A 113,277-nucleotide genomic window follows, 5' to 3' on the forward strand; every position below is an offset into this window, starting at 1 on the left:
CAAATACGAGCAAGAAGCATCCCCAGCACTCGATCTACCCCTATTTGCTCCGGAAGCTGCCGATCATGCGCCCGAACCACGTCTGGTGTAGCGACATTACCTACATCCCGGTGCGGCGCGGGTTCCTTTTTCTGGTGGCTATCATGGACTGGGCGACGCGTAAGGTTCTGGCGTGGCGGCTCTCCAACACGCTGGATGCCAGTTTTTGCGTTGAGGCGTTAAAAGAGGCGGTCGCCAAATACGGCAAACCCGAAATCATGAATACCGATCAAGGATCACAGTTCACCGGAACGGCCTGGATCACAACCCTGACAGATGCCAAGATCAAGATCTCAATGGATGGGCGGGGACGATACCTCGACAATATCTTCATCGAACGGCTCTGGCGATCCCTCAAGCAGGAGGCTGTCTATCTGCACGAATTGCAGGACGGCTTCCAAGCCAAACGCATCATCGACGACTGGATCGGATTTTACAACGCTGAGCGACCCCATACAGCTCTTGATAAACGAACGCCCGACGACGCATACTTTGATGCGATACAGATGAACCAAGCGGCATGAAACCTAACCCGAATGCATCTTAGCTGAGCCGCAAACCTGTCCCAAAAAGCAGGACCACTTCACCCGCGTGAAAGGCAATCTCATGGCGCGGCTCGAACAGCGCCGGATCGAGGTCCTGGCCGAAGATGGCCCGGTAGTGTTTCTGCGCCCGCCCCGTCACCAATCCGCCGCAAAGCTTCGCGCGCGGAAAGGCGGCCTTGTCGATCAGCGCGGCGCTCAGGCCCGCGCGGCGCGCGGTGATCGCGGCGGCGGTCCCGGCGGGGCCCGCGCCGATGATGAGAACATCAAATGAGTGCGGCGCGCCGGTCATGCGCGCGGATCGGGCGCTGTGAAAGAAATGCAAAACGCGCGTCCCGCAAGGGGGCGCGCGTTCAGCAGGGTTTGCGGTGATGCGATCACATCAGCGCGCAAATTTCTTGTGCTTCATGCGCGAGGGTTCCACATCGCCCATGCGGCGCTGCTTGTCCTCTTCGTAATCCTCGAAGTTGCCTTCGAACCACTCGACATGCGCGTCGCCCTCGAAGGCGAGCATATGGGTACAGATCCGGTCAAGGAAGAAACGGTCGTGGCTGATGACCACGGCGCAGCCGGCGAAATCGACCAGCGCATCCTCAAGCGCGCGCAGCGTCTCGACGTCCAGATCGTTCGTCGGCTCGTCGAGCAGCAGCACGTTGCCACCCGAGCGCAAGAGGCGCGCCATATGCACGCGGTTCCGCTCGCCGCCCGACAGCAGCGACACTTTTTTCTGCTGGTCACTGCCCTTGAAGTTGAACGCGCCGCAATAGGCGCGCGCGTTCACCTCGGCATCGCCCAGCTTGATGATGTCCTGACCGTCGGCAATGGCCTCCCACACGTTCTCGTTCGGGTCCAGATCGTCGCGCGACTGGTCGACATAGCTCAGGTCCACCGTCGTGCCCAGCTCGATCGTGCCCGCGTCGGGCTGTTCCTGTCCGGTCAGCATCTTGAACAGCGTCGACTTGCCCGCGCCGTTGGGGCCGATGACGCCGACGATACCGCCCGGCGGCAGGGAAAAGCTGAGGTTCTCGATCAGCAGCTTGTCACCCATCGCCTTGCGCAGGCCCTCGACCTCGATCACCTTCGAGCCGAGGCGCTGGCCGTTCGGGATGACGATCTGCGCCTTCGTCAGCTTCTCGCGCTCGGACTGGTCGGCCATCTCGTTATAGGATTTGATCCGCGCCTTGGATTTGGCCTGCCGCGCCTTGGCGCCCTGCCGCATCCATTCCAGCTCGCGCTCCAGCGTCTTTTGCTTGGACTTGTCCTCGCGCGCCTCCTGCATCAGGCGCTTGGCCTTCTGCTCGACCCAGCTCGAATAGTTGCCCTCGTAGGGGATGCCGCGGCCGCGGTCGATCTCGAGGATCCAGCTGGTGATGCTGTCCAGGAAATAGCGGTCATGCGTGACGATCAGGATCGTGCCCTTGTACTCGATCAGGTGCTGCTGCAGCCATGCGATCGTCTCGGCGTCCAGATGGTTCGTCGGCTCGTCCAGCAGCAGCATGTCGGGCGCTTCCAGCAGCAGCTTGCACAGCGCCACACGGCGCTTTTCCCCGCCCGAAAGGCTGGTCACGTCCGCATCGTCCGGCGGGCAACGCAGCGCCTCCATCGACACGTCGATCTGGCTGTCCAGATCCCACAGGTTTTCCGCGTCGATCTGGTCCTGCAGGTTGGTCATCTCCTCCATCAGCTCGTCCGAGTAATCCTCGGCGATCTGCATGGCGATCTCGTTGAAGCGGTCCAGCTTGGCCTTCTTGGGCGCAACGCCCAGCATGACGTTTTCGCGTACCGACAGGGATGGGTCCAGCTGCGGCTCCTGCGGCAGGTAGCCGACGGTGGCGTCCTTGGCGGCCCACGCCTCGCCGCTATAGTCCTTGTCCTGACCTGCCATGATCTTGAGCAGGGTCGACTTGCCCGAGCCGTTGACGCCGACGACACCGATCTTGACGCCGGGAAGAAAGCTGAGATGAATGTTCTCAAAGCATTTCTTGCCGCCGGGATAGGCCTTGGACACGCCCTGCATATGATAGACGTATTTATTGGCTGACATGATTGCGCTTTCCGTTTTGAATGGCGGTGGTTGATGCTCATGTAACGATCCGGCGGGGCGAATTCAAATGGAGTTATCGCCGCGCCGTCTTGCCCGTCCGGCAGGGGGCGCGGCGGGGCTGGGTTCGTCCCGCGGCGGCAGCGTGACGGGCAGGGAAAACGCCTTGTTTTCAAGCAGCCATTGCGGCAGTTCGGCCAGCGGCATCGGCCGCGCAACGCCGTAGCCCTGAACCAGCGGGCATCTGGCGCGGCCGAGGATGTCGATCTGCGCCTGCGTCTCCACCCCTTCGGCGACGACCTCCATGCCCAGCATGCGGCAAAGCCGGATGATGGCGCGGGCAATCACGCGGGTGCGCCCGTCCGTCTCCAGACGCCCAACCATGCTGCGATCCAGCTTGATCGCGTCCAGCTCGACGGTGGACAGATGGGCAAGCCCCGCATGGCCGGTTCCGAAATCGTCCAGCGCGACGCGCGCGCCAAGCCGCCGCAACCGCGCGATTGCATCGCACCCGTCAGGCGCGCCGCGGTTCATGAACGAGGTTTCCAGAATTTCGATGCTGATGCAGCCCGGCGGCAGGCCGCGGGACTGCATCGCCCAGTTCAGAAGGGCAGGGTAATCGGCATCGGCAAGGATTGCGCTCGACACGTTTAGCGACAGGCACAGATCGTCAAAGCCCTGATCGCGAAGCGACACCAGCGCATCAAGGGACGCGTTCATCGCCAGATAATCGATCTGCGGCAGCAGCTGGGCCTGCGCGGCAGCACCCAGAAATTCGGGCGGGGCCAGCAGCCCGCGCGTCGGGTGTTGCCAGCGCAGCAGCGCCTCGCAGCCGGTGACGCGCCCGCTGCGAAGGTGCAGGATGGGCTGCAGATGCACGATGAACTGGCCCTGCTCGATCGCGGTTGCCAGATCGCGGGCCAGCTGCCGTTCGGCCCGGTAGCGCGCGCCAAGCTCGGGAGTGTAGAAAAAGGCGCGCCCGCGCCCTTCCTCCTTGGCGGCATACAGCGCCTGGTCGGCCTGCGCGATCAACGCCTCGCCGCCGCAGGTCTCCGGCGTGGGCGGTGTGCCGCGGCAAAGGCTGGCGCCGATGGAAATGCCCGGCGTGATGGTCTGGTCCTTCCACGCCAACGGCGCGCGCGATGCCCGCAAGATCGCCTTGGCCCGGCTCATCAGCGCGGCCTTGCTGCCGACATCGCAGCAGATCAGCAAGAATTCGTCGCCCCCCGTCCGGCAGACCAGATCCCCCTGCTGCGCGGTAGCGCCGAGGGCGCGCGCGATATGACGCAGGACGGCATCGCCCGCAGCATGGCCCAGCGTGTCGTTGATCTGCTTGAATTTATCGAGATCCAGCTGCAGCACGCCGACGCGGCCGGTACCGATGGACGCCCGCACCGGCGCCGAGCCGAGATATTGCGACAGCTTCTTGCGGTTGCCGAGGCCGGTCAGGTCGTCGTGATATGCGGCATGTTCCAGATCGTCCTTCATCCGCTCCAGTGCCGTCTGCACGCGCACCTGATCGGTGATGTCGCGGCAGGTCACGACCACCATCTTCTGCGCGTCCTGCCTGCCCGTGTCGATCAGCGCATGGCTTTGCTGATTCCAGAATCGCGTGCCGTCGCGCCGCATGTGCCGGGTGACGCGAAACTGCTGAAACAGCGAGCTGCCCGGCAGGTAGCGGAATTTGGCCAGCTCGGCGGGGCCGGGACGGTTTTCGGGCAGGTTGATAAATTCGGCCGGGTTGCGCCCGCGCATCAGGTCCAGCGGCCAGCCCAGCATCCGCTCAAGCGCGGGGTTCATCCACAAGACGCGCCCGCGAATGTCCAGCAAGGCGATGCCGTCGCGCGCATGATCGAGGATAAGGCGCGGCAATACTGCGTCGGTGGCCGCGCTCGGTCCGCCGGACAGCGACGCCGCACCGCGCCCGCCCGCGCACTCACCGGCCCTGCCGTCATCCCGTCTTGTCTGCCACTGCGTCACCGCTGCATCCGTTCATCTGACTACGTTTGCCGACCGTGGCGCAGCGGTCTTAATATCGGGTGGCTTTCGCCGCAGTTTGTGTCTAGAAAAATCAACGAATTTTAGGAGATTGCAGGCGATGGACGACACTGCCCTCCGGGCCAATCCGCGCCTGGTGCTGCCGCCGTGTCGGCGCGGCGCCGTGATCGGCCTGCTCGGAGGCTCGTTCGATCCGCCCCATGCAGGGCACGCCCATATCACCCGCGAGTCGCTCAAACGGTTCGGTCTGGACGCGGTCTGGTGGCTGATCAGTCCCGGCAATCCGCTGAAGCCGCGCGGCCCCGCCCCGCTGGCGCGGCGCATGGCGGCCGCGCGCGAGATCATGCAGCACCCCCGCGTCCACATCAGCGATTTCGAGGCGCAGATCGGCGCGCGTCATACCGCGCTGACCCTCGCCGCGCTGCGCGATCTGCGGCCCGGCGTGCGGTTCGTGTGGTTGATGGGCGCCGATAACATGGTCCAGTTTCATCACTGGCAGGACTGGCGGCAGATCATGGAGACGGTGCCGATCGGCATCCTCGCGCGGCCCGGCGCGCGGCTGGCCGCGCGCTCTTCGGTCGCGGCGCGCATGTACGAGCGGGCCCGCGTGCCCACGCCCCTGGCGCGGGCGCTGGGCCACATGCAAGCGCCTGCGTGGTGCTTTGCCAATGTGCCGATGATGGCGCTGTCATCGACGCGGCTGCGCGCGGCGGGGCGCTGGCCGGACGCGAAATCGTGAGCAGAAAGGGGCCAGATCGCGATTGCGGCCAGTGCCCGGCATGGATTAGATCGGGCGCATGACGAAATCCTTTTCCAGACGTCTGTTCCTGAGCGGTGCGCTTTCGGCACTTGCAGCCGCCGGCCACGCCGGTGCGCCCGCCGTATCGCTGCGCCCGCAGTTGCGCCCCGAGGGGCTGACCGCCGCCAAAGCCCCCCCACGCCCGCCCGAGGCGCAGGATCTGATCGATGCCGCGCGCCTGAACGGCAAGGTCGCATATGCGGTCATCGATATGCGCACCGGCGCCACGCTGGAGGCGCGCAACGGCGCGACCGGGATGCCCCCGGCCAGCGTGACCAAAAGCATCACCGCGCTTTACGCGCTGGACGCGCTGGGGCCGACCTATCGATTTGAGACGCGGCTGGTGGCGACGGGCCCGGTCGATGCGGGCATCATCCAAGGCGATCTGGTGCTGGTCGGCGGCGGCGATCCGGTTCTGGACACCGACGCGCTGGCCGATATGGCCGCCGATCTGAAGGCGGCCGGCATACGCGGCCTGACCGGGGATTTTCGCGTCTTCGGCGGCGCATTGCCGTTCGAGCGGTTCATCGACGCAGGCCAGCCCGATCAGGTCGGCTATAACCCCGCGGTGTCGGGGCTGAACCTGAATTTCAACCGGGTGCATTTCCAGTGGGTGCGCGCGGCGGACGGCTATACCGTCACGATGGACGCCCGCTCGGCCAAGTACCGGCCGGAAGTGCAGGTCGCGCGCATGATGATCGCCGACCGTTCGACGCCGCTCTATACCTATGCCGATGGCGGCGATCACGATCAATGGACGGTCGCGCGCGCAGCCTTGGGGAAATCGGGCGCCCGTTGGCTGCCCGTGCGCTATCCCGACAGCTATGCCGGCGAGGTGTTCGCCAGCGTTGCGCGCGCGCAGGGCATCACGCTGGAGCGCGCGAAACGCCAGGACAGCGCGCCGTCGGGTGCGACATTGGTCAGCCACCTGAGCGATCCATTACCCGAGATCCTGCGCGGAATGCTGAAATATTCCAACAACCTGACCGCCGAGCTGGTCGGCATGACCGCAACGGTCGCGCGCACAGGCAGCGCCGAAACACTGGCGGACTCGGCGCGCGAGATGACGGCTTGGGCGCGCGCCGATCTGGGTCTGGAGGGCGCGACGCTGGTCGATCACTCGGGCCTCGGCGCCGCCTCGCGCATCAGCCCGCGCGCACTTGCGCGCGGTCTGGCCGCGGCGGGCCGGCACGCGGCGCTCAAGCCGATGCTCAAGCCATTCAAGATGCGCAATGCCGACGGCCAGCCCGACGACGCGCACCCGATCCTCGTGGAGGCCAAGACCGGAACGCTGCATTTCGTCAGTGCTTTGGCCGGATACGCGACCGGACCGTCCGGCCGCCCGCTTGCCTTCGCGATTTTCGCCCATGACCCCGACAGCCGCGTGGGTCTGGAGAATTCCACCGATGACCGCCCGCCCGGTGCGGCGACCTGGAACCGCCGCGCCAAGACGCTGCAACAAGCCCTGATCGAGCGCTGGGACGCCGCCTACGGCAGCTGAGACGCGGGGGCGCCCATGGCCGTCTCCAATCACGGTGAGGGCCAGTGAACCTTGCCGATTTCGCGCGATATCTTTGGCAAAGCGAGCCCCCGCGCAATATCCCCTTGCAGCCTGCGCGCGAAAACTCTAATCAACGCATGGCTTCGGCGAGTTGGCGGAGTGGTTACGCAACGGATTGCAAATCCGTGTACACCGGTTCGATTCCGGTACTCGCCTCCATTAATTCACAATAGCTCAAGCGTTTTTCAGGGTAGTGTCCGAATTCTCCAAGACGCTGTGAATCGCTTCAGATTCGAAACGTCTGGCGCTCACAAATCGAGCGATGCTTGGCGACCCATTTAGACGCCTGTTCAGTATGTTCCGGGCCCGCGTTGTCAGGCAGGCCAAGTTGCGCTCGTGCATCGTGAAACGCGGCGTGCGTCCCGTCGATATGTGCCGGAGGTGGCGGCGATAGTCGGCGAGCGGCAAAGGGCGCGGGTGGTCAGGAGGGGCGAAAAACGCGTGCAGGTGGTCGCGTGTTCTCAATGCCCCGCGGCCTATCGGGCGCTCTTGCTCAATGAAACGCGACGTTAACTTATTTAGGGCAAGGATCGGCCCGCGCGGCCGTAATCTACCCAAGGAGTGCCCACAGAACCGACAGCAAAAGGATGGCGGCCCATAGGCGCCAGAGCACGGCGACGGCTGCGTCGATGTCGTCCGGGCCGGGGTTGCGGCGGCCCTCGGGGTTGACGAAGGGATAGGAGTGCATCTGGCCGTGATAGGCGCGCGGTCCGGACAGGGCCACGCCGATGCTGCGGGCCATCGCGGCTTCGGGCCAGCCGGCATTTGGCGAGCGGTGCTGGCGTGCCTCGCGCACGATGTCGGACCAGCGCGGGCGCGGATATGACAGCAGCAGGATCAGCAGGGCCGTGGCGCGCGCGGGGATCAGGTTCATCAGATCGTCCAGCCGGGCGGCGGCCCAGCCGAATTGCGCGTGGCGCGGGGTGCGGTGGCCGATCATGCTGTCGGCGGTATTGACGATCTTGTAGAGGATCAGACCGGGAAGGCCGCCGATCGCCAGCCAGAAAAGCGGTGCGGCGACGCCGTCGCTGAAATTCTCGGCCGCCGATTCGATGGCGGCGCGGCTGACGGCGGGGCCGTCCATGGCCTGCGTCTCGCGCCCGACGATCATCGCCACCGACGCGCGCCCGTCCGGCAGCGAAAGCCGCAACGCCGCGGCAACCGCCGCCACATGATCGCACAGCGAGCGCTGGGCGATCAGGACCGCGGCCACGATAATCACGACCGCCGCGCCCAGTTGCGCCAGTGCCGCGCCCAGCATCAGCGCGGCCGCGCCGAGCAGGGCAATGGCCAAGGCGCCCTTCGCGCGGCGTGCCTTGCCGGTATTCCAGCGACGATCGAGCAGATCGATCGCGCGCCCCATCACCACCGCCGGATGCGGCAGCCGGTCCCAGAGCCAGCGCGGCTCGCCCAATGCGGCATCCAGCGCCATGGCGAGAACCAGTATCGAGGCCATGCTCATCTCTCGCGCCCTTTTTGCGTCGTCATGCAGTGATCTGCGCCTTCCAACCGGATAAACGCCGCGCCCGCAAGCCGGTATCGGACGGGCGGACGGGCAGGCCGGGCTGCCGCAAGCGGCCTTGCAGAAAGATGACTCGTGAAAAATACCAAAAATCTTAACTTGATCGGAATGAATTTCACGGCATCGTAGTCAGGCAGACTGAGTCGTGCGGGGGGATCATGTTATGGAGATGACGTTGCCAAAGGACGTGCAGGACGGGCTGGATGCAGCGCGCCGTGCGTCCCATCTGAAAAGTCACCGCTTGCGCGTGGAGGTGGACGGCGTTCCCTACCGCATCCTGCGGGCGTGGCCGGGCGGGTTTGCGGTGGACGCGGAACATGCGCCGCATCTGCGCGGGCTCGTCGATCTCTTCGATGGCGCGCGCCATCTGTCGCAATGCCTGATCGTGGCCGCGTCCGATGAAGGAGCCGAATGGCATTTCGAATACAAGCGCATGACCGAGGCGACCGGCGATCAGCCGATCGACTTCGTGCGCGCGCCGGATGCGCCTGCGGGCCTGCTGGAGGATTTCAACCGCTGAGGATTGCGGGGGCGGCCGGACCGCCCCCCGCCTTTACTGCAGGTCGCGGAATGCGGCCTGCAGCCGCTCCACGGCTTCGATGACACGGGCGCGGGGCGTGGCGAGGTTGAAACGCAGATAGCTTTCCCCGCCGGATCCGAATGTGGGCCCGTGGTTGGCGGCGATCCGGGCATCCTTTTGCACGCGCTGCGTGAACTCGTCGCGCGACATTCCGGTGCCCGCAAAGTCGACCCATGCCAGATAGGTCGATTCCAGCGCCATCGAGCTGATACCGGGGATCGCGTTGACGCCCTCATCAAACACCTTTCGGTTGCCGTCTAGATACCCGATCAGCGCGTCGACCCATGCCGCGCCCTGCGGAGAATAGGCCGCTTCGGTCATGAACAGGCCAAAGGAATTGGCCGACAGCCCCATCGCCGCCATGCGCGCGGCGAAGCGGGCGCGCATCCCGGTATCGGGAATGATCACGTTTCCGGTATGCGAGCCTGCGATATTGAACGTCTTGGTCGTCGCGGTCATCATCACCAGCCGGTCCTCGACATCGTCGATATTGGCCATGGGAACATGCGTGTGCCCCGGCATCACCAGATCATGATGAATCTCGTCCGACACGAGGATCAGATCGTGGCGCCGCGCGAAATCGGCAACACCGTTCAACTCGGCCCGGGTCCAGACGCGACCGCCCGGATTGTGCGGCGAGCAGAGGATCAGCATCCGCTCATTGCCGGTCATCTGCGCGTCCCACGCGTCGAAATCCATCCGGTACTTGCCCGCCTCCAGCGCAAGGGGGCACTCCACCACGCGGCGCCCGGCCGCTTTGATCACGCGCGCGAAAGCGTGATAGACCGGCGTCATCAGCACGACGCCATCGCCCGGCTGCGTAAAGGCATCGACGCACATCGCCGTGCCGTTGACGAGGCCATGGGTGGTAAAGATCGCGTCCTTGTCCAGCGCCCAGCCGTGCCGCTCCTTCATCCACCACTGGATCGCGGCGCGATAGGCGCCCTCATCGCCGAAATAGCCGTAAATGCCGTGATCGTGCATCGCCCGGACGGCGTCCGACACGCATTGCGGCGGGCGGAAATCCATGTCGGCCACCCACATCGGGATGCCGCCATCGGGGCTGACGCCATAGATCGGCTCCATCATGTCCCATTTGCTGGAATGTGTCCCGACGCGGTCGATGATTTCGTCGAAGTTCATGCAATGCCTCCCGTTTGCCGCCCGGCGCTAGGCTAAACCACCGGGCGGCGGGCGCAAGGGCCGTTGACCCCGTTGCACTGGCGATGCGGTTGGCCTACATGAGCCTGCATGAAAATGCCGATCCTGATCCATCCCGACCCGCGCCTGAAAAAGCTCTGCGATCCCGTCGCGGATGTCACCGGCGACATGGCCAAGCTGGCGCAGGACATGCTTGAGACAATGTATGACGCGCCCGGCATCGGGCTGGCCGCGCCGCAGGTGGGGGTGCTGAGCCGCCTGATCGTGATGGATTGCGTCAAGGAAGAGGGCGAGCCCGCGCGCCCCACGGTGATGTTCAACCCCGAGATCACCGCCGCCTCGGACGCCGTCAACGTCTACGAGGAAGGCTGCCTGTCGATCCCCGAGCAATATGCCGAGGTCACCCGCCCCGCGGAGGTGGAGGTGCGCTGGATCGACTTCGAGGGGCGCGAGCAGACCGCCGGGCTCGATGGCCTGTGGGCCACCTGCGTGCAGCACGAGATCGACCATCTGAACGGCAAGCTGTTCATCGACCATATCGGCCCGATGAAGCGGCAGCTGATCACGCGGCGGATGCAGAAGCTGAAACGCGAAATGGCGCGGGGCTAGGGCATGACCGCGCGGCGCTGCATCCCGTGGCCGGACAAGCGGCTGCGCACGCCTGCCGACCCCGTGGACGCGATCACGGATGAGATCCGCGCGCATTGGCAGGACATGATCGACACGATGGAGGCGATGCCCGGCGTCGGCCTTGCGGCGCCGCAGATCGGCGTGATGCTGCGCCTTGCCGTGGTGGACGCCAGCGAGGCGCGCGGACAGGCGGTGCGCATGGCCAATCCCGAAGTGCTGCACGCGAGCGTGCATATGCGCCCGCATGAGGAGGCCAGCCCGAACCTGCCGGGCCTGTCCGCGCTGGTCGCGCGGCCCCGCGCGGTGACGGTGCGGTTTCTGAACGCGGATGGCGTGCCGGAAGAGCGCGACTTCGTCGGGCTCTGGGCCACTTCGGTGCAGCACCAGATCGACCATATGAACGGGCGGATGTATTTCGACCGCCTGACCAAGCTGCGCCGCGACATCCTGCTGCGCCGCGCGCGCAAACTGGCGGGGTAGGGCCGATGCGCGTGATTTTCATGGGAACACCCGTTTTTTCGGTGCCGGTGCTGGAGGCGCTGGTGGCCGCTGGCCATGACATCGCCGCCGTCTACACCCAGCCGCCCCGCCCCGCCGGACGCGGCAAGAAGGAGCGGCCCAGCGCCGTGCATGCGCGCGCCGCCGAAATGGGGCTGGATGTGCGGCACCCACTGAATTTCAAAGGCGAGGCCGATCGCGCGGAATTCGCCGCGCTGGGCGCGGATGTCGCGGTGGTCGTCGCCTATGGCCTGATCCTGCCGCAGGCGGTACTGGACGCGCCGCGGCGCGGATGCCTGAATATCCATGCCTCGCTTTTGCCGCGCTGGCGGGGGGCGGCGCCGATCCATCGCGCGATCATGGCCGGGGACGCGGCGACGGGCGTGTGCATCATGCAGATGGAGGCGGGGCTGGATACCGGCCCGGTTCTGCTGCGCAAGCAGACGCGGATCGGCGTCGAGGAGACGACGGGGGCGCTGCATGACCGGCTGAGCGCGATGGGGGCTGCGTTGATCTGCGATGCGCTGGGCCGCCTCGATACGCTGGTGGCGGTGCCGCAGCCGGAAGAGGGCGTCACCTATGCCGCCAAGATCGACAAGCACGAGGCGCGCGTGGACTGGACGCGCAGCGCGGTGCAGGTGGATCGCCAGATCCGCGGCCTGTCGCCCTTTCCCGGCGCGTGGACCGACATGAACGGCACGCGCGTCAAGCTGCTTGGCTCGCGGCTGGCGGGGGGGCGGGGCGCGCCGGGCGAGGTGCTGGACGATGCGCTGAGCGTGGCCTGCGGCACCGGCGCGGTGCGGCTTTTGCGCTTGCAGCGGGCCGGGCGCGGTGCGCAGGATCAGGCAGAGTTCCTGCGCGGCATGGCGGTGCCGCGCGGCATGATCCTGGGTGAGGGCTGATGTTTCCGACCATAATGGGCACTGTCGTGATCGCCGGGATCGTCGGCTATATCTCGGAAAAATCGGGGTTCACCCGCAACGGGATCATCCCGTCGATCATCATCTGCGTCGGCGGCGCGTTCCTGTTCTACTTCGTGCGCCTGATGTTCGGAATCGGCTTCGGCTCGGCGGGGCTGAACGCGATCGCGTCCTCCGTCGGGGCGCTGGTGATCGTGCCGTTCCACTGGCGCGGACGGCGTTGAACGCCGCTGGCGGCGCGTGCGTGATGCGGCAGGATCTTGGGTATTTGCGCCAATGAAAAGCTGCGGAGCGCGTCATTCCTTGGGCGGGTGCGCCTTGTAGATTGGCAGTTTCCACCCAAAGGCGAGCGAGCCTGCGCGCAGTGCCCATGTGACCGCGCCGCAGGCGCTGAGGATGATCAGCGGCTCGAATCCCAGCCGTTCCAGCAGGGCGCCGGTGAGCGCGCCTGCGAAGGCGGCGCTGACGTAGAGTTTGCCCTTGCGCAGCACCAGCGGCACCTCGCCGATGACGACATCGCGCATCAGCCCGCCAAGACAGCCCGTCACCATGCCCATCAGCACGACGATGGGCATCGGCTGCGCCATCATTATCGCGGCCGAAACGCCCGCGGGAACCGCGACGGCCAGCGCGAAGCTGTCCAGCCACAGCAGCCAGCGATAGCGGCTTTCGACCAGATGCGCGGTGAAAAAGATCAGCACCGCGGCGCTGACCGCGATCAGGATATAGGTCGGATCGCCCATCCAGAAGATCGGATGCCGGTCCAGCATCACGTCGCGCAAGGTGCCGCCGCCCACCGCCGTCAGCGCCCCGATGAAGGCAAAGCCGACGATATCGAGCTGCGCGCGGCTGGCCACCAGCGCGCCGGTCAGCGCGAAGATCAGAACGGAGGCATAATCGAGCAGGACCGGCGGGCTCATTTCTGGGCGGGCTTCTTGAAGGGGGCCATGCCCTCGCGGGCAAGCTCGTCCGCGCGCTCGTTTTCGGGGTGGCCCGCATGGCCCTTGACCCATTCCCACGTCACGTGATGGCGCGCCTGCGCCGCGTCGAGCCGCTGCCAAAGCTCGGCGTTCTTGACCGGCTTTTTGGCGGCTGTCTTCCAGCCGTTGCGCTTCCAGCCGTGGATCCAGCCGGTGACGCCGTTCTTGACATACTGGCTGTCGGTCACGATGGTCAGCTTTGACGGTTTTTCAAGCGTTTCCAATGCGTTGATCGCGGCCAGCAGTTCCATCCGGTTGTTGGTGGTGTTGGCCTCGCCGCCCTTCAGGCAGCGCTCCTTGACGATGCGCTCGCCCTCCATCGCGCGCAGCAGCGCGCCCCAGCCGCCGGGGCCGGGATTGCCCGAACAGGCGCCGTCCGTATAGGCGAAAAGCTCAGGCATCGGGAAAGAGCGGCTCGTAGCCCGGCAAGGCGGCGATGCGGTTGCACCAGACCCGGATCGCCGGAAAGCGGTCCATGTCAAACCCGCCGCGCGTGCCCGCGCTGTGGGTGTAGGCATACAGCGCAAGGTCCGCGAGGCTGGCCGTCCGGCCCAGAAGGAACGGCCCGGCCTCCAGCGCGCGCTCCAGCAGGCCGAGGATGGAATACCCCTCGTCCAGAAGCTGCGCCATGCGCTCGGGCGTCGCCCCGGCGGCGCGGTCGGGATAGCATCGCAGCGATGCGCGAACGGCGATCACCGGCTCGTGCCGGTTCTGCTCGAAGAACATCCAGGCGAGCATTTGTGACTGCATCAGCGGATCGTCGGGCAGCCACTCGGTGCCCTGCGCAAGGTACCACAGGATCGCGTTCGACTCGGGCAAGATGGTGCCGTCCTCCAGATGGAGCGCGGGCAGCTTGCCGAGGGGCAGGTGCCCTTCGGCCTGTGCCGCGTCGAGTTCGGGCGCGCCGTGCTCGCAGGGCACATGCCGGTAGGGGCGCCCGATCAGCGACAGCAGCAGCCGGATCTTGTAGCTGTTACCGGAGGACGGCATCGAATAGAGTGTCAGCGTTTTCATTCAGTTGCACCTCGCGATTGCAGTCAGGACGATCCACGGAGCCGTCTGGCCGTCAAGCCCACGGCTTGCGCCTGTCTGGCTGTCTTGGGTGGCGAGGCCGGCATCCGCAAGCAGCGCGCGCAGCTCGTCTTCGGTGTAGTAGGTGTAAAAGCGGCCCAGAGCATCGCGGCCCTCGCCGGTGCCGGTCTTCATGCCGATATGCAAAAGACCGCCGGGTTTCAGCGCGCGATCAAGCGCCGCCAGATGCCGCGGCAGCGCGCCGCGCTCGGCGTGCAGCAAGCTGAAATTTGCCCAGATGCCATCATACATGTCGCGGCCCTCAAGCTCGTCAAAGCTGGCCTGCCACGCGGTCACGCCGGGCTGCGCCGCGGCCAGCGCGACCATTTCGGGCACCGCGTCCACCGCATCGGCGCGCAGGCCCGCTGCCGCCATCTGCCCCGCCGCGCGTCCCGGCCCGCAGCCTAGGTCCAGCACGCGGGCGCCTGCGGGCATGGCGGCAATGAAGGCGGCAAGATGCCGGTCGCCCACCAGATCGGCGGTCATGTCGGCATAGTCCTGCGCGCGGGCGCGATAGACGCCCAGCGTCTCGTCATCGCGGCTCATGCGAACACGCCCACCGCAAGGCAGGCCAGCACCACCGCGGTCAGCGGCACGCGCAGTTGCATCCACCATCCGGGCGCGACGCCATAGCGCCAGAAAAGCCAGTCGATCCCCAAGAGCCCGGCAAAGCCGGCCATCAGCGACACCCCCGCGCTGACCGGGCCGCCGCCGGTGGTGAAAAACGCCCAGAGCGCGGGAATGACCGACAGAACATAGCCCGCCCCGGCCTGCGCGCCCTCCAGCTTGGTGGCAAAGCCCCAGAGCACGCCGGACATGAAGGCAAGGATGATCGCGCCGTAGAACAGCATGACATACGGCCCGGCAAATCGGGGGCCGATGGCGCGTATCGTCCAGAGCGCAAGGTCCGGGCTGAGCACGGTGATCGCGCCCCACAGGAACGGGACCAGCCCGGCCAGCCCAAGGATAAGCGCAGAGCGGGGCAGCGCGATCACGCGGGCGTCCTCAAGACGCGGGGCACCTTGAATTCGACATTCTCGACGGCGGTTTCGACCAGTTTCATGGTGACGTCATAGCGGTCCTGGAGCGCCTCGATCACCTCGTTCACCAGCACTTCGGGGGCGGAGGCGCCGGCGGTCACGCCGACGCTGCGCACACCCTCAAGGCTGCGCCAGTCGATATCGGCCGCCCGCTGCACCAGCTGCGCATAGGCGCAGCCCGCGCGCGCCCCAACCTCGACCAGACGGCGCGAGTTGGAGGAGTTGGGCGCGCCCACGACCAGCATCGCGTCGCAATCGGGCGCCATCGCCTTGACCGCCGCCTGCCGGTTGGTGGTGGCATAGCAGATGTCTTCCTTGTGGGGGCCGATGATGGCCGGAAAGCGCGCCTTGAGCGCGGCGACGATGCCGATCGTATCATCGACGCTGAGCGTGGTCTGCGTGACATAGGCCAGCGCCGTCTCGTCCCCGACCTCCAGCGCCGCGACATCCGCCTCGGTCTCGACCAGCAGCACCGCGCCGGCGGGCAGCTGGCCCATCGTGCCGACGGTTTCGGGGTGGCCCTCATGGCCGATCATGATGATCTGCAGCCCGGCCTCGTGGTGGCGCTCGGCCTCGATATGCACTTTGGACACCAGCGGGCAGGTGGCATCCACATAGATCATCTGCCGCTTGTCCGCCTCGGCGGGCACCGATTTCGGCACGCCGTGGGCCGAGAAGATCACCGGGCGGTCATCGGGACATTCATCCAGCTCCTCGACAAAGACGGCACCCTTGGCGCGCAGATAGTCGACGACATACTTGTTGTGCACGATTTCGTGGCGCACATAGACGGGCGCGCCCCACTTGGTCAGGGCCATCTCGACGATCTTGATCGCACGGTCCACGCCCGCGCAGAACCCGCGCGGGGCCGCAAGATGCAGGGTCAGGGGTGGTTTGGTCATGCGCTGCGCTCCTCGCCTTGAGAGGTGCCCGGACAGGTAAGCCGCAAATGCGCGCAGGTCCAGAGGGAAGGGCGCAAAAGACGCACCCATCGCATTGCGGGCCTGCCTACCCCTGGGCCTCAAGCGCGCTGTCGCGGTCGCCCGCATGCTCGCGCGGGGGGCGCCCGATGACGTCGCGCAGGTCTTCGAGCTCGATGAAGTTGTCGGCCTGGCGGCGCAGCTCGTCCGAGATCATGGGCGGCTGGCTGCGGATGGTCGACACGACCGAGACGCGCACGCCCTGCCGCTGCAGCGATTCGACCAGCGGACGAAAATCGCCGTCGCCGGAAAACAGCACGATGTGATCGACCCGCGGAGCAAGCTCCATCGCGTCGACGCACAGCTCGATATCCATGTTGCCCTTCACCTTACGGCGGCCCTGGCTGTCGGTGTATTCCTTGGCCGGTTTGGTGACCATGGAAAACCCGTTGTAGTTCAGCCAGTCCACCAGCGGGCGGATGGGCGAATACTCCTCGTTCTCCAGCAGCGCGGTGTAGTAGAACGCGCGCAGCAACTTGCCCCGGCGCATGAATTCCGAGCGCAGGAGCTTGTAGTCGATATCAAACCCCAGCGCCTTGCCGGCGGCATACAAATTCGAGCCATCTATGAAGAGCGCGAGACGCTCGTCCTTGTAAAACATATCAAATCCTTTCGGCCGACAGGAAATGTCATCCTTTTCCGGTGTGGAAAGTTCTCTTGAGCGCGTGCAAGATATCGGCGGGTTTCGCCAAGGCTTAATTTCAAGCTCAACGCGGGGCAAGAGCATCGGTTGCCTTCTAAAGGTGGGTTACGTGACGACAGTTGAAAGTTTTCTGATCGCCTTGGGCGGAAACCTGCCGTCGGAGGCGGGCGCGCCCGCCGAAACGCTGCGCGCGGCGCTGGATGCGCTGGCGGGCGAGGGGGCCGAGCTGCGCGCGGTCAGCCCGTTTTACGCAACGCCCTGCTTTCCGGCGGGCGCGGGGCCGGACTATGTCAATGCGGCCGCCGAGATCGGTTTCGGCGGGGACGCGCGGGCCTGTCTGGCGCTGTTGCACCGGGTGGAGCAGATGTTCGGCCGCGAGCGGCAGCGCCGCTGGGGGCGCCGGACGCTGGATCTGGATCTGATCGCCCAAGGCGCGCAGGTGCTGCCCGATCGCGAGGGGTATGCCGCGTGGCGCGATCTGCCCGGCGAGCTTCAGATGACGCGCGCGCCCGATCAGCTGATCTTGCCGCACCCGCGCCTGCAGGAGCGCGCCTTCGTGCTGGTGCCGCTGGCCGATATCGCGCCGGACTGGCGCCATCCGGTTCTGGGGCTCAGCGTGCGCGAGATGCTGGCGCGGCTGCCTGCGGGCGACGTGGCCGAGGTGGTGCGCCTGCCATAAGCTGCTTGCACTTTGCGCGCCATCCGCATAAGGGAGAGGTTTCTCACGCCGCCCTGCAAATTCCGGAGGTCTCATGGCCCGCGTAACAACCGAAGACTGCGTTGACAAGGTTCCCAATCGTTTCGATCTGGTGATGCTGGCCGCGCACCGCGCCCGCGAAATCTCGGCCGGGGCGCCTTTGACGGTGGACCGTGACAACGACAAGAACCCCGTCGTCGCGCTGCGCGAGATCGCCGAGGAGACGCAGAACGCCGACGATCTGCGCGAGCGCATGATCGAATCGAACCAGACCGAGATCGAGGTCGATGAGCCCGAAGAGGACCAGATGGCCCTTCTGATGGGCGGCGAGGCCGACAAGCCCGCCGATGACGACATGTCCGAAGAGCGCCTCTTGCGCGAGTTGATGAAGGCGCAGGGCCAGGGCTGACCCCCCTCGGCCCGGCCGCGGGGGGCGATCCCGCGGCGCGACGGGTGCACCACATGATTACCGCCGACGATCTGATCGCGCTGGTGCGCACCTATAACCCCCGCTGCGACGAGAAACTGCTGCGCCGGGCCTATGATTACGGCCTGGCGATGCATGAAGGGCAAAGCCGCCACTCGGGCGAGCCCTATTTTTCGCACCCCATCGCCGTCGCGGCCATCCTAGCGCAACAGCGGCTGGGCGATGCAACCATCGTCACCGCCCTTTTGCATGACACGATCGAGGACACGCGCGCCTCCTATGCCAGCGTGGCCGAGATGTTCGGCACCGAGATCGCCGATCTGGTCGATGGCGTCACCAAGCTGACCAACCTTCAGCTCAGCAGCAGCGAGACCAAGCAGGCCGAGAATTTCCGCAAGCTGCTGATCGCGATGTCCAAGGACCTGCGCGTCATTCTGGTCAAGCTGGCCGACCGTCTGCACAACATGCGCACGATCAAGGCGATGCGCCCGGACAAGCAGGTGCAGAAGGCGCGCGAGACGATGGACATCTTCGCGCCGCTGGCCGGGCGCATGGGCATGCAGTGGATGCGCGAGGAGCTGGAGGATCTGGCCTTTCGCGTCATCAACCCCGAGGCGCGCGCGTCGATCATGCGCCGCTTCATCACTCTGCAGCGCGAATCGGGCGACGTCATCAGCCGCATCACCGGCGACATCCGCAAGGAGCTGAAAAAGGTCGGCATCGAGGCCGAGGTGATCGGCCGCGCCAAGAAGCCCTATTCGATCTGGCGCAAGATGCAGGAAAAGGATCTGGCCTTTTCGCGCCTGTCGGACATCTACGGCTTTCGCATCATCTGCGCCGATGAGAGCGATTGCTATGCGATCCTTGGCGCGATCCATCAGCGCTGGCGCGCCGTGCCGGGCCGGTTCAAGGATTACATCAGCCAGCCCAAATCCAACGGCTACCGGTCGATCCATACCACCGTTTCGGGGCGCGACGGCAAGCGCGTCGAGGTGCAGATCCGCACCCGCCAGATGCATGATGTTGCCGAGGCGGGCGTGGCCGCGCATTGGTCCTATCGCGATGGGGTGCGCGCCGAAAACCCCTTTGCCGTGGATCCGGCGAAATGGGTCAGCACGCTGGCCGATCAGTTCGACGCCGAGGACGATCTGGATTTCCTCGAAGCGGTCAAGCTGGAGATGTATTCCGATCAGGTGTTCTGCTTCACCCCCAAGGGCGACGTGATCAAGCTGCCGCGCGGGGCGACGCCGATCGACTTCGCCTACGCGATCCACACGCGCATCGGCAATGCCGTCGTCGGGGCCAAGATCGACGGGATGCGCGTGCCGCTCTGGACGCGCATCAAGAACGGGCAGTCGGTCGATGTCATCACCGCCGACGGGCAGACGCCGCAATCCACGTGGCTGGACATCGCGACCACCGGCCGCGCCAAATCGGCCATCCGCCGCGCCCTGCGCGAGCTGGACCGCGGCCGCTATATCAAGCTGGGCCGCGAATTGGCCCGCGCCGCGTTCGAGCATGTGGGCAAGCGCGCCACCGAGAAGGCGCTGACGACCGCCGCGCGCAACCTGCGGCTGAAGGACAGCGATTCGGTTCTGGCGCGTCTGGGCAGCGCCGAGCTTACCGCGCATGAGGTCATCAGCGCCGTCTATCCCGATCTGACCCCGCAGGGCGGCGAGGAGGTGGGCCGCGACCGCGCCGTCATCGGCCTTGCGCCGGACCAGCGCTTCGAGCGCGCCAAATGCTGCGAGCCGCTGCCGGGCGAGCGGATCGTCGGCATCACCTTTCGCGGCAAGGGCGTGGTGGTGCATTCCATCGATTGCGACACGCTGGGCGCCTACGAGGATCAGCCCGAGCGCTGGATCGATCTGGCGTGGCATTCCGGCACCCACGCGGCCGCCTATACCGTGTCGCTATGCGTCACGATGAGCAATGACGCGGGCGTATTGGGGCGAATTTGCACCTTGATCGGCGAGTGCAAGGCCAATATCTCGGACCTGACCTTTCTTGACCGGAAACCCGATTTCTATCGACTCTTGGTCGAGGTCGAACTGCGCGACGCCGAGCAGTTGCACAGCGTCATAAACGTGCTGGATGCTGACAGCGACGTCGCGCAGGTCGAGCGTCACCGAGATATGGCCCGTGCCGCCGTCAAGGGCGACACCTGAAGAGCAGGAGAACGCCGCGTTGGTCTTCAAGAGGCGAGACAGACGATCCGTCCCGAGGGCCATCCTAGCCTTTTTCTGGCCCAAGGGGGGCTGGACCCGTGCCGCGCGTTACGTAAAATTCCGTGTCACGCGCCTTCCCGATCCGCCGCACCGCATCGCGCGCGGCATTTTCGCGGGCGTTTTCGTGACCTTCACGCCGTTCTTCGGGCTGCACTTCCTTCTGGCCGCGATCCTGTCAAAGCTGATGCGCGGCAATATCGTGGCGTCGCTGCTGGCCACGTTCGTCGGCAATCCGCTGACCTTTCCGGCGATTGCAGCCAGTTCGCTGCAGACGGGGCATTTCCTGCTGGGCACGGGGGGGCGCGTGCCGATGGACACGCAGCACACACTGGCCGAGAAGATCCTGGGCGCCGGCGCGGATCTGCGTCACAATTTCGTTGCGATGTTCACCAGCGACGAGGCCCACTGGACGCGGCTCGCGGTGTTCTACAGTGACGTTTTCCTGCCCTACATGGTGGGCGCGATCATCCCCGGCCTGATCTGTGCCATTGCGGCGTATTATTTCTCGCTGCCCGTTCTTCTGGTCTATCAAAAGCGCCGGCAAGCCAAGCTCAAGGCGAAGTGGATCGCGCTCAAGCAAAAGGCGGCGGTGGACGATGCCAAAGCGTCACACTCCGGCGGCGCCGAGTGATCGCCGCTTGACGGGCGCCGGATTTGGGCGATCTGTTGAGGGTGGGCGCGCCGGGCTGTCACTGCCGCGTCGAAGCTAACGGGGGGATACATGATGGATCAGTCCAAACTGCGCCTTGGCGTGAATATCGACCATGTCGCCACCTTGCGCAACGCGCGCGGCGGCGCCGTACCATGCCCCGTGCGCGCCGCGCGTCTGGCCGAGCAGGCGGGCGCCGATGGCATCACCGGCCATCTGCGCGAGGACCGGCGCCATATCGTCGATGCCGATATTGACGCGCTGATGGACGCGCTCAGCCTGCCGCTGAATTTCGAGATGGCCGCAACGGACGAGATGCAGCAGATCGCCCTGCGTCACAAGCCGCACGCCGTCTGCATCGTGCCCGAAAAGCGCGAGGAACGCACCACCGAAGGCGGCCTTGACGTGGTGCGCGACGAGGATCGGCTGGCCCGTTTCATCGCGCCCCTGCGCGAGGCCGGCAGCCGGGTGTCGATCTTCATCGGCGCGGACGCCGCCCAGATCGACGCCGCCGCGCGCATCGGCGCCGAGGTGGTCGAGCTGCATACCGGCGCCTATTGCGATGCCCATGCCGAGCAGCGTTTCATGGCCCGCGATGCCGAGCTGAAGGCGCTGACAGACATGGCCGCCCACGCCCATTCGCTGGGGCTCGAGGTGCATGCGGGCCACGGGCTGACCTTTGACACGGTCGCGCCCATCGCCGCGCTGCCGCAGGTGGTCGAGCTGAATATCGGTCATTTCCTGATCGGCGAGGCGGTGTTTCTGGGCCTTGGCCCGGCGATTGCCGAAATGCGCCGGCTGATGGATGCGGCGCGGTGAATTACCTGCGCTATACCGCCGTGTTCCTGACCGTCGCGATCGGCGTTGCGCTGATCGTGATGGCGGCCAATGCGTGGCTGGACGCCGGTCTGGGCTCTTCGGCGCAGCTTCTGGCGCCTGCGATGATCGCCGCGCTGATCGAAGGGCGCGCCTTTGTCCGGGCCGAAACGCGCAGGCCGAACCCGGCCGAGGCCTGGAATTTCGCGATACTGGCCACGGTGCTGGCCGTGGCGCTGAATGTCGCGCTCAGCTATGCGATGACCGCGCTTTTGCCGGAATTCGCGCGGCTCACCATCGCGCCTTTCGGCTCGCGGCAGTTCCTGCTGCTGCTGGGCATCTATGCGCTGGGCTATCTTCTGTCCAACCGCTTCCTTCTGGGCCTTGGCGCGCGCAGCGAGCTGGAGGCGCAGGCGCGGCGGGCGGGGCTGGGCAAGCCGTGAGGCGGCCGTGATCCTGGGCATCGGCACCGATCTGGCCAACATAGAGCGGATCGCGCGCACGCTGGAGCGGTTCGGCGATCGTTTCCGCAACCGCGTTTTCACCGAGGTCGAGCAGCAGAAGGCCGAGGCGCGCGCAGACACCCCCGGCACCTATGCCAAGCGCTGGGCCGCCAAGGAGGCATGCTCCAAGGCGCTCGGCACAGGCCTGCGCATGGGCATCGCGTGGAAGGACATGGCCGTCAGCAACCTTGCCACCGGCCAGCCGGTGATGGAGGTGACGGGCTGGGCCGCGGACCGGCTGGCGCAGATGACGCCGCCGGGCCACGTGGCCATCATCCACGTCACCCTGACGGACGATCACCCTTGGGCGCAGGCCTTCGTCGTGATCGAGGCGCGCGAAATCGCGCAAGGCGCTGCCCGCACCGGCCACGGCGCGGGTTGACTTAAGCCCCCCTCGCGCCCATGAAGCGGCACGATCCACAGCATCCAATCGCACAGGCGGAGACCGCGCATGGCATCCGAGGCCAAGACAGGCAATCCCATCATCGAGACGATCAAGACGGTGGTGTTCGCCCTCCTGATCGCCGGCATTTTCCGCACGCTGTTCTTTCAACCGTTCTGGATTCCTTCCGGATCGATGAAGGACACGCTGCTGATCGGGGATTTCCTTTTCGTGAACAAGATGGCCTACGGCTATTCCTACGCATCCTGCCCCTCGATCGCCATCGGCCCGATCGACATCGACGCGCGCGACATCTGCGGCTTTCTCGATGGCGACAATTCGCGCCTTTTCGGATCCGAACCCGAGCGCGGCGACATCATCGTCTTCCGCCATCCCGTCAACCACAAGGATTTCATCAAGCGCCTGATCGGGCTGCCCGGCGACACCGTGCAGCTGATCGACGGCGTGGTGCAGATCAACGGCACGCCCGTCGAGCTGGAGGATGCAGGCAGCTTCGATGAGATCTACGAGCTTCAGGGCTCGATGGGCAGCCGCCCGCGCTGCGAAAACGGCGTGGTGGGCGAGGGCGGGACATGCAGCAAGTCGCGCCAGCGCGAGACGCTGCCGAACGGGCGGTCCTACAACATCCTCAACATCGGCGACCAACGCTCGGACGATACCGGCGTCTTCACGGTGCCGGAAGGGCATTACTTCTTCATGGGCGACAACCGCGACAATTCCACCGACAGCCGCTATCCCCAGACCGTCGGCGGTGTCGGCTTCGTGCCCTATGAGAACCTGATCGGGCGCGCCGGGCGCGTCATCTTCTCCTCGGCGGGCAAATCGATGCTCTATTTCTGGACATGGCGGGGGGACCGCTTCTTCAAGAGGCTCGATTGAAACTTTCCGCGGATCTGAAGGCGTTCGCCGCGCGGCTGGGGCATGAGTTTGCCCGGCCCGCGCTGCTGATCGAGGCGGTCACGCACCCGTCCATGTCCTCGCCCGGCCGCGCGGACAACCAGCGGCTGGAATTTCTGGGCGACCGGGTGCTGGGCCTCGTCATGGCCGAGGCGCTGCTGGAGCATGACCCGGATGCGGCCGAGGGCCTGCTCGCCCCGCGTTTCAACGCGCTGGTGCGCAAGGAGGCCTGCGCGGCCGTCGCCCGCGAGATCGACATCGGCAAGGTGCTCAAGCTGGGCCGCTCCGAGATGATCTCGGGCGGGCGCCGCAAGGAGGCGCTTCTGGGCGACGCGATGGAGGCGGTGATCGCCGCGGTCTATCTGGATGCCGGTTTCGAGGCGGCGCGCCGCGTCATCATGGCCCATTGGGCCCACCGCATCGACGCGGTCGAAGAGGACGCGCGCGATGCCAAGACGGCGCTGCAGGAATGGGCGCAGGCGCGCGGCCTGCCGCCGCCCAGCTATGTGCAGACCGCCCGCAGCGGGCCGGATCATGCGCCGGTTTTCACCATCTGCGCGCAGCTTAAGAACGGCGCCGAGGAAAAGGCGACAGCCGGCTCCAAGCGGCAGGCCGAACAGGCCGCGGCCAAGGCCCTGCTCGCGCGCCTGCTGCAGGCGCCCCCTTCTTGACCCTCTGGGCAAGAGCGCGCGGATCGGATAGGGCTGAAGCCCGCAATCACTGGACACCTGACGAATGAGCAAACGCGCCGGATTCATCGCCCTGATCGGAGAGCCCAATGCTGGCAAGTCGACCCTGCTGAACCGCATGGTCGGCGCCAAGGTCAGTATCGTCACCCACAAGGTGCAGACGACGCGCGCGCGCATCCGCGGCGTCGCAATCGAAGGCGACGCGCAGCTGGTCTTCGTTGACACGCCCGGCCTGTTCAAGCCGCGCCGCCGCCTTGACCGCGCGATGGTCGCCGCCGCATGGGGCGGGGCCGCCGATGCCGATGTCGTCGTCCTTCTGATCGAGGCGCATCGCGGCGTCACCGAAGGCGTCAAGCGGATCCTCGAAAACCTTGCCGAGGTCACCAAGGGCCGCAAGGTCGCGCTGGCCATCAACAAGATCGACCGCGTCCAGTCGCCCGCGCTGCTGGCGCTGACCAAGGAGATGAACGACCGCTTTGCCTTTGCCGAGACGTTCATGATCTCGGCCGAGAAGGGCCATGGCGTCGATGCGCTGCGCGAATGGCTCGCAGGCCAGATGCCCGAGGGCCCTTGGCTCTACCCCGAGGACCAGATCGCCGATCTGCCCATGCGCAACATCGCCGCCGAGATCACCCGCGAAAAGCTGACCCTGCGCCTGCATCAGGAACTGCCCTACCAGCTGACCGTCGAGACCGAAAACTGGGAAGAGCGCGATGACGGCTCGGCCCGCATCGATCAGCTGATCTATGTGATGCGCGACGGGCACAAGGGCATCGTTCTGGGCCGCAAGGGCGAGACGATCAAGCAGGTCGGCGCCGCCGCCCGCGCCGAGCTGGAGGAATTCCTTGGCCGCCGCGTGCATCTCTTCCTGCAGATCAAGGTGCGTCCGAACTGGCTGGACGATGCCGAGCGCTATTCGGAAATGGGCCTTGATTTCAAGGACGGCAATTGATGCAGCGCCCCGTGCTTCGTCCTGGCAAAAATACTCGAATCCTGCGGCCCGCCTGATGCGCCTGACGGCAGAATTCTGGGTGCATGCCTATCTGGCGCGGCTGCGTGCACAGGACATTCCCGCCTTTGTCACCGCCCATGGCGACGACACTGCCGGCGCGGTTCTGGTCAAGCTGAACACGCTGGACGGGCAGGCCACCGCCTATCAGCGCCGGTTCGATCTGATGACGGGCGCGCGCGCCTGGGACACGCTCATGGCCGGACCCGACGCCGAGGTGGATGCGGCCATCGCGCGCCAGCGCGGCTTTGACGCCGATCTGTGGGTCGTCGAGGTCGAGGACCGCGCCGGGCGCCATTTGCTGGACCAGCCCGGCCTTGCCGACTGAAGCGCTTGCCACGCCGCGCCGATCCGCGTTTCATTGCGCGCGGAAGGGGTAGGCCGGTATGGAATGGCGCGATCAGGGTATCTTGCTGGCGGTGCGCCCGCATGGCGAAAACGCCGCGATCATCGACGTTCTGACGCCCGGCCATGGCCGCCATGCCGGCGTCGTCCGGGGCGGCGCCTCGCGCCGTATGGCGCCTGTGCTGCAGCCCGGCGCGCAGTTGGACCTGACATGGCGCGCGCGGCTGGAGGATCATCTCGGCGCCTTCACGGTCGAGCCTGTGCGCAGCCGCGCGGCGCTGGTCATGGATGACCGTCTGGCCCTGTCGGGGCTGAGTGCGGTTACCTCGCTCCTGCTGTTTTCGCTGCCCGAACGCGAGGCGCATGCGGCGCTCTACCGGCGCACCGAAACGCTGCTGGATCTCATGGGCGCGCGCGATGTCTGGCCGCTGGCCTATCTGCGGTGGGAGATGGCGCTGTTGCAGGAGCTGGGCTTTGGTCTCGATCTGTCGGCCTGCGCCGTGCGCGGCAATTTGGCGAATGATCTGAGCTATGTCTCGCCGCGCACCGGGCGCGCGGTTTCACGGGCGGGGGCCGGCGAATGGGCCGATCGCCTGCTGCCGCTGCCGCCCTGCATGCTGGGCCATGGAAGCGCGCCGGATGCCGAGATTGCCGAAGGGCTGCGCACAACCGGATATTTCCTGCGCCATCACCTGGCGCCCGAGCTGGGTGACAAGCCGCTGCCGGATGCCCGCGCGCGTTTCATCGCCCGCTTCGATGCGCGCGCCGCGCAGGAAGAATGAGTATTTGTGCCAAGATGAAGCCCCGCCCGCGCTCCGTGCCCGCGACAGCCGGGGCCGCATCAGCCTGTCAGGGCGGCGCGGTGCACGAGGTGGAAACGGCCATCGGCATCCTCGCCCACGAGGCTGAGCGCGTCGACTTGCAGCGGGTGGGGCAGCAGCGGGGCAAGGACCGGCGCGAGAGCCGCGCATGTCTGCTGCGCCTCGCGGCGGGGCAGTTTGGCGGTCAGGGTCATGTGCCAGCGAAAGCAGTCCATCACGTGCGGATAACCCCAGCGGTGCAGATGGGCGATTTGCCGGGCCGTCAGCGCCGGTTTGAGATGGCGGGCGATCTCCGCCTCGCTTGGCGCGGCGCGAAAGGTGTCGAGCTGGCGCACCGCGCCTGATGCCAGCGCCGTTATCCTGGCAGCGTCGCCTCGTGCGACCAGCGCGACGAACCGGCCAAAGCAGGCAAGCTCGACGTCGTGCAGGGGGACAGGCGGGCGCGCGGTGCAGAAATTGGCAAGCGCATCGGTCAGCGCCGCCTCGCTGGCGCCGGGCGCAAGGCGGAAGGGCGGTTTGATCGTGGCGTGAAATCCGTAGCGGTGCGGCCCGGTCGTCAGCGTTTCGATGGGCCGGGGCAGGTCCGGCACGGACGCTCTGGCCGAAGGGGTGCATCCAGCCTCGATATCCCAGCCCAGCCATTCGGCGCCGAACCGCGCCAGCGGGCCGGGGGGCACCGTGTAGTAGATGGCATAGCGGCGGTAGGCGTCTGCGGGCATGGCGCGGCTCCGGTGGCGGTGGCCCGTCATCGCATGTCTGACGCGCGGCGCCAATGACGCGCCGCTTTGACAGGGGCGCGATCGGCGATCATACAGGCCCTAAGATCATACGTCAGCCAGGGAGAAACCGTCATGTCCGCCACACCGATCTTCGATGTGCCGCCTGCGCCTTCGGTCGAGATTGCCGGGGGTGCCGGGGTTTTCCCCGTGCGCCGGGTGTTTTGCGTCGGGCGCAATTATGCCGCGCATGCGGCCGAGATGGGCAACGAGGTGGACCGCGCGGCGCCGTTCTATTTCACCAAGTCGGCCCACGCCGTCATCCCGTCGGGCCGCGCCATCGCCTATCCGCCCGGCACCCGCGATTGCCATTACGAGATGGAGCTGGTGATCGCCCTCGGCGCGGATGCGTTCGAGCTGGACGAGGCGGCGGCGATGGACGCCGTATATGGCTATGCCTGCGGGATCGACCTGACGCGGCGCGATCTGCAGGCGGTGGCCAAGGAGGGCCGCAAGCCCTGGGATCTGGGCAAGGATTTCGAGAATTCGGCCATTCTGGGCCCGATCACGCAAGCGGGCGATTTCGGCGCGCCGGACGCGCAGGCGATCACGCTGGATCTGGACGGGCGGCGGGTGCAGGAGGCGCGGCTGTCGGACATGGTCTGGAGCGTGGCGGAGATCATCGCGCATCTGTCGCGCTATTATCATCTGGCGCCCGGTGATCTGATCTTTACCGGCACCCCTGCGGGCGTCGGGCCGGTGGCGCGGGGCAGCGTCCTGCGCGGGCAGATCGACGGGCTGGAGCCTGTGACATTGACCATCGAAGGCTAGCCGCCGGTCGCCGCGCCCTTGATCGGCGCGGCGACGGCCCGCTCAGCCCAGCAGGCGGCGGGCGATCACCTGGGCCTGAATTTCCGCGGCGCCCTCGAAGATGTTGAGGATGCGCGCATCGCAGAGGATCCGGCTGATCTTGTATTCCAGCGCAAAGCCGTTGCCGCCGTGGATCTGCAACCCGTTATCGGCAGCGGCCCATGCCACCCGCGCGCCCAGCAGCTTGGCCATGCCGGCCTCGACGTCGCAGCGGCGGCCCTGATCCTTTTCCCAGGCCGAGAAATAGGTCAGCTGGCGTGCCACCATGATCTCGACCGCCATCATCGCCAGCTTGCCCGACACGCGCGGGAAATCGATCAGCGATTTGCCGAACTGCTTGCGGTCCTGTGCGTATTGCATGGCCACATCGAGCGCCGATTGCGCGACGCCCACGGCGCGGGCGGCGGTCTGGATGCGGGCGCTCTCGAACGTCTCCATCAACTGCTTGAAGCCCTTGCCCTCTTCGCCGCCCAAGAGGTTCTCGCCCTTGACGTGGAAATTGTCGAAGGCCAGTTCGTATTCCTTCATGCCGCGATAGCCCAGCACCTCGATCTCGCCGCCCGACATACCGTCGGTGGGGAAGGGGGCCGCGTCGGTGCCGGGGGTTTTCTCGGCCAAGAACATCGACAGGCCCTTGTGATCGGTGGTCTCGGGGTCGGTCCGGGCCAGCAGCGTCATCACATGGGTGCGCGCGGCATGGGTGATCCACGTCTTGTTGCCGGTCACGCGGTAATCATCGCCATCCTTGACCGCGCGGGTGCGCAGCGCGCCAAGATCCGAGCCGGTGTTCGGCTCGGTAAAGACCGCCGTCGGCAGGATCTCACCGCTGGCGAGTTTGGGCAGCCAATGCGCCTTCTGCGCGTCGGTGCCGCCGCAGATGATAAGTTCGGCGGCAATTTCGCTGCGCGTGCCAAGGCTGCCGACGCCGATATAGCCGCGGCTGAGCTCTTCGGAGACGACCACCATCGACGCCTTGGACAGGCCCAGGCCGCCGAATTCCTCGGGGATGGTCAGGCCGAAGACGCCCATTTCGGCCAGTTCCTCGATGATCTCCATCGGGATCAGCTCGTCCTTGAGGTGCCAGTCATGCGCGTGCGGCTCGACCCGGTCGACGGCATAGCGGCGGAACTGCTCGCGAATCATTTCCAGCTCGTCATCAAGGCCGGTGCGCCCGACGGTGATTTCGGCCGAGCGCTCCTGCATCAGTTTCACAAGGCGGGTGCGCGCGGCCTGGCTGTTGCCGGTCTGGGTCAGGGTCATGATCTCGGGCGACATCAGCCCGCGCATGTCATCGGGGCCAAGGCCGATATCCTGAAGCCGCAGGATTTCGCCCTGGCTCATCGGGATGCCGCCGCCGATCTGCGACAGGTATTCGCCGAACGCGATCTGGTGGATCAGCGCCTCGACCTCGCCGAAGGTGCCTGCCTCGGTCAGACGGTCGGCCCAGGCCTGCATCTGGTGCAGCGCCTCGGAATAGGTGGCAAGCCACGCCAGCCCGTGCGCGGCGCACTGATGCTGCTCGACCAGCGTGCCGGAGACGCGGTCGCCGTCGGTCACGAGGGCCTTGAGATGCGCGGTGGCGTTTTGCAGCAGGGTCGCCACGGGCGGCAGGGCGGCGCGCGTCAGTCCGAGCAGATCTTTCAGAATGGTGCTGTCCGCCGTCATATCCAAGGGTCCATCATGTGCCATCGTGTCATCCTTTCAAACTTGCAGACGTCCTAATCACTTTGCAGTTGCAGCGCAACTATTGATACGTATTCATGCGCCATTTTGGATTAATCTTGCGCTGCAATTTTCCGCGAACTTGCCCTCTGCGGTGTTTATGCCCGATGGGGGCCGCGGGAATGCGCGGTCTGCTGGGGCCGCTGTGCCCGAATCAACCACACCACCCGGCGCTGCCCGGCAGGTTACGCGGCACGCGGAGTGCGGCGCTTTTCCGGCCAAATGCATGACAGCACGCGGATATTTGCCGCAATCGGGCATCTTGTGGCGCGCTTTGTCTTTCGTTTCGCGGGTTTGCCCGTATACTGCACCGCAGGCCGCAAAGGCGAAAAACAAAAGACCGGGGGGACTTTGCCGATGATCCGATCGGAACTGATTCAAAAGATTGCCGATGAAAATCCGCATCTTTACCAAAGGGATGTGGAGCGGATCGTGAACACGGTCTTCAACGAGATCACTGACGCCATGGCAGCGGGTAATCGGGTGGAGCTGCGCGGTTTCGGTGCATTTTCGGTAAAGAAACGCGATGCGCGCGTCGGGCGGAACCCGCGCACCGGCGAATCCGTTCCTGTCGAAGAAAAACACGTGCCCTTCTTCAAGACGGGCAAGCTCCTGCGGGACCGACTGAACGGAAAGTAATACATGCGTTATATTCGCTATGCCTCCATCGCCATCTTCGCGCTGGCCCTGATTCTCATCGCGCTGGCAAACCGCGTGATGGTGCCTGTGCGGCTGGTTCCTCAGGATCTGACCGGGTTTACCGCGCTGAACCCGGCGACCGAGGTGCCGCTGTTCGTGGTGATCTTCGGCGGCATTCTGGCGGGTCTGATCCTTGGCTTCATCTGGGAGTGGATCCGCGAGGCGGGCGAGCGGGCGGCGGCCGCACGGCAGGCGCGCGAGATGCAGCGCCTGCGCGCCGAGATCAAGCGCCTCAAGCGCGACAAGCACGAGGGCAATGACGAGGTCATCGCCATCCTGGACGACGGGCGCGCGTAGGCGCCATGACGCAAGACATCCGGATCAAGATGTGCGGGCTGACGCAGCCCGCCGACGTGGCTGCGGCTGCTGCGGCGGGGGCGGATTATGTCGGCTTCGTCTTCTTCGGCCGCTCGCCGCGCAACATCAGCCTTCGCGACGCGGCCATGCTGTCGCAGACGACGCCCGCCGCGATCACGCGCGTCGCGCTGGTGGTCGATGCGACGGACGCGGAGCTGGATGCGCTGGTGCAGGCCGTGCCGCTGGACATGCTGCAACTGCACGGGACCGAGGCGCCCGCCCGCGCGGCGCAGATCAGGGCGCGCTGCGGCCTGCCCGTGATGAAGGCGGTCGGCATCGCCGAGGCCGGTGATCTGGCGCAGATCGACGCCTATGCCGGTGCGGTGGACCAGCTCCTGATCGACGCCAAGCCGCCGAAGGGCGCGGCCCGGCCGGGCGGCAATGCGCTGGCCTTCGACTGGTCGCTGATCGCCGGGCGTGACTGGGCGCTGCCCTGGATGCTGGCGGGGGGGCTGACGCCGGACAACGCCGCCGAAGCGGTGCAGCGCACCGGCGCGCGGCAGCTTGACGTAAGCTCGGGCATCGAGAGCGCGCCGGGCGTCAAGGACGCGGACCTGATGCGCGCCTTCGTGCGCGCGGCGCGCGGCTGACGCGGCGCCCTTTTCGCTGGAAAATCCCCGCAGTGTCCCATATTCAACCGCATATGCGCATCACCGGGAGAGGCCAGCGATATGAACGATCTTTTCAACTCCTTCATGACCGGCCCCGACGAAAAAGGCCGCTTTGGCGATTTCGGCGGCCGCTTTGTCAGCGAAACGCTGATGCCGCTCATTCTTGAGCTGGAAGAGCAATACGAGCACGCCAAGACCGATGACAGCTTCTGGGCCGAGATGCAGGATCTGTGGACGAACTATGTCGGCCGCCCCAGCCCGCTCTATCACGCCGAGCGTCTGACACAGCATCTGGGCGGCGCCAAGATCTACCTGAAGCGCGACGAGCTGAACCATACCGGCGCGCACAAGATCAACAATGTGCTGGGCCAGATCATCCTGGCGCGCCGCATGGGCAAGACGCGCATCATCGCCGAAACCGGAGCCGGCCAGCACGGCGTCGCCACGGCCACCGTCTGCGCGAAATTCGGGCTGAAATGCGTTGTCTACATGGGCGCGCATGATGTCGAGCGGCAAAAGCCGAACGTGTTCCGCATGCGCCTGCTGGGGGCCGAGGTGATCCCGGTGACATCGGGGCGCGGCACGCTGAAGGACGCGATGAACGACGCGCTGCGCGACTGGGTGACCAATGTGCGCGACACGTTCTACTGCATCGGCACGGTCGCGGGGCCGCATCCCTATCCCGCCATGGTGCGCGATTTCCAGAGCGTCATCGGCAAGGAAGCCAAGAAACAGATCATGGCCGCCGAAGGGCGCCTGCCCGATACGATCATCGCGGCCATCGGCGGTGGGTCGAACGCGATGGGCTTGTTCTATCCGTTCCTTGACGACAAGGATGTCGGCATCATCGGGGTCGAGGCCGGCGGCAAGGGCGTCAATGCCAAGATGGAGCATTGCGCCTCGCTCACCGGCGGGCGCCCCGGCGTGCTGCACGGCAACCGGACCTACCTGCTGCAGGACGATGATGGCCAGATCCTCGAGGGCTATTCGATCTCGGCGGGGCTCGATTATCCGGGCATCGGCCCTGAACACAGCTGGCTGCACGAGATCGGCCGCGCGCAATATGTCGCCATCACCGACAAGGAAGCGCTTGAGGCGTTCCAGCTCAGCTGTGCGATGGAGGGGATCATTCCGGCGCTGGAGCCCAGCCATGCGCTGGCCCACGTGATGAAGATCGCGCCGGACCTGCCCAAGGATCACATCATCATCATGAATATGTGCGGGCGCGGCGACAAGGATATCTTCACCGTCGCGAAACATCTGGGCTTCGGCATGGACGAGGCGGACTGATACGCCACGTTATCTGAGTATTTTTGCGAGGATGAGGCATTACATTAACCTGATATCAAGGTTAATGCGTGCCTGATGCGGGGCGGCACAGGCTGGAGAGCCGATGGCCGCCCAATGTGAAGCGCCGCCACCCCTTCCGCCTTGCGAGTTTCGGGGGGCGGGGTGGACCATGTGACTTCATCTTGGGCGAAATACTCAAATCGACAATCGCGCCCCGCGCTGGCGTCAGCGGGTGGGCACGGGGGTGTCGCCGCGATAATCGTAGAAACCGCGCCCGGTCTTGCGGCCCAGCCATCCGGCCTCGACATATTTCGTCAATAGCGGGCAGGGGCGGTATTTCGTATCGGCCAGCCCGTCATGCAGCACGTTCATGATGGCAAGGCAGGTGTCCAGCCCGATGAAATCGGCCAGTTCCAGCGGCCCCATCGGATGGTTCGCGCCCAGCTTCATCGACTGGTCGATGGACCGCACGTTGCCGACGCCCTCGTAGAGGGTATAGACCGCCTCGTTGATCATCGGCATCAGGATGCGGTTGACGATGAAGCCGGGGAAATCCTCGGCCGACGCGGCCGTTTTTCCGAGGTTATCAACCACCTTCAGGCAGGCGTCATAGGTCTCGGTATCAGTGGCGATGCCGCGGATCAACTCGACAAGCTGCATCACCGGAACGGGGTTCATGAAATGGAAGCCCATGAATTTCTCGGGCCGGTCCGTGCGGCTGGCAAGCCGCGTGATCGAGATCGACGAGGTGTTGGATGTCAGGATCGTGTCGGGCTTCAGATGCGGAAGCAGATCCTCGAAAATCGCCTGCTTGACCGTCTCGCGCTCGGTCGCCGCCTCGATCACAAGGTCGGTTCGGCCCAGATCGGTGAGCTTCAGCGTGGTGCCTATGCGCCCCAGCGCGTCATCCATGTCGCCTTGGCTGATCTTCTCGCGGCTGACTTGCCGGTCGAGATTGCGATGCATGATCTCCATCGCCGCGTCGAGCGCGTCCTGGCTCACGTCCGTGAGCAGCACCTCGTAGCCCGCCAGCGCCATGACATGCGCGATGCCGTTGCCCATCTGGCCTGCGCCGACGACGCCGATTGTCTGGATGTCCATGTGACTGCCTCATCTGGTCATTTGCGGCACAATAGGCCCCTGCGCCGGGGGGCCGCAAGGGGCGGGGCGCATGCAAGAGCGTCTAAACTTTGCGGTGAATTCACCATTTAGCAATTTCTAAAGGGATTGCGGTGATTCTCCACCTTGGGTGAACTGAATGGTGGGTATCATGGCTTATGAAAAGCTGGGGGCGCAGCCTCTTGATTACAATCCTTGCCGCTACGGCACATCGAAATTGCTGTTTCGCGGACCGAAGCGGCGGCTTGAGGGGAATTATGCGGCATTCCTGGGGGGCACGCAGACCTACGGGAAATTCATCGCGCAGCCCTTTCCGGCGCTGACGGAGGCGCAGACCGGGGTGCCTTGTGTCAATCTTGGCTGGTCCAATGCCGGGCTGGATGTGCTGCTGAACGAGGCCGAGATCATCGCCGCCGCATCGCGGGCAGCCGTGACCGTGTTGCAGGTGCCGGGGGCGCAGAACCTGTATCCCGAAGTGGATTTTACCGAGTTTCATTTTATCCGGCACCTTCTGCATCATCTGGTGGAGGTGTCCGAGGACAGGTTTGCCGCGGTGCGGCGAGAGCTTCAGGAGGCATGGATCGCGCGCATGACCCTGCTGCTCCGCCGGATCGAGGCGCCCGTGGTGCTCTTGTGGATGTCGGGGCATGCGCCGCACCAAGATGCGAATGATCTCGGCATCGCGGCAGATCCGGCGTTCGTGACGTCCTCGATGCTGCAGGCGGTCAGGGGGCGCGCGGCGCGGCTGATCGATGCAAGCCTGAGTGCCGCCGCGCTTGCGGAGGGAACGGACGGGATGGTTCATTCGGAGTTCGAGGCGAATATCGCGGCCGAGTTGCCCGGACCTGCCGCGCACCGTGATGTCGCGCAGCAGCTTGCGCCCATCGTTACGCAATATGCCGGACAATGAAAAAGGCCCGCCGGGATCCGGCGGGCCTGTCACGTGATTGCGGTGCCGAAACGCTCAGCTGAGTTTCTTGGTCAGTTCCGGCACGGCGTCGAACAGGTCGGCAACCAGGCCGTAATCGGCCACCTGAAAGATCGGCGCCTCTTCGTCCTTGTTGATCGCGACGATGATCTTGCTGTCCTTCATGCCCGCAAGATGCTGGATCGCGCCCGAAATGCCGACGGCGACATACAGGTCGGGTGCCACCACCTTGCCGGTCTGGCCGACTTGCCAGTCGTTCGGTGCATAGCCCGAATCGACCGCGGCGCGCGATGCGCCGACGGCGGCGCCAAGGGCGTCCGCCAACGCTTCGATCATGGCGAAGTCATCCTTGCTGCCAACGCCGCGCCCGCCGGACACGACCACACCGGCCGAGGTCAGGTCAGGGCGGTCGGAGGCGGCAACCTTGTCTTCGACCCACTCGCTGAGCGCGGGATCCGCGGCGGCCGAAATCGTCTCGACCGAGGCGGATCCACCGTCTTCGGCGGCATCGAAGGTGGAGGTGCGGATGCTGACCACCTTCTTGCCATCTGTGGATTTGACCGTCTGGATCGCGTTGCCGGCATAGATCGGCCGCTCGAACGTGTCGCCATCGATGATGCCGGAGACGTCGGAGATGACCATCACATCCAGAAGCGCGGCCACGCGCGGCAGCACGTTTTTCGCGTCGGTCGTGGCGGGGGCGACGATATGCTCGTAATCGCCCGCAAGACCTACGATCAGCGCCGCGGTCGGCTCGGCCAGGCGGTGGCCCAGGGATGCGTCCTCGGCGACCAGCACCTTGGTGATGCCCTTGATTTTCGCCGCCGCTTCGCCAGCGGCAGCGGCGGATGCACCGCAGCACAGTGCAGTCACGTCGCCCAGCTTGGCCGCGGCAGTGACCGCCTTGGACGTGGCATCGACATTCAGTTCGCCATCAGTGACTTCGGCAAGGAGAAGAACAGCCATTATACAGCTCCCGCTTCTTTGAGTTTCGAGACCAGCTCGTCCACCGAGCCGACGATTTCGCCAGCCTTGCGCGCCTCGGGCTCGGCCGTGCCGGTGACCGTCAGGCGGGGCGTGACGTCGACGCCGTAATCGGCGGCGGTTTTCTCGTCCAGCGGCTTTTTCTTGGCCTTCATGATGTTGGGCAGCGACGCATAGCGCGGCTCGTTCAGGCGCAGATCGACGGTGACGATGCTGGGCATCTTGACCTTGATCGTCTGCAAACCGCCGTCAACCTCGCGCGTGACCAGCGCGTGATCGCCCTCGATATCCAGACCCGAGGCAAAGGTGCCCTGCGACCAGCCCAGCAGCGCCGACAGCATCTGGCCGGTGGCGTTCATGTCGTTGTCGATCGCCTGCTTGCCCGCGAGGACCAGGCCGGGCTGCTCCTCATCCACGATCGCCTTGAGGATTTTGGCGACGGCCAGCGGCTCGATATCGGTGTTCACGTCCTCGGAGGCGACCACCAGGATGGCGCGGTCGGCGCCCATGGCCAGCGCGGTGCGCAGCGTTTCCTGCGCCTGCTTGACGCCGATGGAGACGGCGATGACCTCGTCGGCCTTGCCCGCTTCCTTCAGGCGGATCGCCTGTTCGACGGCGATTTCGTCGAACGGGTTCATCGACATTTTGACGTTGGCAAGATCGACACCGCTTCCGTCCGCTTTGACGCGCACTTTCACGTTGTAGTCGATCACGCGTTTGACAGGTACGAGCACCTTCATTTGCATAATCTCCCTCAAGTTGACGAAGGGCCGCGTCGCGACTCTTCAGGAACGGCTTCCTCGGCGTTGATACAGAATTGATACTGGGGAAAACAGCGCAAAATCGTCGCGCTCGGCGCGGGCAGCGGCAGCGCGGCACATGATTGCCGCAGCGGGCCGCAAAACGCCGGGTTTATGCCCGGATAGCCGCGCCCGGCGCGCTTTTGTTTCGCGCCCGCCGCTTTCAGCGCATCGCACCTGACCTTGCGGTCCGGCGCTCCGCCCTTCCGGTCGCCGGTCCGTCCGCTGGACGGCCCGCCGCTTTCAGCGGTTCGCGCCCGGAACCCACAGGACGTCATCCTTGCCGCCGTTATTGGCCATCCGGCCGGCGACGAAGAACCAGTCGCTGAGGCGGTTGAGATACTTGATCGCGGCGGGGTTCACAGGCTCGATCCCGGCCAGTTCGGTGGCGCCGCGTTCGGCGCGGCGGCAGACGGTACGGCACAGGTGCAGATACGCGGCCAGCTCCGAGCCGCCGGGCAGGATGAAGCTGCGCAGCGGCTCAAGCACCTTTGTCATCACGTCGATTTCCGCCTCCAGCCGGTCGACCTGGCCGGTGGTGATGCGCAGGGGGGGATACTCGGCCTCGGCGTCCTTCTCCATGTCCGGGCGGCACAGATCGGCGCCTACATCGAACAGATCGTTCTGGATGCGCGCCAACGCCTCATCCGTCTCGCCGGTGGCGTGCAGGCGCGCCATGCCGACCGTCGCGTTCACCTCGTCGACAGTGCCATAGGACGCCACGCGCGCCGAATGCTTGTCCACCCGGCTGCCATCGCCAAGCGCGGTGGTGCCGGCATCGCCGGAGCGTGTGTAGATCTTGTTGAGAACGACCATGATCATTGGCCTCCGAATTGGTTGCGGATTGTCACGAATGCCAGGATGAGCAGAACTGCCAGAAACTGGGCGATGATACGCCAGCGCATGAGCTTGTTCGAGCGCTTGCCGTTCTCGACGCCGGGTTTGCCCATCGTGCTGACGCCCATCGCGAGGATGACGGCAACGGCCAGGCAAGCGGCGGCGACAAGCAGGAATAGCGGATCTTTCAGCATGCGGATCTCCGGTTTGGCTGTGCTGCGGATGTAGCCCCGTTGCCACCCGAAGCGAAAGGAAAAAAGCGCGGTGCGCGCCGCGCCGTCATGCGCGCGACAGGATCCAGTCCAGCGCGCGGGCAGGCAGGATGCGCCGGGCGATGCCCATCGCATGTGTCGGCACGGTCACGTAATAGCGCGCGCGGGGGCGCCGCGCCTCGACCGCGTGGACCAGTTTTGACGTGACCGCCGATGGCGGCAATTCGAACCGGTCGGGGCCGGACGCGTCATATAGTCGCTTTTGCAATCCGGCGCGGTAATCGGCCACGCGCGCGGAGTTTTCCCAGTCGATCCAGCGCTCGAAATGGGGAATCGAGTTCTGGCGGATGCGCGATGTCACCGGCCCCGGCTCGATCAGGCTGACGTCGATGCCGGTGCCGCGCAGCTCGATCCGCATCGTGTCGGTCAGGCCCTCGACGGCGAATTTCGTGGCATTGTAGGCACCGCGCCACGGCAGCGTGACAAGCCCCAGAACTGACGAACATTGCACGATCCGGCCATGGCCCTGGGCGCGCATGACGGGGATCACGCGGCGGGTCAGCTCGTGCCAGCCAAAGAGGTTCGTCTCGAATATCTCGCGCAGGGCGCCGGTCGGGACATCCTCCACAAGGCCCGGGCAGGCATGCGCGCCGTTGTTGAAAAGCGCGTCCAGCGTGCCGCCCGTCGCCGCCAGAACCTCGGCCAGACCGGCCTCGATGCTGGCGCTGTCGGCATAATCGATCTGCGGGCTCTCCAGCCCCTCGGCGCGCATGCGGTCGCAATCCTCGGCCTTGCGGCAGGCGGCAAAGACACGCCAGCCGCGCCGCGCCATCCCGTGCGCCGCATCGTATCCGATGCCCGAAGAGCACCCGGTAATCAGGATGGTGCGGCCTGCGCCGCGCGTGGAGGAATTCAATTCAAGGGAGCCTTCAGTTCATTGACGTGACCAGCCAGTCGGCCATCCACCCGGTTTGTCCGGTCTGGAGATCGCGCAACTCCATCCAGGCGCCGCGCCGGTCCAGCACTTCCACCCGGGTTCCCATGGCCAGCTGATCGACCTTTTCGTAATCGGTGCCCGGACCGCTGCGCATGTTGGCGGCGGTGCCAGCAATGCTGCGGATATCCGCGGGCTGCTGGCGGGCGATCACGGCGGCCTCGATCGGCAGGCTGTTGACGTCGCGCACCAGCGTTTCGGCGCTGAACGTGCCGATATTGTCCAGCGGGCGCTGGCCCATCGCATTGCCGCCATTCAGCGGTCGGGCGGCGGATGCCAGCGTGATTTCAAACCCGCCATGTGCATTGTCATTCAGATCCGAAAGCCCGGCAAAGGCGGATTGCGCGCGCGTCACCGTCTCATCCTCCATGTCCACTTGCTCGGTCTTGGCCGGTTCGGGCGCGGCGGGGGCGCTGTCAACCGGCGCCTCGGCGATCTGGACATCTGCCTGCGGCTTCGGCGCAAGCTTTGGCGCCGGGGCAAAGAAAGACCGGTCCTGCATCGCGATCTGCAGCGAGTTGGGGGAGGGGGCGTAATCGGCGCCGCCGCTCGCCTCGTAAAAGGCGAAGCCGAGAAACCCGAAACTGATCAAAATAAAACGCCACATCGTGCAATCCCCCAATCGCAGTGCCTTGCGGGGCTGGCAGGCCCCTGAGCACAACATAATGTTACCACGATTCGCCTCGCGCGATAACGACAAAACCGGCCCCGCCACATCAACAGCCGCTTTACGAGCATTGGCGCCACGGCTATGAGGCAAGGCATGAGCGACAAGACCGACGATCCCGTAGAGCCCCAGGGCGATATCCCCGAAGCGGTGGCCGAGCCGCTGCGCCGCGCCATCGGCGAGCGCTATCTGACCTATGCGCTCAGCACGATCATGCACCGCGCCTTGCCCGATGCGCGCGACGGGCTGAAGCCTGTTCACAGGCGCATCCTCTATGCAATGCGCGAGTTGCGTCTAAGTTCCACCGGGGGCTTCAGAAAGTCGGCCAAGATCAGCGGCGACGTGATGGGTAACTATCATCCGCACGGGGATGCGGCGATCTATGACGCGATGGCTCGCCTCGCGCAGGACTTCGCGGTCCGCTATCCGCTGGTCGACGGGCAGGGCAATTTCGGCAATATCGACGGTGATAACCCCGCCGCCGCACGCTATACCGAGGCGCGCATGACAGCCGCCGCCGAGGCGCTGCTGCAGGGGCTGGACGAGAATGCCGTCGATTTTCGCGACAATTATGACGGCACCCTGACCGAACCTGTGGTCCTGCCGGCCAGCTTTCCCAACCTGCTGGCCAACGGGTCCAGCGGCATCGCGGTGGGCATGGCGACCAACATTCCGCCGCACAACATCGCCGAGTTGATCGACGCCTGCCTGCATCTGATCAAGACGCCCGATGCACGCGACGACACGTTGCTGAACCACGTGCAGGGCCCCGATTTTCCGACCGGCGGCGTCATCGTGGAGCCGCCCGAAAGCATGGCGCAGGCCTACCGCACCGGGCGCGGCAGCTTTCGTTTGCGCTGCAAATGGGAGGTCGAGGATCTGGGCCGCGGCCAGTGGCAGATCGTCGTCACGGAAATTCCCTATCAGGTGCAGAAATCGCGCCTGATCGAGAAGATCGCCGAGGTCATCCAGACCAAGAAGATCCCCATCCTCGCCGATGTGCGCGACGAGAGCGCCGACGACGTGCGCCTTGTGCTGGAGCCGCGCAGCAAGAATGTCTCGCCCGAGATGCTGATGGGGATGATGTATCGCAACTCGGATCTGGAGGTGCGGTTCTCGCTCAACATGAACGTGCTGATCGACGGCGTCACGCCCAAGGTCTGCTCGCTCAAGGAGGTGCTGCGCGCCTTTCTGGACTTCCGCCGCGAGGTGCTGGAGCGCCGGTCGCTGCACCGGCTGGAGAAGATCGACCACCGGCTGGAGGTGCTGGAGGGGCTGATCGTCGCCTTCCTGAACCTTGATCGCGTGATCGACATCATCCGCTATGACGAGGCGCCGAAGGCCGCGCTGATGCGCGAGGACTGGGGCCGCGAATTCGTGCGCGCGCGGGGCGAGGCGGATTATGTCCCGCCTGCCGAGGGCGGCGAGGACGGGCTGACCGACCTGCAGGCCGAATCCATCCTCAACATGCGGCTGCGCAGCCTGCGGCGGCTGGAGGAAATCGAGCTGCTGAAAGAGCAAAGCGCCCTCATGGAAGAGCGCGCCGCGCTGGAGGATCTGCTGGAGCATCCCGAGCTGCAATGGGGCGCGGTCGCCGACCAGCTGCGCGAGGTCAAGAAGCAGTTCGCCAAGAGCACGCCGAACGGCGCGCGCCGCACGCAGTTTGCCGTCGCGGGCGAGGTCGAGGACGTGCCGCTGGAGGCGATGATCGACCGCGAGCCGATCACCGTCGTGTGCAGCCAGATGGGCTGGATCCGGGCGATGACCGGCCATATCGACCTGACGCGCGAGCTGAAGTTCAAGGACGGCGACGGCCCGCGTTTCCTGTTCCACGCCGAGACGACGGACCGGTTGCTGATCTTCGCGGGCAATGGCCGCTTCTATACCATCCCCGCCGCCAACCTGCCCGGCGGGCGCGGCATGGGCGAGCCGCTCCGCCTGATGGTGGACCTGCCGAACGAGGCCGAGATCGTCGATATCCTGGTGCATCAGCCGGGCCGCAAGCTGCTGCTCGCGTCCAGCGCGGGCGACGGTTTCATCGTGCCCGAGGACGAGGTTCTGGCCCAGACGCGCAGCGGCAAGCAGGTGCTGAACGTGCGCGCCCCGGCCCGCGCGACGGTCTGCAAGCCGGTCGCGGGCGATCATGTCGCCGTTGTGGGCGAAAACCGCAAGGTGTTGGTTTTTGCAGTGTCCGAACTGCCCGAAATGGGGAAGGGCAAGGGCGTGAGGTTGCAAAAGTACAAGGATGGCGGGCTGAGCGATGCCACGACATTCAACATCGAGGCCGGTTTGACCTGGCTTGACCCGGCGGGACGGACCCGGACCGAAACGGCGCTGGACGAATGGACCGGCAAGCGTGCAGGCTCCGGCCGCATGGCCCCGCGCGGCTTCCCTCGTGACAACAAATTCACCTGAGCGCGGGGCGGCGCGACCCCTGTGTCGCGGGGCATCCGGAGGCAGGCGCGCATGACGCACGAACAGGGCCGGCTTGGCGGCGAGTATCACGGCACGCAAGGCCCGCTTTTCTGGCTGGCCGTGCGCACCGCGATGCTGACGGCGCTGACGCTCGGCGTCTACCGTTTCTGGGCCAAGACGCGGATCCGGCGCTATGTGTGGTCTTCGGTCGGGGCCGATGGCGATGCGTTTGAATATACCGGCACGGGGCTGGAGAAGTTCCTGGGGTTTCTGGCCGCGATCGTGATCCTTGCCGTTTATCTGGGCGCGGTTCAGATGATCCTGTTCTATTTCGGCCTGACCTTGTTCGGCGCCGCCGAAACGCAGGCCGAGCTGTTCCTGCAATTCGGCGCGTTCGGCATCACATCGCTGGCGATTCTGCCGCTGGTGTTTTTCGCGCAGTATCGCGCGCGGCGCTACCGGCTGGCGCGCACGCGGTGGCGCGGTCTGCGCTTCGGCGCCGAGGCGGCGGCGTGGGGCTATGTCTGGCGCGCGATGATTTATTGGGCGATTGCGCTGCTGTCGCTGGGCCTGCTGTGGCCGTTGATGACCTTTCGTCTGGCACAGTACAAGGCCGATCGCAGCTGGTACGGCAACGCGCGGTTCCGGCAGAACGGGCGCTGGACCGGGCTTTATGCGGCGATGAAACAGCTTTTCGTCGCGCTCGGCCTGATGGTGCTGGCCGCCATCTTCGCGGCGATCCAGCTTTACGTGCTGGCCGGTCTGTGGGCGACGTTGGGCGCCATCTGGTTCAGCGTTGGGTTGCTGTCCTACCGCGTCAATGCCTTCGTCTACCTCACCGAAAACCTGGTGCTGGAGGTGCCCGGCGCGGATGATGTGACTTTCGGGACCAGCCCCCAGACATGGAACGTGCTGTGGCAGATGGTGGGCGGCAGCATGGCGGTTTTTGCGGCGACGGGTCTGGTCTTTGGCTTGCTGGGGGCGGGGCCGCTGCTGCTGATCGGGCTGGAAGCGGTGCCGCTGCACGTGCTGATCGTGCCGTCGGTGCTGCTGTATATGCTGGCGCTGGCGATCTCGGGGGCGCTGTGGCTGATCTGGGTGGCGCAGCCGATCCTGCGCCATGTCGTGACGCGGTGCACGGCGCAGGGCACCGGGGCCCTGAACGGCGTGGCGCAACGCGCGGGCGACAGCGGCGCGGATGCCGAAGGCTTTGCCGATGCGCTGGATATCGGGGGGGCGTTCTAGATGCTGCCTGTACCCGCGCGATATTACGACGGGATAACCGCAACGCGGCAGAACGTGCGCGCCATGCTGTCCGAGGATGGCGGCGCGCTGCTGATCCTTGGCGGCGCGCAGCCTGCGCCGCTGGAATGGCCGCTGGCGCGACTGCGCGCGGTCGGGGGCGCGGCGCGCAAGGGGCATCTGGTGCTGGCGCTGCACGATCCGGCCAATCGCGCCGACGCGCGCCCGCTTGCACCGGCGCGGCTGACGGTGACGGACCCGGCCCTGATCGCGGCGCTCAGGGCGCGCTGCCATCTGGCGCGCCGGGACCGGCGGCCCGGCATGCGGGGCCGGTTGGTGCGCCGCGGCGCGCTGGCGGCGGCGGCGGTGGGGATCATGCTGTTCGTGATCCTGCCGCGCATGGCCGATACGCTGGCGACGCTGATCCCCGTCGAGCGCGAGATCACGTTTGGCCGCTCTGTCGTGGCGCAGATCGAGCGCGCGCTCGGCGCCACGGACCTGGGCGATCTGGACTGCACCGCGCCCGCCGGGACCGCGGCGCTGGAAGTCATGACGCGGCGCCTGTCGGCAGGGGCCGATCTGCGCTACCGGCTGGAGGTGCGGGTGCTGGATCACGCGATGGTCAATGCCTTTGCCGCGCCGGGCGGCCAGATCGTCATCATGCGCGGATTGCTGGACGATGCCACCGGCCCCGATGCCGTTGCGGGCGTTCTGGCCCATGAGATCGCGCATGTGGAGGCGCGCGATGCCACCCGCCACGCGCTGCGTGCCGCCGGATCGGCGGGCCTCCTGTCGATGGTGATCGGGGATGTCACAGGCGGCGCCGCAGCGGTGTTTCTTGGCGAAAGGGTGATGCGCGCCAGCTATACCCGCGAGGCCGAGACCGGGGCGGACCGGTTCGCGCTGCGCATGCTGAACAATGCGGGCGTCAGCAGCAGGGGGATGGCGGCGTTCTTTGACGGGCTGGCCGAGGCCGAGCAAGAGGGCGGGCCGGGCAGGTTGCCGACATACCTTTCGTCGCACCCCGACAGCGCCGCGCGCGCCGATGTGGCCGAGGCGAACGCGGCCGATCAGAGAGCCACCAGCCCGGTGATCAGCGATGCCGAGTGGCAGGCGCTTCTGGCCATTTGCGACTAAAGCGTGGCTGGCCTCTGGACATCGCGCCGGACCGGCGCGGACGAAAAAAGGGCGGCCCGGCAAGGCCGCCCCGTTTCGGCTGACTGAGCGTCGCCCTTATTCCAGCGTATTGCCCTGCTTGATCACGCCGGTGCCGGCGCTTTCGCCGTTCTGGAACCACTCCAGCTGATCGCCGTCGATTTCGGCTTCATAGCAGCCGAAATCCGTGCCGGGATAGCAAACACCCTCGTCCGTGATCTCGTAGGTGCCGCCGCCGGCGGCGTCCTCATAGGTGCCGTCTTCGGCGAAAAAGCTGGCATAGCCGCCGCCGCCCATATCGCCGGTAAAGGTATTGCCGACGAGCGCCGCGCGCAGCTCGTCCGGGCTGGAGGCGGCCAGGGCGCCGGTTGTGGCGGCGCCAAGCGCCAGCACGGCGGCGAGGGCCGTGCGCGTCAGGATTCGGGGTGTCATATGGGTCATCTCCGCTGGTTGTTTCAACTTACTAGATAGGCTGCGCGCGCGGCAATCAATGCGCGTCTGCGCCGCCGCGCCCCGCCTGCGCGCGTTTTCGCCGCCGCGCCGTCAGACCGGCTGCGCGGTCAGCCACACGCCGCCCTCGGGCCGCAGGGTCAGGATCATCACCGGATCGGGATTGCGCCCCTCGACAGGCGCGAAGCGGAAGCGGCCCAGCAGCGTGGCAAGGATGATGACCACCTCCTGCAGTGCGAAACTGGCGCCGATGCAGATGCGCGGCCCGTCGCCGAAGGGCAGGTAGGCATAGCGCTGAACGTCCTTGCGGTTTTCGAACCGCTCGGGGCGGAACGCGTCGGGATCCTGCCACAACTGATGATGACGGTGCAGCGCATAGATGGGAATGATCACCGTATCGCCGCGCCTTATCTGCCGCCCACAGAGCGTGTCATCGGCCGCTGCGCTGCGCGACACCATCGCGGCCGGCGGGTAAAGGCGCAGCGCCTCATCCGCGATCTGACGGATATAGGGCAGGTTCGCCACATCCTCGCCGGTGGCGGGGCGGCCTTCGCAAACGGCCTGCACCTCGGCGCGTGCCTTCTCCTGCACGCGCGGATCGAAGGCGCAGAGGTAGAGCGACCATGCCAGCGTCAGCGCCGTTGTCTCGTGCCCGGCGACGATGAAGGTCAGCAGGTTGTCGCGCAGCTCGGCGGTGTTCATGCAGCGTTTTGTTTCGGGATCCTCGCCCTCCAGCAGCAGGTCCAGCAGGTCCGGCACGCCCTGCGGGCCGCGCTTGCGCCGGGCCTCGACGGCGTCATCGGCAACCGCCTTCATCTGCTTCATCGCGGCGCCCGACACCATCCGGCCGGGGCGCGGCACCCAGTCCGGCAGGCCAAGGATGTCGAAAAGCGAGATTTTCCCCGCCTCAGCGATATAGGCGTCGATGGCTCCGTGCACGGCGTCCGAATCAAAGCTGCCGTCGCCGGAAAACGTCACCTCGCTGATCACGTCGAAGGTGGTGCGCACCATGTCTTCGGCCATGTCCACGGCGCGCGGGCCTGCGGCCGCGATCCGCTCGGCGCTGCGCTCGGCGGCGGCGGTCATGATCGGGGCGAGGTTCATCACGTTGCGATGGGAAAACACTGGCGCCGCCGCGCGCCGCTGCCAGCGCCAATGCGCGCCCTCGGCGATGAACATGCTGTCGCCGATGGCCGGTTTCAGCAGGTTCTTCGTCACCAGCGACTTGGGATAATTGCCCTCGTTCTCCAGCAGCACGCGGCGCAGCGCGCCGGGGTCCATCACCATGTGCCAGCGCTTGGCCGTGCGCCCCGACACCATGGGCTGGCGTGTCGCCAGATCGGGAATGATGCTCAGCACGTTGCGGCGCGCGGCATTGAGGCTGCCGAGGATGCCCATGGGCTGCGTCACCAGCGGGACGCGGACGGGCAGGGCGGGGGAGGTGTCTGTGCTCATGCAGTTAGATATAGGCGCTGTGCGGCGCCCCGGCAAATCGTTGCGAAGGGCGCCGCGTTGCGGTATCGCGGCAAGGCTCGCCATCCAATCCCACCCGCCGAGGACCGCTGCCCATGCTTCGCCTGATCGCCTTCTTCTCCGCCCTGCTGACCGTCGCGGCCTGCACCAATCCCAACGATCTGGACAAGGCGCCGGTGCCGCTGGGCGATTTCAAGCTGGCCCATAACGTCGTGGTCGCGCCGAACCTGACCAAGGGGCCCGCCTCGCGCGACGCCTCCAAGGAGGAATGGATCGCCTCGATGAAAAAGGCGGTGGACGAGCGGTTCAGCCGGTATGACGGCGACAAGCTGTATCACCTTGGCGTGTCGATCGAGGGCTATGTTCTGGCGGTGCCGGGCGTGCCGATCGTCGCGTCGCCGAAATCGGCGCTGATCCTGAATGCCACGGTCTGGGACGATGCCGCCGGCAAGAAGCTGAACGAGAAGCCCGAGCAGATCACGGTGATCGAATCGTTCTCCGGCGAGACGGTGCTGGGATCGGGCCTGACCCAGTCCAAGGAAGAGCAGATGACCAATCTGTCGCGCAACGCGGCCAAGCTGATCCAGAATTGGCTGGAGCGTCAGAAATACCAAGAGGACTGGTTCGGCGGCCGCGCCGCCGACAAGACGCCCGCGCGCAAGCCCCCGGCGGCCAGGCCAGCCGCAGCGGCGCAGCCTGCCGCGGCAAGGGGCGCCGCGAAGGCCGGGGCGAAGGTTGCGGGCTGATAAGGGCGAAACTCTCCCGGCACCGGTTTTCCGTTGATGGGCGCGATTGATGGCTTGATTCCCGCCCGGAGGTCGCGTAATCGGTGCCCCATCTTAGGGGTATAGCTCAGCTGGTAGAGCGACGGTCTCCAAAACCGTAGGTCGCGGGTTCGAACCCTGCTGCCCCTGCCAAATCCATTATAATTCAAACGTATCTGGCCCTTTGTGACGGCTGTGCGGGTCTTTGCCACTTGGCAACATGCTGGCGCGGCCCCGACAATGCGCCTGCAAACGGCCAGACCGGCGCAGCGTGCCGTATTTTGACCGGCTTTCGACGCGAAATGGCCGCGGTTGCCATAATTTCGCCCCAATCGCGCCGTATGAAGCACTTATTCGGCGGTGCGCCTTGTGGCGCAGGCCGGATTCGCGTGGGGGCGCGGAACAAGGGTAGTGCTGCAATGGCATTTTCGGATGACATAACGTCCAAGCGGGTCAACTTGCATGACCTTTTGCCCGGTATGCGGTTGCAGCCGCTGCAGTCGCCCGCGGCCACGGTGACGGACGATGAAATCGATCAGGTGATTGCCCGGACGCTTGCGGAAAGCAGGCAGCTCGACGCGCGCGCGGCGATGCCTGATATCGTTTCGCAGGACGAATTGCTGGGACGCGCCGGGCGCAACGCGCGGCAGGACGCGGCGGAAGGCGGGGCCGCGGCGGCGCGCATGGACGCGGTCGCCGCCGAGTATGCGCCTGCAAAGCCCGCCGCGCAGGCCGCAGATCAGGTCCGTCGCAGGGCGCCCAAGCTGCGCAGGCTGGGCAAATGGCCGCGCCGCGCGGCTCTGGCGGGCATTGCGCTGGCGGCTTTCTGGCTGGCGCCTTGGGGCGCGGCGCTGATTACGCTGGTGGCGCTCGTGCTGGCTGCGGCGCTGGTTCTGGCCATGGGCTCGGACCGTGTTGCGGACACGCTCGCCCTTATCCACAACGTCCTGCACGCACGAAACCCGGACCGGGCCGAGCGGTTTCGACTGCGCGTGGATCGGCTTGCCACGATCATGGATGGCGTGCTGGACCGGCTGCCCGAACGCTGGACCGCAGGGCTCTATATCCGCGATTTCAGCCGTCATGCGCTTTTGGGCGAGGACATGACGCAGCGGCCCGATCCGTTCGACCGCCTCGCCGCCGCCGCGCGCAACGGGTGATACAGGCGCGCTTGCGCACTTGAATTCGCCGCGTCCGGGGGGTATGTGCGCCCTCGACGGGTCTGCGCCGCGCAGGGCCATTGTTAGATAAAGAAGGCAGCGCATGGCACGCACCAATCCGCTACAATTCGTCCAGCAGGTCCGCTCGGAGGTCTCCAAGGTCGTCTGGCCGACGCGCCGCGAGGTGCTGTTGACCACGGTGATGGTGTTCATCATGGCCGCGCTGACGGCAGTTTTCTTTGCGCTGGTGGATCTGGGCATCCGCAGCGGGCTGCAGGCGGTGCTGTCGATTTTCGGCTGATCGCCGACGCCATATCCGGCATTATGGGCGCTGCCCCCTTGAACCCAAGGGCAATGCCGGGTAATTGCACGATAACTCTGCAATATGGCGCGCGGCGATTCGAGCCCCGCGCCGATTTTGTTTGTCAGACGTTCGGCCCCAGCGGCGCAGGACGGGAAATTACGGCGGATGGCGCCGGTTGAAACGGGGAATGGCTCAGCATGGCAAAGCGGTGGTACTCGGTGAGCGTTCTTTCGAATTTCGAGAAGAAGATCGCCGAGCAGATCAGGACAGCCGTGGCCGAAAACGGCCTTGAGGACGATATCGACGAGGTTCTGGTCCCGACCGAAGAGGTGATCGAGGTCCGCCGCGGCAAGAAGGTCACGGCCGAGCGCCGCTTCATGCCCGGCTATGTTCTGGTGCGGATGGAGATGTCCGACAAGGGCTATCACATGATCAACTCGATCAACCGCGTCACCGGCTTTTTGGGCCCGCAGGGGCGCCCGATGCCGATGCGCGATGCCGAGGTTCAGGCGATCCTGGGCCGCGTGCAGGAGGGCGAGGAAAGCCCGCGCACCCTTATCCATTTCGAGATCGGCGAGAAGGTCAAGGTCAACGACGGCCCGTTCGAGGGCTTCGACGGATCGGTCGAGAATGTCGACGAGGAAAACCAGCGCCTGAAGGTGTCGGTGTCGATCTTTGGCCGGGAAACCCCGGTCGAGCTGGAATTCACGCAGGTGTCCAAGCAATAAGGCGCGGCGCGATGCGCCTCGGTCTCGCCCGGCATCCCTGCCGGGCGTTATCCTCAGGGCCGGGCCGATACGGCGACGACCGGCGCGTCAGCCCGTTTTCATCACGAAATGCTTCAGCACCTTTTCGGTGATTTCCCAGGTGCCCTTGAACCCCGCTTCGATCACGAAAACGTCGTCCGGGCCGACCTCGTAGGCGTCGCCGCCGTCGGGGGTGATGGTGATGCGCCCCTCGATCATATGGACGTATTCCCATGTCGCGTAGGTCGCGTGATAGGTGCCGGGGGTGGCTTCCCACCAACCGGCCATCAGGTTCTCGGCGTCGGATTTGTATTCGATCCATGTGCGCATGGTCGGCTTGCCATCGACCTTTTTCCAGCCGTCGAGATCGCTGGTGATCGGATCGGCCTTGCGTTCGGCCAGTTTGCTGACGGGTGAGTGTGACATGATGCCCCCTCCTTCGGGTTGTTGAACGATTGTCACCATCGCACAACGCAGCAAGATTGCAGCAACTCTTTGCGGCATTGGCGGGTGATCGCATGTCCGAGATGCTTGCATCCGGAGCGCGCAGGAGGTATGCGGCGCATCTGTCGTCCTGTTTCGCGTGCGAAAGGGCGTCATACCTTCGTGGAAGGCGAGGGCGCCGCGGCGTCCGGACCGGACCACGCAACCCGAATGGCCGAGGGGCGCGCCCTGCGGTCTGTTGAAATGGAAGGAGAGGCCTCATGGCCAAGAAACTCGCCGGGAAGATGAAGCTGCAGGTGAAAGCCGGGCAAGCCAACCCCAGCCCGCCCGTCGGCCCCGCACTGGGCCAGCGCGGCATCAACATCATGGAATTCTGCAAGGCGTTCAACGCCAAGACGCAGGATCTGGAGCCGGGCGCCCCGTGCCCGACCGTTATCACCTATTACCAGGACAAGTCCTTTGAGATGGACATCAAGACGCCGCCGGCGTCCTACTATCTCAAGAAGGCGGCCAAGCTGTCTTCGGGTGGCAAGCTGACCGGCCGCGAGACTGCCGGCTCGGTTACCGTCAAGCAGGTGCGCGACATTGCCGAAGCCAAGTGGAAAGACCTGAACGCAAACGACATCGAGTCCGCGATGAAGATCATCGTCGGCAGCGCGAAGTCCATGGGCATCGAGGTGAAGTAAGATGGCAAAACTTGGAAAACGCGCACGCGCAGCCCGTGAGGCATTTGCCGGCAAGTCCGACCTGAGCGTCGAGGACGCCGTCAAGCTGGTCAAGGGCAACGCCAAGGCCAAATTCGATGAAACCATCGAAATCGCCGTCAACCTGGGCGTCGATCCGCGCCACGCCGACCAGATGGTTCGCGGTGTCGTCGGTCTGCCCAACGGCACCGGCAAGGACGTCCGCGTGGCGGTCTTCGCCCGCGGCGCCAAGGCCGAAGAGGCCGAGGCCGCAGGCGCCGACATCGTCGGGGCCGAGGATCTGATGGAAACCGTGCAGGGCGGCAAGATCGACTTTGACCGCTGCATCGCCACGCCTGACATGATGCCCGTCGTGGGCCGTCTGGGCAAGGTGCTGGGCCCGCGCAACCTGATGCCGAACCCGAAAATCGGGACGGTGACGATGGACGTGGCCCAGGCTGTCAAGGACGCCAAGGGCGGCCAGGTGCAGTTCAAGGCCGAGAAGGCCGGCGTGGTTCATGCCGGTGTCGGCAAGGCCTCGTTCGACGAGGGCAAGCTGGTCGAGAACGTGCGCGCCTTCATCAGCGCCGTGCAAAAGGCCAAGCCGGCCGGCGCCAAGGGCTCCTACATGAAGCGGATCTCGCTGACCTCGACCATGGGTCCGGGCGTGACGATCGACGTGGCCGACGCCGCCGTCGAGTGAGCGCGGCGCAGGCTGAAAAATTGAAGGAGCGGGCCGGAAGGTCCGCTCTTTTTCCATTCCGCTCTTTTTTCATGATTGGGGCTGTTCCCGTTTTGCCTCCCTTCGGGCCGGAGATGGCGGATTTTCCAGAAAACCCTTGTCTGAATATGTGCCATCCCGCAGCATCCGCGCGATCCGCATGCCGGGTGGCAGTTTTCTTGAGGCGATACGATGCAGACGTCCCTGACCGATCCAATTGGAGGCCTGCGCAGAATCGAGCAGATTCACGCCTTGGCCGAGGCCGAGTTGAAAGGTCAGGCGCCTGACTTCGATGCGCCTGCATTGCTGGCGGAACTGGACGATCTGGCGCAAAAGCCGCGCACCGTGACCGAACTCGAGGCGCGGATCATGGTCCAGTATATCGGTCGCCTGCGGCCCGCGCGTGCGCGGATCCTCATGAACAGCCTGCGCGAGGAGCGCACAAAGGAGGGCGATCCCGACGCGTTTGTCCAATTCGAGGCGATGATCAAAACCGCCCTTGGCCGCGGCGCGGTGATCGGCCATGACTTTCAGCCCGATGCCTTTCAGGATCGCGATCATCAGGCCATCTGGGACGACGTGCGCAACGTCGTTCGGTCGTTGGAGCGGTGGTCCACCAACATCTTCCTGAATTCAGGCACGCTTTTGGGTGTCGTGCGGGACCGCAAGCTGATCGACCATGACGACGATGTCGATCTGGGCATGTTGATCGAGGCCCGCACCGAACGCGAGGCAGGGCGCATCTGGGCTCAAATCTGCGGTGAGATGGACGCGGCCGGCCTGCTGGCAGATTACGACCCGGCCGCGATGGCCCAGGTCAAGCTGAACACCAGCACCGGCCTTGCGCTGGACCTTTTCCCGGCCTGGACCTTTCGCGGCCAGGTTTACGTCTTTCCGCACACTTACGGGGAATTGAGCGAGGATGATGTGCTGCCCCTGCAGCCATGCGAGCTGAGCGGGATGCAGCTGCCTGCGCGGCCCGAGCGGATGCTGGCCGTCAATTATGGCGATGGCTGGCGAGAGCCCGATCCCTATTTCGTCTTCCCGTGGAAGCGGCGCAAGCGCCAGTTCCGCAAATTTCAGCGCGCTTGCGGCGTGGAGGAGTAACCATGTCAGCCAGCCAGCGGACGATTTTGACATATGGGACGTTCGATCTGTTCCATACCGGCCATGTCCGCCTGCTGGCGCGGCTGGCGGATCTGGGCGACCGTCTGATTGTCGGGTGCTCGACCGACGGATTCAACGCCTCCAAGGGCAAGCTTTGCGTGATGCCCTATGAGGCGCGTGTCGAAATCCTGTCGGCCTGCCGTCACGTCGATCTGGTGTTCCCCGAGGAAAGCTGGGACCAGAAACGCGGGGATATCGTCAAATACGGTGCCGATGTTTTCGCCATGGGCAGCGACTGGACCGGCAAGTTCGACGATCTGGGCGACCTGTGCGAAGTGATCTATCTGCCGCGCACGCGCGATATCTCGACGACCGAGATCAAGCAGTTGATGCAGCAAAGGGCCGCCGAAGGTGCGGTGCAGGCGCCTTCGCCCAGAAAACGCTCGGGCCGGCTCTGATTTGGGCGGAAAGTGCATCGGGGGGTTGGCATTCGCGCCGGAACACTCTAAAGGCAGCATTGCATGAGTGGCATGGGATTCGCGTTCCATGTCCTTTGTGCGTTTCGTCCGAGACGGTGGGTGGGCCTTGGCCCTTAATATCCTGCCCGAGGCGGGAGTGACAAGATCAGCCAGGCCCCGCGTCTGGATGCGTCGACGATGCCCCGTTTCCAGGACCAAATGCCGGACACTCTTGTCCGGCTGAACTGAGCCGGGGGAGCCTCCCCCGAATATTGGAGTGAAACTGTGGATAGAGCCCAGAAAGAGAAAGTGGTCGAGGAACTCGGCCAGATCTTCGAAAGCTCTGGCGTCGTAGTGGTTGCCCATTACGCCGGACTGACAGTTGCGGAAATGCAGGATCTGAGGGCGCGCGCACGTGCGGCCGAGGCATCCGTCCGCGTTGCCAAGAACAAGCTCGCCAAGATCGCCCTCGACGGCAAGCCCTGCGCATCCATTGCAGGCTACCTGACGGGCATGACCGTTCTGACCTATTCCGAGGACCCCGTGGCAGCAGCCAAGGTGTCGCAGGAATTTGCCAAGGGGAATCCGAAGTATCAGATTCTCGGCGGCGCAATGGGTGAGAACGCTCTGGACCAAGCCGGCGTCGAAGCCGTGTCGAAGATGCCCTCGCGCGACGAGCTTATCGCTCAGATCGCAAGCTGCATCGGCGCACCTGCCTCGAACATTGCCGGTGCGATTGGCGCGCCCGCTTCGAACATCGCAAGCATCCTTTCGACCATCGAGGAAAAGGCCGAAGCGGCCTGACCCTCGCGCAACTGGAAATTCCGGCAAGGGCATGCCGCCCTGTCGTTGGAACACATCTAAAACGGAAAGCATGATAAAATGGCTGATCTGAAGAAACTGGCAGAAGAGATCGTTGGTCTGACCCTGCTCGAAGCACAAGAACTGAAAACCATCCTGAAGGACGAGTACGGCATCGAGCCCGCAGCAGGCGGCGCAGTGATGATGGCCGGTCCAGCAGGCGACGCCGGCGGCGCTGCAGAAGAGCAGACCGAATTCGACGTCATCCTGAAGTCGGCCGGCGCCTCCAAGATCAACGTGATCAAGGAAGTCCGCGCCATCACCGGTCTGGGCCTGAAAGAAGCCAAGGACCTGGTCGAGGCCGGCGGCAAGGCCGTCAAGGAGCAGGTCTCCAAGGATGAAGCAGACGACATCAAGGCCAAGCTGGAAGCAGCCGGCGCCGAAGTCGAACTGAAGTAATTCAAGGGATGCGGGTGCGCCGACGCGGCAGCGCCTGACCCTGAAATATGGCTGGATCCGGCGCAAACCGGGTCCAGCCGAACCTGTCTTGGACAGGTCCCCATGCGCTGCGGGCGGCGCCGGTTCACGATACCGGCACCACCTGTTGCGGCGCAGCATCGGGGGCTTATCTCAGGCGAGGTTCGTGCGATCGGGAGGCCGTCATTGGGACGACGGCCATGAATGGATCGCACCCCCGCTCTCTCTGATGGCCGTGCGGCTGGGGCCCGACAGCACGCGCGACCGTTGAGAAATGAAAGGTGACCAGACACATGGCTCAATCCTACCTTGGCCAGAAGCGTTTGCGCAAATACTTCGGTAAAATCCGCGAAGTCCTCGAAATGCCGAACCTCATCGAGGTTCAGAAATCCTCCTATGATCTGTTCCTGCGCTCCGGCGATCAGGCCACGCCGATGGACGGCGAGGGGATCAAGGGCGTGTTCCAGTCGGTGTTCCCGATCTCGGATTTCAACGAGACCTCGGTCATCGAGTTCGTCAACTATGAGCTGGAAAAGCCCAAGTATGACGTCGAGGAGTGCATGCAGCGCGACATGACCTACAGCGCCCCGCTGAAGGTGACGCTGCGCCTGATCGTGTTCGATATCGACGAGGATACCGGCGCCAAGTCGGTCAAGGACATCAAGGAACAGGACGTGTTCATGGGCGACATGCCCCTGATGACGCCCAACGGCACCTTTGTGGTCAACGGCACCGAGCGGGTCATCGTCTCCCAGATGCACCGCAGCCCCGGCGTGTTCTTCGACCATGACAAGGGCAAGACGCACAGCTCGGGCAAGCTGCTGTTCGCCTGCCGCATCATTCCCTATCGCGGCTCCTGGCTGGATTTCGAATTCGACGCCAAGGACATCGTCTTTGCGCGGATCGACCGCCGCCGCAAACTTCCGGTCACGACCCTGCTCTACGCCATGGGTCTGGACCAGGAAGACATCATGGATGCCTATTACGACACCATCCAGTTCAAGCTGGAAAAGGGCAAGGGCTGGGTCACCAAGTTCTTCCCCGAGCGTGTGCGCGGCACCCGTCCCACTTATGATCTGGTCGATGCGGCCACCGGCGAAGTGCTGGCCGAGGCCGGCAAGAAGGTCACGCCCCGCGCGGTCAAGAAGCTGATCGACGAAGGCAAGGTCACCGAGCTCTTGGTTCCGTTCGAGCATATCGTCGGCAAGTTCGCGGCCAAGGACATCATCAACGAAGACACCGGCGCGATCTATGTCGAGGCGGGCGACGAGTTGACGCTTGAGCGCGACAAGGATGGCGAGATCACCGGCGGCACGCTGCAGGATCTGCTGGATGCGGGCATCACCGACATTCCGGTTCTGGACATCGACAACATCAATGTCGGCCCCTACATCCGCAACACCATGGCCGCGGACAAGAACATGAGCCGCGAGACCGCGCTCATGGACATCTACCGCGTCATGCGCCCCGGCGAGCCGCCCACCGAGGAGGCCGCATCGGCCCTGTTCAACACGCTGTTCTTCGACAGCGAGCGCTATGATCTGTCCGCCGTCGGCCGGGTCAAGATGAACATGCGTCTGAACCTTGACGCCGAAGACACCGTGCGCACGCTGCGCCGCGAGGACATCGTCGCCTGCATCAAGGCATTGGTCGAACTGCGCGACGGTAAGGGCGACATCGACGATATCGACCATCTGGGCAACCGCCGGGTGCGCTCGGTCGGCGAGCTGATGGAGAACCAGTACCGCGTCGGCCTGCTGCGCATGGAGCGCGCGATCAAGGAGCGGATGAGCTCTGTCGAGATCGACACCGTCATGCCGCAGGACCTGATCAACGCGAAACCTGCCGCCGCTGCAGTGCGCGAATTCTTCGGCTCGTCCCAGCTGTCGCAGTTCATGGACCAGACCAACCCGCTGTCCGAGGTGACGCACAAGCGCCGCCTGTCGGCGCTTGGACCGGGCGGCCTGACGCGCGAGCGTGCCGGCTTCGAGGTGCGCGACGTGCACCCCACCCACTATGGCCGCATGTGCCCGATCGAGACGCCCGAAGGGCCGAATATCGGCCTGATCAACTCGCTCGCCACCTTTGCGCGGGTCAACAAATATGGCTTCATCGAAACGCCTTATCGCAAGGTCGTGGACAGTCAGGTCACGGATGACGTGCAATACATGTCCGCCACCGAAGAGCAGCGCCACACCATCGCGCAGGCCAACGCAAATCTGGACGAGAATGGCCGTTTCATCAACGATCTGGTCAGCACGCGCCAGTCCGGCGACTACATGCTGGCGCCGAACGAGCAGGTCGATCTGATCGACGTTTCGCCCAAGCAGCTGGTTTCGGTCGCTGCCTCGCTGATCCCGTTCCTTGAGAACGATGACGCCAACCGCGCGCTGATGGGCTCGAACATGATGCGTCAGGCCCTGCCACTGATCAAGGCCGAGGCGCCGCTGGTCGGCACTGGCATCGAGGGCGTCGTGGCCCGCGATTCCGGCGCCGCGATCATGGCGAAACGTGCAGGTGTCATCGATCAGGTCGATGCTCAGCGTATCGTTGTGCGCGCGACCGAGGATATGGAACCGGGCGATCCCGGCGTCGATATCTACCGCCTGCGCAAGTTCCAGCGGTCGAACCAGAACAGCTGCATCAACCAGCGTCCGCTGGTCAAGGTCGGCGACACTGTCGGCAAGCATGAGGTCATCGCAGATGGCCCCGCCACCGACATGGGCGAGCTGGCCGTTGGCCGGAACGTCATTGTCGCGTTCATGCCGTGGAATGGCTACAACTACGAGGACTCGATCCTGATCTCCGAGCGGATTTCCCGCGATGACGTCTTCACCTCCATTCATATCGAGGAATTCGAGGTCGCCGCGCGTGATACCAAGCTGGGGCCGGAAGAGATCACCCGCGACATACCCAACGTGGGCGAAGAGGCGCTGCGCAATCTCGACGAGGCGGGCATCGTCTATATCGGTGCGGACGTGGAGCCGGGCGATATCCTCGTGGGCAAGATCACCCCCAAGGGCGAGAGCCCGATGACGCCGGAGGAGAAACTGCTGCGCGCGATCTTTGGCGAAAAGGCCAGCGACGTGCGTGATACGTCCCTGCGCGTCAAGCCGGGCGATTTCGGCACCGTGGTCGAAGTGCGCGTCTTCAACCGCCACGGCGTGGAAAAGGACGAGCGCGCGCTGCAGATCGAGCGCGAAGAGGTCGAGCGTCTGGCGCGCGACCGCGACGACGAGCTGGCGATCCTGGATCGCAACATCTATGCCCGTCTGCGCACGATGATCCTGGGCAAGACGGCTGTCAAAGGGCCCAAGGGGGTCAAGTCGAACTCGGAAATCAACGAGGATCTGCTGTCGACGCTGACCAAGGGTCAGTGGTGGCAGCTGGCGCTGAAGGAAGAGGCCGACGCGCAGATCATGGAGGCGCTCAACGCGCAATACGAGGCGCAGAAGCGTGCCCTCGATGCGCGGTTCGAGGACAAGGTCGAGAAGGTCCGCCGCGGCGACGACCTTCCGCCGGGCGTCATGAAGATGGTGAAAGTGTTCATCGCGGTGAAGCGCAAGCTGCAGCCGGGTGACAAGATGGCGGGGCGTCACGGCAACAAGGGGGTCATTTCCAAGGTCGTCCCGATGGAGGACATGCCCTTCCTCGCCGACGGCACGCCGGTCGATTTCTGCCTCAACCCGCTGGGCGTGCCCAGCCGGATGAACGTGGGACAGATTCTTGAGACGCATATGGGCTGGGCCGCGCGCGGCTTTGGCATCAAGATCGACGATGCGCTTCAGGGCTATCGCCGCAACGGCGATCTGACCCCGGTGCGCGAGGCGATGCATCTGGCCTATGGCGACGATGTCTTCGAAGAGGGCATCAAGGACATGGGCGAAGAGCAGCTGATCGAGGCGGCGGGCAACGTGACGAACGGTGTTCCCATCGCCACGCCCGTCTTTGACGGCGCCAAGGAGCAGGACGTGAACGACGCGCTCAGCCGCGCAGGCTTTGACACGTCGGGCCAGTCGATCCTCTTCGATGGCCGCACGGGCGAGCAGTTCGCGCGTCCCGTGACTGTCGGCATGAAGTACCTGCTCAAGCTGCATCACCTTGTCGATGACAAGATCCACGCACGCTCGACCGGGCCCTACAGCCTGGTCACCCAGCAGCCGCTGGGCGGCAAGGCACAGTTCGGCGGACAGCGCTTTGGTGAGATGGAGGTCTGGGCACTGGAAGCCTACGGCGCTGCCTACACCTTGCAGGAGATGCTGACGGTCAAGTCGGACGATGTCGCGGGCCGCACCAAGGTCTACGAGAGCATCGTCAAGGGCGAAGACAGCTTCGAGGCCGGCGTGCCGGAGAGCTTCAACGTGCTGGTCAAGGAGGTCCGGGGTCTGGGCCTCAACATGGAACTCCTGGATTCGGAGGGGGAGGAATAGAAAATTCGCAGAAATTTTCTTGCTCCGGTTTTTCGCGAAAAACCGGGGCCTTCCCCTTTCCGGCCTACCCAAAATTCGAGGTAATTAGATGAACCAGGAACTGACAAACAACCCGTTCAACCCCGTCGCACCGACGCAGACCTTTGATGAAATCAGGGTCAGCCTCGCGTCGCCGGAGCGTATCCTGTCGTGGTCCTACGGCGAGATCAAGAAGCCCGAGACGATCAACTACCGCACGTTCAAGCCCGAGCGGGACGGCCTGTTCTGCGCGCGCATCTTTGGTCCGATCAAGGACTACGAGTGCCTTTGCGGCAAATACAAGCGCATGAAGTATCGCGGCGTCGTCTGCGAGAAATGCGGTGTCGAAGTCACGCTGCAAAAGGTCCGCCGCGAGCGGATGGGCCATATCGAGCTTGCCGCGCCCTGCGCCCATATCTGGTTCCTGAAATCGCTGCCGTCGCGCATCGGCCTAATGCTGGACATGACGCTGCGCGATCTTGAGCGCGTGCTTTATTTCGAGAACTACGTCGTGATCGAGCCGGGCCTGACCGACCTGACCTACGGCCAGATGCTGACCGAAGAGGAATTCATGGACGCGCAGGATGCTTATGGCATCGACGCCTTCACCGCCAATATCGGTGCCGAGGCGATCCGCGACATGCTGGCCCAGATCGATCTGGAGTCCGAGGCCGAAAACCTGCGCGCAGATCTGGCCGAGGCCACGGGCGAGCTGAAGCCGAAGAAGATCATCAAGCGCCTGAAGGTCGTCGAGTCGTTCCTGGAATCCGGCAACCGCCCCGAGTGGATGGTGATGACCGTCATCCCGGTCATTCCGCCCGAGCTGCGCCCGCTGGTGCCGCTGGACGGGGGCCGCTTTGCCACGTCCGACTTGAACGATCTCTATCGCCGGGTCATCAACCGCAACAACCGCCTCAAGCGCCTGATCGAGCTGCGCGCGCCCGATATCATCGTGCGTAACGAAAAGCGGATGCTGCAGGAATCCGTCGACGCCCTCTTTGACAACGGCCGCCGCGGCCGCGTCATCACCGGCGCCAACAAGCGTCCGCTGAAATCGCTGTCGGACATGCTGAAGGGCAAGCAGGGCCGCTTCCGCCAGAACCTTCTGGGCAAGCGGGTCGATTTCTCCGGCCGCTCGGTCATCGTCACGGGGCCTGAGCTGAAGCTGCATCAATGCGGGTTGCCCAAGAAGATGGCGCTCGAGCTTTTCAAGCCGTTCATCTACTCGCGCCTTGAGGCCAAGGGGCTCAGCTCGACCGTCAAGCAGGCGAAAAAGCTGGTGGAAAAGGAGCGCCCCGAGGTGTGGGACATCCTCGACGAGGTGATCCGCGAGCATCCCGTGATGCTGAACCGCGCGCCGACGCTCCACCGGCTGGGCATCCAGGCGTTCGAGCCGATCCTGATCGAAGGCAAGGCGATCCAGCTTCACCCGCTGGTCTGCTCGGCTTTCAACGCCGATTTCGACGGTGACCAGATGGCCGTGCACGTCCCGCTGAGCCTTGAGGCGCAGCTGGAAGCGCGGGTGCTGATGATGTCGACGAACAACGTTCTGTCGCCCGCCAACGGCTCGCCCATCATCGTGCCGTCGCAGGACATGATCCTTGGTCTGTACTACACCACGCTGGAGCGTGCGGGCATGAAGGGCGAGGGCATGATGTTCTCGTCCATCGACGAGGTGCAGCACGCGCTGGACAGCGGCGAGGTGCATCTGCACGCCCGCATCACCGCGCGCATCCCGCAGATCGACGCCGAAGGCAATGAGGTGTTCGAGCGGGTCGAGACGACACCGGGCCGCGTGCGGCTGGGTGCGCTTCTGCCCAAGAACGCGAAGGCGCCGTTCAGCCTGGTCAACCGCCTTCTGCGCAAGAAGGAAGTGCAGCAGGTCATCGACACCGTCTACCGCTATTGCGGCCAGAAGGAATCGGTCATCTTCTGCGACCAGATCATGACGATGGGCTTCCGTGAGGCGTTCCGTGCCGGGATTTCGTTCGGCAAGGACGACATGGTGATCCCGGACAACAAGTGGGACATCGTCGGCGAGACGCGCGAGCAGGTCAAAGGCTTCGAGCAGCAGTATATGGACGGCCTGATCACTCAGGGCGAGAAGTATAACAAGGTGGTCGATGCCTGGTCGAAATGTAACGATCAGGTCACCGAGGCGATGATGACCAACATCTCGTCCGGCAAGACCGACGAGAATGGCGCCGAGGCAGAGCCGAACTCGGTATATATGATGGCCCATTCCGGCGCCCGCGGCTCGGTCACGCAGATGAAACAGCTGGGCGGCATGCGCGGCCTGATGGCCAAGCCGAACGGCGACATCATCGAGACGCCGATCATCTCGAACTTCAAGGAAGGTCTGACCGTTCTTGAATACTTCAACTCGACGCACGGCGCCCGTAAGGGTTTGTCCGATACGGCGCTCAAGACCGCCAACTCGGGTTATCTGACCCGCCGTCTGGTGGACGTGGCGCAGGACTGCATCGTGCGAGAGCATGATTGCGGCACCGACCGCGCGATCACGACAGAGGCTGCCGTCAATGACGGCGAGGTCGTCTCGTCCATTGGCGAGCGTCTGCTGGGCCGCGTCGCGGCCGAAGACATCCTGCGCCCCGGCACCGATGAGGTGCTGGTCAAGGAAGGTCAGCTGATCGACGAGGTGACGGCAGATGCGGTCGAGGAAGCGGCGGTTCAGACCGCGCGCATCCGCTCGCCCCTGACCTGCGAGGCCGAGGATGGCGTTTGCGCCATGTGCTACGGGCGCGACCTTGCCCGCGGCACCATGGTCAATCAGGGCGAGGCTGTCGGCATCATCGCCGCGCAGTCGATCGGCGAGCCGGGCACGCAGCTGACGATGCGGACATTCCACATCGGCGGCGTTGCGCAGGGCGGCCAGCAGTCGTTCCTGGAGGCCAGCCAGTCGGGCAAGATCGCGTTCGACGGCGAGCAGACGCTTGAGAATTCCTCGGGCGAGACGCTGGTGATGGGCCGCAACATGAAGCTGCTCATCCTCGGCGAGGGCGATGTCGAACTGGCCAGCCACAAGCTGGGCTACGGCACCAAGCTGCATGTCAAGGCGGGCGATACCGTGGCGCGCGGCGACAAGCTGTTCGAGTGGGATCCCTATACCCTGCCGATGATCGCCGAGAAGGCCGGCACGGCAAAGTTCGTGGACCTCGTGACCGGCGTTGCCGTGCGCGACGAGACGGACGATGCCACCGGCATGACCCAGAAGATCGTGATGGACTGGCGCGCGGCCCCCAAGGGCAACGAGCTGAAGCCGGAGATCTTCATCGTCGATGCGGATGGCGAGCCGGTGCGCAATGACGCGGGCAACCCCGTCACCTACACGATGTCCGTCGATGCGATCCTCAGCGTCGAAGAGGGCGACGAGATCAAGATGGGCGACGTTGTCGCGCGGATTCCGCGCGAGGGCGCCAAGACCAAGGACATCACCGGCGGTCTGCCGCGTGTGGCCGAACTCTTTGAGGCGCGCCGCCCCAAGGATCACGCCATCATCGCGGAAATCGACGGCTATGTGCGCTACGGCAAGGACTACAAGAACAAGCGCCGTATCTCGATCGAGCCCGCCGATGAGACGCTGGAGACCGTCGAATACATGGTCCCCAAGGGCAAGCACATCCCGGTGCAGGAAGGCGACTTCGTGCAGAAGGGTGACTACATCATGGACGGCAACCCGGCGCCGCATGACATCCTTGCCATTCTGGGTGTCGAGGCGCTGGCAGATTACATGATTGACGAGGTGCAGGACGTCTATCGCCTTCAGGGTGTGAAGATCAACGACAAGCACATCGAAGTCATCGTGCGCCAGATGCTCCAGAAATGGGAGATCCAGGACAGCGGCCAGACGACTCTGCTCAAGGGCGAGCATGTGGACAAGGCCGAGTTCGACGCCGCCAACGAGAAGGCGCTCAAGAAGGGCGTGCGCCCCGCACAGGGCGAGCCGATCCTTCTGGGCATCACCAAGGCGTCGCTGCAAACCCGCAGCTTCATCTCGGCGGCGTCCTTCCAGGAGACGACGCGCGTGCTGACCGAAGCCTCGGTTCAGGGCAAGCGGGACAAGCTGGTCGGTCTCAAGGAGAACGTCATCGTGGGCCGCCTCATCCCGGCGGGCACCGGCGGCGCGACCCAGGAGATGCGCAAGATCGCCGCCAGCCGCGACAACGTCGTTATCGAAGCGCGCCGCGAGGAGGCCGAAGCGGCCGCCGCGCTGGCAGCACCGGTCATGGACGAGGGTGGCGACACGCTGGTCGATACGCCGGAAAACCGCGACGAGTAAGCGGCAGGCTGAAAAAAAGGAAAGGGCCTCGCGGCGACGCGGGGCCCTTTTTCATTGGCGGGTTTTCATTGGCGCCATCGATATGCAAACGCCCGCGCCGGTGAGGGCGCGGGCGCTGTGCCTTGCGGTTTTTAAGCCCCGTCAGAAGATCAGGCTCGGCAGCCAGAGCGCGATTTGCGGGAACATGAAGACCAGCGCCAGCCCCAGGATCTGCAGCGCCACAAAGGGCAGGGCGGCCCAGTAGATGTCGACGATCGTGATGGATTTAGGCGCGACGGACCGCATGTAGAACAGGTTGTAGCCGAAGGGCGGCGTCAGATAGGCCGACTGCATGCTGAGGATGAAGAGCACCGCAAACCACGTGGTGTCAAAGCCCAGATCCTTCACGATCGGCACGAATAGCGGCACGGTGATGAAGACGATGGCAAAATCGTCAAGGAACATGCCGAGGATGAAATACGCCACCAGCATCGCGATGATGACAAGGTTCGGCGACAGGTCGTAATCCTCGATCAGCTCGCCCACGACCATCCCGGCGCCGACGCCGACATAGATCTTGGAGAAGAAGACCGCGGCGATGGTGATCCACATCAGCATGCCCATCAGCTTGGTCGTGGACAGCATCACATAGCGCAGCATGTCCCAGCTGACGCGCCGTTGCACGGCCGCGATCAGCAGCGCCCCGAAGGCGCCGATGGCCGATGCCTCGGACGGGGAGGTGACGCCGCCGATGATGCAGCCCAGGACGGTGAAGATCAGCAGGCCGGGCGCGATGAGAAAGCGCAGGGATTTGAGCTTTTCGGATGTGGTGAACTGCTCCTCGGCGGGGGGGCCGAGGGTGGGATTGATGCGGCAGCGGATCAGGATGTAGATGATGTAGATCCCCGCCAGCATCAGGCCGGGGACCAGCCCCGCGGCAAAGAGCTTGCCCACGGAATCGCGGCTGAGGAAGGCGTAGATGATCATCAGAACGCTGGGCGGGATCAGGAAGCCGAGCGCGCCGCCCGCCATGATCGTGCCGGTAACGAGGCGCTTGTCATAGCCGCGGCTCAGCATGGCGGGCAGGGCGATGATGCCAAGGCTGACCGTCGCCGCGCCCGACACGCCCGCCATGGCGGCGATCAGCGCGCAGATCACGACCGTTCCGATGCCCAGCCCGCCGGGCAGGCGACCCATCAGCTTGTGGATCATCTCGAACAGATCGTCCGTGATGCCCGAGCGCTGCAGGACCAGCCCCATGAAGATGAAGAGCGGCAGCGCCACCAGCAGGAAATTGTCCATCGCGCTGAAGGTGGAGGAGATCAGCAGATCGAGCCCGCCGTCGCCGTAGATCGCATAGGCGCTGCCGATGCCGCAGATCGTCAGCGCCCAGGCCAGCGGCGCCCCCAGCGCCATCAGCACCAGCATCGACGCAAACATGATGCCGGTTATCGCCAGCGGGTCCAGATTTTCCATCGGTTTTTCCTTGATACGTTGGCGATGCGCACCGCCGCGCCGTCAGCGTTTGGTGTCTACGGCCGCGGCCGTGTCGCCGTCCAGGATGGAAGGCAGCAATTCGGGGTCGATATCCGATTCGATCTCGTTCTCGCGCGGATCGTCATAGTCGATCTTCAGCAGCGTCAGCAGCGCGCGCAGCAACTCGGCGAGGCTTTGCAGCAGGATCAGACCAACGGCGATGGGAATGACCGTCTTGATCGGATAGAGCGGCGGCTGCCACATGCTTTTGTTGGAGTATTCCAGCACGGCCCAGCTTTCGGCGGCGAAGGTGATCGACAGTTTCAGGAAGATGGCCAGAACCACAGCCCCGGAAGAGAAGATCAGCACATCGCAAAAGGCGCGGCCGCGTTCGGGCAGGGCACCCCAGATGACCTCGCTGCGCACATGGCCGCGGTGGCGCAAGGTATAGCAGCCCGCCAGCATGCAGAACGCACCATAGAGCATGGTGCTGGTCTCATGCGCCCAGAGCGTCGGGGCATCGAGGAAATACCGCGAGACGATTTCGATCATCAGAACGCCGATCATCGCGACCGTCAGCCAGGAAATGGCCCGCCCGACATATTCGGACAGGCCGTCCTGGGCGACAAGATATCTTGTCACCCAAGCCATCACAGGCGGCCTTGCGCCTTGGCGTTCTCGATCAGCAGCTCGATCAGCTTGGCGTTGCGCTCGGAGCGGTCGGCCTCTTCCTGCCAGACTTCCTGCGCGGCCACGGTCAGCTGCTTGGAATCCTCTTCGGGCAGAACCGAGAATTCGAACACGTCGCCCTTGTCCACGACCGACTGGTTGCCGGCGGCAAGCCATTCGTTGAGGTCGGTCGCGTATTGCGCGATGGCGTCCTCCATGATCGCCTTGTGCTCGTCCGACAGTGCATTCCACTTCTCGGGGTTCGCGATGAACGTGTCGGTCCAGCCGGGCATCAGCATGTTGAGGCGGGTGTAATGCGTCGCCGTCTCGTTCAGCTTCAGCTGCTCATACTCGATCGGGCCGCCATAGATGGCGCCGTCGATCACGCCGGTGGACAGCGCGATATAAAGCTCGCCCGCAGGCAAGTAGACCGTCGGAATGTCAAAGCTTCCCAGTACCTTGGCGATTTGCGAGGTTGCGCGGATCTTGCGCGTCTTAAGATCCTCCAGCGACGTGACCGGCTCTTTGGTCAGCAGGTCGTAATCGTGACCGTAGGCCTTGCCCAGATAGACAACGCCGGCCTCCTCATAGGCTTCGGTCAGGATCGTATCGACCGGCTCGCTGTCGAAGAACGCGCGGGCCTCCTCCAGGCTGGTCCATCCGCCGGGCAGGCCGGCCTCGATGTTGCCGATGTCCACCTGGCCGGACCAGTAGCTGCCGACGCCGTGAGCGATGTCGATGGAGCCTTTGGACGTCGCCTCAAGCAGTTGGTCGCTGGCCACCAGCTCGCCGCCGTGGAACACCTGAACGCGCAGGTCGCCGCCGGATTTTTCCTTCACGGTGTCCTGGAACGTTTCGATGATCGGGTCGATCTCGGTGCCCATGAACGTGTGGAACCGCAGCCGCGTGGTGTCTGCGCTGGCCGCGGATGCGATAGCCGACAGCGCCACGGCGCCGGACAGTGCGGTAAGCGCGGCACGGCGCGTGAGCAGGTTTATTGTCATATGATTTTTCCCTCCAAGGTGGACGCATTTGCGCCCTTTATCAGGGGGCGCGTCATCGCTCGGACATGCCCCCGCTTTGTCGCCCCGCGCGGCGGGGCCTGCGATGAAAGCCTACATCATGGTCTATATTGCCGACAACGATAATGTGCGGGCCGTGCCCGATTGCTGCGCGAACAGGGGGTGCCTGCGCCCTAATAGGGGTTTGGAAACAAGCGCTTGAGTGCTTGTTTGCGCGATTTGGTCAAAGGTATCTGGCCATGACGCCGCGCATCTTACATCATGTCGAAACTGCGCGGCCCACCAGCGCAACCCGGAAAAACGATCGCGCGCTGCAAGATGAGCGAAATGCCTCACCGCGCGCGATGGCACTCACCAACAGGAGAGACATGAGAATGGCCAAGAAGAAGCAAGCCAAGGCGCCCAAGGAAAAGCTGGTCGGCCTGACCGAGATCTACCGCTACATGCGCCGCAACAAGACCCCGATTTACGTGATCATGCCGACGCCCTTCAACCTGATGGGGCTGGACCAATGGGTTGGCGGGCTGGAATTCGTCAATTATTTCGATGTCTTCGACGGCCAGCATCCGCGCGTCTTCAAGCCCACCCAGATCGGCGCGCCGGTGTTCCAGTCGATGGAGGACGTGGGCAACTACCTGGTCGATCACCCCGAATTCCGCGAGCGGGTCGCTCAGCGCGATCCCGGTCTGGCCGTGTTCGTGATGTTCGACGAAAAGACCGAGGATCTGTGCCGCGAGATCGGCCTGAAGATCGCGCTGCCGACGAACGAGCTGCGCCATCGTCTGGACAGCAAGATCGAGACGACGCGAATCGGCAATGTCGGCGGCGTCGCCAGCGCGCCCAACGTAATGGGCGAGGCGGATAGTTACGAGGCGCTGAGCCAGCTGGCGGACAGCGCGGGTCTGGGCAGCGATTTGGTGGTGCAGACGCCTTACGGCGACAGCGGGCGCACGACGTTCTTCATCACCTCACAGGAGGACTGGGACAAGGTCTCGGCCAAGGTCATCGGCGAAAAGCTGAAGGTGATGAAGCGCTTGAACCATCTGCCCGGCACCATCGAGGGCTGCGCGACGCGGCACGGAACGTTGGTGGGCCCGGTGATGACCGACATCACCGGCTTTGAGGAAATCACCCCCTACAAGGGCGGCTGGTGCGGCAATGACGTGTCCCCGGCCATCCTGCCGGACGGCGTGCCCGACAAGGTGCGCGAGATGGCGCGCAAGCTGGGCGATCAGCTCTACAAAGAGGGGTACAAGGGCGTTTTCTGCACCGATTTCCTGCTGGATACGGACACCAACGAGGTCTATCTTGGCGAGATCAACCCGCGCGTCTCGGGCGCGACGCCGCCCACGAACCTCATCACCTCCACCTATGGCGGCTGCCCGATGTTCCTGTTCCATCTGCTGGAATTCATGGATGTCGATTACGAGATCGACCTAGACGAGGTGCAAAGCCGCTGGAATCATTACGATTACTGGACGCAGCTGATCCTCAAGCAGACCGAGGACAAGGTCGAGCTGATCACCCACGCACCGCAATCGGGCATCTGGACGATGGCCGAGGATGGCAGCATCAGCTTCGTGCGGCCGGGGCACAACATCAACGCGCTGGGCGACGAGCATGAGGCGTTTTACCTGCGGGTCTACGGGGTGGGCGAATACTGCTATCACGGCGCCGATCTGGGCTGCGTACTGGCGCGCGGGCGGATGCAGTCGGACGAGCGCGAGCTTCTGGACCGGGCCAAGATGTGGAACAGCGCGATCAAGGCGCAGTTCACCAGCGTTCCGCTGACCGCCGAAACCGAAGTTGCGATGCCGGCGGACATGACGGCCGGCAAATGGTTCTGAGCCATGCGCGAACGGGGGCTATTCTGCGTCCCCGTTCGGCGCGCCGATGGCGTCGATGTCATTTCTGACCCAGAAAAACCCGAATCCCTGACCGCGCAGCCACACTTCCAGCTTGTCGAGGCTCCCCCATTCGCGGCGCATGCCCCGCGCGCTCTCCAGCGACATCCAGACGCCGTCCACCAGAAAGAAAACGGTCCAGGTGAACGGGTTGCGATCCTGGTCCCCGAAACCGCCGCCCTGCATCGTGCGCCGGACCCGCACGATCGCCGGATATTGCGTGATCCGGTACGTCTGAACCAGCGCCTGAATATCGGTCTGGCGGATGGTTCCGGCGGGGACAGGGGATTGCAGCATGCCCGCGATCTTGACAAAGCGGGACTCAAAGTCAATATCAAGCCATCATGCACAATGGTGCGGCGCCCGTGTCACGGCGCGGCGCACGTGCCGTGCAGAAGGCACATCGCAGCTCACAATAGCGTCTCATTCTTCCTCGTGCCGCATTTCTTGGACATATCATGCAACTGAACTTCACCAGCCTCGCAGAAGACCGGCCATCGGGCGCCCTGCGCGAGGTTTTCGCCCGCGGCTGGCCCGGCTGGTCCGACTGGCAGCGCACCCGGCGCACCGCGGCGCCTGCCGATCTGCGCGATGCGCGCCTTGCCCTGCGCCGCCACATGCCCGAATTCGAGACGCTCTGGGACCGCTGGGTGCGGCTGTGCGGCGATGATACGGATGCGGCGCTGTTCCTCAGCTTCTGGTCGCCGCCCAAGTATCTGGTGAACTGCTCCCAGGCGGTGCTGGTCGATGCCGACGGCCCGCTGCTGATCCGCAACTATGATCTGGACCCGCAACTGAACGAGGCGACGCTGCTGTCGACCGGCTGGCGCGGGCGCCGCGTGGCGGGCATGGTCGAGGGAATCGTCGGGCTGGCGGACGGGATGAACGATGCGGGCCTTGCGGTGTCGCTGACCTTCGGGGGCCGGCCCGTCAGTGCGGCGGGGTTCGGAATTCCGTTGATCGTGCGCTACGTGCTGGAGATGTGCGTTGACGTCCCGCAGGCTGTCGAGGCGCTCCGCGCGGTGCCGTCGCACATGTCCTACAACTTAACCGTCGCGGATGCCTCGGGCGATTGGGCCACCGTCTATGTCTCGCCCGACCGCCCCGCGATCGTCACGCGCACGCCCTTTGCCACCAACCACCAACTGGGCGTGGAATGGCCGCATCACGGCCGTTTCTCGAACACCCAAGGCCGGTCCGATCATCTGGAGCATCTGCTGTCCGATCCGTCGCTGACCGCTGCCGAACTGGAGGCGGCGTTCCTGACGTCCCCCTTGGCCAGCACGCGTTATGACAAGGGGTTCGGCACGGTCTATACCGCCTGCTACCGCCCGGCGGCGGGCACGATATCGCTGGCGTGGATGGATGGCACGCGCGAGGATTGGACGCTGGACGCGATCGACTCCCGCGCGCGGTTGGTGGCCTTCAACGAGACCGGCTCGCGCAGTGTGCAGCCGCAGGGCGCGCCGCCCTTGCCCGCGGGTCCGGACGGGGGCGCCGTGCCGCTCGGCGGCTAGAACGCGGCGCGGCAGCGGCGGCTGACATTACCCAAAGTTTTTTGGAACCCGTATCTTGGGTCATGCGTTGAGATTTTTCAACGCGGCCGCGTGTCTTGCCCACCGGCCCGATTGCGCGCAAATGACAGGAGATCCGCCATGACCCATAGACGCCTCTGGTTTTCTGGGTTCGCGGTGCTTCTGATACTGATCGCCATTGCCTTCGCAATCGTCTGGCGTCCCGCGATCGACGAGATCAGGGAGGGTTCCGCGCCGCAGGTGGACGCGGCGCAGATCGCGCGCGGATACGAGCTGGCCCAGCTTGGCAACTGCGAAAGCTGCCATACTGCGGAGAACGGCGCCGCCTACGCTGGCGGGCGCAAGATGGAGACACCGTTCGGCGCCATTTATGCCGTCAACATCACACCGGACCGCGCGCATGGCATCGGCGCATGGGGGCCGGACGCCTTCGCCCGCTCCATGCGCGATGGGGTCAGCCGCGATGGCACGCATCTTTATCCTGCCTTTCCTTACACCCATTTCACCAAGCTGACCGACAGCGACATGAGCGCGCTTTACGCCTATCTGCGCTCGGTTCCGGCCGTGGCCGAAAGTGCGCCGGAAAATGAGCTGCCGTTTCCGTTCAACATCCGCGCATTGATGGCGGGCTGGAACCTTCTGTTCCTGGACAAGGACCAGATCACGCCGGTGCAGGGCGAGGACGACGATTGGAACCGCGGCCGCTATCTGGTCGAGGGGCTGGCCCATTGTGGCGCCTGCCACACGCCGCGCAACGCGGTCGGCGCCGAAAAATCCGCCGCGTTCCTTGCGGGCGCCGAAATCAACGGCTGGTACGCCCCGCCGCTTGCCGGTGCTGAGGCGGGCCCGTGGAACACCGAACAGATGGAAGCCTATCTGGCGAACGGCTTCAGCCGGGCGCATGGTGCCGCCGCCGGGCCGATGGGCGAGACCGTGGGAAATCTCGCGCAGGCGCCGCGCGCCGATATCACCGCAATGGCGACCTACGTGGCCAGCCTGACCGAAGGCGCCGCCGAAGAATTGGCCGCCATCGACAATGGCGTGCCCGAGGACATGGACGCGGCGCATACGCTCTGGACCGGGGCTTGCGCCGATTGCCACCGCAACCCGGTGCGCGATCAGGGCGGCGCGCTGAACCCGTCCTACGGCGTGCCCCTGTCGACGGGTGCGGCCGTTCGCAGCTCCAAGCCGATCAACACCCTGCGCACCATCGCGGGCGGCATCGATGCCTATCGCGACGTGGGCGGCCCCTACATGCCCGCGTTCGAGGATAGTCTGACATCTGCGCAGATCGCCGATCTGGCGCGTTATGTGCGTGCGCGGTTCTCCGATCAGGCGCCGTGGGAAGACCTGCAGGAGCGGGCGCAGGACATTCTGGGCCAGGTGGACCCGGACGAAAACCGTGAGGGAGATGCGCAATGAGTATCACGATCGATGTCAACGGCACCCAGCATGAGGTGGAGGGCGATCCCTCGATGCCCCTGCTTTACGCGCTGCGCGACCAGATCGGCCTGCGCGGGGCCAAGTTCGGCTGCGGTCTGGGCCAGTGCGGCGCCTGCACCGTCATCGTCGACGGGCGCGCCGTCTATTCGTGCCTGATGCCGATCTCGGCGCTTGAAGGGCGGGCCGTCACCACCACCGAGGGGCTGCTGGAGGATGGCGAGCCCGGCAAGGTGCACCGCGCCTTTATCGAGGAGCAGGCCGCGCAGTGCGGCTATTGCATCGCCGGTATGGTGATGCGCGCGCAGCACCTGCTGGAGCGCAATCCCGACCCGACCGATGATCAGATCCTGGACGGGATGCAGACCAACCTATGCCGCTGCGGCACCCACGCCGCGATCATCCGCGCCGTCAAGCGCGCGGCGCGCAGCTGAGCGCTGCCGGACCGGACCCGAAGAGGAGAGCGACGCCATGACCATCGCGACAAAGACCGCCAGTGAGACCCGGCGCACCCTGACCCGCCGCAGCCTTCTGAAAGGGGCGGGAGGGCTTGTCGTGGCGTTTTCGCTCGGCGCGGGCCGCGTGCAGGCGCAGGATCTGCCGCAGGCGGGCGAGCTGAAATCCGTCTCGCTGGATGCGGTGCAATCCTATCTGGCGATCGACGCAGACGGCCTCGTCACGGTCTATAGCGGCAAGATCGACTATGGCACGGGCGTGCGCACCGGCTTTGCCCAGATGGTGGCCGAGGAGCTGTATGTGCCGCTGGAGCGTGTCACGGTGATCGAGGGCGACACCGCGCTGACCCCCGATCAGGGCCCGACCTATGGGAGCCTCTCGATCGAGGTGGGCGGCAAGGCGATCCGCCTGGCCGCCGCCACTGCACGCGAGGCGATGCTGGCCAACGCGGCCGAGCAATTCGGCGCGGAGCGCAGCGCGCTGTCGATCAGCGATGGCGTCATCTCGGGCGGCGGGCAAAGCATTTCCTATGCCGACCTGCTGAAGGGCGCGGCGTTCGATCTGGACCTTGACGAGGACGCGGCGCTGAAGGATCCGGCGAGTTTCACCATCGTCGGACAGCCCATCATCCGCGATGGTCTGCCCGGCAAGATCACCGGCGATTTCCAGTATATGCAGGATTTCAAGCTGGAGGGCATGGTGCATGCCCGCGTCGTGCGCCCGCCCGCCATAAGCGCCGCGATCAACGCCGTCGATGAGGCGTCGATCTCGCATCTGAAGGACGTCCAGATCGTGCGCAAGGGCGCCTTTCTGGCCGTGGTGGCCGAGGATGAATGGACCGCCGTGCGGGCCGCGCGCGAATTGGCCGTGACGTGGGACGCCGCCGACAGCCTGCCCGATCAGGCCGAGCTGTGGGAGCACGTGCGCCAGACGCCTATCGTCAAGGACGAGATGACCAGCGATATCGGCGATGTGGATGCGGCGCCCTCCGCGCGCGAGATCACGGCCACCTACGATTTCGCGCTGCACACCCACGGCTCCATCGGGCCGTCCTGCGCGGTGGCCGATTTCACCGATGGCAAGCTGATCAGTTGGTCGTCGTCGCAGGCCACCCACCGGCTGCGCAGGCAGCTTTCGGATATGTTCGGGATCCCCGACGACGATATCCGCTGCATCTATATCGAGGGCGCGGGTTGCTACGGGCGTAACGGGCACGAGGATGCCGCCGCCGACGCCGCGCTTTTGGCGCGCGAGGTTGGCCGCCCCGTGCGGGTGCAGTGGATGCGCCATGACGAACATGGCTGGGATCCCAAGGGGCCGCCCACGTTGATCGACATGACGGCCAGGTTCGACGATGCGGGCGACGTGAGCGCGTGGGACACCGAATTCTTCATCCCGCAGGGCGGCGGCGGGCGCGTCGCGCTTCTGGGCGCGGATCTTGCCGATCTGCCGACGACGTCCGAGCTTAACCCCGGCGGCATCACCAACGATTCCGCCATCCCCTACGGTTTTCCCAATGTGCGCACCGTCTGCCACCGGCTGGAGACGACGCCGCTGCGCCCGTCCTGGATCCGGGCGCCGGGCCGGATGCAGAACACCTTTGCCAACGAGTGCTTCATCGACGAGATCGCGGCCGAGCTGGGCGCCGATCCGATGGAATACCGGCGCGGGCTGATCGACCAGTCCGATGCGCGCGGGCTGGAGGTGCTGGACCGGCTGCGCGACTTCTCGGAATGGGAGGCGCGCCCGTCGCCGAGCAGCGGGCAGGAGGGCGCCCGGCTTGCCGGGCGCGGCATGGCCTATGTCAAGTATGAGCTCAAGCGCACGTATGTCGGCGTCGTGGCCGAGGTGACGCTGGACGCCCATTCCGGCGCCATCAAGGTGGACCGCTTTCACGTGGTCCACGATTGCGGCCAGATCATCAACCCCGCCGGCGTGCGCGCCCAGATCGAGGGCAACGTGATCCAGACCACCAGCCGCACGCTGATGGAAGAGCTGACATTCGATCGGCGCATGGTGACCAGCCTTGACTGGGCAAGCTATCCGATCATGCGGTTCAAGGACGTGCCGGAGGTCCGGATCGAGCTGATCGACAGGCCCAATGATCCGCCATGGGGCGCTGGCGAGCCGACGGCGGTCGTCGTATCCGCCGCCATATCCAATGCGGTATTCGATGCCGTCGGCGCGCGCCTGCGCTCGGTCCCGTTCAAACCGGAAAAGCTGCGCGCGGCCTTGTCCGAGGCGCGGGGCTGAACGCGGGCCGCGTTCAGCCCCGGCGGCCTGTGTCAGGTGCGGCCGTGTGACTTGCGGAAGGCAAGATACGACAGCGGCAGCGATCCCAGGTAAAGGATGTTGCCGATGATCAGCGTCGGCCACGGATAGACCACGAGGCCAACCACCAGGATCACCGCGCCGACCACGATAAACGGAAAATGGGTGATCTTGACCGACGCGTGCTTGATCGAAAAGGTCGGGATGGTGCTGACCGCCAGCAATCCGACGCCGATGATGTAGAAACTGCGCGCAACCGGAAGATCGGTGTTCTGCCAGCCGCTGAGGTGCAGAAAGATCGGCATCAGCGCAAGGCAGGCCAGCGCCGGGGCCGGCACGCCCACGAAGAACCCGTCCTTCTTCAGCGTCACGTCGGCCCGGTCGATGGACAGGTTGAACCGCGCCAGCCGCAGCGCGCAGCACACCGCCAGTACCAGTGTCGCCAGCCAGCCGAGGCTGGCATATGTCGTTCCGGTATAAAGCGTGTTGTACAAAAGCAGTCCCGGCGCGATGCCGAAATTGAAGAAATCCGCGAGGCTGTCCAGCTCGGCGCCGAACGGGCTGGTCGAATCCAGATATCGCGCCAGCCTGCCGTCGGCGGCGTCCAGAAACACCGCCAGCAGGATGAAATAGAGGCTTGCGGTCAGATGCCCCTCAAGGCTCATCCGGACCGATGTCATGCCCGCGCATATCGCAAAAACGGTCACGATGCTGGGGACGAGGTGGCGCAGCTTGATGCGCTGGGGCCGGGTCATTGCGGCACTCCGGGGCGGCGGGCGTCCGGCGTGGCCAGATCGGCCAGAATCGTCTCGCCCGCCACGGCGGTCTGGCCGACCGAGACAAGCGGCGCGACGCCTTCGGGCAGATAGACATCCAGCCGGCTGCCAAACCGGATCAGGCCAAAGCGGTGTCCGGCCTCGACAGCGTCGCCCTCGCGCACGAAACAGACGATGCGCCGCGCGACGAGCCCCGCGATCTGCACCACGCCGATCCGCACGCCTTCGGGCGTTTCGATCATCAGCGCGTTGCGCTCGTTCAACTCGCTGGCCTTGTCGAAGGACGCGTTGAGGAACTGCCCCTTGTGATAGGCGATCTTGCGCACCGTGCCGGTAAGCGGCGCGCGGTTCACGTGGCAGTTGAACACGTTCATGAAGACCGACACGCGCGTCACCGGCGCATCGCCCAGATCCAGTTCGGACGGTGGCACGACATACTGGATCAGCGACACGACGCCATCGGCGGGCGACAGGATCAGCCCCTCCTGCTGGGGGATCACGCGCACCGGATCGCGGAAGAAGTAATAGCACCAGACCGTCGCGCCGCAGCCCAGCCAGAAGAGCGGCTGCCAGACGAGGCCCAGAATGATGGTAATCGCGGCGAAGATCGCGACAAATTTCCGGCCTTCCCTGTGCATGGGAACGGCGACGATCTTGAGCATGTTCATGGATGGACTTTCACAGGATTCAAAAGGATGCGGGAGGGTTCTTGCAGCGCGGCATCGCATCTGGTCCCGGCAAATGACGCGAGCGCAGCTTAGCGCGCCCGCGCCGAAACGTCCAAGCGGTTTTGCGTGCGACGCCGTTTGCGGCGCTATCGATGCGGTTGGCAATGCGCCCTCTGGCCAAGATCACTCGGCCTTCAGGCAAAATCGGATTTCGGCCGCCGCATCCAGCAGCGCGTCCAATTGCTTGGATCAGCTGTATCACCTGATCGCTGCAATATCCATTCCTTGACTGGACCGGCGCCAATCCCTTTAGCTATCGCAGATGCAGATGAACCTATGGAGGGTGGCATGGCGCTGTCGGATGAGCTGAGGGACAGGATATTGCAGTCGGTCGATGACGGGTTCGACGCGCAGCTGGCCTATACGAAAAAGCTGGTGAACCTGCCCTCTCTGCGGGGCCAGGAGCATGCCATTCAGGATCTGGTGTTTCGCGAGTTTCAAAGCCGCGGCATGAAGGTCGACCGCTTTGACATGGACCGCGACGCGATCATGGCCCATCCCGGCGGATCGCCTTTTTCCGAGCATCACTCGGACGCGCCGATCGTTGTCGGGATCCATCACCCGCGCAATGAAACCGGCCGGTCGCTGATCCTGAACGCGCATCTGGACGTGGTCCCCGAAGGCCCGCACGAGATGTGGAGCGATGCACCCTTTTCGGGCGAGATCAAAGACGGCTGGATGTATGGCCGCGGCGGCGCCGACATGAAGGCCGGCTCGGCCGCCAATCTGGCGGCGCTGGACGCGCTGCGCCGCATCGGCCTGCAACCGGCGGCGACGGTTTATGTTCAGTCCGTGGTCGAGGAGGAATCCACCGGCAACGGATCACTGATGACGTATTTGCGCGGCTACACCGCCGACGCGGCCCTGATCCCCGAGCCGACGGGCAACAGGCTGGTGCGCGCCAATGTCGGCGTTCTGTGGTTCCAGCTGAAGGTTCAGGGCGTGCCGGTGCATGTGTCCGACATGGGCGAGGGCGCGAACGCGATCGACGCGGCCTACGGCGTCATCGGCGCGCTGCGCCGACTTGAGGAAAAATGGAACGCCGAAAAGGGCGATCATCCGCATTTCGAGGATGCGGGCCACCCCATCAACCTGAACATCGGCAAGATCGCCGGGGGCGATTGGGCCTCGTCCGTGCCGTCGTGGTGCACGATCGATTGCCGCGTGTCGATCTATCCCGGCACCAGCGCCGCCGACGTGGCGCAGCAGGTGCGCGACTGTGTTGCAGACCACGCGCGCAATGACGCGTTTCTGGCCAACAATCCGCCCGAAGTCGTGGTTAACGGATTTCATGCGGAGGGTTTCGTGCTGGAGCCGGGCAGCGACGCCGAGGACGTGCTGGGCGCCGCGCATGAGGCCGCGTTCGGCGCCCCGATGGAGGCCGCAATGCTGCCGGGCTACATCGACACGCGCGTCTATGCACTCTACAATCAGATACCGGCCCTTTGCTATGGGCCGATCTCGCGCAATGTTCACGGCTTCGATGAGGCGGTCGATCTGGAGTCGCTCAGGCGGATCACCAAGACGATGACGCTTTTCATCGCCGAATGGTGCGGCACCGAGGCCGTGGCGTGATCCGGCGACCGACAATGACAAAAAAGGGAGTGAGTTCAACATGAAGACCAGGACAGTACTGATGGGCATGGCCGCCTGCGCCGCGATGATGGCATCGCCCGCGATGGCGGATATCAAGATCGGCATCACCGGACCGCTGAGCGGGCCGGCGGCGAATACCGGCATCTCCATGCGCCAGGCCTACGAGGCCGCCGCCGCGCAGGCCAACGAGCAGGGCGGCGTCAAGCTGGGCGAGGAGATGCACAAGGTCGAGCTGATCTTCGAGGACAGTGCATCGCGCCCCGAAATGGGCGTCAGCGCCGCGCAAAAGCTGCTGACGCGCGACAATGTCGATATCCTGATCGGCGACAGTCTGGCCAGTTCAGTCACGCTGGCGATCATGGAGGTCGCGCCCAGCTTTGGCAAATTCACCATGAGCGGGCAGCCCGTCTCGATCGAGATCGCCAAGAAGATCCAGTCGGACCCCGAGAAATACGCGAATTTCTGGAAATCCAGCTTCAACTCCAACGCCTATGGCGAGGTGCTGTTCGAGACGGTCAAGTATCTCGAAGAGCAGGGCAAGATCGCGCCCGAGAAAAAGACCGTGGCGTTCATCGTCGAGGATACCGATTACGGCAAATCCAACATCGAATTCACCGCGCCGCACTTCAAGGAGGCCGGATGGAACGTGGTCGCCGAGGAAACCGTGCCGCTGGGACATGCCGATTTCTATCCGCAACTGTCCAAGCTGCGCGCGGACGAGCCTGATGTCGTGATCTCGATCTTCACCTCGGTCAACTCGGGCATCGCGCTGGTCAAGCAGATGGACGAGCAGGGCATGGATCCGCTGCATATGGGCGTCTATTACCCCATCCGCGACGAATTCCTCGACTGGGTCGGTGCCGCGGCCGAAGGCATGCTGTGGACGCCGCTCATGTTCGATCCCGAGAACAACCCCAGCCACCGCGAGTTCAGCGAGCTTTTCGAGAAGCTGACGGGTGTCGAGGCCAATGGCGACCACGCGCAGGGCTATTGCCAGATGCAGATGCTGCTGGACAATGTCGCGCGCGCAGGCAGCGTCGAGGCGTCCGCGATCTCCGAGGCGTTCGCGACGACGGATTTTTCCTGCCCCATCGCGCGCTATGTCTATGACACGGAAACGCACACGCCCAAGATCGGCGGTGATTACCTGCCGGTTCCGATGGCACAGGTCCAGAACGGCGGCTACTTTGCGATCTTCCCCGAAGCGGCGGCGACGTCCGAGTTCCAGTCCGGCAACTAACATGTGCGGCGCGCGCGGCCAGAGCGGTCGCGCGCGCCTCATGCCTGCCGGACGCCGGCCTGCAAGAAACAAGGTTTTGATCCCCGCATGACCCAACAAGAGAACACGCCGCTGCTTGACGTTCGGTCCGTCACGATGGCCTTTGGCGGCATTGTCGCCGTGCGCGATCTGTCCTTTACGGTGACGAAGGGTGAAATCCTTGCGCTGATGGGGCCCAATGGCGCGGGCAAGACGACGACATTCAACCTGATCGCCGGCGCGCTGCTGCCGACCTCGGGCCAGATCTTCTTTGACGGTCGCGACATCACCCAGACCAAGCCCGACGCGCGCTGCAAGGCCGGGATTGCCCGCACGTTCCAGATCACGCAGCCCTTCGATGAGCTGACGGTCGTGGAAAACGTGATGGTGGCGACCATGCCCTATCACAGCTCGATGTCGCAGATGCGCAAGGATGCGCGCCGCTATGTCCAGATGGTCGGCCTTGCCGAGCGCGCCGATGTCATGGCCAAGGGGCTGAGCACCGGCCAGCGCAAGCGGCTGGAGCTGGCCCGCGCGATGGCGACGCGGCCCAAGCTGCTGCTGATGGACGAGGTGACGGGCGGCGTGGACCAGAAGAGCATTCCGGGCCTTCTGGATCTGGTCAAGTCGCTGCGCGACGAGGGCCAGACGCTGATCATCATCGAACACAACATGCGCGTCATCAACGAACTGTCGGACCGGGCGATCTTCATGAACCGCGGCGCCCGCATGGTCGAAGGCACCCCGCACGAGGTGGCCGGGCATCCGCAGGTCGTGGATCTCTATCTGGGCGAGGGGGGCGGACATGCCTGAGGCACCGATGTTGCAGGTCGAGAACCTGGATGTGTTCTATGGCAGCTACCAGGTCCTGTGGGATGTCAGCCTGGATGTGACGAACGGCGAGGTGGTGGCGGTGCTGGGCCCAAACGGGTCGGGCAAAAGCACGGTGCTGAAGGCGATCATGGGGCTTGTCCCGATCCGGGCGGGGCGCGTCATCTTCGAGGGGAGCGACCTGACCCGCGTGCCCACCCATGAGATGGTCGCCCACGGCATTTCCATGGTGCTGGAGCGACGGCGCCTGTTCACCAACATGACGGTGCGGGAAAACATCCTGCTGGGCGCCTATCACAAGAGCGTCGCCAGCCAGACCAAGGACCGGCTTGAATGGGTCGAGAGCCTGTTTCCCATCCTCGCCGAGCGGCGCGACCAGATCGCCGGCAAGATGAGCGGCGGCGAACAGCAGATGGTCGCGATCGCGCGCAGCCTGATGTCAAAGCCCAGATTGCTGTTGATGGACGAGCCCTATCTGGGGCTGGCGCCCAAGATCGTCGACCAGATCGTTCAGATCATCCGCAAGATCAACGGCGAGGGGATCGCGGTTCTGTTCAACGAACAGAACGTCAAGCTGTCCTTTGGCGTCTCCAACCAGGGCTATCTTCTGGAAGGCGGGCGGATGGTGCTGTCCGGGACGGGCGATGAAATGATGAATTCGGACGTCGTGCGCCGCGTTTATCTGGGCGTATAGGAGAGGGCGGGATGACAATCTATCTATTCATCGAGCAGATCATCAACGGGTTGATCATCGGCTCGACCTATGCGCTGATCGGCAGTGGCATCGCGCTGATCTATGGCACGATGCGCGTGCTGAACCTTGCGCATGGCGAGTTTTACATGCTGGGCGGATATTTCGTCTTCTACCTTGCCGTGACGATGGGGCTGGCGCCGTGGATCGCGATACCGACGGCCGTGTTCGGCGCGTTCCTTCTGGGCATGGCGATACAGCGCACGACGATCCATTTCCTCTTTGGCCGCGAGGGGTGGATGTTCTCGACCATCGCGGCGACGCTTGGCCTGTCGATCTTCTTGCAGAACGCCGCGCTTTTGCTATTCGGCGAGCAGTTCCAGACTGTGCCCTATTATGTCTCGGGCGTGGTCGAGCTGGGGCAGGTGCGCATCCCGGCGCAGCGCATTTTGATCTTTGCCGTCTCGATGGCCACGATCGGCGTGATGACATATGTGCTGAAATATACGCGCCTTGGATGGGCCATCCGCGCCACATCGCAGGACCGCGACGCGGCCGCCGTCGTCGGCATCCCGGCCGAGCGCATCTACATGATCACCTTCGGCATCGCCGCGGCGCTCGGCGCCATCGCGGCGGCGATGCTGGCGCCGATCTATTCCATCAACCCGTGGAGCGGCCTGCCGATCCTGCTCAAGGGGTTCGTGGTGGTCATCCTCGGCGGGCTGGGCAGCTTTCCCGGCGCCATCGCCGGCGGGCTGATCCTGGGCGTGGTCGAGGCGGTGGGCGTGCAGGTGACCTCCTCCGAATGGCGCGACGTCATATCCTTCGGGCTGATGATCGCGGTGATCTGGTGGCGTCCCTGGGGCCTTTTCGGCCAGAAGCCGTCATGACCCGTCCCCCTGCTGAATATCGGAGAGAGCCATGTTTCAACCGTTGACGCCGTTCAAGTGGCTGGGGATCCTGGGCGCGATCATCGTCATGCTGCTCCTGCCGATGGTGACGCAGGACACCTATCTGCTGCATGTGCTGATCTTGGCGATGGTCTTTGGCATCTTTGCCTCGGCGTGGAATTTCGTCACCGGATTTGCGGGGCTCAAGACATTCGGCCATCACGCGTTCTTTGCGCTGGGCGCCTACGGCTCCGCGCTGATCGGCATCAACCTGGGGCTCAGCGCGTGGCTGACCATCTGGCTGGGCGGGCTGATCGCGGCGCTGGCGGGGCTGTTCATCGGCCTGCCCATCCTCAGGATCCGGTCGATGCCGCATGTGGCGATCGTGACCTTGGGCTTTGCCGAAATCGTGCGCATCACGCTGTCGAACCTGACCGACATCACCCGAGGCGAGCTGGGGCTGTGGGGCATTCCGGTCTTTGACGGCTTTACCGTGCCCGGTCTGGGCGAGGTGGTGTTCTCGCCCGCCGACAAGGTGCCGTATTATTATCTGGCCTTCGCGCTGCTTCTGCTGTCGGTCGGCGTCATCACGGCGCTGATGCGGTCCAAGACGGGCCTGTCCCTGATCGCGATGCGCGACGGCGAGGATGCCGCCGAAAGCCTTGGCATCAATCTGACGCGGCAAAAGCTGCAGGTGTTCGTCGTCTCCTCCTTCTTGGTGGGGGTCGCCGGGGCGTTCTACGCCCATTACATCACCATCCTCACCCCCGCTGCGGTGGCGGGGGTCGATCTGATGATCCTTATCATCGCGATGGTGCTGGTCGGCGGGCTCGGCACGCTCAGCGGTCCCTTGGTCGGGGCGCTGGTGCTGACGATCCTTGTCGAATTCCTGCGCGACCTGGATACGTTCCGGATGCTTGTCTATGGCGCGATCATCATCCTCAGCGTGATGTTCCTGCCCAAGGGGCTGGTCACGCTGGGGCGCCGCTGGAAGCGCCCGCCGGACGCCGCGGCCACCGAGGCGGAATAACGCGGCCTGCATTGCGCAGGCGGCAGAGTGAAACTTGAGATCAGGGGGTTGGACCGATGAGCGCATCTCGGCATCGCGATTGGCGGGCAAATGCAAAGGCATGTTTCGACTGTGAAAAGGCGCCCGCAACGGGCCGCGACGGGATGGTCGTGACGAACCATCCGCTGGCCTCGACCGCGGGGACGGAAATGCTGGCGGCGGGCGGCAACGCGGTGGACGCGGCGATTGCCGCGCTGTTTACCCTGACGGTGGTCGAGCCGATGATGGTCGGCATCTTTGGCGGGGGCGTGGCGCATATCTGCATGAAGGACGGCGCGCATGTCGTGCTGGACGGGCTGAGCGCCGCGCCCGCCGCCGCCGCGCCGGGCATCTACCGGCCCGTCTCGGACGAGCCTGCGCGCTACATGCAGGTCGAGAACCGCGAGAACGAGCTGGGCGCGCGCGCCATCGCCACCCCCGGCAGCCTGCGCGGCTGGTGCGACGCGCTGGAGCGGTTCGGCACCTTGCCCCTGGCCGACGTGATGGAGCCTGCGATCCGCCATGCACGGCGCGGTTTTGCGGTGACGCCCTACCTTGCCGCCTGCATCGACGAGGCGGCGGAAGACCTGTCGCGCGATCCTGAAATGAAGCGGCTCCTGCTGCCGGGCGGCGCGCCGCTGAAGGAGGGCGCGCGGCTGGTGATGGCCGATTACGCCGCAACGCTTCAGCAGATTGCCGAGAATGGCCCGGATCATTTCTATTCCGGCCCGCTTGGCCAGACCATCACCGAGCATCTGGCGCGCGCGGGCGGGATGATCACGATGCAGGATCTTGCCGCCGTGCGCACGGTCGAGCGCAGCCCGATCGAGGGCACCTATCGCGGCCACCGGATATTCGGCCCCCCGCCGCCCTCGGCCGGCGGCGTTCACGTGGTGCAGATGCTGAACATCCTTGAAGGGTATGACATTGCGGCGATGGGCTTTGGCTCGGACGATGCGATGCATGTGCTTGGCGAGGCGCTCAAGATCGCGTTTGCGGACCGCGCCGCCGCCACAGCCGACCCCGCTTTCGTGAATGTCCCCGTCGAGCGTCTGACCAGCAAGGACTACGCCGAGCAAAGGCGCGCGGAGATCGACATGGCGTCGACCCGCGCCTGGGCGGCCGGTGTCAAGGCGACGGAATCGGCCAATACCACCCATGTCAGCGTCACCGACAAGGATGGCAATATCGTCTCCAGCACCCAGACCATCAACGGGCTGTTCGGTGCGCGCATCATGATACCGGGCACGGGGATCATTCCGAACAACTATATGTGCCTCTTTGATCCGCATCCGGGCAACACGCTGTCTGTCGCGCCGGGCAAGCGCGTGACCACGTCGATGGCGCCGACGATCGTGCTGCGGGGGGGCGCGCCCCTTTTCGTGCTGGGCTTGCCGGGCGGGCTGCGGATTTTCGGATCGGCCATGCAGGCCCTCGTCAACCTCATCGATCACGGCATGACCCTGCAGGAGGCGGTCGAGGCGCCGCGGCTCTGGACCCAAGGACAGGAGCTTGAGATCGAGGAAGGCTATGGCAATTTCGATGCGCTGAGGGCGAGGGGCTGGACCGTGTTGCCGGTCCCGCATGTCGGCGGCGGCATGACCGCGATCGAATTCGGCGACGCGGTCACCGGCGCGGCCTGTTGGCGGGCCGACGGCATCGCCGCGGGGCTGGGCGGCGGTCACGCGCGCAGCGGCACGAAGTTCTGGCCGGACGCGCCGAAACCGGCGGCGGAAAACGCGGGTGAATGAAGCGGGGCAGATGACGGTTGGCGCCCTCGCCATCTGCGAGCGACGTCGCGGCGATGCGGTCTTCGCCGCGCGGGCCGGTTGGGGGTGCCTTCGTCGGTATCGATCAGATTCCATTTGAACTTTGCCGCGCGTTAAGTGACATTGCATGCCATGCGCTTGCCCCATGACAGCTGCCCAGCCCGATACGGGCCGTGCCGGATCTGGATTGCCGCGCACAACAAACCATAATCTGACAGGACGGGATAAGTTGATGAAAACCAACACTTTAGGAGCGATAATCGCGGGGCTCGCCACCTGCGCCGCCGCAACGACGGCTTCGGCTGCGGACGGCGACACGATCAAAATCGGTTTTCCGGTATTTCTGTCCGGCGCGGCCGCAGGCCCGTTCGGCCAGCCCGAAAAAGAGGCGGCCGAACTGCTGATCGAGGCGCTGAACGCCGGCACCGTGCCCGCGCCCTATGCGACCACCGGCATCGCCGGTAAGACGCTTGAGGGAACCTTCGTCGACGAGGCGGCCAATGCCGTGACCGAGTATCGCAACCTGATCGAGCGCGACAATGTCGATGCCGTCATCGGCTATACCTCTTCGGGCAACTGCAAATCCGTGGCGCCCCTGGCCGAGGATCTGAAAACGCTGACGGTGTTCGTCGATTGCGGCACGCCGCAGATCTTCGAGGAGATCGTGACCGAACCCACCTATCTGTTCCGCACCGGCCCGACCGGCACCATCGATTCGGTTGGCGCCGCGCGTTATTTCCAGGACAGCGGCGTGGACCTGAGCCGCGTGGCCGGCATCAACCAGAACTATGCCTGGGGCCAGGATGCATGGCGCGATTTCACCCAGTCGCTGAGCGCGCTCGACACCGGCTCGGAAATCGTGACCGAGCAATTCCCCAAGGTCTATGCAGGCCAGTACGGCGCCGAGGTGTCCGCGCTGCTGACCTCGACGCCGACGGCGGTGCATACCAGCTTCTGGGGCGGCGATCTGGAAGCGTTCCTGCTGCAGGCGGCGCCGCGCGGGCTTTTTGCGCGCTCGGACGTGCTGATGACCTGCGGCGAGGCGCTGTTCCCGCGACTGGCCGACCAGATCCCCGAGGGCGCGATCATCGGCGCGCGGGGGCCGTATTCGGTCTTTGCGCCCGAGAATGATCTGTCGACATGGTTCAACGCCGCCTACGAGGAAAAATTCGGCCAGAAGCCGACCTATCCGGCGTGGAAGATGGCGCAGGCGATCTTTGGTCTGAAGGCCGCTTGGGAAAAGGCGGGCGAGGATGCCGATACGGACGCCGTCGCCGCCGCGTTCAAGAACCTTGAGTTCGAAACGCCCGCCGGCACTGTGAAAATGGCGATTGGCAATGGTCATCAGGCCATTCAGGGCATCGCTTATGGCCGCTACAAGAAGGACGCGGACGGCAATCCGGGCGTGGAGGATGTCATCAGCTATTCGGCCGAATGCGTGAACCCGCCCAATGACATGATGTCCGCCGAATGGATCGAAGCGGGCTTCCCGAACTCGAACTGCGAGTGATGAAAACCGCCCCCGCCGCCTTGTGACGGCGGGGGCCTCCGGCAGGGCCGCGCGCGTCTGCTGACAGATGCCGGACCGCAACCGCCGGTGCGGACAGAATTGGAAAAGACAAATGCTAAAGCTTATCGCGATCCTTCTGGATGGCCTCAGCTATTCCGCGTGGCTGTTTCTGGTCGCCGTGGGATTGACGCTGATCTACGGGGTCATGCGCATCCTGAACATCGCGCACGGCGCGTTCTATGCCATCGGCGCCTATGCCTGCGCGACGGCGCTGGGCCTCTATTACGGGGCCGGCTGGTCCGGGGCGGGTGCGTTTCTGGTGATGGGTCTGACGGCCATCGTGACGGGCATTGTCGTGGGTCTGGCGGTCGAGCGGGGCATCCTGCGCCGCCTTTATGGCCGGGACGAGGTGCTGATGGTGCTGGTCACCTATGCGCTGTTTTTGATCCTCGAGGACGCGACCAAGATGATCTGGGGCGTCGAGAGCTATTTTGTCTATCAGCCCTACGCTTATTTCGGCTTCATCGACGTGGGCGGGCTGCCGTATCAGGTCTATGACCTGCTGGTCGTCGCGATCGCCATCGCCACGGGCCTTGCGCTGTGGCTGTGGCTGACGCGGGCGCGCATGGGGCGGCTGATGATTGCCGTCGTTGCGGATCGCGAGATCAGCGCGGCCATGGGCATCAACGTGCCGCGCATCTTCGCCATCACATTCGCCATCGGCACCGTTCTGGCCGCATTGGCCGGCGTCGTGACCGCGCCCAAGATCGCGGTGGCGCCCGGTATCGGCGTCGAGGTGATCATCCTGGCCTTCGCCGTTGTCGTCATCGGCGGCCTCGGCTCCATCCCCGGCGCGGCGCTGGGCGCGGTGATCGCGGGATTTGCGCGCGCGGTCAGCGTGCATCTGGCGCCTGAATTCGAGCTCTTTGCGATTTATGCCGTCATGGCGATCGTGCTGGCGATCCGGCCTTACGGCCTCTTTGCCGCACAAGGGGAGCGCAAGATATGATGACGATTGATTTTCGCCGCGACCCGATCAACATCCTGCTGCTGGCGGCGCTGCTGATCGCGGGCTTCTTCCTGCCCAGCTGGCTGCGGTTCCTGCTGCAAATGGCGGTCGCGGGTGGCCTTGTCGCGCTGGGCGTGATGATCCAGATGCGCGCGGGCCTCGTGTCCTTCGGGCAGGGCCTGTATTACTGCATCGGCGCCTACGCGGTGGGGATGCTGGCGGTCAAGATGAACGTGACCGAGCTGGGCATCCTGATCCCGGCCGCGATCATCGTAACCGCAGTGGTGGGGGGCATCCTTGGCCTGCTGCTGTCGCGCTACCGCGACATCTTCTTTGCCATGCTGTCGCTGGCCTTGTCGATGATCCTCTATGGCCTGTTGGTCAAGGCGGCCTGGCTCGGCTCCACCGATGGGTTCAACATCCCCGCCGTCAGCTATCTGGGCCATGTCCCGGCGCAGGCCGTGCGCGAGGATTGGTCCTATATCCTGACCGTGGTGCTGGTGCTGATCTCCTGCTTTGCGGTGGCGCGCTACCTCGCATCGGGCGCGGGCGCGCTGTGCGATGCGGTCGCGCAGAATGAACTGCGGCTCGAATACTTGGGCACATCGGCGCGCAAGGTGGTGTTTATCGTCTATCTGGTCGCGGCCACGATCTCGGGCCTTGGCGGCGCGCTCGCCGCTATCGCCATGGGCCATATCGGGCCGGAAATGACCAACTGGACCACCTCGGGCGGCTTCGTCTTCGTCGCGCTGCTGGCCGGACGCGGATCGGTCATCGCGCCGGTCCTCGGTTTCTTCCTGCTGGAGCTGGTGCGCACCTATGCCCTGGATTACGCGCCGAACGCATGGCAGATGATCCTTGGCGCGGTGATGCTGGCCGTTATCCTGCTGCTGCCCGAAGGGCTGTGGTCCCTCGTCCGCCGGAGGTCTGCGAAATGAGCGACAACACTCCCCTTCTGGTAACGGAAAACCTTGAGAAAAGCTTTGGCGGCGTTGTTGCCGCCGGCAATATCTCGATCAGCGTCGGCCGGGGCGAGCAGGTGGCGATCATCGGCTCGAACGGGGCGGGCAAGACGACCTTCGTCAACATGGTGACGGGGTATCTGACGCCATCGGCGGGCAGCATCCGCTATCTGGGCCGCGACATCACCGGGCTGAATCCGCGCCAGACGGCGCGCGCCGGCATCCGCCGATCCTTCCAGATCGCGCAGCTTTTCCCGCAGATGACGGCGCTGGAGAACATGATCATCACCGACATTGCCGCGAGTGAAAGCAAGGGCAGCTTTCGCGCCCGCAGCCTGACGGACGCGCGGATGGACGCGGCGATGGCGCTGCTGAAACGCTTCGGCCTCGAAGGCATCGCGAACGAGCCTGCGGGCACCCTGCCGCAGGGCGTGCGCAAGCAGCTGGATATCGCCATGGCGGCGGTGAACGACCCGGCCCTGATCCTGCTGGACGAGCCGACATCGGGCGTCAGCGCTGATGAAAAGATGGAGATGATGGACAGCGTGATCCAGCCGCTCTTGTCGGACGACGCGACCTTGATGTTCATCGAACATGACATGGACATTGTGCGCCGCTACGCGCGCCGCGTCATCGCCTTTTACGAGGGGCAGATCCTGATCGACGGCAGCGTCGAGGAAGTGCTGGCCGACGACAAGGTCCGCCAATACGTGATCGGAGGGGTCGCCCATGCTTGAGGTCAAGGATCTGAACGTGTCCATCGCAGGCACGCCCATTCTGCGTAACGCGTCGCTGGAAATGGCGGGGGGCAAGACCTTCGGCCTGATCGGGCGCAACGGCGCGGGCAAGACGACCTTCATGCGCTCGGTCATGGGGCTGCTGCCCGCGACCTCGGGCACCATCCGCATCAATGGGCAGGATGTCGCCGCGCAGCCGCCGCATCTGCGCGCGGCAATGGGCGTCGGATATATGCCCGAGGATCGCCGGCTGGTGTCCGAATTCACCGTCGAGGAAAACATCCTGCTGCCGGTCAAGGCGCTGGGCAAGACATTCGATCCCGCGCGTCTGGACTGGATCTATGAGCTGCTGCCGGAAATCGCCCGCTTTTCCGCCCGCAAGGCGCTGGCGCTGTCGGGCGGCCAGCAAAAGCTGGTCGCGCTGGGCCGGGCCTTGATCGTCGGGGACCAGCTCTTGCTGCTGGACGAGCCTTTCGAGGGCGTCGCCCCCGCTCTGGCGCAGCGCCTGGTCGAGGTGATCGGCGCCCTGCGCCAAAGCGGCATGTCGGTCCTCTTGTCGGAATCCGACAGCGTCCATTCGGCGGGCCTGCTCGATGGACTTTACATGATCGAACGCGGTGACATCACCCTGCGCGAGGATATCGGCGCAGCCTGAGCCACCCGCTCTGCCAGATAGGAGACTGTTATGAAGACGAAAATCGCCCTGCTCCGCCACATGCACGCCGAGCGCCCCTACGGCAAATCAAAGCCCATCGAGATCGCCGAGGCCGAGCTAAGCCCGCCCGAATCGGGCGAGATGCTGATCAAGATGGCGGCGGCGGGCCTGTGCCATTCGGACCTTTCGGTCATCAACGGCGACCGCCCGCGCGACATGCCGGTGGCACTTGGGCACGAGGCATCGGCCATCGTGCAGGAGGTCGGCCCGAACGTCACCCGCTTTCAGCCGGGCGATCACATCGTGCTGGTCTTCGCGCCTTCGTGCGGCCACTGCCTGCCCTGCGCCGAGGGGCGGCCCGCATTGTGCCAGCCCGGCGCCGTCGCCGCCGGCAAGGGATCATTGATCGGCGGGACGAAACACATCACCCATGACGGCCAGACCGTGAACCACCATGTCGGCGTCTCGGCCTTTTCGACCTATGCGGTCGTGTCCGAGGCGTCCTGCGTCAAGATCGACAAGGACATTCCCTTGGACAAGGCCGCGCTGCTGGGTTGCGCGGTGCTGACCGGCGTCGGCGCGGTGCTGAATTCGGGCGATCTGAAAACCGGGCAAAGCTGCGCAGTGGTCGGGCTGGGCGGCGTGGGCCTTGCCGGGCTGCTGGGCGCCGTTGCCGCTGGCGCGCGCACGATCATTGCCGCCGATCTGGCCAAGGACAAGCGCGACTTTGCGCTGGAGCTGGGCGCGACCCACGCGATCGATCCCAGCGAGGAGGGCGCGGTTGAAAAGGTCAAGGAGATCACCGGCGGCGGCGTCGATCTGGCGGTAGAACTGGCAGGCGCGGTTCCGGCGCTGAAATTCGCCTATGACATCACGCGGCGCGGCGGCACGACCGTCACGGCCGGCCTGCCGAACCCCGCGGCCGAGCTGAAGATTCCCGCCGTCTCGCTCACGGTCGACGAGCGGGCGCTGAAAGGCTCCTACGTCGGTTCCTGCGTGCCGGTGCGAGACATTCCGCGCTTTGCCCAGATGATGGTGCAGGGGCAGTTGCCGATCGAGAAGCTGGTCACGCACCGCCTGAAGCTGGACGAGATCAACGAGGGGTTCGAGCGTCTGGCCGCCGGCGATGCGATCCGCCAGATCATCGAATTCGACTGATACGCGGGACCACAGGTTAATGTGATCGCGTATTCATCGAGCGTTGAAGGCGCTGCGGTGGACTCCGTTAGCTGACCTGAAATAGCGGTCTGTCCGGGGCGCAGGCCACGAGGGGAATGAAGTCGATGGCGCAGCACGCAAGAGCACCCGAACGAGGCGCGAGGAACGTCGAGCAAGCGGCGCGCCTGTCTGTCGCCCCCATGATGGACTGGACGGACCGCCATTGCCGTTACCTGCACCGGCAGCTTTCGCGCAGGGCGCTGCTTTATACCGAGATGGTCACGGCGCCTGCGCTGGTGCGGGGCGGCGCGGTGCATCTGCTGGAGTTTGACGTCTCGGAGCATCCCGTGGCGCTGCAGCTGGGTGGCTCGGATCCGGTCGAGCTGGCGCAGGCCGCGCGGCTGGGCGCCGGGGCGGGCTATGGCGAGATCAACCTCAATGTCGGGTGCCCCAGTGACCGGGTGCAATCGGGCACGTTCGGCGCGGTATTGATGAAATCGCCCGATCTGGTGGCCGAGTGCTGCGCCGCCATGATCGCCGCCGTGGATGTGCCGGTCACGGTGAAGTGCCGTATCGGCGTTGACGACCAGGTGCCGGGCGACGTGCTGCCTGACTTCATTACGCGCGTTGCGGCGGCGGGGGTGGACCGCTTTGCCATCCATGCGCGCATGGCGTGGCTGGACGGGCTCAGCCCCAAGGAGAACCGCGACGTGCCACCTCTGGATTATCCGCTGGTGCACCGCATGAAGGCGGAATTTCCGGCGCTGCACCTGTCGGTGAATGGCGGCATCGGCTCGCTGGATCAGGCGCGCGCCTTTCTGGACGCGGGGCTGGACGGTGTGATGGTCGGGCGGGCGGCCTATCATCAGCCGGCGGATATTCTCTGCGCCGCCGACCGCCTCGTCTTTGGCGCGGCGCAGGCGGACAGCACCGCCGAAGGCGCCGTGGAGGCCATGCTGCCTTACATCGAGGCGCATCTGGCGGCTGGCGGGCGGCTCAATCAGATCACGCGGCATATGCTGGGACTTTTTGCGGGGCGTCCCGGCGCGCGGGCGTGGCGGCGGACCTTGTCGGAGGGCGCGCATCGCGCGGGCGCGGGGCCGGAGCTGATCGAGGCCGCACTAGCCGAGGTCATGGCCGCCGGCGTGCCTGAATCCGTTTGCGGCGCGGTGAGAAACCCGCTTTAACCCAAGGTGCCGCAAACCTGACAGGCAGTGTTTCGCGGACCGCAGCGCGCCCGGACGCAACCGGCGCGTCTGCGCCCCTCCGATCGTGCAAGGAGCCGCCCGAATGCCAGATCCAACCTTGCTTGTTGTCATGACCCTCATGCTTCTGGCCATCGGCGCCTTTGCCGGGGTGATGGCGGGCCTTTTGGGCGTGGGCGGGGGCATCATTCTGGTGCCGGCGTTCTTCTATGCGTTTCACACGCTGGGCTATGGCGGCCCGCAACTGATGCAGATCTGCCTTGCCACGTCGCTGGCGACGATCATCGTGACGTCGGTCAGGTCGGTGCTGTCGCATGGGCGCAGGGGCAGTGTCGACTGGGACATCCTGCGCAGCTGGGCGCCGGGGATCGCGCTGGGCGCGGTTCTGGGGGTGATCGTGGCGGCTGGTCTGCGCTCGGGCACGTTGCAGGCGATTTTCGGTGTTCTGGCGCTTTGCGTCGGCCTTTACATGAGCCTTGGCAGGGCGCATTGGCGGCTGGGCGCGCAGATGCCGCGCGGCCTGCTGCGCGCGGTGCTGTCGCCTGTGATGGGGTTCCTGTCGGTGCTGATGGGGATCGGAGGGGGCAGTTTCGGCGTGCCGCTGATGAGCTTGCACGGCGTGCCGATCCACCGCGCCGTGGGGACGGCGGCGGGCTTTGGCGCGGCCATCGCGGTGCCGTCGGTGATCGGATTCCTGATGCTGCAGATCGGCGAGGCGGGGCGCCCGCCGCTGACCGTCGGTGCGGTCAACCTGCCGGCCTTTGTCATTACCATCGCGATGACGCTGCTGACCGCGCCCCTGGGGGTGCGGTTGGCGCATGCGCTGGATGGCAAGCTGCTCAAGCGGGTCTTTGGCGCGTTTTTGGTGCTGATCGCGCTCAACATGCTGCGCAAGGCGCTGGGCTGGTGAGCGGCGCGGCGTCCGAACTGGCGCAAAAGGGCTGGGCGCATTTCGGGCATGATGCCGGGGTGGCGGCGTGGGCGGGCGCGGCCCGCGCGGCGGCGCTGGAGCGGATGCAGGATCCGGCGCACCGGGAGGCGTGGCTGCAATGCGGCGGCACGTGGTTCGTCGGCGTCGATACCTTGCCGAACGATGCCGCGGGCGCGGTCGCCTGGTCCGGCCCGCTGACCGGGACGGCCTATGGCGAGGCGCGCGCGCTTTATGGCGATCTGCCGCTTCATGCGGGGCAGGTATCGGTCGTCTATCCCGGCTATCCCAAGCCGCGCGAGGGCGAGGGGCAGGCGGCCTTTCGTTATCGGCTGAGCCGGGACGCGGCCCATGTCGACGGGTTGCTGGCTGTCGGCGAGAGCCGCGCGCGCATGCTGAAAGAGCGTCACGCCTATATTCTTGGCCTGCCGCTGACTGACGTCAGCGCTGGTGCCAGCCCGCTGGTGGTGTGGGAGGGCAGCCATCACATCATGCGCGCGGCCTTTGCCGCCGCGTTCGAGGGCACCCCGCCGGAAAACTGGGGCGAGGTCGATCTGACCGAGATCTACAAGGCGGCGCGCCGCGAGGTGTTCTCGCGTTGCGCGCGGATCGAGCTGCCCGGTCGGCCCGGAGAGGCGACATTGGTGCACCGTCTTGCGCTGCATGGCGTGGCGCCCTGGGCGACGGGCGCCGGGGCGCCGGCGGAGGGCCGCATGATCGCCTATTTCCGCCCCGAATTTCCCGATGGCGGGCCTGAGTGGCTCACCGCGCCGTGATCCTTGCCCACTTGCCCCTCTATCCGGGGCGGCGTAAGCAATAGGTTGAACACGCAGGGCCGTTCGGCGTTGCATCACAGATGTGAAAGGATACCACATGACCCCGATCAAAGCCGCGTCCCCGGCGCGCTTCGCACTGGCCGCCCTTGCCGCGGTTATGCTGCCCGCCGCGCCCGCGCTGGCCGGTGCGGTCGTCGCACTCCCGCTCGACCTTGGCTCGCAGGGCACTGTCAGCTCGGCTGTCTATTCGTGCTCCGACGGGACCGAGCTGAATGTGCAGTATATCAACACGGACGCCAACGCGCTGGCGATCATTCCGCTGGCGGGCGAAGAGCTGATCTTCGTGAACGTGGTTTCGGGATCCGGCGCCCGCTATGTCAATGGCGCGCGCGAGTGGGTGACCAAGGGCGATGACGGGATGCTGAACGACGAGCTGGCCCAGACCGAGGCGCTCAAGTGCTCTGACAAGGCTGCTGCAAAAGCTGCGGAATAACCCAGGGGCTTCGGCAGCGGCGTCGTCAGGTGCCGCTGCCGCGCTCCAGCCGGGCGGCGCGCCCGCCGCGCCGCTTGCGCAACTGGCCCGCGCGACCCGGCAAGTCGGCGGTGATCGCGGCGCGCTCGGCATCGGTCATGCGCGACCAGCGGCTGATTTCGTCGATGCTGCGCAGACAGCCGGTGCAGATCCGCGCCTCGGGATGGACGACGCAGATCTGGATGCACGGCGATTGCACCTCGTTGCGCTTCCACACGGGCGGCTGATGCGCCGCGCTGCTTTTGCCATCCGTCATTGCGCCCTCCTCATATGGCCGATCCGGTCGAGCACTCCTTGAAGGATATACGACGCGGCGATGTTGTCGATCACCTCGGCGCGACGCTTTCGGGACGTATCCGCCTCCAGAAGGGCGCGTTCGGCGGCAACGGTGGACAAACGCTCGTCCCAATAGCCGATGGGCAGATCCGTCAGCCGCGTGAGGTTGCGCGCAAACGCGCGGGTCGATTGGCAGCGCGGCCCTTCCGAGCCGTCCATGTTGCGCGGCAGGCCCAGGATGATCCCGCCGATGCGCCGCGCCGCGGCAATCTCCAGCAGGCGGGCCGCATCAAGGCCGAACTTGCGGCGGCGCACCGTCTCAAGCGGGCTGGCCACCGACAAGAGCGGATCGGACACCGCGACGCCGATCGTCTTGTCGCCCAGATCGAGGCCCATCAGCGCCTGCATGGGGGGCAGGGCGGCGACGAAGGCCGCGGTCTCCTCATGGATCATTGCGCGGCCCCGCCGCCATCGAGCCCGGCCCGCCGCGCGGCATCCTCCAGCAGCTTCAGCGCCTCGGGCTGACCGGCGAAGGTGCCTTGCGCCTCGGCATGGATGGCCGCCGCGCGCTCCGTCTCTCCCAGCACGCCGAGCGCGGCGATCAGGCGCGCCCAGTCTTCCGGCGGGCCGCCCTGCTGGGCAAGGCGCCCCATCAGCCCGTCGACCATGCCGCGGATCATCTGGTCGCGCTCGGCATCGCTCATGTCGCCTGCCGCGTCGATATCGGCGGCGCTGGGGCCGGGCGCAGTGTCGGGCGCGGCTTCGGGCGGCAGAGAATAGCGGATGCCGGCCCTGCCTGCGGCCGCGACGATCTGCGCGCGCAGCGGCGCGATCCATGCGGCCCCCGGCGGGCTGTCGGCCAAGAGCCGCTCCCACGTGCGAAAGGCCGCATCGGGCCGGTCGACCTGATCGTAATAGACGCCGAGGTAATACCGCGCCTCCGGCTGGCCGGGATCGAGCGACAGCGCCCGGCGCAGCGCCGCCTCCGCCTCGCGCGAGACATAGCCGCCCGCGGCGGTGATCAGCAGATCGGCCAGGAATGCGTGATCGGCCGCCGTCGCATCCGCGCCTTTCGCCTCGATCAGCCGGCCCTGGGCCTCGACGGCCGCGCCCGTATTGCCAAGGCTCGCCTCGTTGCGCGCCAGCAGCGCAAGGCCGCGCGCATCATCGGGGCGCTTTTCGACGGCGGCGCGCAGCTGCGTCATCAGGCGCGCGAAATCCTCGGGCGGCTCGGTGGGGGCCTCGGGGACGCCGAACTGCGCCTGCGCTTCGCTCTGGCTCAGGCGATCGGCGCGGGCGGCATCGGACGCAGCCAGGCGCGCCGCGCGCGGCTGATCCTCGTAGCCGGGCGAGCCCAGCAGCATGTATCCGGCCAGCGCCCCCGCCGTCACCAGAACGCAGAGCGCCGCGGCCAGAATCCGGCCCGCGACGCGCGGCTGGCCGCCATCGGCGGGGCCCTGCCGCAACTGCGTGTCGGCGGCCAGGATGCGGCGCGAGACCTCGGTGCGCAGCCGCTCGGCCTCGCCCTTGGTGATGATGCCGCGCGCCAGATCCTTGTCCACATCGCGCAACTGCACGCGATAGACGTCCAGATCATAGGCCGCGGGCGGCGCGGCGCTGGCACGCCCGCGCAGCAACGCCGCCGCGATCAACCCACTGCTGGCCAAGGCCAGAATGGCGGCGATGACCCAGAAAATCATGGCATCCCTCCTGCTTTGTCGCCCACATAACCCCGCTGCACGCCCGGCGAAAGGGGCGATGCGCCCCCGCCGCTCCCGTGCCGCCTTATGTCGCGGCCCTGCGGTGGCGATCCGCACTGTCGCAAATTGCGCAGCCCGTGCCGCTCGGTGTATACCCGGATTGCGGCGATCACCGCATAACTGCCACAATCCCGTCGCCCCCCGCGAATCCATCGCAAAAGTGAGACCGCGCATGAAACGCTATTCCGCCTTCGCCGTCGCCCGTGAGGCCCTTCGCAACCACACAGGGTGGGAGCGCGCCTGGGCATCGCCCGAACCGAAGAAGAAATATGATGTGATCATCGTCGGCGCCGGCGGTCACGGCCTTGCGACGGCCTATTACCTTGGCAAGAATTTCGGCATCACCAATGTCGCAGTGCTGGAAAAGGGCTGGCTGGGCGGCGGCAATACCGGGCGCAACACCACGATCATCCGCTCCAACTATCTGCAGGATGCCTCGGCGGCGATCTATGAAAAGGCCCGCTCACTATACGAGACGATGAGCCAGGATCTGAACTATAACGTCATGTTCAGCCCGCGCGGCGTGATGATGCTGGCCCAGACCCAGGCCGAGGTGCGCGGGTTCGAGCGCACGGCGCATGCCAACGCGCTGCAAGGCGTCAAGACCGAATATATCGGGCCCGAGCGGGTCAAGCAGCTGGTGCCGATCATCAACATATCGGGCCCGCGCTATCCGGTGCTGGGCGCGATCTGGCAGGCCCGCGCCGGCACCGCGCGCCATGATGCGGTGGCCTGGGGCTATGCGCGCGCCTGCTCGGACATGGGCATGCACATCATCCAGAAATGCGAGGTCATCGGGATCGAGCAATCGGGCGGCAAGGTCACGGGCGTCAACACCACGCGCGGGCCCATCGGCTGTGACAAGCTGGGCGTCGTCGTCGCGGGCCATTCGGGCAACCTTGCCGACATGGCCGGCTTCCGCCTGCCCATCGAATCCGTGTCGCTGCAGGCGCTGGTGTCCGAGCCGATCAAGCCCTGCATGGACGTGGTCGTCATGGCCAACACCGTCCACGGCTATATGAGCCAGTCCGACAAGGGCGAGATGGTGATCGGCGGCGGCACCGACGGCTACAACAACTATACCCAGCGCGGCGCCTTCCACCATATCGAGGAAACCGTGCGCGCGCTGGTCGAGACGTTCCCGATGATCTCGCGGCTGAAAATGCTGCGTCAGTGGGGCGGTATCGTGGACGTCACCGGCGACCGCTCGCCGATCCTGTCGAAAACGCCGGTCGAGAACATGTTCGTCAATTGCGGCTGGGGCACTGGCGGCTTCAAGGCGATCCCCGGCTCCGGCTGGGGCTTTGCCGAGCTGATGGCCAAGGGCCACTCGCCCTTGACCGAGGCGTTCGGGCTGAACCGTTTCTACGAGGGCCGCTTCGTCGACGAGTCGGTCGCGGCGGGGGTGGCGCACTGATGGGGAACCGTTCCATGACCTGTGACGTTGCAACCGCAAGTTCCATATTGAAAGGAAATCTGCCGTGTCAGATCGTCAACCGCCGAATTCAGGCTCCAGCAACAGCTTCCTTGCTTTCATCGTTGGTGGCCTTCTGGTCGCGGTCGTGGTTCTCGGCTGGCTGTTTTTCAGCAGTTCAGAAGACAGCAACGACCTCAACATATCTATCGAAGGCGGCGGCGATGCGGTTGACGCAATCGACAACGCTGTCGACGGCGAATAGCCTCTTTAATCCTACTTCCACGATTTCTCGAAACGGGCGGCGCTATCTGGCGTGCGCCCGTTCTGTGTTCGTCGCCTGCAAGGGCGATCCCAGCATCACGGAGTTTGCCCCATGCTGATCCTGACCTGCCCCTGCTGCGGCGTGACCGGCGAGGAAACCGAATTTCACGGTGGCGGCGAGGCGCATCTGAAGCGCTTCGGCCCCGGATCGTCCGAGGGCGAATTTCACGACTACCTCTTCTCCAAGGTGAACCCAAAGGGTGTGCATCTGGAGCGCTGGCGCCACAACAACGGCTGCGGCAAGTGGTTTCATGCCGCGCGCGACACCGTGACGATGGAAATCTACGGCACCTATCCCGCGCAGACCACCGAGCCGCCGCAGGACATCAGGGACGCCATCACCGCCAAGCGGCCCGGCTGGTCATGGAGGGAATTCGCATGAGCCTTCATCTTGGTCCAAATACTCAAAATCCCACCCTTTCATCTGGCGCGGAGGCATAGCCCATGAGCACACGTCTGGCCAATGGCGGCCGCCTTCTGGACAAGGGCCGCAAACTGGATTTCACATTCAACGGAACACGCCTGCGCGGCTATGAGGGCGACACGCTCGCCTCGGCGCTGCTGGCCAACGACCAGATGCTGATGGGCCGCTCGTTCAAGTATCACCGCCCGCGCGGCGTGGTCGCCTCGGGCGCGGAGGAGCCCAACGCGCTGGTCGGTCTGGGCGAGGGGGCGGCGTTCGAGCCGAACCAGCGCGTCACCACGACCGAGCTGTTCGACGGGCTGACCTGCACCTCTCAGAACCACTGGCCATCGCTCAATTTCGATATCGGCGCGATCAACACCAAGCTGTCCCGCTTCCTGCCGGCCGGTTTCTACTACAAGATGTTCATCCACCCGCGCCCCTTCTGGAAGCATGTCTACGAGCCGATCATCCGCAAATCCGCGGGCCTTGGCCGCGCGCCCGACCAGCGCGATACCGACACATACGAGCATTTCTATGCTTTCTGCGACGTGCTGGTCATCGGCGGCGGAATTGCCGGTCTGCAAGCGGCCCGCGCGGCGGGCGCCGCCGGGGCCAAGGTGCTGCTGATCGAGCAGACCGCCCATTGGGGCGGGCGCGCGCCGGTCGATGGCGGCACGGTGGACGGCCAGCCTGTGGATAAGTTCGTGGATGAACTCGTCTCCGAGTTACAGGGCATGGACAATGTCACCCTGCGCAATCGCACCATGGGCGCGGGCGTCTACGATCACGGCTATGCGCTGGGCTATGAGCGCGTGACCGATCATCAGCCCAAGGCAAAGGGCCCGCGCCACCGTCTGTGGCGCATCCGCGCCGCGCAGATCGTGACCGCGACAGGCGCCATCGAACGGCCGCTCAGCTTTGCGGGCAACGACATTCCGGGCGTCATGCTGGCCTCGGCGGTGCGCGATTACGTGGTCGATTACGGCGTCTCGATCGGCGACCGGACGGTTGTCGTGACGAATAACGACGATGCCTATCGTACGGCGATCATCCTTAAAAAGAACGGGCTTGACGTGCCTGTCATTCTGGATGCGCGCGTGCCGACCCAGGACAGCGCGCTGATGGCCGAGGCAAAATCGCTCGGCATCCGGGTTCTGATGGGGCATGCCATATCGTCGGTTCAGGGCGGCAAACGGGTGACCGGCGTCGAGATCTGCAGCCAGGCCGGCGAAGGCGCGGTTCTGGAAGAGATCGCATGTGACGTCGTCGCCATGTCCGGCGGCTGGTCGCCGGTGGTGCATCTGTGGTCCCATTGCGGTGGCAAGCTGATCTGGGACGAGGCGACCGCCGCCTTCCGCCCGGATGTGGACAAAGCGCCGACCGGCGCGACGGGCGCGCCCTTTGTCACGCCTGCGGGCGCGGCCAATGGCGATTTCCTGCTGGGCGACGTGCTGCGCGATGGCAATTCCGCGGGCAAGGCGGCGGCCAAGGCTGCGGGCCATTCCGGCGCCGTTCCCGCCGCGCCGAGCGCCGAGGAGATCGCCGAGGCGCCGATGGCCCCCGTCTGGATGATGCCGCAAGGCGCGGGCATCAAGAAGCGCCAGAAGGCATGGCTGGACTATCAGAACGACGTCAAGGTCTCCGATATCCAGCTGGCCGCGCAGGAAGGTTTCGAGAGCGTCGAACATGCCAAGCGCTACACGACGCTGGGCATGGCGACCGATCAGGGCAAGCTGAGCAATATCAACGGGCTTGCGATCCTGTCGGATGCGCTGGGCCAGCCCATTCCGCAGACCGGCACCACCACGTTCCGTCCGCCTTATACGCCGATCTCGTTTGCCTCCATAACCGGCGAGGCGCGCGATGCGCGGTTCATGCCGGTCCGCCAGACGCCGATGTATCAGTGGCACGTGGAAAACGGCGCCTTTTTCGAGCCGGTCGGCCAGTGGCGCCGTCCCTACACCTACCAAAAGCCGGGCGAGAGCGTCGAGGACGCCGTCGCGCGCGAGGTGAAGGCGACGCGCTCCAGCCTTGGCATGCTGGACGCCTCGACGCTGGGCAAGCTGCTGGTCAAGGGGCCGGATGCGGGCAAATTCCTCGACATGCTCTACACCAACATGATGAGCACGCTGAAGCCGGGGCGCTGCCGCTATGGCCTGATGTGCAGCGAGAACGGATTTCTCATCGATGATGGCGTCGTGGCGCGCGTGGGCGAGGATGCGTTCCTGTGCCACACCACCACCGGCGGGGCCGAGTCGATCCATGGCCACATGGAGGAATGGCTGCAGACGGAATGGTGGGATTGGGACGTCTATGTCGCCAACCTGACCGAGCAATACGCGCAGATCGCCGTCGTCGGCCCGCGTGCCCGCGAAACGCTGGAGAAGCTGACCGGCGATGACATCAGCGCCGAGGCGCTGCCCTTCATGGCTTGGGCCGACATCACTCTGGCCGGGCTGCAGGCGCGCGTCTATCGCATCTCGTTCTCGGGCGAGCTGAGCTACGAGATCGCCGTCAAGGCGTCCGAGGGCCGCGCGCTGTGGGATGCGCTGCTTGCGGCGGGGGCATCGGCCAACATCACCGTTTACGGCACCGAGGCGCTGCATATCATGCGGGCCGAGAAAGGCTTTATCATGATCGGGGACGAAACCGACGGCACCGTGATTCCGCAGGATCTGGGGCTGAACTGGGCGATCTCGAAAAAGAAAGAGGATTATCTTGGCAAGCGCGCGCAGGAGCGCAGCCACATGAGCGATCCGGCCCGCTGGAAGCTGGTGGGGCTGGAGACGGTGGATGGCGGCGTTCTGCCTGACGGGGCCTATGCCACCGCCGAGGGTGAGAACGCCAATGGCCAGCGCGAGACGCAAGGGCGGGTCACGTCGACCTATCATTCGCCCACGCTGGAGCGCGGCATCGCCATGGGCCTCGTGCTGAACGGGCCGGACCGGATGGGCGAGGTGCTGGAATTCCCGCGCCTTGACGGCACCATCATGCGCGCGAAGATCGTCGATCCGGTCTTCTTCGACAAGGACGGGGAGAAGCAGAATGTCTAACATGGTCAGCGCCTTGAATGGCGCCAGCGCAAAAGGCTTTGTCGAGGTCCGCGACATGGGCCTGCAAGGCATGATCACCCTGCGCGGTGATCTGAACGCGGCCAAGCTGAAGAAGGCCGCGCGCGCCGTCGGCGGCGCCGACATGCCGGAGCAGGGTCATATCAGCCTGGGCGATACCGGCGGCGCCGCGTGGATGTCCCCGGACGAGCTGCTGGTGCTGGTCCCCTACACGGAGGTCGACGCCCGGCTGTCCGAGATCGCCAAGGCGATGGGCGACGATCACCATCTGGCGGTCAACGTCTCGGACGCGCGCTGCATGTTCGGCGTCAGCGGCGATGATGCGCTGGTGCGCGAGGCGCTGGCCAAGCTGATGCCGGTCGATCTGTCGGCGCGCGCGTTCCAGCCCGGCCAGTTCCGCCGCTCGCGCATGGCACAGGTGCCTGCCGCGCTGTGGATGCAGGCCGAGGGCGAGGCGCGCATCGTCTGTTTCCGCTCGGTCGCGCAATACGTGTTCGACCTGCTCAAGGGCGCGACGTCCCCCGGCAGCGAAGTGCGCTATCTGGCGCGGTAGCCGCCACCTGCGCGCGCATCCGGGCAGTGTTTTCATCCTGCCCGGAACCGTCCTTCGCCCCTTGACGTTACGTCTGTAAGGCTCCCATCTGGGAGCCGCGTAGAATTACCACTAATGAGGGGGACCATCCCATGACATTCGAACTTCCCGATCTGCCTTATGCCCATGATGCGCTTGCCGGAAACGGCATGAGCAAGGAGACGCTGGAGTATCACCACGACATCCACCACAAGGCCTATGTCGACAATGGCAACAAGGCCATCAAGGGCACCGAGTGGGAGGGCAAGTCCCTCGAAGAGATCATCAAGGGCACCTATGACAAGAACGCCGTGGCGCAGTCCGGCATCTTCAACAACATCAGCCAGCTGTGGAATCACAACCAGTTCTGGGAAATGATGAGCCCCGGCAAATCGGACATGCCGTCCGAGCTGGAATCCGCTCTGAAGGACAGCTTTGGCAGCGTCGACGATTTCAAAAAGGAATTCGCAGCCGCCGGCGGCGGTCAGTTCGGCTCGGGCTGGGCGTGGCTGGTCAAGGACAAGGATGGCAGCCTGAAGGTCACCAAGACCGAGAATGGTGTGAACCCTGTCTGCTTTGACCAGACTGCCCTCTTGGGCTGCGACGTGTGGGAGCATTCCTATTACATCGACTTCCGCAACAAGCGCCCTGCATATCTGGAAAACTTCCTGAATTCTCTTGTGAACTGGGAAAACGTCGCCAGCCGCATGTAATCCGGCGCCTATCAACCATTATTGGCCCCCGGCGATGCCATTCGCCGGGGGCTTTTTCATGGCCGGGCGGAACTTGCGCTGCCCGCCGGTTGTTTTCAGGGCAGGTTCATACAAAGCCAGGTTCACACCAAGGAGGACATCATGGCCGAACGTCACCGTTCCAAGGATGGCAGCCGCGAGACCGAAGAAATCATCGGCGAGGCGGCGGATATTTCCCAAAAGGGCCGCGAAGGCGGCGATATCGAGCGCCGCGTCGCCACCCGAGATGAGGAAAAGCGCGCTAAGGAGAAACCCGCAGGCGTCACCCGCGTCACCGGGCAGGACAGCCGCGAGACCGGCAACGCACCCGAGGAGGATACCTGATGCCCAAGCTGAAGCCGGGAACATGGGTTCTGGTCTGTGATGGTGAAAAGGCGCTGTTCCTGCGCAATGACGGCGATGCCGAGGCGCCCGATCTGAACGTCGTGCGCATCGACGAGCAGGATAACCCCAAGGATATCGACCAGTCCGCCAATAGGCCCGGACGCATGAAGGACGGCGCGCCGGGCCAGCGGTCGGCCTATGACGATACCGATTGGCACGAATTGGCCAAGGAACGCTTTGCCAGCGACCTGGCGGATCGTCTTTACAAACAGGCGCATCGCGGGGCGTTCGATCACATCGTCATCGTCGCCGCGTCGCGCACGCTGGGCGCGCTGCGCAGCGAATTGCATCAGGAGGTCACGAACAAGGTGATCGCCGAGATCGACAAGGACCTGACGAACCATCCGCTCGACGAGGTGGAAAAGCTGGTCAGGGAGCATCTGTCCCAGATGTAGGCACATGCGTTGCACGGCAGACCCTTCGGGGTCTGGCGCAGGCGCGCGCCGCGAGATCGCAAGCGGCGCAGGCCCTTCCTAAGCCGCAACGGCTCGGATATGCAGGCCGTGTAAGGGTGGCGGGCTGCACAAGGATTTGGCGACATGACCGACGAGGCCAAGGGCGTTCTTGCCATGATAGGCGCATGCACCGTCTGGGGGCTGTCGGGCATCTACTACAAGCTTCTGGATCACGTCCCGCCGCTTGAGATCCTCAGCCATCGCACGGTATGGGGATTCGTCTTCTTCCTTGGCGTTCTGGCCGTGCAGGGCCGCTTGCGCGAATTGCCCAAGACCCTGTCGACCCGCCGCAACATATTGCTGATCGTGTTCGCGGCCTTGATGATTTCGCTCAACTGGTTCGTGTTCATCTCATCGGTGCAAATGGGCTATGCCACTGACGCGTCGATGGGTTACTACACCTTCCCGCTAACCGCCGTGCTGATGGGCGCGATTTTCTTCCGCGAGCGCCTGACCCGCGCGCAGGGCGTTGCCGTGGCGCTGGCGGCAAGCGCGGTCATCACGCTGGCCTACGGGCTTGGCGCGGCGCCATGGGTGGCGCTGACGCTGGCCTTCTCGTTCTCGCTTTACGGGGTCGTCAAGAAGGGACTGTCCAGCGGCCCGGTGGTGTCCGTCACGGCGGAGGTTGCCATCCTGACCCCCTTCGCGCTGGGCTGGCTCGCGGTTGTCCATCAGGGCGGCGGAGGTGCCTTCGGCATCGACGCGCTGACCACTGCGATGCTGATCTTTGCGGGGATACTGACGGCGGTGCCGCTGATCCTGTTCTCCTACGCCACGCGCCGCGTGTCGCTGGCCACGATCGGCCTCGTGCAATATCTGAACCCGACGCTTCAGTTCCTCGTCGCCACGCTGATTTTCCGCGAGGCGTTCACGATCTGGCACGCCATCGCCTTTGCGATGATCTGGACGGCGCTGGCGATCTATACCGCCTCGTCCCTGCGCCGGGGCAGGGCCGCGCGCAAGGCAGCAAAGACCGCCGAGGCGTCCGGCACGGTGATATAAGGGTGCATCAGCGGCGCGCCTTTGTCTGCGCCGCAAAAGACACAGGTTGCTGGGCGCGAGCCGGGCAGGCGGGCCTGATGCAAGGGTTGTTTTGACCCGTGACAGCCATATTGCTACGCTTGCGCATCAATGCGCCCGCTGCGCCGGGGGCGCATGACGGCAAGCGAAGGGGGCCGGCGATGAACACGCAGGCAAAGGCACGCAAGGCAAGCGTCGCGGGCGCGGTGTCCGCCGCGGCGGCTTTGGCGGCCATTGCCATCGCGGCGCTTTACCTCGGCGGTGTCATCGGCGCGCGCCCCGCGCCGGAGATGGCGACCGAGACTGCCGCGCCAGAAACGGCCGTCGCTCCCGCCCCGCAACTGGACGCTATCGCGACGGATCGCCAGACCGCAGAGGCCCCGCAAATTGACCTGTTTCGCCTCCAGCCGGATGGCGAGGCCTTGGTTGCAGGGCGCGGCGCGCCCGGCTGGAGCGCGCAAATCATCCTCGACGGCGACGTGCATGCCACCGCGCCGCTTGAGGATGACGGCAAATTCGCCGCCTTCCTGACCCTGCCCGCGGCAACCACCCCACGCGTGCTGTCCCTGCGCCTGACAGGGCCTGCGGATACGGCGCCGGTTGAAGGCGCCCAGCAGATCGTCATTGCGCCAGCTGTCACACCCGAGCCGCAGCCAAGCGCCACCGCAACCCAGACGCCCGACGCGCAAAAGGCCCAGTCCGTTCCGGAGTCGGCCCAGACCGTTCTCATGGCAGATGCCGAGGGCGCGCGCGTCCTTCAATTGCCAGATGCCGCCGACACGCCGCGCGCCACGCGCAATGTCGCGCTGGACACGATCAGCTATTCGCAGGACGGCGACGTGCAACTTGCGGGCCGCGCGCCCGGTACCGGCCAAGTGCGCATCTATCTGGACAACCGCGCCATCACCACGTCGCATATCGCGCAGGACGGCACCTGGCGCAGTGACCTGCCGCAGGTCGATACCGGCATCTATACCCTGCGCATCGACCAGCTGGACGACAGCGGCGAGGTTCAGAGCCGGGTTGAAACCCCCTTCAAACGCGAGGACCGCGCCCTGCTGGCCGATCTTCAGGACGCGCCCCGCGCGCGCGCGGAAACGCCGCCGGACGCCGCCCCGGCCATCCGCGCCGTGACCGTTCAGCCGGGCAATACCCTCTGGGCCATCTCGCGCGAGACCTACGGCGAAGGCATACTCTATGTCCGCGTGTTCGAGGCCAATTCGGACCGCATTCGCAACCCGGATCTCATTTATCCCGGGCAGGTCTTCACACTGCCGGACTGACCGCTTCATCTTGGTTCAAATTGTCAAACTCCGTCCCATGCCGTCGGAAAAGCCGCGCGCGATCTGCGCGGCGGCTGGATATCCGGGCCAAGCTGGCCTATCTGATGGGCTTTCCCGGCAGGTAAAGGGCCAACATGCGCCAGTCATCCCACAGCATTGACGTCGACACGCAGCCCGCAGCCTCCGGCTGGGCCACTGTGATGCGCGTCGCGCCCTACCTGTGGCCGCGGCAGGGCGGCGGCTGGATCAAGCGGCGGATCGTGCTGGCGCTGATCGCGCTCTTCGCGGCCAAGCTGATCGCGGTCGGCACGCCGTTCTTCTACAAGGCCGCGGTCGATACGCTGTCGGGCGAGGCGCCGGATGCGGCCTGGACGCTCGGGGCGGGCGCCATCGCGCTGACCGTGGCCTACGGCATGGCTCGCCTGATGAATGTGGGGCTGCAACAGCTGCGCGATGCGCTATTTGCGCCGGTTGGCCAGCACGCGCTGCGCCGCGTGGCGCTGCGCACCTTCCGGCACATTCACGCGATGTCGATGCGCTATCACATCACGCGCAAGACCGGCGGGCTGAGCCGCATCATCGAGCGGGGCGTCAAGGGCGTCGATTTCCTGCTGCGTTTTCTCATCTTCTCGATCTTTCCGCTGATCCTGGAGCTGGTTCTGGTGGGCATCGTGCTGTGGGCGGCGTTCGATTTTTGGTATCTTTTCGTCGTCGTGGTGGTGATCGCGCTTTATGTCGCCTTCACCTTCAAGGTCACGGAATGGCGCGTGAAATTGCGCCGCGAGATGAACGATCAGGACACCGACGCCAATCAGAAGGCGATCGACAGCCTGCTGAACTACGAGACCGTCAAGTATTTCGGCGCCGAAAACCGCGAGGCCGCCCGCTATGACGCCGCCATGGCCCGCTACGAGCGGGCGGCGGTGCGCACCTCCTATTCGCTGTCCTTCCTCAATTTCGGGCAGTCGCTGCTGATCACATCGGGCCTTGTCATCGTCATGGTGATGGCGGCGCTTGGCGTGCAGGACGGCACGCTGACGGTGGGCGATTTCGTCATGGTCAACGCCTACATGATCCAGATCACCATGCCGCTGAACTTCCTTGGCACCGTCTACCGCGAGATCCGCCAGAGCCTTGTGGACATGGGCGAGATGTTCGGTCTGCTGGATCAGGCACCCGATGTGACCGACGCGGCGGAGGCGCCGGCGCTGAAGGTCACGGGCGGCAAGGTCGAGCTGCGGGATGTGCATTTCGGCTATGACGCGGACCGCGAGATCCTCAAGGGGATTTCCCTCACCGCCGAGCCGGGGCAGACCGTCGCAATTGTCGGGCCGACGGGGTCGGGCAAATCCACCATCGGGCGGCTGCTTTTCCGGTTCTATGACGTCAGTCAGGGCGCGCTGCTGATCGACGGGCAGGATATTCGCGGCGTCACGCAATCCAGCCTGCACAAGGCGATCGGCGTCGTGCCGCAGGATACGGTGCTGTTCAACGACACGATCGGCTACAACATCGCCTATGGTCGCGATGGCGCCAGCATGGACGACGTGATCGAGGCCGCCCGCGCCGCGTCGATCCACGACTTCATCACGTCGCTGCCGCTGGGCTATGACACCACCGTGGGCGAGCGCGGGCTGAAGCTGTCGGGCGGCGAAAAGCAGCGCGTCGGCATCGCGCGCACGCTGCTGAAGGATCCGCCGATCCTGCTGCTGGACGAGGCGACCAGCGCGCTCGACACTGCGACCGAGCGTGACATTCAGGGCGCGCTGGCCCGCGCCGGACAGGGGCGCACGGTGCTGATCATCGCGCATCGCCTCAGCACCGTGGCCGATGCCGACCGGATCGTGGTGCTGGAGGACGGGCGCATCATCGAGGACGGCACTCATTCCGATCTGCTGGAGGCCGGCGGGCGTTATGCGGGCCTGTGGCGCCGCCAACAATCGGACGAGGCCGCCTGATGGCGAAAAAGGACTATCCCCGCACGCCGGACGGGCGCTACTTCGTCTCGCGCGCCCGGCTTTGGCGCTGCACCGATCCGGGGCTGGATGACAGCACGCGCCGCGCCGCCGTCAAGGCGCTGATGCAGGCCCGCCGCGCCGTTCAGTTGGCCGGCGATGACGGCGCGGCCCAGCAGGCCGCCCGCGCGGATGTCGACGCGGCCAAGCGGCGTCTGGGCGAGCGCGGGCCGGTCTGGTGGGACGATGGCGCGCCCGACGAGGGCGGCATGCATCCCGCGCGCAGCAGCTATGCTGACTGGTGGGCCGCGCTGGACGCCGAGGCTCGCGCGCGTGGCGAATGATATTGCCCGCCGGGAGGCCGTATCGGTGGGCGCAGGCTATTCTGCCGCGCGCGTTTTCAGGATCCGCTTGAGATCCTCCAGCTCCAGGTGGGCGCCTTCGGTCTCCATGTAATCGTCTCTATCGGCGGCGGCGGGCGGCTCGGCGGGCCCGCTGCCATCGTCCCAGAGGATCTCGGGCGCGCGGATGCCGCGGGCGGCGCGCACCAGCGCCCAGTCGCGCGCGGCGCGGCTGGTGCGGCCCATAGACAGCGCCGCCGCCGCGCGTGCCAGCCAGCCCGCATAGGTGCCCAGCCACACGCGCAGCGCCAGCATCGACGGCGTGAAGATCAGCGTCAGCACGGTGGCAATCCCAAGGCCAAAGACCACCGCCGTCGCCAATTGCTTCCACCACAGCGCCGTGGGGCTGTTGAAACTGTAGCCGCCATTCACGAAATCCAGGGACAGCCCGAACATCATCGGCGCAAGGCCCGCCATGGTGGTGATCGTGGTCAGCAGGACAGGCCTGATGCGCGCCTCGGCGGTCCGTGTGATCGCCTCGATCCGGGGCATGTAGCGGCTGAATTCCTGATAGGTATCAATAAGAACGATGTTGTTGTTCACCACGATTCCGGCCAGCGCGACAATCCCCGTTCCGGTCATGATGATCGAGAATGTCTGCCCCATCACCAGCATCCCGATCAGCACGCCCGTGGTGGACAAAACCACGGCCAGAAGCACCAGAACGGCGTTGTAGACGCTGTTGAACTGCGCCAGCAGGATGATGAACATCAGCCCCAGCGCGCCTGCGAAGGCCTGCATCAGGAAGGCGCCGGATTCCTCCTGCTCTTCCTGGTCGCCGGTCCATTCATAGCGCACGCCATCGGGCAGAACGCCGCTGTCCAGCCATTCGGTCAGATGGGCGATCCGCTCGTTCGCGGTCAACGGGCGGGTCGTCTCGCTGCCATCCTCGGCGATGTGCGTAACGGTCACGCCCGACATCACGCCCGCCTTGACGTCGAAATACCGCGTCTGATCAATCCGGTCGATCTGCGCGAGGCGGGGCACGGGTTTTCGGGTGATGAAATTGGCCAGCGGCACCAGCCCCTGATTGGTGCGCACCTTCAGCGAATCCAGCGTGCTGAGCACCCGGTCGGGTTCGGGCATGCGGGCGCGGATGTCGATCTCCTCGTCCGAGGAGGGCACGCGCATCGTGTCGAGAAACAGGCCGCGCGTGACCAGTTGCACCATGCCGCCGACGGTGGCGACATCGGCGCCGAACCGGCCGGCTTTCTCAATATCGACCTCGATCTGCCAGTCGATGCCGGGCAGGGGCAGGGTGTCCTCGACCAGCTTCAGCCCGTAGGTGGCATCGAACTTCGCCCGCACGGTGCGGGTGGCCTCCATCAGCACCGGCCAGTCATCGCCCTTGAGGCGCAGATGCACCGGTTTGGCCGAGGCGGGGCCGCCGGTCTGGCCGAGGATTTCCACCTTGATGCCGGGGATCTGTTCCAGCCTGGCGGTCAGGTCGGTGATGATCAGATCGCCATCGACCGCCGGATCGCTGATCTTGCGATCCCAAAGCCCCCAGAGCCATGGCTCGGTCACGGTCGGGCGTTCGTCCCACGGGATCGTCTCGAACTGGACCTGCCCGATCGTGTCCAAGGGCGGTTGCGCGCCGCCTGTGTTGTTGGTCAGCCCGCCATCGCCCGCAAAGGAAAACGCCGATTCGATGCCCGGCTCGGCCAGCACGATCTGTTCGGCCTGCAAGACCAGCGCATCCTTTTGCTCCAGCGACAGGTTGCCACGCGCGCGGACATAGACGATGCCCTGCTCGGGCTCGGATTCGACGAAAAACTCGGTCCCGTTGTTGTTCTGGATGTAGAAAACCAGCGTCATGCCCACGATGACGAAGATCGCGCCGAACGCGACCAGCGGCATGACGGGGTTGGCCACGATGGCGTTGATCAGCCAGCCGAAGGGCGTGCGCCGGTAACCTGCGCGCACGGGCCGCGCCCGGCGGCGCGGCCGTATCCGCAGCCCCAGCCGGCGCGCGCCATGAGCGGCCCGCCGCCAAAGCGCCATGACGCCCACCACCAGCGCGACCGCCCCGCCAAGCCCCGCCGCGATCAGCAGGGCGATGGCGAGCCCCAGCCCGAAAACGGTGATGAGGGTCGGCAGGACCGAGCTGATCAGGTCCGTCATGTCCATTTGCAGGATCAGATCGCGGGCAATGTCGCCAAGGCGCATGCTGGCCTGCCCGGTGCTGTCGACGATGGGGCCGGTTTCGGGTGTCGGCTGCTTGAAAGGGCCGAACACCGCCAGCATGACAACCGCTCCGGCGGCCACCGGAAACAGCGCCAGATGCCAGCCCCACCAGCTACCGGCGAGCTGGGCGGTGCGCGCGTTGAACCAGTTCTCGAGCCGCCCGGTGACGCCGCCCAGCACCGGCAGATAGACCAGCGCGACTAGAAGCGACGCGGACAGCACGAAGATCAGCGTGACCGGCAGCATCCCCATGAACTGGCCCGGAACGCCCGGCCAGAACAGCATCGGCAGGAATGCGCAGAGCGTCGTCGCGGTCGAGCTGACGATGGGCCAGAACATGCGCTTGGCCGCCTCGACATAGGCCGTCATCGGGCCCGAACCCTCCTGAATCCGCCGGTCGGCGTATTCGACCACCACGATCGCGCCGTCCACCAGCATGCCCACCGCCAGGATGAGGCCGAACATCACGATGTTGGAAATTGTAATGCCCATGACCGCAAGCAGTGCAAAACACAGCAGGAATGATGTGGGAATTGCAAATCCCACCAGCAGCGCAGGGCGCACGCCCAGCGTCGCCAGCATCACGATCATCACCAGCGCGATGGCCGTCAGCACCGATCCCTCAAGCTGCGCGACCATCGACGCCACGGTGCGCGACTGATCGTTCGAGGTGCCCACATCGACGGCCGCCTTCAGGCCCTCGGGCCACGCGGCGCGCGCGTCCGCCACGGTGCGTCGCACCAGCGCGGCGGTGTCGATGATGTTGAAGCCCTTGCGTTTGACCATCTGCAGCGCGACGGTGTTCTGTCCGTTGAAACGGGCGGTGCCGGCGCGGTCCTCGAAGGTCAGGTTGATGCGCGACAGATCGCCCAGCGTGACGACGCGGTCGCCATTGGTCTTGACCGGCAGATCGTAGAAATCGCGCGTGCTGTCGAAGGACGACGGGATCTTGACCGCAAAGGCGCCGCCCGCGCTGCGCAGCTCGCCCGCCGCCACCAGCAGGTTGTTGTTGCGCACCACGTTGATCAGCTCGCCCGCCGTCACGTTGTAGGCCTCAAGGCGCAAGGGGTCGATCACCACCTCGACCAGTTCGTCGCGGCTGCCGGCGATGCCGGCCTCCAGCACCGGCTCCAGCGCTTCCAGCCGGTCCTGCAGGTCCTTGGCGATGCGCGTCATGGTGCGTTCGGGCACGTTGCCGGTGAGATTGACGATCAGGATGGGAAATTCGCTGAAGTTGATCTCGGTCAGCGAGTATTTCTCGGCGCCGTCGGGAAACTTGGCCTCGGCGGCGCTCATCGCGTCGCGCACGTCGGCCATGATGCGCGTCTTGTCCCAGCCGTATTCGAATTCCAGCGCGACGCCGGCATAGCCCTCGGCGGCGGTGCCCGACAGGTCCTTGAGGCCATCCAGATCGCTCAGTTCGGTCTCCATGACCTTGACCAGCAGCTTCTCGCTGTCCTCGGCGGAGATGCCGGGAAAGACGACCGACACGAAGAGCGCGGGGATCTCGATGTCGGGCTCGCCTTCCTTGGGCAGGCCGACATAGGCGAAGGTGCCGGCCAGCAGGCTGAGCGCGATGAAGGCCAGCACCATCCGCGCGCGGCGCGCGGCCCAGTCGACGATGCCGGTCATTGCGCGGGATCCGCAAAGCTGGCCTTCACCGGAACGCCCGCGACGACATATTCCTGCCCGATCACGATCACGTCCGCGACCTCTGGCAGGCCGGACACCCAGATCCCTGAGGGCGTGTCGCGGATCAGTGTCACGGGCACGAAATCGGCCTCGTTCGCCTGCGTGACGATGCGCACGCCCAGCGTGCCCTCGTCGCTGAGCGTCAGGGCCGATTGCGGGATCAGATGCGCGGGCGTGCCGGCGGCCGCGACGGTAATTTCGGCCGTCTGCCCGTCGCGCAGCGCCAGATCGGGGTTGGGCACGGTCACTTCGACGCGGAAGGTGCGCGTTTCGGGATCGGCGGCGCGCGAGATGAACGTCACCTTGCCCGACACTTCGGCATCGCCGATCAGCCGCGCGCGCGCCTCGGCGCCCGCCGTGATCAGCGCCACGTCCGCTTCGGGCGCGAACCCGACCAGCTTTACCGGGTCCAGCTGGATCACCACCGCGCAGAGCGCGCCGGGCTGCAACAGCTCGCCCAGCTCGGCGGTGTCGGATTCCAGCAGACCGGCGAAGGGCGCGGTGATATCGAGGCGCGCCAGCTCTTCCTCGGCGGCGGCGATGTTGGCGCTTGCGGCCTCGATCCCGGTGCGCGCGGCGTCAAGACCCGACCGCGCGGCCTGAACCGCCGCCTTCCCGGCGCTGAGGGCCGCGCGCGTTCCGGCAACGCGCGTGTCGGAGGCAAATCCGCTCTCGCTGAGCCTCTCGGCGGCGGTGTCGTTCAGCTGCGCCTCGGCCAGGCGCGCCTCGGCCTCGGCCAGACGCGCTTGGGCTTCGGGAACGCGGGTTTCGGCCTCGGCCCGGCGGGCGCGGGCCTCGGCCAGCGTGGCCTCCCGCGTGCCGGGGGCAAGGCGGCAGAGCGTCTGGCCGGTCTCGACAAAGCTGCCCTTGCGCAGCGGCTCGCTGACCACCTTGCCGGAAGTTTCGGCGCGCACCTCGACCTGCCGCATCGCCTGGGTCCGGCCGCGCAGCACCACGGCGCTGCCGATGTCCTGCGCCGTGCTGCGCTGGGCGACGACGTTGATCGCGCCGCCGGGATCCGGCGCGCTCGGCTCCGACTGATCTGTCTGCGCCGCCTCTTCGGGGGCGGAGGACGCGGGCAGCAGGGCGGTCAGGCGCGGGCGCTCGAACACGAACAGATAGATCGCCAGCGACACGATGATCGCAGCAAGGATCGAGAAGAGACGCATGCATTTCCTTTCCTGCAAGCCCGTCGCCGATATGGCGGTGGTCACGGAATCGGGGATGCCTGATCCATCACCGCCGGCGCCGCCCGCCGCCACGTGATACCCGCCGGGCCGCAGATTGCACTAGCGCAAATCAGGGGCGGGGTCACAGGTTTCTTGAACGAGAATACGCATCCCGGCGCCTTGCGGATCGCTCTTTCGCCCCGCTGCGCGCAAAACTGCCTGCGCGCGCGCCGCCGCGCGGCCCTTGGCAGGCACCGCATGACACGCTAAGAGGGGCAAAACCGCATCAAGGCAAGGCAGGCGCCCCCCAGTGAGTGACAGCGACAGTTTCATCGAAGAGGTCAGCGAAGAGGTCCGACGCGACCGCTTGTTCGGGCTCATGCGCCGCTATGGCTGGATTGCGATCCTGGCCGTCGTGATTTTGGTGGGCGGTGCGGCCTATAACGAGTGGCGCAAGGCGCAAAACCGCGCCGAGGCCGAGGCGCTGGGCGATGCGATCCTGTCCGCGCTCGAGACCGAGGACCAGAGCGCGCGCGTCGATGCGCTGGACGCGGTCGCGCCGGCCGGTCCCGGCAGCGAGGCGGTGATCGCGATGATGGCCGCCGCCGAAGCGCTGAAGGACGACCCCGAAGGCGCGGTGCGCCGCCTTTTGGCGATTGCCGACGACAGCGGCGGCGCGGCACCGGTCTATCGCCAGATCGCCACGCTCAAGGCCGTGATGATCCCGGATGGCGGCATGAGCCCGCAGGCGCGGCGTGACCGGCTGGACGGTCTGGCGCTGGGCGAGGGCGTGATGCGCCTTCTGGCCGAGGAACAGCTGGCCTATCTGGATATCGAGGCGGACGATCCCGCGTCGGCGCAGGCGCGCCTGCGCGGCATCATTGGCGATGCCGAGGCGACGCCGGGCTTGCGCCGACGCGCGACACAAGTGATTGTGGCGCTGGGCGGCGACGTCACTCCGGGCGCCGAGGCGGCGCAGCCGGAGCCGGACGAGGAACCGGCAGACGGCGCCGGGACGCAGGGCGAAGGCGCCGCCGAATAGACACGTGCCCCGAGTGGGGAGATGGCAAGGATCTGGGCGCCCGTCATGTGGCGCGAGGAACACGGGGAACGGGGAATGCACGCGGTGACACGGAACGGAACGATCATTGGCCTTGTCGCGGCAGCGCTGCTGCTGGCTGCCTGCTCGGAAAAGGACCCCATCCTGCCCGGCAAGCGCGAGGGATTGCGCGAGGTGCTGACCGGCGATCAGGCCGAGCCGGCGGCAAGCGAGGTCGTCGGCGCGGCCGGTCCCAACGTGGCAGAGGCGGTGCGCCTGCCTGCCGCCTCCGCCAATGCCAGCTGGCCCCAGCGCATCGGCACACCGGCCACGCGCGCGGCGCATCCCGCCCTCGGCGCGGCGCCCCGGCTGATCTGGTCCGCGTCCATCGGGGCGGGTGACGGCGCCCGGCGCCGCATCACCGCCGACCCGGTGGTTGCGGGCGGGCGGGTCTTTGCCATGGATGCCAATGCGCAGGTCAGCGCTCACAGCACCAGCGGCGGCGCCCTGTGGTCCACCAGCCTTGTGCCTGCCTACGATTCGGCCTCCGAGGGCAGCGGCGGCGGGCTGGCCTATGGCGATGGCAAGCTCTTTGCCTCCACCGGCTTTGGCCGCATCACGGCGCTGGATCCGGCCACGGGCCGCGTCATCTGGGAGCAGGAACTGCTTGAGACCGGCACGGCGACGCCAACGGTCGTGGGCAATATCGTCTATCTCGTCGCGGGGGACGAGACCGCCTGGGCGCTGGATACCCGGACCGGGCGCATCGAATGGCGCCTTGTCGCCACGCCCAGCATCAACAACATCCTTGGCGGCCCGGCACCCGCGGTTTCGGACAAATACGCCGTCTTTGCCTTCGGCTCG

112 protein-coding genes and 2 tRNA genes (1 of these 114 only partly in view) are annotated in these 113,277 nt (G+C 65.3%); 79 read left to right on the top strand and 35 right to left on the bottom strand.

Annotated features, from left to right (window positions below):
• Positions 1–563, top strand: a 563-nt coding sequence (locus tag DC366_RS03605; RefSeq protein ID WP_108690862.1) for an IS3 family transposase, incomplete at its 5' end; no start/stop codon positions are given.
• 19 nt (positions 564–582) lie between these two features.
• Here DC366_RS03605 and DC366_RS03610 read toward each other — a convergent pair.
• The 3 genes from DC366_RS03610 to DC366_RS03620 form a co-directional block, all read right to left on the bottom strand.
• Positions 583–873, bottom strand: a complete 291-nt coding sequence (locus tag DC366_RS03610) for an FAD-dependent oxidoreductase (RefSeq protein WP_108690863.1) — start codon at positions 871–873, stop codon at positions 583–585.
• Between the two features lie 90 nt (positions 874–963).
• Positions 964–2,625 carry an energy-dependent translational throttle protein EttA gene (gene ettA / locus DC366_RS03615; RefSeq protein ID WP_108690864.1) on the bottom strand — a complete coding sequence of 554 codons (1,662 nt, stop codon included), beginning with the start codon at positions 2,623–2,625 and terminating at the stop codon, positions 964–966.
• Positions 2,626–2,688: 63 nt separating this feature from the next.
• On the bottom strand, positions 2,689–4,602 hold the full coding sequence (locus DC366_RS03620) for a putative bifunctional diguanylate cyclase/phosphodiesterase (protein ID WP_108690865.1): 1,914 nt from the start codon (positions 4,600–4,602) through the stop codon (positions 2,689–2,691).
• Positions 4,603–4,720: 118 nt separating this feature from the next.
• Between DC366_RS03620 and DC366_RS03625 the strand changes: the two genes are divergently transcribed.
• From DC366_RS03625 to DC366_RS03635, 3 genes are all read left to right on the top strand, one after another.
• Entirely contained in the window at positions 4,721–5,359 is a 639-nt protein-coding gene (locus DC366_RS03625) for a nicotinate-nucleotide adenylyltransferase (protein WP_108690866.1), read from the top strand.
• Between the two features lie 58 nt (positions 5,360–5,417).
• Positions 5,418–6,920, top strand: coding sequence for a D-alanyl-D-alanine carboxypeptidase/D-alanyl-D-alanine endopeptidase (gene dacB, locus DC366_RS03630; RefSeq protein ID WP_108690867.1), 1,503 nt, complete (start codon positions 5,418–5,420; stop codon positions 6,918–6,920).
• 145 nt (positions 6,921–7,065) lie between these two features.
• Positions 7,066–7,139 (top strand) — tRNA-Cys (locus DC366_RS03635).
• 391 nt (positions 7,140–7,530) lie between these two features.
• Here DC366_RS03635 and cbiB read toward each other — a convergent pair.
• A complete protein-coding gene (cbiB, locus tag DC366_RS03640) occupies positions 7,531–8,442 on the bottom strand; it encodes an adenosylcobinamide-phosphate synthase CbiB (protein WP_108690868.1) in 912 nt (303 codons plus the stop codon).
• Positions 8,443–8,665: 223 nt separating this feature from the next.
• On the opposite strand from cbiB, the gene DC366_RS03645 reads away from it, so the two are divergent.
• Complete coding sequence (locus tag DC366_RS03645; protein WP_108690869.1) at positions 8,666–9,022, top strand: hypothetical protein; 357 nt, start codon at positions 8,666–8,668, stop codon at positions 9,020–9,022.
• 33 nt (positions 9,023–9,055) lie between these two features.
• Here DC366_RS03645 and DC366_RS03650 read toward each other — a convergent pair whose 3' ends face one another.
• On the bottom strand, positions 9,056–10,225 hold the full coding sequence (locus DC366_RS03650) for a MalY/PatB family protein (protein ID WP_108690870.1): 1,170 nt from the start codon (positions 10,223–10,225) through the stop codon (positions 9,056–9,058).
• 108 nt (positions 10,226–10,333) lie between these two features.
• Here DC366_RS03650 and def (DC366_RS03655) point away from each other — a divergent pair, with 108 nt between their 5' ends.
• From def (DC366_RS03655) to DC366_RS03670, 4 genes are read left to right on the top strand one after another with little or no spacing between them, the layout of a single operon-like run.
• The gene (gene def / locus DC366_RS03655; RefSeq protein WP_108690871.1) at positions 10,334–10,852 is read left to right on the top strand and encodes a peptide deformylase; all 519 of its coding nucleotides are present in this window, start codon (positions 10,334–10,336) and stop codon (positions 10,850–10,852) included.
• Between the two features lie 3 nt (positions 10,853–10,855).
• The gene (def, locus tag DC366_RS03660) at positions 10,856–11,353 is read left to right on the top strand and encodes a peptide deformylase (RefSeq protein WP_108690872.1); all 498 of its coding nucleotides are present in this window, start codon (positions 10,856–10,858) and stop codon (positions 11,351–11,353) included.
• 5 nt (positions 11,354–11,358) lie between these two features.
• The gene (gene fmt, locus DC366_RS03665) at positions 11,359–12,273 is read left to right on the top strand and encodes a methionyl-tRNA formyltransferase (RefSeq protein WP_108690873.1); all 915 of its coding nucleotides are present in this window, start codon (positions 11,359–11,361) and stop codon (positions 12,271–12,273) included.
• The gene (locus DC366_RS03670) at positions 12,273–12,515 is read left to right on the top strand and encodes a hypothetical protein (protein ID WP_108690874.1); all 243 of its coding nucleotides are present in this window, start codon (positions 12,273–12,275) and stop codon (positions 12,513–12,515) included. Before fmt ends, DC366_RS03670 begins: the two co-directional genes overlap by 1 nt.
• Positions 12,516–12,587: 72 nt before the next feature.
• On the opposite strand, the gene DC366_RS03675 is transcribed toward DC366_RS03670, so the two are convergent.
• The 7 genes from DC366_RS03675 to DC366_RS03705 all read right to left on the bottom strand — a co-directional run bounded on the left by DC366_RS03675 (position 12,588) and on the right by DC366_RS03705 (position 16,963).
• Positions 12,588–13,211, bottom strand: coding sequence for a trimeric intracellular cation channel family protein (locus DC366_RS03675; RefSeq protein WP_108690875.1), 624 nt, complete (start codon positions 13,209–13,211; stop codon positions 12,588–12,590).
• Positions 13,208–13,672, bottom strand: a complete 465-nt coding sequence (gene rnhA, locus DC366_RS03680) for a ribonuclease HI (RefSeq protein ID WP_108690876.1) — start codon at positions 13,670–13,672, stop codon at positions 13,208–13,210. Before rnhA ends, DC366_RS03675 begins: the two co-directional genes overlap by 4 nt.
• Positions 13,665–14,285: a glutathione S-transferase family protein gene (locus DC366_RS03685; RefSeq protein WP_108690877.1), complete on the bottom strand. Its 621-nt coding sequence runs from the start codon at positions 14,283–14,285 to the stop codon at positions 13,665–13,667. Before DC366_RS03685 ends, rnhA begins: the two co-directional genes overlap by 8 nt.
• Positions 14,286–14,888 carry a class I SAM-dependent DNA methyltransferase gene (locus tag DC366_RS03690; protein ID WP_108690878.1) on the bottom strand — a complete coding sequence of 201 codons (603 nt, stop codon included), beginning with the start codon at positions 14,886–14,888 and terminating at the stop codon, positions 14,286–14,288.
• Complete coding sequence (locus DC366_RS03695) at positions 14,885–15,337, bottom strand: DUF3429 domain-containing protein (protein WP_108690879.1); 453 nt, start codon at positions 15,335–15,337, stop codon at positions 14,885–14,887. Before DC366_RS03695 ends, DC366_RS03690 begins: the two co-directional genes overlap by 4 nt.
• Positions 15,334–16,284 carry a 4-hydroxy-3-methylbut-2-enyl diphosphate reductase gene (ispH, locus tag DC366_RS03700; protein ID WP_108690880.1) on the bottom strand — a complete coding sequence of 317 codons (951 nt, stop codon included), beginning with the start codon at positions 16,282–16,284 and terminating at the stop codon, positions 15,334–15,336. Before ispH ends, DC366_RS03695 begins: the two co-directional genes overlap by 4 nt.
• Positions 16,285–16,390: 106 nt before the next feature.
• Positions 16,391–16,963 (bottom strand): LabA-like NYN domain-containing protein, encoded by a 573-nt coding sequence (locus tag DC366_RS03705; protein WP_108690881.1) that lies wholly within the window; start codon positions 16,961–16,963, stop codon positions 16,391–16,393.
• A 151-nt stretch (positions 16,964–17,114) separates the two neighbouring features.
• Here DC366_RS03705 and folK point away from each other — a divergent pair, with 151 nt between their 5' ends.
• The 12 genes from folK (at position 17,115) to recO (ending at position 26,450) form a co-directional block, all read left to right on the top strand.
• Positions 17,115–17,684: a 2-amino-4-hydroxy-6-hydroxymethyldihydropteridine diphosphokinase gene (gene folK, locus DC366_RS03710; RefSeq protein ID WP_243405030.1), complete on the top strand. Its 570-nt coding sequence runs from the start codon at positions 17,115–17,117 to the stop codon at positions 17,682–17,684.
• Between the two features lie 73 nt (positions 17,685–17,757).
• A complete protein-coding gene (rpoZ, locus tag DC366_RS03715; protein ID WP_108690883.1) occupies positions 17,758–18,111 on the top strand; it encodes a DNA-directed RNA polymerase subunit omega in 354 nt (117 codons plus the stop codon).
• A 53-nt stretch (positions 18,112–18,164) separates the two neighbouring features.
• A complete protein-coding gene (locus DC366_RS03720) occupies positions 18,165–20,297 on the top strand; it encodes a RelA/SpoT family protein (protein WP_108690884.1) in 2,133 nt (710 codons plus the stop codon).
• Entirely contained in the window at positions 20,272–20,988 is a 717-nt protein-coding gene (locus DC366_RS03725) for a DUF2062 domain-containing protein (protein WP_341476680.1), read from the top strand. Before DC366_RS03720 ends, DC366_RS03725 begins: the two co-directional genes overlap by 26 nt.
• Before the next feature lie 93 nt (positions 20,989–21,081).
• Positions 21,082–21,825, top strand: a complete 744-nt coding sequence (locus DC366_RS03730) for a pyridoxine 5'-phosphate synthase (protein ID WP_108691321.1) — start codon at positions 21,082–21,084, stop codon at positions 21,823–21,825.
• Positions 21,822–22,265, top strand: coding sequence for an ABZJ_00895 family protein (locus DC366_RS03735; protein WP_108690886.1), 444 nt, complete (start codon positions 21,822–21,824; stop codon positions 22,263–22,265). Before DC366_RS03730 ends, DC366_RS03735 begins: the two co-directional genes overlap by 4 nt.
• Positions 22,266–22,272: 7 nt before the next feature.
• Positions 22,273–22,707, top strand: a complete 435-nt coding sequence (gene acpS, locus DC366_RS03740) for a holo-ACP synthase (protein ID WP_108690887.1) — start codon at positions 22,273–22,275, stop codon at positions 22,705–22,707.
• 69 nt (positions 22,708–22,776) lie between these two features.
• Complete coding sequence (lepB, locus tag DC366_RS03745; RefSeq protein ID WP_108690888.1) at positions 22,777–23,607, top strand: signal peptidase I; 831 nt, start codon at positions 22,777–22,779, stop codon at positions 23,605–23,607.
• The gene (rnc, locus tag DC366_RS03750; protein ID WP_108690889.1) at positions 23,604–24,296 is read left to right on the top strand and encodes a ribonuclease III; all 693 of its coding nucleotides are present in this window, start codon (positions 23,604–23,606) and stop codon (positions 24,294–24,296) included. The genes lepB and rnc overlap by 4 nt, the downstream gene beginning before the upstream one ends.
• A 64-nt stretch (positions 24,297–24,360) precedes the next feature.
• Positions 24,361–25,266 carry a GTPase Era gene (era, locus tag DC366_RS03755; RefSeq protein ID WP_108690890.1) on the top strand — a complete coding sequence of 302 codons (906 nt, stop codon included), beginning with the start codon at positions 24,361–24,363 and terminating at the stop codon, positions 25,264–25,266.
• Between the two features lie 52 nt (positions 25,267–25,318).
• Positions 25,319–25,651, top strand: coding sequence for a DUF1491 family protein (locus DC366_RS03760; RefSeq protein ID WP_108691322.1), 333 nt, complete (start codon positions 25,319–25,321; stop codon positions 25,649–25,651).
• Between the two features lie 58 nt (positions 25,652–25,709).
• Positions 25,710–26,450, top strand: coding sequence for a DNA repair protein RecO (recO, locus tag DC366_RS03765; RefSeq protein WP_108690891.1), 741 nt, complete (start codon positions 25,710–25,712; stop codon positions 26,448–26,450).
• Positions 26,451–26,509: 59 nt separating this feature from the next.
• Here the strand turns inward: recO and DC366_RS03770 are convergent, their stop codons facing one another.
• Positions 26,510–27,208: a DUF1045 domain-containing protein gene (locus DC366_RS03770; protein WP_108690892.1), complete on the bottom strand. Its 699-nt coding sequence runs from the start codon at positions 27,206–27,208 to the stop codon at positions 26,510–26,512.
• A 132-nt stretch (positions 27,209–27,340) separates the two neighbouring features.
• Between DC366_RS03770 and DC366_RS03775 the strand changes: the two genes are divergently transcribed.
• Positions 27,341–28,036, top strand: a complete 696-nt coding sequence (locus tag DC366_RS03775) for a fumarylacetoacetate hydrolase family protein (protein ID WP_108690893.1) — start codon at positions 27,341–27,343, stop codon at positions 28,034–28,036.
• Between the two features lie 42 nt (positions 28,037–28,078).
• Here DC366_RS03775 and DC366_RS03780 read toward each other — a convergent pair whose 3' ends face one another.
• Positions 28,079–29,764, bottom strand: a complete 1,686-nt coding sequence (locus DC366_RS03780; RefSeq protein ID WP_108690894.1) for an acyl-CoA dehydrogenase family protein — start codon at positions 29,762–29,764, stop codon at positions 28,079–28,081.
• Positions 29,765–30,154: 390 nt separating this feature from the next.
• On the opposite strand from DC366_RS03780, the gene ihfB reads away from it, so the two are divergent.
• From ihfB to trpB, 4 genes are all read left to right on the top strand, one after another.
• Positions 30,155–30,436: an integration host factor subunit beta gene (ihfB, locus tag DC366_RS03785; RefSeq protein ID WP_108691323.1), complete on the top strand. Its 282-nt coding sequence runs from the start codon at positions 30,155–30,157 to the stop codon at positions 30,434–30,436.
• Between the two features lie 3 nt (positions 30,437–30,439).
• Positions 30,440–30,793, top strand: a complete 354-nt coding sequence (locus DC366_RS03790) for a lipopolysaccharide assembly protein LapA domain-containing protein (RefSeq protein ID WP_108690895.1) — start codon at positions 30,440–30,442, stop codon at positions 30,791–30,793.
• A gap of 5 nt (positions 30,794–30,798) precedes the next feature.
• A complete protein-coding gene (locus DC366_RS03795) occupies positions 30,799–31,443 on the top strand; it encodes a phosphoribosylanthranilate isomerase (RefSeq protein ID WP_108690896.1) in 645 nt (214 codons plus the stop codon).
• A gap of 81 nt (positions 31,444–31,524) precedes the next feature.
• Positions 31,525–32,754 (top strand): tryptophan synthase subunit beta, encoded by a 1,230-nt coding sequence (gene trpB / locus DC366_RS03800; protein WP_108690897.1) that lies wholly within the window; start codon positions 31,525–31,527, stop codon positions 32,752–32,754.
• Positions 32,755–32,979: 225 nt separating this feature from the next.
• Here the strand turns inward: trpB and DC366_RS03805 are convergent, their stop codons facing one another.
• Positions 32,980–33,855, bottom strand: a complete 876-nt coding sequence (locus tag DC366_RS03805) for a 3-hydroxybutyryl-CoA dehydrogenase (protein WP_108690898.1) — start codon at positions 33,853–33,855, stop codon at positions 32,980–32,982.
• A 169-nt stretch (positions 33,856–34,024) separates the two neighbouring features.
• Between DC366_RS03805 and DC366_RS03810 the strand changes: the two genes are divergently transcribed.
• Positions 34,025–34,783 (top strand): DUF6473 family protein, encoded by a 759-nt coding sequence (locus tag DC366_RS03810; RefSeq protein WP_108691324.1) that lies wholly within the window; start codon positions 34,025–34,027, stop codon positions 34,781–34,783.
• 54 nt (positions 34,784–34,837) lie between these two features.
• On the opposite strand, the gene DC366_RS03815 is transcribed toward DC366_RS03810, so the two are convergent.
• From DC366_RS03815 to DC366_RS03840, 6 genes are all read right to left on the bottom strand, one after another.
• Positions 34,838–35,767, bottom strand: coding sequence for an electron transfer flavoprotein subunit alpha/FixB family protein (locus tag DC366_RS03815; RefSeq protein ID WP_108690899.1), 930 nt, complete (start codon positions 35,765–35,767; stop codon positions 34,838–34,840).
• Positions 35,767–36,525: an electron transfer flavoprotein subunit beta/FixA family protein gene (locus tag DC366_RS03820; RefSeq protein ID WP_108690900.1), complete on the bottom strand. Its 759-nt coding sequence runs from the start codon at positions 36,523–36,525 to the stop codon at positions 35,767–35,769. Before DC366_RS03820 ends, DC366_RS03815 begins: the two co-directional genes overlap by 1 nt.
• A 303-nt stretch (positions 36,526–36,828) precedes the next feature.
• Positions 36,829–37,401 carry a cob(I)yrinic acid a,c-diamide adenosyltransferase gene (locus DC366_RS03825; RefSeq protein WP_108691325.1) on the bottom strand — a complete coding sequence of 191 codons (573 nt, stop codon included), beginning with the start codon at positions 37,399–37,401 and terminating at the stop codon, positions 36,829–36,831.
• A gap of 2 nt (positions 37,402–37,403) precedes the next feature.
• On the bottom strand, positions 37,404–37,616 hold the full coding sequence (locus tag DC366_RS03830) for a twin transmembrane helix small protein (RefSeq protein WP_108691326.1): 213 nt from the start codon (positions 37,614–37,616) through the stop codon (positions 37,404–37,406).
• An 85-nt stretch (positions 37,617–37,701) separates the two neighbouring features.
• Positions 37,702–38,550: an SDR family NAD(P)-dependent oxidoreductase gene (locus DC366_RS03835; protein ID WP_108690901.1), complete on the bottom strand. Its 849-nt coding sequence runs from the start codon at positions 38,548–38,550 to the stop codon at positions 37,702–37,704.
• Positions 38,551–38,563: 13 nt separating this feature from the next.
• Positions 38,564–39,235 carry an SH3 domain-containing protein gene (locus DC366_RS03840; protein WP_165802838.1) on the bottom strand — a complete coding sequence of 224 codons (672 nt, stop codon included), beginning with the start codon at positions 39,233–39,235 and terminating at the stop codon, positions 38,564–38,566.
• Between the two features lie 156 nt (positions 39,236–39,391).
• Here DC366_RS03840 and DC366_RS03845 point away from each other — a divergent pair, with 156 nt between their 5' ends.
• Genes DC366_RS03845 through DC366_RS03855 form a run of 3 tightly spaced genes read left to right on the top strand, consistent with a single transcriptional unit; the run spans position 39,392 to position 44,089 of the window.
• Positions 39,392–41,710 (top strand): DNA topoisomerase IV subunit A, encoded by a 2,319-nt coding sequence (locus DC366_RS03845; protein ID WP_108690903.1) that lies wholly within the window; start codon positions 39,392–39,394, stop codon positions 41,708–41,710.
• Positions 41,711–41,761: 51 nt separating this feature from the next.
• Entirely contained in the window at positions 41,762–42,955 is a 1,194-nt protein-coding gene (locus tag DC366_RS03850; protein ID WP_108690904.1) for a DUF898 family protein, read from the top strand.
• Entirely contained in the window at positions 42,956–44,089 is a 1,134-nt protein-coding gene (locus DC366_RS03855) for a M48 family metallopeptidase (protein WP_108690905.1), read from the top strand. It begins immediately after the preceding gene.
• Between the two features lie 96 nt (positions 44,090–44,185).
• On the opposite strand, the gene DC366_RS03860 is transcribed toward DC366_RS03855, so the two are convergent.
• Together DC366_RS03860 and DC366_RS03865 are read right to left on the bottom strand one after the other, a co-directional pair.
• Entirely contained in the window at positions 44,186–44,539 is a 354-nt protein-coding gene (locus DC366_RS03860) for a hypothetical protein (RefSeq protein ID WP_133176165.1), read from the bottom strand.
• Positions 44,540–44,650: 111 nt separating this feature from the next.
• The gene (locus DC366_RS03865) at positions 44,651–46,012 is read right to left on the bottom strand and encodes a cytochrome P450 (protein WP_108690907.1); all 1,362 of its coding nucleotides are present in this window, start codon (positions 46,010–46,012) and stop codon (positions 44,651–44,653) included.
• 113 nt (positions 46,013–46,125) lie between these two features.
• Between DC366_RS03865 and DC366_RS03870 the strand changes: the two genes are divergently transcribed.
• The 5 genes from DC366_RS03870 to nusG all read left to right on the top strand — a co-directional run bounded on the left by DC366_RS03870 (position 46,126) and on the right by nusG (position 48,986).
• Positions 46,126–46,776 carry a hypothetical protein gene (locus DC366_RS03870; protein ID WP_108690908.1) on the top strand — a complete coding sequence of 217 codons (651 nt, stop codon included), beginning with the start codon at positions 46,126–46,128 and terminating at the stop codon, positions 46,774–46,776.
• A gap of 95 nt (positions 46,777–46,871) precedes the next feature.
• Positions 46,872–46,947: transfer RNA gene (locus DC366_RS03875), tRNA-Trp, on the top strand.
• Positions 46,948–47,213: 266 nt separating this feature from the next.
• Positions 47,214–47,954 carry a hypothetical protein gene (locus DC366_RS03880; protein ID WP_133176166.1) on the top strand — a complete coding sequence of 247 codons (741 nt, stop codon included), beginning with the start codon at positions 47,214–47,216 and terminating at the stop codon, positions 47,952–47,954.
• A 103-nt stretch (positions 47,955–48,057) separates the two neighbouring features.
• A complete protein-coding gene (gene secE / locus DC366_RS03885; RefSeq protein WP_108690910.1) occupies positions 48,058–48,255 on the top strand; it encodes a preprotein translocase subunit SecE in 198 nt (65 codons plus the stop codon).
• A gap of 200 nt (positions 48,256–48,455) precedes the next feature.
• A complete protein-coding gene (nusG, locus tag DC366_RS03890) occupies positions 48,456–48,986 on the top strand; it encodes a transcription termination/antitermination protein NusG (protein ID WP_108690911.1) in 531 nt (176 codons plus the stop codon).
• Between the two features lie 87 nt (positions 48,987–49,073).
• On the opposite strand, the gene DC366_RS03895 is transcribed toward nusG, so the two are convergent.
• On the bottom strand, positions 49,074–49,430 hold the full coding sequence (locus DC366_RS03895; protein WP_108691327.1) for a cupin domain-containing protein: 357 nt from the start codon (positions 49,428–49,430) through the stop codon (positions 49,074–49,076).
• 278 nt (positions 49,431–49,708) lie between these two features.
• Here DC366_RS03895 and rplK point away from each other — a divergent pair, with 278 nt between their 5' ends.
• The 8 genes from rplK to rpoC all read left to right on the top strand — a co-directional run bounded on the left by rplK (position 49,709) and on the right by rpoC (position 62,443).
• Positions 49,709–50,134 carry a 50S ribosomal protein L11 gene (gene rplK, locus DC366_RS03900; protein ID WP_108690912.1) on the top strand — a complete coding sequence of 142 codons (426 nt, stop codon included), beginning with the start codon at positions 49,709–49,711 and terminating at the stop codon, positions 50,132–50,134.
• A gap of 1 nt (position 50,135) precedes the next feature.
• The gene (rplA, locus tag DC366_RS03905; RefSeq protein ID WP_108690913.1) at positions 50,136–50,834 is read left to right on the top strand and encodes a 50S ribosomal protein L1; all 699 of its coding nucleotides are present in this window, start codon (positions 50,136–50,138) and stop codon (positions 50,832–50,834) included.
• Between the two features lie 210 nt (positions 50,835–51,044).
• Positions 51,045–51,959 carry a LicD family protein gene (locus tag DC366_RS03910; RefSeq protein ID WP_108690914.1) on the top strand — a complete coding sequence of 305 codons (915 nt, stop codon included), beginning with the start codon at positions 51,045–51,047 and terminating at the stop codon, positions 51,957–51,959.
• A gap of 2 nt (positions 51,960–51,961) precedes the next feature.
• Positions 51,962–52,417, top strand: coding sequence for an adenylyltransferase/cytidyltransferase family protein (locus tag DC366_RS03915; protein ID WP_108690915.1), 456 nt, complete (start codon positions 51,962–51,964; stop codon positions 52,415–52,417).
• Between the two features lie 285 nt (positions 52,418–52,702).
• Complete coding sequence (rplJ, locus tag DC366_RS03920) at positions 52,703–53,221, top strand: 50S ribosomal protein L10 (RefSeq protein ID WP_108690916.1); 519 nt, start codon at positions 52,703–52,705, stop codon at positions 53,219–53,221.
• Between the two features lie 78 nt (positions 53,222–53,299).
• Complete coding sequence (gene rplL / locus DC366_RS03925) at positions 53,300–53,677, top strand: 50S ribosomal protein L7/L12 (RefSeq protein ID WP_108690917.1); 378 nt, start codon at positions 53,300–53,302, stop codon at positions 53,675–53,677.
• 311 nt (positions 53,678–53,988) lie between these two features.
• Complete coding sequence (gene rpoB, locus DC366_RS03930; protein ID WP_108690918.1) at positions 53,989–58,125, top strand: DNA-directed RNA polymerase subunit beta; 4,137 nt, start codon at positions 53,989–53,991, stop codon at positions 58,123–58,125.
• An 88-nt stretch (positions 58,126–58,213) separates the two neighbouring features.
• A complete protein-coding gene (gene rpoC / locus DC366_RS03935; RefSeq protein ID WP_108690919.1) occupies positions 58,214–62,443 on the top strand; it encodes a DNA-directed RNA polymerase subunit beta' in 4,230 nt (1,409 codons plus the stop codon).
• Positions 62,444–62,584: 141 nt separating this feature from the next.
• On the opposite strand, the gene DC366_RS03940 is transcribed toward rpoC, so the two are convergent.
• The 3 genes from DC366_RS03940 to DC366_RS03950 are packed head-to-tail and all read right to left on the bottom strand — an operon-like array spanning position 62,585 to position 65,571.
• Positions 62,585–63,898 (bottom strand): TRAP transporter large permease, encoded by a 1,314-nt coding sequence (locus tag DC366_RS03940; RefSeq protein ID WP_108690920.1) that lies wholly within the window; start codon positions 63,896–63,898, stop codon positions 62,585–62,587.
• Between the two features lie 42 nt (positions 63,899–63,940).
• Positions 63,941–64,549, bottom strand: coding sequence for a TRAP transporter small permease subunit (locus tag DC366_RS03945; protein ID WP_108690921.1), 609 nt, complete (start codon positions 64,547–64,549; stop codon positions 63,941–63,943).
• The gene (locus DC366_RS03950; RefSeq protein ID WP_108690922.1) at positions 64,549–65,571 is read right to left on the bottom strand and encodes a TRAP transporter substrate-binding protein; all 1,023 of its coding nucleotides are present in this window, start codon (positions 65,569–65,571) and stop codon (positions 64,549–64,551) included. The genes DC366_RS03945 and DC366_RS03950 overlap by 1 nt, the downstream gene beginning before the upstream one ends.
• Before the next feature lie 392 nt (positions 65,572–65,963).
• Here DC366_RS03950 and DC366_RS03955 point away from each other — a divergent pair, with 392 nt between their 5' ends.
• Positions 65,964–67,436 (top strand): biotin carboxylase, encoded by a 1,473-nt coding sequence (locus tag DC366_RS03955; RefSeq protein ID WP_108690923.1) that lies wholly within the window; start codon positions 65,964–65,966, stop codon positions 67,434–67,436.
• Between the two features lie 18 nt (positions 67,437–67,454).
• Here DC366_RS03955 and DC366_RS03960 read toward each other — a convergent pair whose 3' ends face one another.
• Positions 67,455–67,790, bottom strand: coding sequence for a hypothetical protein (locus DC366_RS03960; RefSeq protein ID WP_108690924.1), 336 nt, complete (start codon positions 67,788–67,790; stop codon positions 67,455–67,457).
• Positions 67,791–67,951: 161 nt separating this feature from the next.
• Between DC366_RS03960 and DC366_RS03965 the strand changes: the two genes are divergently transcribed.
• The 4 genes from DC366_RS03965 to DC366_RS03980 all read left to right on the top strand — a co-directional run bounded on the left by DC366_RS03965 (position 67,952) and on the right by DC366_RS03980 (position 73,177).
• On the top strand, positions 67,952–69,010 hold the full coding sequence (locus DC366_RS03965) for a C45 family autoproteolytic acyltransferase/hydrolase (protein WP_108690925.1): 1,059 nt from the start codon (positions 67,952–67,954) through the stop codon (positions 69,008–69,010).
• A 138-nt stretch (positions 69,011–69,148) separates the two neighbouring features.
• Positions 69,149–70,450 (top strand): cytochrome c, encoded by a 1,302-nt coding sequence (locus DC366_RS03970; RefSeq protein WP_108690926.1) that lies wholly within the window; start codon positions 69,149–69,151, stop codon positions 70,448–70,450.
• On the top strand, positions 70,447–70,902 hold the full coding sequence (locus DC366_RS03975) for a (2Fe-2S)-binding protein (RefSeq protein WP_108690927.1): 456 nt from the start codon (positions 70,447–70,449) through the stop codon (positions 70,900–70,902). Before DC366_RS03970 ends, DC366_RS03975 begins: the two co-directional genes overlap by 4 nt.
• Before the next feature lie 37 nt (positions 70,903–70,939).
• Positions 70,940–73,177 (top strand): xanthine dehydrogenase family protein molybdopterin-binding subunit, encoded by a 2,238-nt coding sequence (locus DC366_RS03980; protein WP_108690928.1) that lies wholly within the window; start codon positions 70,940–70,942, stop codon positions 73,175–73,177.
• Between the two features lie 32 nt (positions 73,178–73,209).
• Here the strand turns inward: DC366_RS03980 and DC366_RS03985 are convergent, their stop codons facing one another.
• Together DC366_RS03985 and DC366_RS03990 are read right to left on the bottom strand one after the other, a co-directional pair.
• Positions 73,210–73,950: a CDP-alcohol phosphatidyltransferase family protein gene (locus tag DC366_RS03985; RefSeq protein WP_108690929.1), complete on the bottom strand. Its 741-nt coding sequence runs from the start codon at positions 73,948–73,950 to the stop codon at positions 73,210–73,212.
• Entirely contained in the window at positions 73,947–74,699 is a 753-nt protein-coding gene (locus DC366_RS03990; RefSeq protein WP_279305752.1) for a phosphatidylserine decarboxylase, read from the bottom strand. The genes DC366_RS03985 and DC366_RS03990 overlap by 4 nt, the downstream gene beginning before the upstream one ends.
• Before the next feature lie 288 nt (positions 74,700–74,987).
• On the opposite strand from DC366_RS03990, the gene DC366_RS03995 reads away from it, so the two are divergent.
• The 17 genes from DC366_RS03995 (at position 74,988) to DC366_RS04075 (ending at position 92,215) form a co-directional block, all read left to right on the top strand.
• On the top strand, positions 74,988–76,274 hold the full coding sequence (locus DC366_RS03995; protein ID WP_108691328.1) for an ArgE/DapE family deacylase: 1,287 nt from the start codon (positions 74,988–74,990) through the stop codon (positions 76,272–76,274).
• A gap of 40 nt (positions 76,275–76,314) precedes the next feature.
• Positions 76,315–77,535: an ABC transporter substrate-binding protein gene (locus DC366_RS04000; RefSeq protein WP_108690931.1), complete on the top strand. Its 1,221-nt coding sequence runs from the start codon at positions 76,315–76,317 to the stop codon at positions 77,533–77,535.
• A gap of 87 nt (positions 77,536–77,622) precedes the next feature.
• Positions 77,623–78,366, top strand: a complete 744-nt coding sequence (locus tag DC366_RS04005) for an ABC transporter ATP-binding protein (RefSeq protein ID WP_108690932.1) — start codon at positions 77,623–77,625, stop codon at positions 78,364–78,366.
• Positions 78,359–79,078 (top strand): ABC transporter ATP-binding protein, encoded by a 720-nt coding sequence (locus DC366_RS04010; protein WP_207768652.1) that lies wholly within the window; start codon positions 78,359–78,361, stop codon positions 79,076–79,078. Before DC366_RS04005 ends, DC366_RS04010 begins: the two co-directional genes overlap by 8 nt.
• 11 nt (positions 79,079–79,089) lie before the next feature.
• Positions 79,090–79,965: a branched-chain amino acid ABC transporter permease gene (locus DC366_RS04015; protein WP_108690934.1), complete on the top strand. Its 876-nt coding sequence runs from the start codon at positions 79,090–79,092 to the stop codon at positions 79,963–79,965.
• A 31-nt stretch (positions 79,966–79,996) separates the two neighbouring features.
• Complete coding sequence (locus DC366_RS04020) at positions 79,997–80,995, top strand: branched-chain amino acid ABC transporter permease (RefSeq protein ID WP_108690935.1); 999 nt, start codon at positions 79,997–79,999, stop codon at positions 80,993–80,995.
• Positions 80,996–81,051: 56 nt separating this feature from the next.
• Positions 81,052–82,764: a gamma-glutamyltransferase gene (gene ggt, locus DC366_RS04025; protein WP_108690936.1), complete on the top strand. Its 1,713-nt coding sequence runs from the start codon at positions 81,052–81,054 to the stop codon at positions 82,762–82,764.
• A gap of 250 nt (positions 82,765–83,014) precedes the next feature.
• On the top strand, positions 83,015–84,292 hold the full coding sequence (locus tag DC366_RS04030) for an ABC transporter substrate-binding protein (RefSeq protein WP_108690937.1): 1,278 nt from the start codon (positions 83,015–83,017) through the stop codon (positions 84,290–84,292).
• A 112-nt stretch (positions 84,293–84,404) separates the two neighbouring features.
• Complete coding sequence (locus DC366_RS04035; protein ID WP_108690938.1) at positions 84,405–85,301, top strand: branched-chain amino acid ABC transporter permease; 897 nt, start codon at positions 84,405–84,407, stop codon at positions 85,299–85,301.
• On the top strand, positions 85,298–86,239 hold the full coding sequence (locus DC366_RS04040) for a branched-chain amino acid ABC transporter permease (RefSeq protein ID WP_108690939.1): 942 nt from the start codon (positions 85,298–85,300) through the stop codon (positions 86,237–86,239). The genes DC366_RS04035 and DC366_RS04040 overlap by 4 nt, the downstream gene beginning before the upstream one ends.
• Positions 86,236–87,000, top strand: coding sequence for an ABC transporter ATP-binding protein (locus tag DC366_RS04045; protein WP_108690940.1), 765 nt, complete (start codon positions 86,236–86,238; stop codon positions 86,998–87,000). The genes DC366_RS04040 and DC366_RS04045 overlap by 4 nt, the downstream gene beginning before the upstream one ends.
• On the top strand, positions 86,993–87,655 hold the full coding sequence (locus DC366_RS04050) for an ATP-binding cassette domain-containing protein (protein ID WP_108690941.1): 663 nt from the start codon (positions 86,993–86,995) through the stop codon (positions 87,653–87,655). The genes DC366_RS04045 and DC366_RS04050 overlap by 8 nt, the downstream gene beginning before the upstream one ends.
• A 30-nt stretch (positions 87,656–87,685) precedes the next feature.
• Positions 87,686–88,813, top strand: a complete 1,128-nt coding sequence (locus tag DC366_RS04055) for a zinc-dependent alcohol dehydrogenase family protein (RefSeq protein ID WP_108690942.1) — start codon at positions 87,686–87,688, stop codon at positions 88,811–88,813.
• A gap of 125 nt (positions 88,814–88,938) precedes the next feature.
• Positions 88,939–90,000, top strand: coding sequence for a tRNA dihydrouridine(20/20a) synthase DusA (gene dusA, locus DC366_RS04060; protein ID WP_108690943.1), 1,062 nt, complete (start codon positions 88,939–88,941; stop codon positions 89,998–90,000).
• A gap of 103 nt (positions 90,001–90,103) precedes the next feature.
• On the top strand, positions 90,104–90,928 hold the full coding sequence (locus DC366_RS04065; RefSeq protein ID WP_108690944.1) for a sulfite exporter TauE/SafE family protein: 825 nt from the start codon (positions 90,104–90,106) through the stop codon (positions 90,926–90,928).
• Positions 90,925–91,722: a phytanoyl-CoA dioxygenase family protein gene (locus tag DC366_RS04070; RefSeq protein ID WP_165802840.1), complete on the top strand. Its 798-nt coding sequence runs from the start codon at positions 90,925–90,927 to the stop codon at positions 91,720–91,722. Before DC366_RS04065 ends, DC366_RS04070 begins: the two co-directional genes overlap by 4 nt.
• Positions 91,723–91,819: 97 nt before the next feature.
• The gene (locus tag DC366_RS04075) at positions 91,820–92,215 is read left to right on the top strand and encodes an MliC family protein (RefSeq protein WP_108690945.1); all 396 of its coding nucleotides are present in this window, start codon (positions 91,820–91,822) and stop codon (positions 92,213–92,215) included.
• A 25-nt stretch (positions 92,216–92,240) separates the two neighbouring features.
• On the opposite strand, the gene DC366_RS04080 is transcribed toward DC366_RS04075, so the two are convergent.
• From DC366_RS04080 to ccmI, 3 genes are read right to left on the bottom strand one after another with little or no spacing between them, the layout of a single operon-like run.
• A complete protein-coding gene (locus DC366_RS04080) occupies positions 92,241–92,510 on the bottom strand; it encodes a DUF1289 domain-containing protein (RefSeq protein WP_108690946.1) in 270 nt (89 codons plus the stop codon).
• A complete protein-coding gene (gene ruvX, locus DC366_RS04085) occupies positions 92,507–92,983 on the bottom strand; it encodes a Holliday junction resolvase RuvX (protein ID WP_108690947.1) in 477 nt (158 codons plus the stop codon). The genes DC366_RS04080 and ruvX overlap by 4 nt, the downstream gene beginning before the upstream one ends.
• Positions 92,980–94,230, bottom strand: a complete 1,251-nt coding sequence (gene ccmI, locus DC366_RS04090) for a c-type cytochrome biogenesis protein CcmI (protein WP_108690948.1) — start codon at positions 94,228–94,230, stop codon at positions 92,980–92,982. Before ccmI ends, ruvX begins: the two co-directional genes overlap by 4 nt.
• A gap of 232 nt (positions 94,231–94,462) precedes the next feature.
• Between ccmI and DC366_RS04095 the strand changes: the two genes are divergently transcribed.
• The 12 genes from DC366_RS04095 (at position 94,463) to DC366_RS04150 (ending at position 106,269) form a co-directional block, all read left to right on the top strand.
• Positions 94,463–95,707, top strand: a complete 1,245-nt coding sequence (locus tag DC366_RS04095; RefSeq protein ID WP_108690949.1) for a sarcosine oxidase subunit beta family protein — start codon at positions 94,463–94,465, stop codon at positions 95,705–95,707.
• Positions 95,708–95,771: 64 nt separating this feature from the next.
• Positions 95,772–95,969: a hypothetical protein gene (locus DC366_RS04100; protein WP_108690950.1), complete on the top strand. Its 198-nt coding sequence runs from the start codon at positions 95,772–95,774 to the stop codon at positions 95,967–95,969.
• 111 nt (positions 95,970–96,080) lie between these two features.
• On the top strand, positions 96,081–96,410 hold the full coding sequence (locus tag DC366_RS04105) for a sarcosine oxidase subunit delta (protein WP_108690951.1): 330 nt from the start codon (positions 96,081–96,083) through the stop codon (positions 96,408–96,410).
• A gap of 62 nt (positions 96,411–96,472) precedes the next feature.
• Positions 96,473–99,487 carry a sarcosine oxidase subunit alpha family protein gene (locus DC366_RS04110; RefSeq protein ID WP_108690952.1) on the top strand — a complete coding sequence of 1,005 codons (3,015 nt, stop codon included), beginning with the start codon at positions 96,473–96,475 and terminating at the stop codon, positions 99,485–99,487.
• Positions 99,480–100,058, top strand: a complete 579-nt coding sequence (locus DC366_RS04115) for a sarcosine oxidase subunit gamma (RefSeq protein ID WP_108690953.1) — start codon at positions 99,480–99,482, stop codon at positions 100,056–100,058. The genes DC366_RS04110 and DC366_RS04115 overlap by 8 nt, the downstream gene beginning before the upstream one ends.
• 131 nt (positions 100,059–100,189) lie before the next feature.
• Positions 100,190–100,789, top strand: coding sequence for a superoxide dismutase (locus DC366_RS04120; protein ID WP_108690954.1), 600 nt, complete (start codon positions 100,190–100,192; stop codon positions 100,787–100,789).
• A 141-nt stretch (positions 100,790–100,930) separates the two neighbouring features.
• Complete coding sequence (locus tag DC366_RS04125) at positions 100,931–101,152, top strand: hypothetical protein (RefSeq protein WP_108691330.1); 222 nt, start codon at positions 100,931–100,933, stop codon at positions 101,150–101,152.
• Positions 101,152–101,607, top strand: coding sequence for a baeRF12 domain-containing protein (locus tag DC366_RS04130; protein ID WP_108690955.1), 456 nt, complete (start codon positions 101,152–101,154; stop codon positions 101,605–101,607). The genes DC366_RS04125 and DC366_RS04130 overlap by 1 nt, the downstream gene beginning before the upstream one ends.
• A gap of 144 nt (positions 101,608–101,751) precedes the next feature.
• The gene (gene rarD / locus DC366_RS04135) at positions 101,752–102,669 is read left to right on the top strand and encodes an EamA family transporter RarD (protein WP_108690956.1); all 918 of its coding nucleotides are present in this window, start codon (positions 101,752–101,754) and stop codon (positions 102,667–102,669) included.
• Between the two features lie 179 nt (positions 102,670–102,848).
• Positions 102,849–103,970 carry a LysM peptidoglycan-binding domain-containing protein gene (locus DC366_RS20045; protein ID WP_207768653.1) on the top strand — a complete coding sequence of 374 codons (1,122 nt, stop codon included), beginning with the start codon at positions 102,849–102,851 and terminating at the stop codon, positions 103,968–103,970.
• Between the two features lie 134 nt (positions 103,971–104,104).
• Complete coding sequence (locus DC366_RS04145; protein ID WP_108690957.1) at positions 104,105–105,928, top strand: ABCB family ABC transporter ATP-binding protein/permease; 1,824 nt, start codon at positions 104,105–104,107, stop codon at positions 105,926–105,928.
• On the top strand, positions 105,928–106,269 hold the full coding sequence (locus tag DC366_RS04150) for a hypothetical protein (RefSeq protein ID WP_108690958.1): 342 nt from the start codon (positions 105,928–105,930) through the stop codon (positions 106,267–106,269). The genes DC366_RS04145 and DC366_RS04150 overlap by 1 nt, the downstream gene beginning before the upstream one ends.
• 36 nt (positions 106,270–106,305) lie before the next feature.
• Here DC366_RS04150 and DC366_RS04155 read toward each other — a convergent pair whose 3' ends face one another.
• Both DC366_RS04155 and DC366_RS04160 read right to left on the bottom strand, forming a co-directional pair.
• Positions 106,306–110,145, bottom strand: coding sequence for an efflux RND transporter permease subunit (locus tag DC366_RS04155; RefSeq protein WP_108690959.1), 3,840 nt, complete (start codon positions 110,143–110,145; stop codon positions 106,306–106,308).
• The gene (locus DC366_RS04160) at positions 110,142–111,374 is read right to left on the bottom strand and encodes an efflux RND transporter periplasmic adaptor subunit (protein WP_108691332.1); all 1,233 of its coding nucleotides are present in this window, start codon (positions 111,372–111,374) and stop codon (positions 110,142–110,144) included. Before DC366_RS04160 ends, DC366_RS04155 begins: the two co-directional genes overlap by 4 nt.
• Before the next feature lie 310 nt (positions 111,375–111,684).
• On the opposite strand from DC366_RS04160, the gene DC366_RS04165 reads away from it, so the two are divergent.
• Together DC366_RS04165 and DC366_RS04170 are read left to right on the top strand one after the other, a co-directional pair.
• Positions 111,685–112,416, top strand: coding sequence for a hypothetical protein (locus DC366_RS04165; RefSeq protein WP_108690960.1), 732 nt, complete (start codon positions 111,685–111,687; stop codon positions 112,414–112,416).
• Positions 112,417–112,491: 75 nt separating this feature from the next.
• On the top strand, positions 112,492–113,277 hold the 5' portion of the coding sequence (locus DC366_RS04170) for a PQQ-like beta-propeller repeat protein (protein WP_108690961.1). Its footprint extends 567 nt past the window's final position; the window shows 786 of its 1,353 coding nt (coding positions 1–786); its start codon is at positions 112,492–112,494; its stop codon lies off the right edge, out of view.

Origin of the sequence: Pelagivirga sediminicola, from assembly GCF_003072125.1 — a bacterium.
In the GTDB taxonomy this organism is placed as follows: Bacteria; Pseudomonadota; Alphaproteobacteria; order Rhodobacterales; family Rhodobacteraceae; genus Roseovarius; species Roseovarius sediminicola.

Bases quoted from the DNA above. Each gene is read 5' to 3' on its own strand.
- DC366_RS03870 (WP_108690908.1), top strand. From the start codon at position 46,126: ATGCTTCGCCTGATCGCCTTCTTCTCCGCCCTGCTGACCGTCGCGGCC.
- DC366_RS03690 (WP_108690878.1), bottom strand. From the start codon at position 14,888: ATGAGCCGCGATGACGAGACGCTGGGCGTCTATCGCGCCCGCGCGCAG.
- DC366_RS03650 (WP_108690870.1), bottom strand. From the start codon at position 10,225: ATGAACTTCGACGAAATCATCGACCGCGTCGGGACACATTCCAGCAAA.
- ihfB (WP_108691323.1), top strand. From the start codon at position 30,155: ATGATCCGATCGGAACTGATTCAAAAGATTGCCGATGAAAATCCGCAT.
- DC366_RS03685 (WP_108690877.1), bottom strand. From the start codon at position 14,285: ATGAAAACGCTGACACTCTATTCGATGCCGTCCTCCGGTAACAGCTAC.
- DC366_RS03960 (WP_108690924.1), bottom strand. From the start codon at position 67,790: ATGCTGCAATCCCCTGTCCCCGCCGGAACCATCCGCCAGACCGATATT.
- DC366_RS04035 (WP_108690938.1), top strand. From the start codon at position 84,405: ATGCTAAAGCTTATCGCGATCCTTCTGGATGGCCTCAGCTATTCCGCG.
- DC366_RS04030 (WP_108690937.1), top strand. From the start codon at position 83,015: ATGAAAACCAACACTTTAGGAGCGATAATCGCGGGGCTCGCCACCTGC.
- DC366_RS03985 (WP_108690929.1), bottom strand. From the start codon at position 73,950: ATGACCCGGCCCCAGCGCATCAAGCTGCGCCACCTCGTCCCCAGCATC.
- DC366_RS04150 (WP_108690958.1), top strand. From the start codon at position 105,928: ATGGCGAAAAAGGACTATCCCCGCACGCCGGACGGGCGCTACTTCGTC.
- DC366_RS03915 (WP_108690915.1), top strand. From the start codon at position 51,962: ATGTCAGCCAGCCAGCGGACGATTTTGACATATGGGACGTTCGATCTG.
- DC366_RS03795 (WP_108690896.1), top strand. From the start codon at position 30,799: ATGACGCAAGACATCCGGATCAAGATGTGCGGGCTGACGCAGCCCGCC.
- cbiB (WP_108690868.1), bottom strand. From the start codon at position 8,442: ATGAGCATGGCCTCGATACTGGTTCTCGCCATGGCGCTGGATGCCGCA.
- DC366_RS04115 (WP_108690953.1), top strand. From the start codon at position 99,480: ATGTCTAACATGGTCAGCGCCTTGAATGGCGCCAGCGCAAAAGGCTTT.
- DC366_RS03975 (WP_108690927.1), top strand. From the start codon at position 70,447: ATGAGTATCACGATCGATGTCAACGGCACCCAGCATGAGGTGGAGGGC.
- DC366_RS03820 (WP_108690900.1), bottom strand. From the start codon at position 36,525: ATGAAGGTGCTCGTACCTGTCAAACGCGTGATCGACTACAACGTGAAA.
- rplA (WP_108690913.1), top strand. From the start codon at position 50,136: ATGGCAAAACTTGGAAAACGCGCACGCGCAGCCCGTGAGGCATTTGCC.
- fmt (WP_108690873.1), top strand. From the start codon at position 11,359: ATGCGCGTGATTTTCATGGGAACACCCGTTTTTTCGGTGCCGGTGCTG.
- ettA (WP_108690864.1), bottom strand. From the start codon at position 2,625: ATGTCAGCCAATAAATACGTCTATCATATGCAGGGCGTGTCCAAGGCC.
- DC366_RS03675 (WP_108690875.1), bottom strand. From the start codon at position 13,211: ATGAGCCCGCCGGTCCTGCTCGATTATGCCTCCGTTCTGATCTTCGCG.
- DC366_RS04155 (WP_108690959.1), bottom strand. From the start codon at position 110,145: ATGACCGGCATCGTCGACTGGGCCGCGCGCCGCGCGCGGATGGTGCTG.
- DC366_RS03880 (WP_133176166.1), top strand. From the start codon at position 47,214: ATGGCATTTTCGGATGACATAACGTCCAAGCGGGTCAACTTGCATGAC.
- DC366_RS03995 (WP_108691328.1), top strand. From the start codon at position 74,988: ATGGCGCTGTCGGATGAGCTGAGGGACAGGATATTGCAGTCGGTCGAT.
- DC366_RS03775 (WP_108690893.1), top strand. From the start codon at position 27,341: ATGTCCGCCACACCGATCTTCGATGTGCCGCCTGCGCCTTCGGTCGAG.
- DC366_RS03810 (WP_108691324.1), top strand. From the start codon at position 34,025: ATGGCTTATGAAAAGCTGGGGGCGCAGCCTCTTGATTACAATCCTTGC.
- DC366_RS03670 (WP_108690874.1), top strand. From the start codon at position 12,273: ATGTTTCCGACCATAATGGGCACTGTCGTGATCGCCGGGATCGTCGGC.
- DC366_RS03720 (WP_108690884.1), top strand. From the start codon at position 18,165: ATGATTACCGCCGACGATCTGATCGCGCTGGTGCGCACCTATAACCCC.
- DC366_RS03645 (WP_108690869.1), top strand. From the start codon at position 8,666: ATGGAGATGACGTTGCCAAAGGACGTGCAGGACGGGCTGGATGCAGCG.
- ruvX (WP_108690947.1), bottom strand. From the start codon at position 92,983: ATGATCCATGAGGAGACCGCGGCCTTCGTCGCCGCCCTGCCCCCCATG.
- DC366_RS04055 (WP_108690942.1), top strand. From the start codon at position 87,686: ATGAAGACGAAAATCGCCCTGCTCCGCCACATGCACGCCGAGCGCCCC.
- nusG (WP_108690911.1), top strand. From the start codon at position 48,456: ATGGCAAAGCGGTGGTACTCGGTGAGCGTTCTTTCGAATTTCGAGAAG.
- DC366_RS03970 (WP_108690926.1), top strand. From the start codon at position 69,149: ATGACCCATAGACGCCTCTGGTTTTCTGGGTTCGCGGTGCTTCTGATA.
- DC366_RS03965 (WP_108690925.1), top strand. From the start codon at position 67,952: ATGCAACTGAACTTCACCAGCCTCGCAGAAGACCGGCCATCGGGCGCC.
- DC366_RS04125 (WP_108691330.1), top strand. From the start codon at position 100,931: ATGGCCGAACGTCACCGTTCCAAGGATGGCAGCCGCGAGACCGAAGAA.
- DC366_RS03910 (WP_108690914.1), top strand. From the start codon at position 51,045: ATGCAGACGTCCCTGACCGATCCAATTGGAGGCCTGCGCAGAATCGAG.
- ccmI (WP_108690948.1), bottom strand. From the start codon at position 94,230: ATGATTTTCTGGGTCATCGCCGCCATTCTGGCCTTGGCCAGCAGTGGG.
- DC366_RS04020 (WP_108690935.1), top strand. From the start codon at position 79,997: ATGTTTCAACCGTTGACGCCGTTCAAGTGGCTGGGGATCCTGGGCGCG.
- DC366_RS03770 (WP_108690892.1), bottom strand. From the start codon at position 27,208: ATGCCCGCAGACGCCTACCGCCGCTATGCCATCTACTACACGGTGCCC.
- DC366_RS03955 (WP_108690923.1), top strand. From the start codon at position 65,964: ATGGCCAAGAAGAAGCAAGCCAAGGCGCCCAAGGAAAAGCTGGTCGGC.
- recO (WP_108690891.1), top strand. From the start codon at position 25,710: ATGGAATGGCGCGATCAGGGTATCTTGCTGGCGGTGCGCCCGCATGGC.
- DC366_RS04050 (WP_108690941.1), top strand. From the start codon at position 86,993: ATGCTTGAGGTCAAGGATCTGAACGTGTCCATCGCAGGCACGCCCATT.
- DC366_RS04040 (WP_108690939.1), top strand. From the start codon at position 85,298: ATGATGACGATTGATTTTCGCCGCGACCCGATCAACATCCTGCTGCTG.
- DC366_RS04110 (WP_108690952.1), top strand. From the start codon at position 96,473: ATGAGCACACGTCTGGCCAATGGCGGCCGCCTTCTGGACAAGGGCCGC.
- DC366_RS03830 (WP_108691326.1), bottom strand. From the start codon at position 37,616: ATGCTGAAAGATCCGCTATTCCTGCTTGTCGCCGCCGCTTGCCTGGCC.
- rpoB (WP_108690918.1), top strand. From the start codon at position 53,989: ATGGCTCAATCCTACCTTGGCCAGAAGCGTTTGCGCAAATACTTCGGT.
- DC366_RS03860 (WP_133176165.1), bottom strand. From the start codon at position 44,539: ATGACACCCCGAATCCTGACGCGCACGGCCCTCGCCGCCGTGCTGGCG.
- DC366_RS03780 (WP_108690894.1), bottom strand. From the start codon at position 29,764: ATGGCACATGATGGACCCTTGGATATGACGGCGGACAGCACCATTCTG.
- DC366_RS04130 (WP_108690955.1), top strand. From the start codon at position 101,152: ATGCCCAAGCTGAAGCCGGGAACATGGGTTCTGGTCTGTGATGGTGAA.
- DC366_RS04095 (WP_108690949.1), top strand. From the start codon at position 94,463: ATGAAACGCTATTCCGCCTTCGCCGTCGCCCGTGAGGCCCTTCGCAAC.
- DC366_RS04015 (WP_108690934.1), top strand. From the start codon at position 79,090: ATGACAATCTATCTATTCATCGAGCAGATCATCAACGGGTTGATCATC.
- DC366_RS04080 (WP_108690946.1), bottom strand. From the start codon at position 92,510: ATGACGGATGGCAAAAGCAGCGCGGCGCATCAGCCGCCCGTGTGGAAG.
- DC366_RS04045 (WP_108690940.1), top strand. From the start codon at position 86,236: ATGAGCGACAACACTCCCCTTCTGGTAACGGAAAACCTTGAGAAAAGC.
- DC366_RS03850 (WP_108690904.1), top strand. From the start codon at position 41,762: ATGACGCACGAACAGGGCCGGCTTGGCGGCGAGTATCACGGCACGCAA.
- def (WP_108690871.1), top strand. From the start codon at position 10,334: ATGAAAATGCCGATCCTGATCCATCCCGACCCGCGCCTGAAAAAGCTC.
- dacB (WP_108690867.1), top strand. From the start codon at position 5,418: ATGACGAAATCCTTTTCCAGACGTCTGTTCCTGAGCGGTGCGCTTTCG.
- rplK (WP_108690912.1), top strand. From the start codon at position 49,709: ATGGCCAAGAAACTCGCCGGGAAGATGAAGCTGCAGGTGAAAGCCGGG.
- DC366_RS03950 (WP_108690922.1), bottom strand. From the start codon at position 65,571: ATGACAATAAACCTGCTCACGCGCCGTGCCGCGCTTACCGCACTGTCC.
- DC366_RS03790 (WP_108690895.1), top strand. From the start codon at position 30,440: ATGCGTTATATTCGCTATGCCTCCATCGCCATCTTCGCGCTGGCCCTG.
- era (WP_108690890.1), top strand. From the start codon at position 24,361: ATGAGCAAACGCGCCGGATTCATCGCCCTGATCGGAGAGCCCAATGCT.
- ggt (WP_108690936.1), top strand. From the start codon at position 81,052: ATGAGCGCATCTCGGCATCGCGATTGGCGGGCAAATGCAAAGGCATGT.
- rplL (WP_108690917.1), top strand. From the start codon at position 53,300: ATGGCTGATCTGAAGAAACTGGCAGAAGAGATCGTTGGTCTGACCCTG.
- rnhA (WP_108690876.1), bottom strand. From the start codon at position 13,672: ATGCCTGAGCTTTTCGCCTATACGGACGGCGCCTGTTCGGGCAATCCC.
- dusA (WP_108690943.1), top strand. From the start codon at position 88,939: ATGGCGCAGCACGCAAGAGCACCCGAACGAGGCGCGAGGAACGTCGAG.
- DC366_RS04160 (WP_108691332.1), bottom strand. From the start codon at position 111,374: ATGCGTCTCTTCTCGATCCTTGCTGCGATCATCGTGTCGCTGGCGATC.
- DC366_RS03895 (WP_108691327.1), bottom strand. From the start codon at position 49,430: ATGTCACACTCACCCGTCAGCAAACTGGCCGAACGCAAGGCCGATCCG.
- def (WP_108690872.1), top strand. From the start codon at position 10,856: ATGACCGCGCGGCGCTGCATCCCGTGGCCGGACAAGCGGCTGCGCACG.
- DC366_RS04065 (WP_108690944.1), top strand. From the start codon at position 90,104: ATGCCAGATCCAACCTTGCTTGTTGTCATGACCCTCATGCTTCTGGCC.
- DC366_RS03840 (WP_165802838.1), bottom strand. From the start codon at position 39,235: ATGTGGCGTTTTATTTTGATCAGTTTCGGGTTTCTCGGCTTCGCCTTT.
- DC366_RS03610 (WP_108690863.1), bottom strand. From the start codon at position 873: ATGACCGGCGCGCCGCACTCATTTGATGTTCTCATCATCGGCGCGGGC.
- DC366_RS03815 (WP_108690899.1), bottom strand. From the start codon at position 35,767: ATGGCTGTTCTTCTCCTTGCCGAAGTCACTGATGGCGAACTGAATGTC.
- DC366_RS03945 (WP_108690921.1), bottom strand. From the start codon at position 64,549: ATGGCTTGGGTGACAAGATATCTTGTCGCCCAGGACGGCCTGTCCGAA.
- DC366_RS03855 (WP_108690905.1), top strand. From the start codon at position 42,956: ATGCTGCCTGTACCCGCGCGATATTACGACGGGATAACCGCAACGCGG.
- trpB (WP_108690897.1), top strand. From the start codon at position 31,525: ATGAACGATCTTTTCAACTCCTTCATGACCGGCCCCGACGAAAAAGGC.
- DC366_RS03705 (WP_108690881.1), bottom strand. From the start codon at position 16,963: ATGTTTTACAAGGACGAGCGTCTCGCGCTCTTCATAGATGGCTCGAAT.
- DC366_RS04010 (WP_207768652.1), top strand. From the start codon at position 78,359: ATGCCTGAGGCACCGATGTTGCAGGTCGAGAACCTGGATGTGTTCTAT.
- rarD (WP_108690956.1), top strand. From the start codon at position 101,752: ATGACCGACGAGGCCAAGGGCGTTCTTGCCATGATAGGCGCATGCACC.
- lepB (WP_108690888.1), top strand. From the start codon at position 22,777: ATGGCATCCGAGGCCAAGACAGGCAATCCCATCATCGAGACGATCAAG.
- DC366_RS04000 (WP_108690931.1), top strand. From the start codon at position 76,315: ATGAAGACCAGGACAGTACTGATGGGCATGGCCGCCTGCGCCGCGATG.
- ispH (WP_108690880.1), bottom strand. From the start codon at position 16,284: ATGACCAAACCACCCCTGACCCTGCATCTTGCGGCCCCGCGCGGGTTC.
- DC366_RS03825 (WP_108691325.1), bottom strand. From the start codon at position 37,401: ATGGTCGTTCTCAACAAGATCTACACACGCTCCGGCGATGCCGGCACC.
- rpoZ (WP_108690883.1), top strand. From the start codon at position 17,758: ATGGCCCGCGTAACAACCGAAGACTGCGTTGACAAGGTTCCCAATCGT.
- DC366_RS03980 (WP_108690928.1), top strand. From the start codon at position 70,940: ATGACCATCGCGACAAAGACCGCCAGTGAGACCCGGCGCACCCTGACC.
- DC366_RS03865 (WP_108690907.1), bottom strand. From the start codon at position 46,012: ATGAGCACAGACACCTCCCCCGCCCTGCCCGTCCGCGTCCCGCTGGTG.
- DC366_RS03940 (WP_108690920.1), bottom strand. From the start codon at position 63,898: ATGGAAAATCTGGACCCGCTGGCGATAACCGGCATCATGTTTGCGTCG.
- DC366_RS03805 (WP_108690898.1), bottom strand. From the start codon at position 33,855: ATGGACATCCAGACAATCGGCGTCGTCGGCGCAGGCCAGATGGGCAAC.
- DC366_RS04075 (WP_108690945.1), top strand. From the start codon at position 91,820: ATGACCCCGATCAAAGCCGCGTCCCCGGCGCGCTTCGCACTGGCCGCC.
- DC366_RS04145 (WP_108690957.1), top strand. From the start codon at position 104,105: ATGCGCCAGTCATCCCACAGCATTGACGTCGACACGCAGCCCGCAGCC.
- secE (WP_108690910.1), top strand. From the start codon at position 48,058: ATGGCACGCACCAATCCGCTACAATTCGTCCAGCAGGTCCGCTCGGAG.
- rpoC (WP_108690919.1), top strand. From the start codon at position 58,214: ATGAACCAGGAACTGACAAACAACCCGTTCAACCCCGTCGCACCGACG.
- DC366_RS03730 (WP_108691321.1), top strand. From the start codon at position 21,082: ATGGATCAGTCCAAACTGCGCCTTGGCGTGAATATCGACCATGTCGCC.
- DC366_RS04120 (WP_108690954.1), top strand. From the start codon at position 100,190: ATGACATTCGAACTTCCCGATCTGCCTTATGCCCATGATGCGCTTGCC.
- DC366_RS04005 (WP_108690932.1), top strand. From the start codon at position 77,623: ATGACCCAACAAGAGAACACGCCGCTGCTTGACGTTCGGTCCGTCACG.
- DC366_RS03625 (WP_108690866.1), top strand. From the start codon at position 4,721: ATGGACGACACTGCCCTCCGGGCCAATCCGCGCCTGGTGCTGCCGCCG.
- DC366_RS20045 (WP_207768653.1), top strand. From the start codon at position 102,849: ATGAACACGCAGGCAAAGGCACGCAAGGCAAGCGTCGCGGGCGCGGTG.
- DC366_RS03845 (WP_108690903.1), top strand. From the start codon at position 39,392: ATGAGCGACAAGACCGACGATCCCGTAGAGCCCCAGGGCGATATCCCC.
- DC366_RS03990 (WP_279305752.1), bottom strand. From the start codon at position 74,699: ATGCGATGCCGCGCTGCAAGAACCCTCCCGCATCCTTTTGAATCCTGT.
- DC366_RS04105 (WP_108690951.1), top strand. From the start codon at position 96,081: ATGCTGATCCTGACCTGCCCCTGCTGCGGCGTGACCGGCGAGGAAACC.